A 112,500-nucleotide genomic window follows, 5' to 3' on the forward strand; every position below is an offset into this window, starting at 1 on the left:
ATGTCGGTAGGCGGTTCGTTGGATCAGCAATGGGCGCGGGTGAGCGGCCGGCTCAAGGACGAGGTCGGTGAGACGGCGTATCGGAGCTGGCTGAAGCCGCTCACCGTCAGCGAGCTGAAGGGCGGCGAGGTGCGCATCACCGTGCCGACCCGGTTCATGCGCGACTGGGTGCTGACCCATTATGCCGACCGGATCCGCGCCCTCTGGTCCGGGGAGAATCCGCGCGTCCAGTCCGTGGACATCGTGGTGGCGCCCAGCCGGCTGGATGTCGGCGCCTCCGCCAACGACGACATGGGCCTGCCCGGCGACATGGCGGGCGACCTGTCCGCCCCGATTCCCTCCGACGAGGTGGAGGAGGAGCGTCCGACCTCCGGCGCCCAGCTCGGGCTGGACGGCCGGGACGAGCATTTCGCCCACCTGGACCCGCGCTTCACCTTCGAGAACTTCGTCGTCGGCAAGCCGAACGAGCTGGCCCACGCCGCCGCCCGGCGGGTCACCGACGCCGCGACCGTCACCTTCAACCCGCTGTTCCTCTATGGCGGCGTGGGTCTGGGCAAGACCCACCTGATGCACGCCATCGCCTGGCAGATCCGCAAGAAGGACCCCAACCGCCGGGTGCTGTACCTGTCGGCCGAGAAGTTCATGTACCAGTTCATCCGGGCGCTCCGGTTCAAGGACACCATGGCCTTCAAGGAGCAGTTCCGGTCGGTCGACGTGCTGATGATCGACGACGTACAGTTCATCAGCGGCAAGGACAGCACCCAGGAGGAGTTCTTCCACACCTTCAACGCCCTGGTCGACCAGAACCGCCAGGTCGTGATCTCGGCCGACAAGTCGCCGTCCGACCTGGAGGGGATGGAGGAGCGGCTGCGCTCCCGCCTGGGCTGGGGGCTGGTCGCGGACATACACCCGACCACCTACGAGCTCCGGCTCGGCATCCTCCAGGCCAAGGCCGAGTCGATGAACGTCCAGATCAACTCCAAGGTCCTGGAGTTCCTGGCCCACAAGATCACCTCCAACGTCCGCGAGCTGGAAGGCGCCCTGAACCGCATCGTCGCCCATGCCGAGCTGGTCGGCCGGGCGATCACGCTGGAATCGACCCAGGAGGTGTTGCACGACCTGCTCCGGGCCAACGACCGCCGCGTGACCATCGACGAGATCCAGAAGAAGGTGGCGGAGCACTACAACATCCGCCTCGCCGACATGCATTCCGCCCGGCGCGCCCGCGCCGTCGCCCGGCCCCGGCAGGTCGCCATGTACCTGGCCAAGCAGCTCACCGCCCGCTCCCTGCCGGAGATCGGCCGCAAGTTCGGCGGCCGCGACCACACCACCGTGATGCACGCCGTCCGCAAGGTGGAGGAGCTGAGGACGTCCGACCAGAGCTTCGCCGAGGACGTCGAGCTGCTGCGCCGCATGCTGGAGGGCTGAGCGGCCCCGCCGCCGCTCCGGCCGCCGCCCGGGAACGCCGCTTCCGGCCGGCGGATCGCGTTCGGAATCCGTTAGCTTTTCGCCCGCGTGTGCTATAGTCGCCGCCCGCTTCGCGGCATCCGACGGGGTGCGCGCGGCAGCGGACACACCTGTCGGAACCGGCTAAAGCCCCTCGAGACCAGCGGATCAGCATGAAAATCACGATCGAACGCGCCGCCCTCCTCCGCTCCCTCGGGCATGTTCAAAGCGTGGTGGAACGCCGGAACACGATCCCCATCCTGTCCAACGTCATGCTGAAGGCCGAGAACGGCGAGCTTGCGCTGACCGCGACCGACATGGACCTGGAGATCGTCGAGTCCGTTCCCGCCGACATCGCCCAGCCGGGAGCGACCACGGCGCCGGCCCACACCCTGTACGACATCGTCCGCAAGCTGCCCGACGGCAGCCAGGTGGAACTGGACAGCTCCGGCGACAACGGGCTGCTGACGCTTCGGTCGGGCCGCTCCAACTTCAAGCTGGGCTGCCTGCCGGTCGAGGACTTCCCCCAGATGTCCGGCGGCGACATGGCGCACCGCTTCAGCCTCGCCGCGTCGGACCTGCGGAACCTGGTGGACCGCACCCGCTTCGCGATCTCCACGGAGGAGACCCGCTACTATCTCAACGGCATCTACCTGCACGCCACCAAGTCGCGCGCCGGCGAGGCGGAGATGCCGGTGCTGCGCGCGGTCGCGACCGACGGCCACCGGCTGGCCCGGGTCGAGATCCCGCTGCCCGACGGGGCGGCCGGCATTCCCGGCGTGATCGTGCCGCGCAAGACCGTGCTGGAGATCCGCAAGCTGATCGACGAGGCGGCCGACCGGATCGAGGTCAGCCTGTCCGAGACCAAGGTCCGCTTCGGCTTCGACGCCGTGACCGTCACGTCCAAGCTGATCGACGGCACTTTCCCCGACTACGAGCGGGTGATCCCGACCGGCAACGACAAGGTGCTGGAGGTGGACAGCCGGGTCTTCGCCAGCGCGGTGGACCGGGTCGCGACCATCTCGACCGAGAAGAGCCGGGCGGTCAAGCTGAGCATCGACCGGGGCAACCTGACCCTGTCGGCGACCAGCCCCGAGGCCGGCAGCGCCACCGAGGAGCTGGAGGTCAGTTATGACAGCTCCCCCCTCGAAATCGGTTTCAACTCTCGCTATCTATTGGACATCACTCAGCAGATCGAGGGTGACGGCGCCCGGTTCACCATGGCCGACGCCGCGTCGCCCACGATCGTCCGGGATGTGGCCGACAGTTCGGCCCTGTATGTTCTGATGCCGATGCGCGTTTGACGCGCGGCCGTGCGGGAAGCGCGGCCCTCGCGGCGTGGCCGGGCAGGGGTCCGGGCGCCGCCGCGGGTATGGCCGGAGTTCCGATGCCGCCAGTTGCGATGCCGCCAGCCCCGATAGCCCTGCGCGATGCGCCAGCCCCCCGGCTGGCGGTCACCCGCCTGACCCTGACGCAGTTCCGCTGCTACGACGGCGCGCGTCTCGACGCGGACGCGCGTCCCGTCGTGCTGACGGGGCCGAACGGCGCCGGCAAGACCAACCTTTTGGAAGCCGTCAGCTTCCTGTCGCCCGGCCGCGGCCTGCGCCGCGCCCGCCTGGCCGACGTGGAGCGGATCGGCGCGCCGGAAGGCAGCGGCTGGGCGGTCGCGGCGCGGGTCGCGACCCCGTTCGGCCCGGTCGACATCGGCACCGGCCGCGACGGCACCGCCGACGGGCAGCCGGAGCGCCGCCTCGTCCGGATCGACGGCCACCCCGTGCGCGGCCAGGTGGCCCTGGCCGAGCATGTGGCGCTGACCTGGCTGACGCCCCAGATGGACCGGCTGTTCGTCGAGGGATCGAGCGGCCGGCGCCGCTTCCTGGACCGGCTGGTGTTCGGCTTCGACCCGGCCCATGCCGGACGGCTCAGCCGCTACGAGCACGCGCTGCGCGAACGGGGCCGGCTGCTGCGCGACGGGCGCGGCGACGAGTCCTGGCTGTCCGCGCTGGAGGACGAGATGGCGACCTCCGGCGTCGCGGTCGCCGCCGCCCGGCGCGACATGGTGGCGCGGCTCCAGCAGGCGTGCGAGCAGGCGACCGGCCCGTTCCCGCGGGCCGACCTCGCGGTTTCCGGCACGGTGGAGGACTGGTTGGCCGACCAGCCGGCCCTGGCGGCCGAGGATGCGCTGCGCCGCCGGCTTTCCGAGTCCCGCCGCCACGACGGCTCCGGCGAGGGTACCGCGGGTCCCCACCGCAGCGACCTCGCGGTCCGCCACCGCGGCAAGGACATGCCGGCCGAGTTCTGCTCGACCGGCGAGCAGAAGGCCCTGCTGATCGCCATCGTCCTGGCCAACGCCCGGCTGATGGCGGCCGAGCGCGGCCAGCCGCCCCTGATGCTGCTGGACGAGGTGGCGGCCCACCTGGACGCCGACCGGCGCAGCGCCCTGTTCGGCGAGATCCTGGATCTCGGCGCCCAGGCCTGGCTGACCGGCACCGACGCCGGCATCTTCGCCGAGCTGGGCGACCGGGCCAGCTTCTTCCGCGTGGAGGACGCCCATGTCCATCCGGCCTAGCGGGAAACCGCCGCAATTCTCCGCCTTGGGGATTAATCCCCCGGCATGTACCCCGAAACTCTGATAGTATCGACCGATGGCACAGGAAGCTTTCAAGACACCCGACTCCGCACCGCAGGAATACGGCGCCCACTCCATCAAGGTGTTGAAGGGGTTGGACGCGGTGCGGAAGCGCCCTGGCATGTATATCGGCGACACCGATGACGGCTCGGGCCTCCACCACATGGTCTACGAGGTGGTGGACAACGCCATCGACGAGTCGCTGGCGGGATATTGCGACAAGGTCGAGGTGGTGCTCAACGCCGACGGATCGGTCACGGTCCGCGACAACGGCCGCGGCATCCCCGTGGACATGCACGAGGAGGAGGGCGTCTCGGCGGCGGAGGTCATCATGACCCAGCTCCATGCCGGCGGAAAGTTCGACCAGAACTCCTACAAGGTCTCCGGCGGCCTGCACGGAGTCGGCGTGTCGGTGGTCAACGCCCTGTCCGAGCTGCTGACGCTGCGCATCTGGCGCGCCGGCCGGATCTGGGAGATGGACTTCCGCCACGGCGACCGGGTCGAGCCGCTGAAGGACGCGGGCGAGGCGCCGCTCGTCGGCGGCAAGCCGCTGACCGGCACCGAGGTGACCTTCCTGCCCTCCAAGGCCACCTTCACCAAGACCGACTTCGACTTCGGCACGCTGGAGCACCGGCTGCGCGAGCTGGCCTTCCTCAATTCCGGCGTCTATCTCCAGCTCACCGACGCCCGCGGGGTCGAGCCCAAGGTGGTCGACCTGCATTACGAGGGCGGGCTGGAAGCCTTCGTCCAGTACCTGGACCGGTCCAAGGCGGCGCTGCACAAGCCGGCGATCGCCCTGTCCGCCGTCCGCCCCAGCGAGCTGGGCGGCGAGATCACGGTCGAGGCGGCGCTCCAGTGGAACGACAGCTATCACGAGACGATGCTGTGCTTCACCAACAACATCCCGCAGCGTGACGGCGGCACCCACCTGGCCGGCTTCCGGGCGGCGCTGACCCGCACGCTGAACAACTACGCCACGGAGTCCGGCATCGCCAAGAAGGAGAAGGTCAACCTGACCGGCGACGACATGCGCGAGGGCCTGACCTGCGTGCTGTCGGTCAAGGTGCCCGATCCGAAGTTCTCCAGCCAGACCAAGGACAAGCTGGTCTCTTCCGAGGTCCGGCCCGTGGTCGAGTCGGCCATATCGGAGGCGCTCGCCACCTGGTTCGAGGAGCACCCGAACGAGGCCAAGCGCATCACCGCCAAGGTGGTGGAGGCCGCCGCCGCCCGCGAGGCCGCCCGCAAGGCGCGCGAGCTGACCCGGCGCAAGGGCGCCCTGGACATCACCTCGCTGCCGGGCAAGCTGGCCGACTGCCAGGAGCGCGACCCGGCGCTGTCCGAGCTGTTCATCGTCGAGGGCGACTCGGCGGGCGGCTCGGCCAAGCAGGGCCGCTCGCGCCAGTACCAGGCGATCCTGCCGCTCCGCGGCAAGATCCTGAACGTGGAGCGGGCGCGCTTCGACAAGATGCTCGGCTCGGCGGAGATCGGCACGCTGATCGCGGCGCTGGGCACCGGCATCGGCCGGGAGGAGTTCGACGTCGCCAAGACGCGCTACCACAAGATCATCATCATGACCGACGCCGATGTGGACGGCTCCCACATCCGCACGCTGCTGCTGACCTTCTTCTACCGCCAGATGCCGCAGGTGATCGAGCAGGGCTACCTGTACATCGCCCAGCCGCCGCTCTACCGGATCAAGCGCGGCAACTCGCGCGAGCGGTACCTGAAGGACGACAAGGCGCTGGAGGATTACCTGACCGACGAGGGCATCGACGACGTGATCTTCAGCCCGTCGTCCGACGGCGTGATGGTCGTCGGCGAGCGCCTGAAGGCCCTGGTGGAGCAGGCCCGCGCCGCGCGCGGCCCGATGGAGACCCTGACCCGCAAGGCCGGCAGCCTGCGCGTGGTCGAGCAGGCCGCCATCGCCGGCGCCTACGACCTGGCGATCCTCAACGACCCCGAGCGCGCCGCGGCCTTGGCGGCGGAGATCGCGACGCGCCTCAACACCTTGTCCGACAGCGACGGCATGACCGGCGGCGGCTGGCAGGGCAGCGCCAGCCAGGACGCCCTGGTGATCTCCCGCACCCGGCGCGGCGTGACCCACCGCCACGTCCTGGACCGCGACCTGCTGAAGAGCGTCGAGGCCCGCACCCTCAACACCATGGCCGCCTCGCTCAAGGCCAACTACGCCGGCATCGGCCGCCTGACCCACAAGGACAAGGAACTCCGCCCGATCACCGGCCCCCTGGCCCTGCTCGACGCGATCATGGAACTCGGCCGCCACGGCGTGACCATCCAGCGCTACAAGGGCCTGGGCGAGATGAACCCCGAGCAGCTCTGGGAAACCACCCTGGACCCGACCAAGCGCTCCCTGCTCCAGGTGAAGGTCAACCACGCCGACGAGGCCGAGGAGGTCTTCAGCACCCTGATGGGCGACATCGTGGAGCCCAGGCGCGAGTTCATCCAGGACAACGCGCTGAAGGTGGCGAACCTGGACGTTTGAGGGGCGACAAAAAAAGCGCATCCAACCAGCGGGAACCAATCCCCGGGAGTCCGGTTCCAAGGTTTCGATCATGGAGTCCATGTCCAACCACAGAGGGGGACCGTGACGATGACCAAGGACACCGGAAGCGCCGGCCAGGCACCGGGGACCGCCGGACGGGAGCAGCCGGCGGCGGGGGCCGGGGAGAAGAAGGAGCCCTGGTGGCGGAAGGATCCCGAAGGAAAGGAATCCTCCCTCGACCACTCCAACATGAATCCCGACAACCTGAAGAGCAACGACCTCTAGCCGGGTTTTCCGAGCCGGATCTTGATGCGGATCAAGGTCCGCGGCGGAACATCGCGTAAACTCGGGACGAGGCTGCCGGAAGCCCGTATTTCCGGCGATGCCACTTTCCGGAGACACTGGCGAGACCTTCGAGGATGCGAAGCGGTATCGGCAAGATCACGAGGACCCTGGTGGCGTGCCTGCTTCTGTTGGCGCTGCCCGGGGCCGCGTTCGTGTCGGACGCCGCGTTCGCCCATCACCTCCGGCACGGCTGCGACCATGCCGCCGGCCACGCCGCCGGCCCGGAGGGCCATCGCGCTGGAACCGCGGCGACCCTCCCGTCCGATGCGGACGGGGGTGACTGCGCCGGCAGGGGCGATGCCGGCCTCAAATGCCGCATCGGCCTCCAGTGCATGACGGTGACCGGCGGTCTTCCCGCCTCCTTCGTCCTGCCCCTGGTCCGCCTGCCCGCCGGTTCGGAGCTGCCGCCGGCCGCCGCATTGCTGGACGGCATAGATCCGGCTCCCGTCCTTCATCCTCCCAGACCGCTCGCCTGATCGGCCCGGAACGCCGGCTTGTCCGGCGGCGGGATTCGAACCCGGCTTGCACGTCGCTCCGCCGTCTCTTCGCGCCCCGTCGCGGAGACGGCATGGATTTCCAGGAGGAAATGATGAAGACCTTCACCCGCATGACGCTCCCCGCCTTCGTTCTGCTGGCCTCGGCGGCCCTCGCCCAGGCCCAGCCGCAACCCCGGCCCCCGGAGGATGACCACCAGGCCCACCATCCCGCCGGCCAGACCGCGCAGGCGCAGCCCGCCCCCGATCCGGCGCCGCAGCCGGGCGCCGGCATGGGAATGCCCGGCATGGGCGGCCAGCAGATGCCGATGCAGGGCATGTCCATGGGCGGCCACCAGGGCGGCATGATGGGCCAAGGCGGCATGATGACGGGCTGCCCGATGATGCGCTCCGGCCAGGGCGGCAGTTCCGCAGGCATGCCCATGATGCAGGGGATGGGCCAGGGCGGCATGGGCCAAGGCAATATGGGTCAAGGCGGCATGGGCGGCATGGGCCAAGGCAATATGGGCCAAGGCGGCATGGGCATGCCCTTCGAGCATGTCGAGGGCCGCGTCGCCTTCCTGAAGGCCGAGATCGGCATCACCGACGCGCAGCAGAAATTCTGGAACGACTTCGCCGACGCGATGCGCCGGAATGCGGAAACCCACCGGACCATGCATCGGCAGATGATGAGCCTGGAAGCCGCCGCCTCGGACTGGCAGGACCGTCTCGAGCGGCGCGCCCGGATCATGACGGCCCGCGCCGAGGCGATGAGCGCGCTGAACGCCGCCGCCGGACCCCTGTTCGCCGCCCTGTCGGAGGATCAGCGGGACAAGGCCGAGAGGTTGCTTTCCGGCCCCATGGGCATGATGTGAGTGGGGCGGTTCCCGCCGCCTGGAACCGATCCGCCAAAAACCCTCGGGGGCGCCCGCATGCGGTGCGGGCGCCCCGCTCCGGGAGATATCATGAAGACCAGCAAGACCCTGCTCGCCGCCCTGACCGGCGCCTTCGCGATCGGTGCCGCCGCCTTCGCCCCGGCCATGCCCGCCCACGCCGACCCGGCCGCCGCCGGCCAGGAGGTGGAGGTCTGGAAATCCCCCAGTTGCGGCTGCTGCGGCGGCTGGGTGAAGCACATGCAGGCCGCCGGCTTCACCGTGAAGGTCCACGACATCGAGGACGTCCAGCCGGTCAAGACGGCCAGCGGCGTCCCCGACGCGCTCGGCTCCTGCCACACCGCCAAGGTCGGCGGCTACGTGGTCGAGGGACACGTCCCGGCGACGGACGTCCTGCGCCTGCTCGCGGAGAAGCCCAAGGCGACGGGGCTGGCCGCACCCGGAATGCCGGCGGACGCGCCCGGCATGGATCTGGGCACCGGCCAGCCCTACGACGTGATCCTGTTCGACGCCGGCGGCGGCGCCCAGGTCTACGCGCGGCACTGATCCCGGCCCGGCGGGCCGGTGATAACGCACGAGGAAACGGAGGACCGGCATGGCCGATCCGCATCCCGCAGGCAATCATCACGGCCACCACCACGGCCATTCCCATCCGGACCACGGCAAGCCGACGGCGAAGGACCCCGTCTGCGGCATGGCCGTGGACCCGGCCACGTCCCGGCACCGCGCCGAGCACGGCGGGCGGACCCTGCATTTCTGCTCCTCCGCCTGCCATGACAGGTTCGTCGCCGATCCCGACCGGTACCTGAACCCCGCCGGCGCGCCGCCGGAGCCGGCCGGACAGGGCGTCATCTACACCTGCCCGATGCATCCGGAGATCCGCCAGGAAGGCCCCGGCACCTGTCCCATCTGCGGCATGGCGCTGGAGCCGGTCGCGGGCGGCGCGGAGGACGGGCCGAACCCCGAACTCGCCGACATGAGCCGGCGTTTCCGGATCGGCGCCATCCTGACCGTCCCGCTGCTGATCCTGGAGATGGCGGCGCACCTTCCCGGCATGGGGCTCCATGGCGTCATTGCGCCCCGCGTCTCCCTGTGGATCCAGTTCCTGCTGGCCACGCCGGTCGTCCTGTGGGCCGGGTGGCCGCTGCTGGAGCGCGGCTGGCGGTCCTTCGTGACCCGCCGCCTCAACATGTTCTCGCTGATCGCGCTCGGCGTGGGCGCCGCCTACCTTTTCAGCCTCGTCGCCACGTTCCTGCCGGGCCTCTTCCCGGCCGGGTTCCGGAACGCGGAGGGACTGGTCGCGGTCTATTACGAGGCCGCCGCCGTCATCACCGTCCTGGTGCTGCTGGGGCAGATGCTGGAACTCCGCGCGCGGGAGCGGACCGGCGGCGCCATCAAGGCGCTGCTGAACCTGGCCCCCAAGACGGCGCGGCGCATCCGCGACGGCGGCGAGGACGAGGAGGTCCCGCTCGACCGGGTGCGGGTCGGCGACCGCCTGCGGGTCAGGCCCGGCGAGAGCGTCCCGGTGGACGGCACCGTCCTCGACGGGCGCGGCGCGGTGGACGAATCCATGGTGACCGGCGAGTCGATGCCGGTGGGGAAGGAGCCGGGGGCGAAGGTCATCGGCGGCACCCTCAACCAGACCGGCGCGCTGGTCGTGCGGGCGGACGGGGTCGGTTCCGACACGATGCTGTCGCGCATCGTCGCCATGGTCGCGGAGGCCCAGCGCAGCCGGGCTCCCATCCAGCGGCTCGCCGACATCGTGTCCGCCTGGTTCGTGCCCTCCGTGATCGTCGTGGCCGTGCTGGCCTTCGCCGCCTGGATGGCCTGGGGGCCGTCCCCCGCCTTCGCCCACGCCCTCATCGCCGCCGTCTCGGTCCTGATCATCGCCTGTCCCTGCGCCCTGGGGCTGGCGACGCCGATGTCCATCATGGTCGGGGTCGGCAAGGGAGCGGGCGCGGGCGTGCTGATCAAGAACGCGGAGGCGCTGGAGCGGTTCGAGAAGGTGGACACGCTGGTCGTGGACAAGACCGGCACGCTGACCGAGGGCCGGCCCCGCGTCGTCGCCGTCGTCCCGGCGCCGGGCTTCGACGAAGCGACGGTCCTGTCGCTGGCCGCCGGGCTGGAACGGTCGAGCGAGCACCCGCTGGCGGCGGCAATCGTCTCCGCCGCCCGGGACCGCGGGCTGGACCTCCTCGACGTGACCGGCTTCGGGTCGGTGACCGGCAAGGGCGTGGCCGGGCATGTCGGCGGGCGCGCGGTCTCCCTGGGCAACGCCGCCATGATGCGGGACCAGGGCGTCGATCCGGGCGACCTGGAGAGCCGCGCCGACGCGCTTCGGCGCGACGGCGCCACGGCGCTGTTCGCGTCGATCGACGGCAGGCCCGGCGGCGTGATCGCCGTCGCCGACCCGGTCAAGGCCAGCACGCCGGAGGCGCTCGCCAGGCTTCGCGATGACGGCATCCGCATCGTGATGCTGACCGGCGACAACCGGACCACCGCCGAAGCCGTGGCCCGGACCCTCGGCATCCCCGACATCGAGGCGGAGGTCCTGCCCGAGGACAAGAACCAGGTCGTGAAACGCCTCAAGGCACAGGGCCGCATCGTCGCCATGGCGGGCGACGGGGTCAACGACGCGCCGGCCCTGGCGGAGGCCGACGTCGGGGTCGCCATGGGCACCGGGACCGACGTCGCCATCCAGAGCGCCGGCGTGACCCTGGTGAAGGGCGATCTGGCGGGCATCGCGCGGGCGCGCACGCTCAGCCGGGCCACCATGTCCAACATCCGCCAGAACCTCGTCCTGGCCTTCGTCTACAACGCGCTGGGCGTCCCCGTCGCCGCCGGCCTGTTCTATCCGCTGTTCGGCTGGACCCTCAGCCCGATCATCGCCGCCGCGGCGATGGCGCTCAGCTCCGTCAGCGTGATCGGCAACGCCCTGCGCCTCAGGACGCTCCGCCTGTGAGAGAGGTCCCGCAGGATCGATGGGCCGCCCCCACGCGGTTTACGCTCTGGGTGCCCGCTGCATGGCAAAGGCGCGCCCCAGGTGGTGCTTGCAAACCCGGGCTCGACTACCCTACTGTGAAACCTGCTAAAATGCGTGATATGCGATGCGAGACCACCGGAACCGCTTTGCTTTGCCCCTTGCAGACCTCGAAAATGTGCTTCGATCGTACGGCGGTGCGGTTGCGCCTCCCGTTCTGGTCCGCAGGCGCCATCGTGATGTGGTTGGACAGGTGGTCGAGCGTATCGTTGACGACGCCGGCGTCGTCAGGGCGCGGCGCATCCTTGATGCCGCCGCCAAGGCGGAGGGCGGCGACGCCAAGGTCACTTTGCTGACAGGCATGTCGAAGGAAGAGCGGCGCGAACGCCTTTTCGGCAAGATGCCGCGTTCCTGAGTTCAGTTGAAATTTCGCGGCCCACCCGCCTCTCCCTGCGGTACATCGAAGCGAAGCCGAAGATCGTCGGCATCGTCGGTGACCATCTCGATATCACGGTGTCCCTTTCCTCGCGCCAGCAGGCCGATCTGGAACTGCTGATCGACCTGATCGAGTCGGGTGTTGCCGTCCCGGATCGCTTTTACCGCCCCAGCATGGATCGCCGAGGTGACGACATGCTCGTCAAGGGTAAGGTGATGCACCTGCATCTGGATGGACCCTCGAACGCACTGGTGTATTTGATCCAGTACGACGATGCCGTGCTCATCATCGAAGTGAACTCTCACATTCACTTGAACGACAAGCCGGAGGGGAAGAAGTTCCGCGCCGACCTGATCGGCAAGGCCGAGCGTAACCTCCATAAGGATCTTCAGGCCGGACCCGCTCCACTCCTTGCCGGTCGTCGAATCAGGAAACCTCGGACGTGAAGGTTCTCCCGGTTCCCCGACCCGCCCCTCTTTTCACGATGCCGGCCGATCCCATCCCGCTCTCGAAAGCCCCGGGGCAGGCCGTTTGAACGCCCGGCCATCCCGCCGGTGACCCCGCGCCCATCCGCCGCACCCTGCATGATCACGGCACGGAATCCCGCGTCGGCCTGTTCCTCTCCGGTGAACCCGCAGAGCATAGAACCGGGCATCGAACGCGAGGGCTGCCATGAGCTGGTCAATCCCCATCGGGACCGTCAAGGGCACGGTCATCCGGATCCACGTCACCTTTCTTCTCTTCCTCGTCTGGATCGGCGCGATGCATTACGCCCAGGGCGGCGGGCCGGCGGCGCTGGAAGGCGTCGTCTTCATCGTGCTGCTGTTCGCCTGCGTGCTGCTGCACGAGTTCGGGCACGTCTTCGCGGCGCGGCGCTACGGGGTGCAGACGCCTGACATCACCCTGCTGCCGATCGGCGGCGTGGCGCGGCTCGAGCGCATCCCCGAGAAGCCGTCGCAGGAGCTGGTGATCGCGCTGGCCGGTCCTGCCGTCAACGTCGTGATCGCCGCCGCCCTCTACGTGGCGCTCCTGGCCGGCGGGTTCCCGCTGTCGGTCGGCCTGCCCGCCGACGGGTCGGAGGTCCAGAACCCCGGCGTCAGCATGCTGGCCCGGCTCGCCTGGGTGAACGTGTTCCTGGTGCTGTTCAACCTGATCCCCGCCTTTCCCATGGACGGCGGCCGGGTCCTGCGGGCCTTCCTGGCCCAGCGCATGGGCTATGGGCGCGGCACGGCGGTGGCCGCCACGATCGGGCAGGGCGTCGCCTTCGTGTTCGGCCTGCTGGGCCTGTTCGGCAATCCCCTGCTGCTGTTCATCGCGCTGTTCGTCTATCTCGCCGCCTCGTCGGAAGCCCACGCGGTGCAGATCCGCGAGGTCTCCCGCGGGGTCATGGCCGGCGACGCCATGATCACCCAGTTCGAAAGCCTGTCCCCCGCCAGCGTCGTCGAGGACGCCGTGCAGTGCCTGATCCACACCACGCAGCACGAATTCCCCATCGTGGACGGCTCCGGCCGGCTGCGCGGGGTGCTGACCCGCGACGACATGATCCGGGCGCTGCGGGACCGCGGTCCCGACACGCCCGTGCTGGAGGTGATGCGCACCGACATCCCGGTGATCGGCCAGCGCCAGAACCTGGAGGAGGCCCTGCGCCTGATGCAGGAGAACCGCCTTCCCGCCGTCGGCATCAACGACGCCACCGGACGCCTGGTCGGGCTGATCACCCCGGAGAATGTCGGCGAGATGATGATGGTCGAGGCCGCCCGCCCCAAGGGCGGCCCCCGCGCTCCCCGGACTTCGGCGCCGCTTCCCGGCCGGTAACCGGCCTGCGCAGCGGCGGCGTCCCGCCGCCCAAGGTGCGCGTGACGCGCACCCTCCCAGGGATCACGCCTGCCGATCTTAAGATTGAATTCCTGAAAAAGAAAGGATAAAACACCTACAACCAGTCCCCCGTCCGGAGAGCCCCGCCATGCCCGAGAACGTCTCCCAGCTCCCCCGCCGCCGCGAAGCCTTCGCCCGCCACGTCGCGGCCGGCCGCAGCCTGGCGGAGGCGGCGCGGCTCTCCGGCTATGCCCATGACAGCGCGCGCCAGACCGGTTCGCGCCTGATGAAGGAAGGGGAGGTCGCCGCCCGGGTGGCCCAGCTCGCCGCCGAGGAGGACCGCCGCCAGCGGGAGGAAACCGACGAGCTGGTCGGCATCCTCAAGCGCGTGATGCTCGACGCGGTGGAACGCCACCGCCACTCCGCGGCCCTGCGCGCCGTGGATCAGATCGCCCGGTTCCGCGGCCTCGCCGTCGCCAAGCCGGCGGCGCGCGGGTCCGCCGCCCGTGCCGGGGATGGCGACGGCCACGCTCCCGCCCCCACAAACACGGAGGAATCCGACGGACCTCCCGGCGACGTCGATAATTTCAGCAACATCCTGTTCGACCCGCCGATGCCGCCGGAATCCATCCCTCCGGTCGAGGCCGCCCCCGTCCCCCCGGACCCGAAGAAGGAGGAGAGCAAGGCCCGCGAGGCGAAGGCGGAGCGGCGGTCCCTGTGCCGGGACCTGATCGTGAGGCACCACCCCCAATTGATCCCGCGCATCCGGGACGGTGAGGAGCCCGAAGCGTTCTTCGACGCGGACTATCGGCTGCTGCCCGCCGACCGGTGGCCCGAGGATCGCCTTCGGCTGCGCGAACCGGCCCCGGCCTCCGCGGTTTCGGCCCCTGCTCCGGCCCAGGCTCCGGCTTCCCGGGCTCCGACCTCCCCTGTCCGGGGTCGATGATGACGAATCATGACATTCCCTGCCCCGGAACGCCGCCGCTCTCGAACAACCCTGACCGCGCTCCTGTTGAGCGGCATCCCGTCAACGGGTACCTTGTCACACCGTCCGGATCGGCGGCATTCGCCGACATGAGCCGCCGATCCCGATGGCAAGGATGACAAGCTCCCGGCCGTGGCGGCACGGCACGGGGCATGCCATGGACAGGCCGCCAGGAAGGGACATGCCTTGACCACCGACATCAACGATCGGGTACTGCTCGACATCGCGGGGGGCGTCGCGACGCTGACGCTCAACCGGCCGGGCGCGCTCAACGCCCTCGACACCAAGCTTGCCGAGGGGCTGTCGGCCGGCCTGTCCCGCTGCGAGGAGGACGACGCGGTCCGCGCGGTGGTGATCCGCGGCGCCGGCGACAATTTCATGGCCGGCGGCGATATCAAGATGTTCTCCGCCCTGCTGGCGGAATCCAGCGGCGCCCGGCGCAGCTATTTCGAGCGACTGATCCACCAGGTCCACGAATCCATCGTCATCCTGCGGCGCATGCCCAAGCCGGTCGTCGCCAGCGTGCGCGGCGCCACCGCCGGTTTCGGCGTCAGCCTCGTGCTGGCCTGCGACCTCGCCATCGCGGCCGACGACGCCGTCTTCACGCTGGCCTATTGCCATATCGGCGTCAGCCCGGACGGCGGCTCGACCTTCCACCTGGCCCGCGCCGTCGGCATGAAGAAGGCGATGGAGATCGCGCTGCTGGGCGATCGCTTCAGCGCCACCGACGCCGAAAGCCTCGGCCTGATCAACCGCGCCGTCACCTCCGCCAACCTGGAGGACGAGACCGCCAAGCTCGCCAACCGGCTCGCGGCCGGCCCGACCGCGGCCTATGGGCGGACCAAGCAGCTGCTCAACGCGTCGCTCAACACGACCCTGGAAACCCAGCTCCAGGCGGAAGCCGAGCGGTTCGCCGCCAGCGCCGTGACCTCCGACTTCGCGGAGGGCGTCACCGCCTTCCTGGAGAAGCGCAAGCCCTCCTTCACCGGCAAATAATCACAAGAACCAGTCGCACCGCGATTTCGGAGGAAACGACCATGGCACCCGCCGGCACCGGCACCCTTTCGGGCAAGACCCTGTTCATCACCGGCGCCAGCCGCGGCATCGGCAAGGCCATAGCCCTGCGCGCGGCGCGCGACGGCGCCAACATCGTCATCGCCGCCAAGACGACCGAGGCCCACCCCAAGCTTCCCGGCACCATCCACAGCGCGGCGGAGGAGATCGAGGCCGCCGGCGGCAAGGCGCTGGCCGTCCAGGTCGATATCCGCGACGAGGCCCAGATCGCCGCCGGCGTCGCCCAAGCGGTGGAGACGTTCGGCGGGATCGACATCCTGGTCAACAACGCCAGCGCCATCAGCCTGACCGGCACGCTGGAAACGCCGATGAAGCGCTTCGACCTCATGATGGGCGTCAACGCGCGCGGCACCTTTGCCACCTCCCAGGCCTGCATCCCGCATCTCAGCAAGGCCGCCAATCCCCATGTCCTGATGCTGTCGCCGCCGCTCGCGATGAATCCCAAGTGGTTCAAGGACCACACGGCCTACACCATGGCGAAATACGGCATGAGCATGTGCGTTCTGGGCATGAGCGCCGAGTTCCGGGACGCCGGCATTGCCGTCAACGCCTTGTGGCCGCGCACCCTGATCGCGACCGCCGCCCTCGCCATGATCCCCGGCGTCGATCCCGGGACCGGCCGCAAGCCGGAGATCGTCGCCGACGCGGCCCACGCCATCCTGTGCCGCGACAGCCGGAGCTGCACCGGCAATTTCTTCATCGACGACGAGGTGTTGAGGGAGGAAGGAATCACCGACTTCGCCCCCTATGCCGTCGATCCGTCGAAACCCCTGATGTCCGACCTTTTCCTGGACTGATCCGGGAACACATAGGACGACAGGGAGGAAGAAACGAATGAAACTGTCCAGAACCATCCGGGCCGCCTGCATCGCGGCCGCCGCAGGCGCCGTCGTCGCGGTCGCCGCCGTCCCCGCCCGTGCCGTCGAGGTGACCATCGGTTATCTCGGCCAACAGGAACCCCCGCGCGAGCCGCTGTCCTTCGTCGAGCCGATCCTGGAGGACGAGGGTATCCAGGGCGCCCAGCTCGGGCTGAAGGACAACGCGACCACCGGCCGGCTGCTCGGCCAGGACTTCAAGCTGGACGAGGCGATCGTGCCGGAGGACGGCGACCCCGCTGCCGCCGCGCGCGAGATGCTGGGGCGCGGCGTCAGGCTGATCGTCTCCGACCTGCCGGCCCAGGCCCTGCTCGCCATCGCCGACCTGCCGGAAGCCGGCGACGCCCTGATCCTGAATGCCCGCGCGCGCGACGACAGCCTGCGCCGCGACCAGTGCCGCGCCAATGTCCTGCACACCATCCCCAGCCGGGCCATGCTGGCCGACGCCCTCGGCCAATACCTCGTGTTCAAGCGCTGGACCCGCTGGTTCCTGGTCGAGGGGCCGGGCGAGGGCGACAAGAAGCTGGCCGAGGCGATCCGCAGGACCGCCAAGCGCTACAACACCCGAATCGTGGTGGACAAACCCTGGACCTTCGAGACCGGCAACCGCCGCACCGACAGCGGCGCCGTCAACGAGCGCGACGCCATCCAGGGTTTCACCCAGGTGGACGACTACGACATCCTGATCGTCGCCGACGAGGGGGACCAGTTCGGCGAATATCTGGTTCACCGCACCGCCCGCCCGCGCCCGGTCGCCGGAACACAGGGGCTGGTGCCCACCGCCTGGTCGCGGGTGACGGAGAACTGGGGCGCCACCCAGCTCCAGCGCCGGTTCGAGCGTCAGGCCGGCCGCAGCATGACCGAACGCGACCACACCGCCTGGCTGGCGGTCCGCACCATCGGCGAGGCCGCGACCCGGACCAACTCGGCCGATCCCAAGACGATCGAGGGCTTCATCCGCAGCCCCGACTTCGCGCTGGGCGGCTTCAAGGGCCAGCCGCTCAGCTTCCGCCCGTGGGACGGCCAGATGCGCCAGCCGATCCTGCTGGTCAACCCGCGCATGCTGGTCTCCGTTTCCCCCCAGGAAGGCTTCCTGCACCAGGTGACGGAACTGGACAGCCTGGGCGACGACCGGCCGGAGACCCGGTGCCGGTTCTGATTGAACTTGGCACCGACGAGGGGAACCGGGGTCAGGGCGCCCGCTCCCCCGTCCCGGCGATCACGCGGCGGTCGTCCTGGCGCCGCGTGAAGCCGGCGGCGTCCAGGTGTTCCAGCAGCGGGATGCTGAACTTCCGCGAGATGCCGAGCAACCGGCCCAGGTCGGCGACCAGGAAGCCGCCGGCCCGGTCGGCAAGATGGATCGCCATGATCCGCTTCGCCTTGGCGACCGCGTCGCGGTGGAACAGGATGTCGCGCTTCTGCACCCGGTCGGTGGTCCGGACCAGCGTCCCGGTGCGGACCAGATAGCGCACCGCCTGGAACCGGGCCTTGTCCGACCCGACCACGGCGGCGAGGTCCGGCGGCGTCAGCCCGCCCTCCCGGAAGGGCGTCTCGACCGCCGCGATGACGCTCCGGTCCCGTTCCGACATCAGGGCCGCCGGGTTGAAATCCCGGTGGCGCAGCCGCCCCCCGTCATTGACCAGGATGCCCCGGCGGACAAGGCCGGCGGCCAGGGCGGCGGCAGTGCGCTCCAGCCTCTCCCGGGGCAGGCCCGGCTCGGTCGGGTGGCGGCGGTGATGCTCCTCGACCAGCGCCAGAAGGCGGCATTCCTGGTCGCGCAGCACCTCCGCCAGGAGCACGGTGTCCTCGCCCAGAAACTCGGCCCCCGCATCCGGCAGGATGCCGCACAGCATTTCACGTGAAACCGCCAGCAGCCGGCACAGCTCCGCGACCGCGCTCCCCTCGGCGCCGGCGGCTCGAAGCCGGGCCGCGACCACGGCGGCCGGCGCCCCGGTCGCCAGCACGCTGAGGAACTCCAGCGCGGCGGCGTCATGGCGCCGACGCCTTCGGGACGCCGGGTCGAGGATCCGCCCGCCGCCGACCGTGGACGGCGGCGATGGCGTGCGGAGGATGAAGGGTTCGCCGGCCGGCACCGCGACCGGCTCGCCGGCCTGGAGCTGGACCGGGGCGCGGTCCCCCGGCTCCAGCCGGTCCCGGTCCAGCAGCCGCACCCGTGCCGACGTCTCCGTGGTGCCGACCAGCAGGCGGACCACCGACCCGCTCCCAAGATCCCGGCCGGCGGAGGGCAGCAGCCGCAAATCCGCGTCGAGCCAGACGGAGGGGACCAGCAGGCCGGGCGTCGCCAACGCGTCGCCCCGCGTCAGGTCGGACAGCTCGACCCCGCGCAGGTTGACGGCGGTGCGCCGCCCGGCCCCGGCGGTCTCGACCGCTCGGCCATGGATCTGGAGGCTGCGGACCCGCGCGCTCCGCCCGCCCGGCTGGATCTCCACCGCGTCGCCGACCCGCAGCGCGCCGCGCCGGAGCGTGCCCGTCGCGACCGTCCCGAAACCGGCCACCGCGAACACCCGGTCGGCCGGCAGGAAGAAGACCCCGGCATCCGCCCCGGTCCCGGCCTCGCGGGGCAGGGTTGCCAGCACCTCGCGCAGCCGGTCCAGGCCGGCCCCCGTCACGGCGGAGGTCGGGACCGCCGTGACCTCCGCGATGCCCGCGGCCCGCGCCAGCTCGCAGGCGGCCCGTCCGGCGGCCTCGGCCCGTCCGGCATCCACCAGGTCGCACTTGGCGACCGCGACGATGCCCCGCTTCACGCCGATCAGCCCGGCGATCTCCACATGCTCCACGGTCTGCGGCTTGATCCCCTCGTTCGCCGCGACCACCAGCAGGACCGCGTCGATGCCGGTGGCGCCGGAGATCATGGTGCGGACGAAGCGTTCGTGGCCGGGCATGTCGATCAGGTCGATCTCGCCGTCCGGCACCGCCAGATGGGCGAAGCCCAGCGCGATGGAGATGCCGCGCCGCTTCTCCTCCTCCAGCCGGTCCGTGTCGATCCCGGTCAGCGCCCTGACCAGGGCCGTCTTGCCGTGGTCCACATGGCCGATCACCCCGACCAGTGCGCTCCTCATGGGGCCGGGACTCCCTGGACCGCTGCCCGGACCGCCCCCCGGATTGCTGTCGCGATCACCGGCAGGTCCGCGTCGGCCAGCGTCCTCATGTCCAGGACGAACCGGTCCGCGGCGATCCTGCCGACCACCGCCGGCCGGTGCAGCCTCAGCCGCCGCGCCAGCTCCGCCGTGCCCAGTCCCGCCGCCCGAAGCGTCACCAGCCGGGTCGGCAGCGCCGTCTCCGGCAGGGAGCCGCCGCCGGAATAGCTCTTGCCCTCGGCGCCCGCGACCTCCAGCCCGTCGATGCCGGCCAGCAGTTCCGCCAGCCGGCCGGCCCGCTCCTCCAGCCGGTGCAGGGGAGTTGCCAGCATGGCGAGCACCGGCACGGCAGCCACCACCCTCGCCGGGTCCAGGTACAGCTTCAGCGTGGCTTCCAGCGCCGCCAGCGACAGCTTGTCGATCCGGACCGCCCGCAGCAGTGGATGCTTCTTTAACTGGACAACCAGGTCGCGACGGCCTACTATGATGCCAGCCTGCGGACCCCCCAGCAACTTGTCCGCGCTGAACATCACCAGATCGATACCCGATGCGACGCTTTCCCTCACGGTCGGTTCGTGGGGCAGGCCGATGTCGCGCAGGTCGAACAGGGTGCCGCTTCCCAGATCCTCCATCACCACCAGCCCGCGCCGCCGGCCCAGGTCCGCCAGCTCGGCAAGGTCGGGTGCGCTGGTGAAGCCGACGATGCGGTAATTGCTCTGGTGGACCTTCAGGACCACCCGGGTCTCCGGCGTGATCGCCGCCTCGTAGTCGGACGCCCGGGTCTTGTTGGTGGTCCCGACCTCGACCAGCCGGGCGCCGCCCTGGCGGATCACGTCGGGCACCCGGAAGGAACCGCCGATCTCCACCAGCTCGGAGCGGGAGACCAGGGCCTCGCCGCCCCCGGCCACGGCGCTCAGCGCCAGCAGCACGGCGGCGGCATTGTTGTTGACCACCAGGGCCGCCTCCGCCCCGGTAAGCCGGCACAGCAGGCCGGTGACGGCGGCGTAGCGCGATCCGCGGGTGCCGCTCTCCAGGTCGAATTCCAGGTTCGTGTAGCCGGCGGCGACGTCGGCGACCGCCGTAACCGCCGGTTCCGCCAGGGGGGCGCGGCCCAGGTTGGTGTGGATCACGATACCGGTGCCGTTGATCACCCGGCGCATCCGGTCATGGCGCAGCGGTTCCAGCGCCGACCGGACCGAGTCGAAGAAGCTGTCCGCGGGAAAACTCTCGAAGCACGCGGCCCCGTCCAGCACGGCGCGGCGCAGCGCATCGAGCGCGCCGCGGACCGCCTCGGTCACCAGCACGCGCGGGAACTCCGCCAGGAGGGCGGCGGCCTCGGTGCTCTCCAGCAGCTTCTGGACCTGGGGAAGGGCGCGGAGAGCCGCCGGGGCGGCAGGGGAAGAGGACGGAACGACATGCATGACTTCGGATGTGGAGTCCGCCGCCCCGCGACCCACCCCATCCAATCGTCCTACCCCGACCGGACCCCCGCCGGAGTACGGACCGTTGTGTCCTTGGCGGAGAGAACGATGTCAGGATTCCGCATGATCGCCGCGAGGGCGATCGCGGTCTTGTCACTCCCCATCTCCGCTGCTCCATCCCATGCCGAAGGAGGTATCCACTTAATCTTCGTAACGGAATACATAAAATTACATAAAATATGCCGATACTTCAGTCGAGGGCTTTGGGATGGGCTTGGTTACGAAGACGCTGGACAGGACTGCACCCGCGCAGGCGTCCGCCGACGCTGCCCGCCCCCTGTCCGCACGGCTGAGCCTCGCCCTCTGGATCCTCCTGATGTCCGCCCTGTGGGTGCTGGTCGTGGCCGGCGCCTGCGCCCTGCTCGGCATCGAATTCTAGCCTCTCGCCCCGCAATTCCTGGACCGCCGCCTGTTCTCGACGGATGTGACAGACCCTCCACATCCGAGTTCCGGGGCCCTGGATTGCAGCAAGACCAGATCAAGCGGGATACCATCCTTCTGCCCGACGGCCGGCGCCTGGGCTACGCCGAGTACGGCGACCCCGACGGACCGCCCGTCATGTACTGCCACGGTTTTCCCAGCTGCCGGCTGGAACCGGGCATGGTCGAGATTTCGGGCGTCCGGCTGGTCGCGCTGGACCGTCCGGGCTACGGCCGGTCCGATCCCAGGCCGGGGCGCCGGCTGGCGGATTGGCCGGCCGACGTGGCGGCAGCCGCCGACGCGCTGGGGATCGACCGTTTCGCGGTGGCCGGCGTCTCGGGCGGGGCGCCCTATGCCGCTGCCTGCGCGGCGCTGCTCCCGGGCCGCGTCACCGGGCTGGCGCTGATCTGCGGCATAGCGCCGCCGAACATGGGGTGGGAAGCCGGCGGTGCCGCGGCGCAGCTGATGATGCTGGACCGGCTCCCCGGCTCCGCGACGCTGGCCGTGGGCGTGGGGCGACGCCTCGTCCTCGGCCTGCGGTCGGCCTCGCTGCTGCGGGCGCTGCTGCGGTTCGGCCGCCTGCCGGAGGCGGACCGCCGCGTCCTGGCCGGGCGGGCCGGCATCCATGTGCTGGACAGCTTCCGGGAGGCGCTGCGGAACGGTCCGCAGGGTGCCCTCGACGATGTGCGCAACTTCGCCCAGCCCTGGAATTTCCACGTCGGAGACATCGCGGTGCCGACGGTGATCTGGCATGGCGACATGGACAATCAGGTACCCGTGGCAGCGGCCGAAGTGTACGCAAGGCTGATTTCCCACGCCCAACTGTGTATCAAAGATGGTGAGGGTCATTTTTCACTGGTCGTTCAATATAACCGCACCATCATCTCTTCTTTTTTTGCCATTGCGGAAAGGTACGCGCTGACCGATGTTACATCTGCGGCTCGCACATTTCCGCCTGCGGGAGGATGAGCCGGAAAAACCCGTCTGGTTTCTCAACGACAGAACAAGAACATGCACATAGATACCGTACGCGCTGCCTACCGCCGTTATGCCGGCGTCTACGATCTCGTCTTTGGCAAGAGCTTCGAGGCGGGGCGCCAGCAGACGCTCGACCGGATCAATGCGCGCAAGAAGCTCCGCATCCTGGAAGTCGGGGTCGGCACCGGCCTGTCCCTGCCGGACTACAATCCCGACCACACGATCGTCGGCATCGACGCGTCGGAGGAGATGCTGAACATCGCGCGCGAGCGGGTCGCCAAGAAAGGGATCCGGAACGTCGAGAGCCTGGTCGAGATGGACGCCCAGAAGATGACGTTCGAGGACCACAGCTTCGACGTGGTCGTCGCGATGTATGTGATGACCGTGGTGGAAGACCCCCAGGCCGTCATGGACGAGCTGAAGCGGGTCTGCAAGCCGGGCGGCGACATCTACATCGTCAACCACTTCTCGGCGGAGAAGGCCGGCCTGCGGCTGAAGTTCGAGCGGATGATCGCCAACTTCGCCGAGTTGCTGGGCTGGCACGCCGACATGCCCATGTCGCCGCTGCTGTCGAACGCCGGGATCGAGATCGTGACGATCGCCAAGCTGCCGCCGTTCGGCATGTTCACGATGGTCCACTGCCGGAATTCCGACAGTTCGGGCGGCCGGATGCTCCAGGCGGTCGGGACCTGAAAGGTCGCGCCGCGGCGGTTCAGGCCCTCCCGCCCCTCCGGCCGCCGGGGCCGGGCCGGCAGGTGGACCCGAACCGCCGCGCGATGCCGCCGGCGGACGGGAAGGAAACGTACCGTTACTGCGCCGCGATCAGCAGGATCACCATGTTCGCCGCGGCGGCGGCCACCATGGTCGGCACCAGCCAGGTCGGGTGGGTGACGAACAGGGCGACGATGACCAGCAGGCCGACCAGGGCGAGAACGCCGGCGGCAAGGGGCTTCAGATAGACGTCCATTCCAGGATCTCCATGACTTGACAGGGCGCGCATGTGGGCTTGTGCGAAAGCTACACGATGCGGTCCCGCGGGGCTGTCCAAACCATGCGCCGGGCCGTGCGGCCTGTTGTCACAAGATCGACGGAAATCCGCCCCGGCACCGCGCGCCGGAACCGTCTTCGCCGGGGGCGGTTGATCCAGGATCGACCAACTGCCCTGACTGGAAGGAGCCGAGACCATGGAAGAGGCGCACCTGGTCGCTCTCTACACCCGATTCGATACCGCCCTGCGCGTGATGGACGAACTGGGCGCCGAAGGCTTCGGCGACGGCGCGGTCAACGTCCTGTCGCCCCACGCGGCCGGGCGGCACGGGACGGCGACCGCCGGGGATCTCCCGACGGACCGTCCGGGAAAGCACGACGTCAATGTCTCGGGTCTCGGCCCCATCGTAGTGATCGGTCCGCTCGCCGAGCGGATCCGCGACCGGGAACTGATCCAGGTCCTGCATGACCGCGGGATAACCCTGGAGGTCGCCCAGCGCGCGGTGGAGGGACTCCGCCGGGGCGGCTCCATCGTCGTGGTCGAGACCGCCGCCTCGGGCCATGACCGCGCGCTCGCGGTGATCGACCGGCACCGGCCCGGTGGGCTGGAGAGCCTGGGAACCGCCTATCTCGAGCCCGGTTGGAGCCGCGCCGACGAGGTCGCGGGGGCCGAAGGCGTGCTGGAGATCGCGGACGACCGGCTGAACGTCAAGAAGCCGGGCGAGGATGCCTCAAGCTTCCGGTCCCTGGCGCCCGGGCCGGAGGAACTGCGGGTGGAGAAATCGGGCGGCCGCAGTTCCGAAGCCGGGAGCGGCGAACTGCACGGCAGCCAGCCGGCAGGCCCGGATCGCTGAACGGGGGCGGTAAATCCGGCCTGGAAAAGCAGGAACCCCCGCATGCTCTCGGGCAGCGGGGGTTCGGAAGCGGTTAAGACATTACCGCAAACCGGTGCAATACCGGATCAAATCTGGTAGCATGTGAGGTGCCGATTCAACGGCAAACTCATGTAATCGCCGGCGGACTCATGGATTTTACTCACCCTCCAATCAATCGGCCATTGGCCTATCTTCTGGATTCTGGCCGGAGAACCGGCCGCGGAGAAGTTTATCCTGATCTGACGACCTCCTCGTTCTTGCTACATCTTTATGATGTGCCTTTGTCATCGACCTGTCAAGCGGTCGTCCCTGATGAAAAATGCACGCTCGGCGAAAAAAATGGAAATCGGCTCTGGACAACGCCTCCGCAGGGTCGTAGATACGCGTCCCCACGACGCGGGTGTAGCTCAGTTGGTTAGAGCGCCGGCCTGTCACGCCGGAGGCCGCGGGTTCAAGTCCCGTCACTCGCGCCATTTTCCTCCCAGTGAGGTTTTCCGATCAGGAACACCACTGGTCGAGGCATATTTCAGGATTACTGAAATCTAAAGTGGTATACCGGTGGTCCATGGACTGCTGCGCGGACCACAACCGCCTTCTCCTCTGCTAGCCTCGGGAGACGTGCTCTCCACGGTGGAGAGCCGCGACGGGAACAGTTTCCGTCCAAGGCCCTTTCGAAGGGGCAGCGCAAGATGGCTTCGTGTTCCGGCTCAATGAACGATACTAGTATTCTCGATGTCGACCGGCCTTTCTGGCCAGGCGGGGGCAGGGACGAGACCCTGGAGCAGATCCGCGCCGCCCTGATGCGCCCCCATCCTCTGGTGCTGTTCACCGGTGCTCCGGAGGTCGGCAAGTCCCGGCTGGTCCGCGAACTGGCGGAACGCCAGAAGGCCCAGGGTACCGTGTGCGCCTTCATGCCCCCTGCCATGCCCCCCGCCGACATCCGGCCGGCAACCGACTCCGAACGGCTGCTCGCCGCCCTGGGAACGGTGGCCATTGCAGGCGCGGCCGCGGAGGAACTGACCCGGCTGGCGAACGAATTCGCCCGCAGGACATCGCCGCCGAAGGGCATCCGCGCTCCGGTGCCCCAGGCGCTGCTGATCGTCGACGGTGCCGATACCCTCGACGGGGCGACGCTCGACCGGCTCGCCGTGCTGACCCGCGAGGGCCCGGTCGCCCTGCTTCTGGCCGGGCGCACCGCTCTGGTGGAGGCCCTGGTCCGTTCCGCTGCCAAGCCGGTGCGCGGCGCGGTCACGGCCCGCATCCACCTGGACCCGCTCTCCGACGGCGCGGCCGGGGATTTCATCGCCGCCCTGGTCGCGGCCCGCGGCGAGGCCGCCGACATCGCGCCCGGCACGGTACGGCGGATCGTCGCCCGGAGCGGCGGCATACCGGGAGAGATCGAGCGCCTGACCGCCGACGCGATCATGCTGGCCCGCGCCAGCCGGGCCGTGCGCGTGGCCGCGATGGCCGAGCCGGCTTCGGACTTCCCCATGTTCCAACCGCTCGACCTGGCGCCGGTCGCGCCGCGGCCGGACCCGGCGCATTGCATCCCGGCCTCCCGGCGCTCGATGCAGGAAGTCTTCGAGGACCTGCGGACGCAGGCGACGACCGAGCGCCGCGCCAAGCTTCCGGTGGACTACGACGCTCCTCCGGACCCGACGGCATGGACGCTGCCGTGCGGCGGGAACCGCGTCCAGCCGGAACCGCCCCGAGGCCGGACGCTGCCATGGGCCACCGGCATCGCCCTGGCGGTCATCGCGACCGCCTTCATTGCGCCCGAGCCACAATATGACGTGCCGACCGTGCATGTCTCCGAAAACCCCCACGCCGTCATCGTCAGCTCGGTCGTGCCGGAAGGGAGTTCCGGCATGGGAGTGTCGAAGCCGGCGGCCATGCTGGCCGAACTGGAGGACGAGCAGCCGGCGCAGGAGCCGCAGCCCCAGGCGGATCACTCCGCATCCGACACGGTCCCGGAACCGGTGCCCCCCGAGGAGATGCCCCCCGAGGAGATACCGGCCGATCGGCCCACGCTTGAGGAGCCGGCGCTCGCCGAGCCGGCATTGGAAGACCCCTTGATCGAGCTGCCGTCGTTCGACGACCCGGTGATCGAGCCACCGTCGTTCGAGGACCTGGTGGAGCCCTTCGACTCGCAGCCGGCGCTCACGGAGCCGCCGCCGGTGCCGGTCCCGGAGGAGCCTGCGCCCGCTCCGGTCATCGTCGTGGAACCGCCTCCGGCCCCGCCGCCGGAAACGCCGTCCCAACCGCGGATTCCGGCGATCGCCGAGAAGTCGCTGCTGGAGCGGGGCCATCGGCTGATGGCGCTGGGCGACATCGCCTCGGCCCGGCTGCTCTTCGAGATGGCGGCATCCCAGGGCAGCGCGCGGGGAGCGCTGGAGGTCGGCCGGACCCTGGACCCGGCCCATCTCCACTCCCTCGGCGCCCGCGGCGTTGCCGGCGATCCGGTGGCCGCCGCCGCCTGGTACCGCCGCGCGGCCGACCTGGGCGAGCCGGCGGCCACCGCCCTGCTGGACTCGCTGGGCCGGCGCTGACCGGCGTCACTCGATCAGCCGGGTCGCCAGGAACAGGGTGGAGCCGACCAGGGCCGCGACGATGGTCCCGGAGATGCGGACATATTGCAGGTCGCTGCCCACCGCCGTCTCGATCCGGTCGGACACCGTCCGGGCATCCCAGCCGTGGACGACCTCGGCGATGAAGCGGCCGATGCCGCGCCGCCACGGGGCGATCAGGTCCAGCGCCAGCCGCTCGACCGAGGCGTTGAGGCGGGCCCGCATCGCCGGGTCCGCCTCCAGCGCCGACCCGAGCGACCCCAGGCCGGTGACCAGCGCCTCGCGCGTCCGGCCGTCGGGCCGTTCCAGGTCGTGCAGGGTGATCCGGCGCACCTCGTCCCACAAGCCGCCCAGCCAGGCCTGGATCTCCGGCTGGTCGAGCAGTCGGGCCTTGGCCGCCTCGACCTGGGCGCGGGTGTCGGGGTCGTCCTGGAGGTCGCGGGCCAGGTCCTCGATCGCCAGCTCCATGCGGATGCGCATCGGCGAGGCCGGGTCGAGCAGCTCCTTCAGGTAGTCGTGCGCCCCGCTGCTCAGGGAACGGGCGACCCGGCGGTCGATCGCCTTGGGAATCCACCAGCCGCTGCGCTGACCGACCATCGCCTCCAGCCGGCCCTGGTTGCGGTCCACCAGGTCGAGCGCCCAGGCCACCGCGCGTTCCAGCAGGGGCTGGTGCTGGCCGCTGGCGACCAGCACGCCCAGGACCTTGCCGATGACCGGCGCCACCTCGGTCCCGCGCAGCTGCTCGCCCAGCGCCCGGCCGAAGAAGTCGCGCAGCTCGCGGTCCTCGATCGACCGGATCACGCCGGGCAGCGTCGCGACCAGCCGGGCGGCCAGGGCCTCCGCCGTGCCCGGCGCGTTCAGCCAGCGCACCAGCCGCGCCGCCGGATCGACCGAGCGGAGCTTCGCCACCACCAGCGACGGCTCCAGGAAATTGCGTTCGACGAAGCTGCCGAGCCCGTCGCCGATGCGGTCCTTGCTGGACGGGATGATCGCGGTGTGCGGGATCGGCAAGCCCAGGGGCCGGCGGAACAGCGCGGTCACCGCGAACCAGTCCGCCAGCGCCCCGACGATCGCCGCCTCCGACGCGGCGCGCAGCAGCAGGGTCCAGAATCCCGGCTCCGGCACGAAGCGCAGGGCCACGAACAGGCTGGCCGCGAACAGCAGGAGCCCGGTGGCCAGCCTCCTGTTGCGCCGGAGCAGGCGACGCTGCGCCGCCTCGTGGTCCGTATCCGTTTGGTCGGTCAAGTTACCTCCGCGTCGGCTCTCCAACGCGGGGGGCGGAGGGAGGTTCCCCGGGAGAGCGAGCGGTCAGGCGTTGCCCGAAGGCTCGGTCAGGGAAATGCGGACCTCCACCACTCCCGGCTCGTCGCGGTTCTCCCGCCGGGTGAAGCCCAGCTCGTGGCACATCGCCAGCATGGTGGTGTTCTCGCGCAGGACCTCGCCGAACACCTCGCCGATGCCGCGGGAACGGGCATACTCGATGATCTGGGTCATCAAGACATAGCCCAGGCCCTTGCCCTTCATGTCGCTGCGGACCATCACGGCGTATTCGGCCTTCTGGTTGTCGGGATCGGCGGCGATGCGGACGATGCCGTAGAGCTCGTCCTGGCCGTCGGCCGTCTGGGCCACGGCGACCAGGGCCATCTCCCGGTCGTAGTCGATCTGGGTCAGCTTGGCGGCCATCTGGTGCGACAGGCGCTTCATCGGCGCGAAGAACCGCAGGCGGATGTCCTCCGGGGTCATGCGTTCGAACATCCGGTGGATGATCGGCTCGTCCTCGGGCCGGATCGGGCGCAGCAGGAACTCCCGCCCGTCGTTGAGCTTGACGCGCTTCTCCAGCTTCTTCGGGTAGGGCCGGATCGCGAGCCGCCGCGATCCCGGGATGAGGGCCGGCACCGCCACCTTGATGCGGGCGTCGAGCGCCAGCACGCCGGTGTCGTCGGCCAGCAGCGGGTTGATGTCCAGCTCGACGATCTCGGCGATGTCGGTGATCAGTTGGCTGATCTTGATCAGGGTCAGCGCCACCTGGTCGTTCGCGGCGGGCGGCCGGTCGCGGTAGCCCTGGAGCAGCTTCCAGACCCGGGTGCGCGACATCATCTCGCGCGCCAGATTGGTGTTGAGCGGCGGCAGTCCCAGCGCCTTGTCCTGGACCACCTCGACCGAGGTGCCGCCCTGGCCGAACAGCAGCACCGGCCCGAACAGCGGGTCGTCGGCGACGCCCACGATCAGCTCGTGGGCGCCGGGCTTGCTCGCCATGGCCTGGACGGTGAAGCCCTCGATGTCGGCGTCGGGCCGCAGCGCCCGGACCCGCTCCAGCATGGCGACGGCCTTGGCGCGGACCTCCTCCGGCGTCTTGATGTGGAGCTGGACGCCGCCGATGTCGGACTTGTGGATGATATCGACCGACAGGATCTTGAGCGCCACCGGCTTGGCGATCCGGCGCGCGGCCTCCGCCGCCTCGTCGGGGGTGCGGGCCTTCAGCGTCTCGACCACCGGGATGCCGTAGGCCTCCAGCACGTGCTTGGCCTCGAACTCGCTGAGCCAGCCCCTGCCGTCGGCGATCGCCGCGTCGATCACGGCGCGGGCCGCCTTCTCGTCGACCTGGAACTGCTCGGGCGTGCTGGCCGGCGTCTCCATCAGCAGTTCCTGGTTCTTGCGGTAGCGAACCAGGTGCATGAAGGCGCGGACCGCCTTGCTCGGCGTCTCGTAGGTCGGGATCCGGCTGGCAGCGAACAGGTGCCTGGCCTCCTGCGCGGAGGAGTCGCCGAGCCAGCTCGTCAGGACCGGATGCTTGCGGCCTTTCAGGGCCTCCACCACGGCGCGCGCCGACTCGGCCCCGTCGGCGACCGCGACCGGGCAGTTGATCACCAGGACCGCGTCGTGGTTGCGGTCGCCGACCAGGGCCGAGAGCGTGTTGGCATAGCGCTTGCCGGAGGCGTCGCCGATGATGTCGATGGGGTTGCCGCGACTCCAGGTCGGCGGCAGGACGGCGTCCAGCTTCGCCATCACCGCCTCGTCGATCCCGGCGAGGCAGCCGCCCTCCTCGATCAGGGTGTCGGTCGCCATCACGCCGATGCCGCCGCCGTTGGTCACGATCGCCAGCCTGTCGCCGGTGATCTGCACGCCCATGGCCAGCGTCTCGACGGCGTCGAACAGCTCGTCCAGCTCCACCACCCGCAGCATGCCGGCGCGCCGGAAGGCCGCGTCGTAGACGTCGTCATGGCCGGCCAGCGCGCCGGTGTGGGAGCTGGCGGCCTTCGCCGCCTCGTCGGTGCGGCCCGAGCGGATCACGATGACCGGCTTCTGGCGCGCCGCGGCGCGGGCCGCCGACATGAACTTGCGGGCGTGGGTGATCGCCTCGACATAGAGGCAGATGGCGCGGGTGTTGTGGTCGGCCGCCATGTAGTCGAGCAGGTCGCCGAAATCCACGTCGGCCATCCCGCCCAGCGAGATCAGGTGGCTGAAACCGACGCTGCGGCTGGTCGCCCAGTCCGCGATCGAGGTCACGACGGCGCCGGACTGGGCGATCAGCGCGATGTCGCCCTTGATGGGATTGACGTGGGCGAAGCTGGCGTTGATGCCGCGTCCGGGCACCATGACGCCCAGGCAGTTCGGTCCGGCGATCCGCATCAGGTGGGGACGCGCCGCGTCCAGGACGCGCTGCTGGAGGGCCTTGCCCTCCGGCCCCAGCTCGCCGAAGCCGGCGGTGATGATGATCGCCGCCTTGGTGCCGCGCTCGCCCAGCCGGCGGACCAGGTCGGGGACCGTGTCGGGGGGCGTGCAGATCACCGCGAGGTCCGGGGTGATCGGCAGCGACTCGACCGTGGGATAGCACAGCACGCCCTCGATCGACCGCTCGTGCGGGTTCACCGGCATCACCGGCCCGTCGAAACCGGCGTTGAACAGGTTCCGGGCCACGACGGCGCCGATGGATTTCGGCTGGCGGCTGGCACCGATCAGGGCGATCGACGTGGGCTTCAGCAGGGAATCGAGATTGCGAACGGTCATGGCCGGTCCCGGATCGTGATCAAGCCATCCGGCCCCCGTGCCGACTACCGGCCGGCGGGACGGAGGTCTCTTTGATGGGCGGCACCATACCCGCGCGGGATCATCCCGACAATTCAAGCTTCCCGCATGCGGGTGCGGTATTACGCCCCAAGCAGCCCCCGGTAGAGGACGGCGGTGGCTTCATCGAAGCAGACGAACCGGACTTCGGCGATGCCGGGCAGGCCGGCCAGCGTTTCCAGCACCGTATCGACCGCGATGCGCGCCGCGCGGTCGGGGGGAAACCCGTAGATGCCGGTGCTGATGGCCGGAAAGGCGATGGTCGCGAGGCCGTGGCGGTCCGCCAGCAGCAGGGCCGAGCGGTAGCAGCCGGCCAGCGCCTCGTCCTCTCCTGCGGAGCCGCCGCGCCAGACCGGCCCGACGCAGTGGATCAGCCTGGACGCGGGAAGGCCGTAGGCGCCGCTGATCCGGCACTCGCCGGTGGGGCAGCCGCCGATGCCGTCCAACTCGCGCTGGAGGTCGGGACCGGCCGCGCGGTGGATCGCGCCGTCGACGCCGCCGCCGCGCTTGAGCGCGCCGTTGGCGGCATTGACGATCGCGTCCACCCGGCAGAGGGTGATGTCGCCCCGCAGGACGGTCACCCGGTCGATCGCCCGGGATCCGGTCACCCTTCGGCGTTGTACTTGTCGATCGAGTGCTGGATGATCTTGGCGGCCTCCTCGGCGTCGCCCCAGCGCTTGATCTTGACCCACTTGCCCTTCTCCAGGTCCTTGTAGTGCTGGAAGAAGTGCGCGATCTGGTCGAGCAGGATCTCGGGGAGATCCTTGTAGGACTTCACGTCGCTGTAGAACGGGTGCAGCTTGTTGACCGGAACCGCGAGGACCTTCTCGTCCTGGCCGGCCTCGTCCTCCATGATCAGCACGCCGATCGGCCGCGACCGCAGGACGGCGCCCGGCTGGATCGGCCGGCGGCCGACCACCAGCATGTCGCACGGATCGCCGTCGTCGGACAGGGTGTGCGGGATGAAACCGTAGTTGCACGGATAATACATCGCGGTGTGCAGGAAACGGTCGACGAACAGCGCGCCGCTTTCCTTGTCGACCTCATACTTGATCGGCTCGCCGCCCATCGGGATTTCGATGATGACGTTGACGTCCCACGGTGCGTCGTTGCCCACTGGGATCTTCGAGATATCCATGAACTTTTCCCTCGGTTCCGATCGGTTGCGCCGGTCTGGCGCGGCCCCGACCGCGCCGGCTCTTCCGCCAGGTTTCTGGCACCGGGCTTCTGGCGCGTGCCGGAGTTTAGCGTAGAGACCATAAACCGGCCATACTTGCAAATAGGCGCATCGTCACGGCTCCTATTGGTCGCACCCCTTGAGTGCTGCTTCGTTGGAGGCCGCCCTTCGGGGGAGTCCGGCCGTTCGATCCGGCTTGCGCGCAGGCGGCCGGATGCCGACACTCGCCATCCATGTATGGAATTCCGATCCGCCGCCCGCTGGCGGCCCTCCTCGTCCTGGCTGTCGCCCTGGCCGTCCTACCCGCCGGGCCCGCCGCCGCGGACGAGCCGCGCCCGGCCCATGCCGTCGCCATGCACGGCGAGCCGCGCTACCCCGCCGGTTTCGACCATTTCGACTATGCCGATCCCGCGGCGCCCCGGGGAGGCGTCTTCCGCAACGCCGCCGGGGGCACCTTCGACACGCTCAACCCCTTCATCGTGCGCGGCCGTGCGGCGCTGGGGCTTGGCTACGTCACGGAGAGCCTGATGCAGCGGAGCTGGGACGAGCCGTTCTCGCTCTATGGGCTGATCGCCGAGTCCATCACGGTGCCGGACGACCGTTCGTGGGTCGAATTCACCCTGAACCCGTCGGCGCGCTGGCACGACGGCGTGCCGATCACGCCGGCCGACGTGCTGTTCTCGTGGCGCACGCTGCGCGACCACGGCCGTCCGAACCACCGCAGCTACTACGGGCGGGTGTCCCACGCCGCCCGGACCGGCGAGCGGAGCGTGAGGTTCACCTTCGCCCGCAATCCCGGGGATGCCGGCGGCATGGACCGGGAGATGGCGCTGATCATGGGCCTGATGCCGATCCTGCCGGAGCATTATTGGAAGGACCGCGAGTTCGACCGGACCACGCTGGAGCCGCCGCTGGGCAGCGGACCGTACCGGGTCGCCCGGTTCGAGCCGGGCCGCACGATCGCTTACGAGCGGGTGCCGGATTACTGGGGCCGCGACCTCGGCGTGAACCGGGGGCAGTATAATTTCGACGAGATCCGCTACGACTATTACCGCGACGACGGCGTGGCGCTGGAGGCTTTCAAGGCCGGAGCCTACGATTTCCGGCGCGAGACCGATCCGGCCAAATGGGCCACCGGCTATGATTTTCCGGCCGCGCGCGACGGCCGGGTCACGCTGGAGCGGTTGCCCCACGGCAGGCCGGAGCCGATGCGCGGCCTGATCTTCAATACCCGACGCCCCTGGTTCGCGGTCCCGAAGGTGCGGGAGGCACTGGGCTTCGCGCTGGACTTCGAGTGGATCAACCGGACGCTGTTCCACGGCGCCTACCGGCGCACGGCCAGCTACTATCCGAATTCCGAACTGGCGGCGGCCGGTCCGCCCGGCCCGGCGGAGCTGGCGGTGATGGAACCGTTGCGCGGCCATCTGCCTGCCGAGGCGTTCGGGCCGGCCCATGTCCCGCCCGCGACCGACGGAAGCGGGCCGACGGGATTGCGCGCCAATTTGCGCCGGGGCCAGGAACTGCTGGCGGAGGCCGGCTGGACCGTCCGGGACGGCCGCCTGGTCGACGCCGGAGGCGTCGCGATGGAGTTCGAGATCCTGCTGGTGTCGCCCGGGGACGAAAAGGTGGCGCTGGAATTCGCCAGGGCGCTGCGGCGGATCGGGGTCTCGGCGCGCGTCCGCACGGTCGACAGCGCCCAGTACCAGGCGCGGCTGGAGTCCTTCGATTTCGACATGACGCTGAACCGCTGGACCTCCACCCTGTCGCCGGGCAACGAGCAGCTCTACTATTGGGGCAGCGACGCGGCCGACCAGGAGGGCAGCCGGAACTATGCCGGGATCCGCAGCCCGGCGATCGACGCGCTGGCGCGCGGGCTGGGCATGGCCCGGGACCGGGCGGACCTGGTCGCCCGGGTCCGCGCGCTGGACCGGGCATTGACTTGGGGACATTATGCCGTTCCGCTCTACCACCTGCCGGACGACCGGGTCGCCTACTGGTCCCGGCTCCGCCGGCCGGCGGTCACTCCGGTCTACGGCATGGTGATCGATGCCTGGTGGATGGGGGAGTAGGGCCATCCCGGGCGTGTCGTGGCCCCGGGTTCCGAGGTCTGACGAACTACCGACTGTCGCCGTTAACCCAAACCGGATAAGAGTTGCCTTTTGGCCCCGCAGACGTCGTCCGCAGCCGCTCCCGCCCCGGCGGACCCGGGCAGATTCGAGTTCAAGCCCGCCATGAAGCAGCGTCTCCAAGTCGTCGTCCTCACCACGGCCGTCCTGCTGCCGATCCTGGCGTTTTCCAGCGCCATGGTCGTGCTGTTCGACCGTCAGCAGAAGGAGACGGTCGAGAACATGCTCAACCATGCCGCCGCGGCACTCGAGGATGCGCTGGAACGGGAACTCGTGTCCAACATCGCGGGGCTGGAGTCGCTGGCGACCTCGATCCATCTCGACGACAACGACATCGTCAATTTCGCGGTGGTGGCACGACGGTTGCTGGAAAGCCGGGCGAACTGGCTGTCCCTGCGGCTGCTGCGCGCCGGTGACGGGACTCCGCTGCTCACCCTGCCCGCCGACGGCGGGAACGCGGATGCGACCACCGCTCCCCCGCCGGCCGACATGGTTCTCGATGTCGTGACGGCAAGATTGCCGATGGTGAGCGAGGTCAGGCACGACTCGCGGGGCGAGCCCTTCGTTTCGATCGTGGTCCCGGTGCTGCGGGACGGCACGGCCGTCTATGCCCTGTCGGCCGCGTTGCGCAGCCGGGCGCTCAGCGCGGCGCTGGGCGGTCCGAAAATGCCGGCGGACTGGTTCGGTGCTGCCCTCGACACCGACCGGGTGATCCTCGCCCGGACACGCCGGCAGGAGGAGTTCGTCGGGAAGCCGGTGACCGAGTCGCTGCGCCAGCGGATCGACCAGGGCGACAAAAGCTTCTTCTTCGCCCGCAACCAGGAGGGCCAGGAGGTCTATACCGCTTTCGTCACGTCGCCGCTGACCGGCTGGACCGTGGTGGTGGGGGCTCCCGGAGAGACGGTGGCCGGTCCCATGCGCCGGTCCCTGATGGCCGTGACCGGCGGCGGTCTGCTCGCGCTGGCCGCCACCGTCTGGTTGGGCGCCCTGCTGGTCGGCAACGCCAACCGCCGGCATGCCATGGAGCGCAGGCTGCTGGCGCTGGAAGGCGAGCGGATGGCCGAGCGGCGGCTCGCCGACGTGGCCGCCAACCTGCCCGGCGTGATTTTCCGGCGTGTCAGGGATCCCGACGGCACGGTACGTTATCCCTATCTGAGCGCCGGGCTGAACAACCTCGCCGGCGGAATGCCGGAAGCGCCGCCGGGTGCCGACGAGCTGGAGCTGCTGATCCATCCCGAGGACCGCGACGGCTGGCGGGAGATCTTCCGGCCGGCCGGCGGCGGCCAAGCCCCGGCTCCCGAGAAGACGCCGCTGGAGCCCCGGCACCTGGAGGCCAGGATCGGGCCGACCGCCGGCCCGGTCCGGTGGGTCCGCGTCATGGCGCGCCCCGCGCTGACCGGCGAGAACGAGACGGCGTGGGACGGCGTCGCCCTGGACGTGACCGACCTGAAGGAAACCCAGCACCGGCTGGCCACCTCGCTGGCCGAGAGCCAGGAACTGCTCCAGGAGGTGCATCATCGAGTCAAGAACAACCTCCAGGTAGTTTGGAGCCTGATCCAGCTCGAAGCGATGCAGATCGAGGATCAGGAGGCCCGCGACCGGATGGAGATCATCGGGCAGCGGATCGGCGTCATGGGCAGAATCCATGAGCAGGTCTATGCCTCGAAGGAGTTCTCGCGGATCGACTTCGGACGCCAGCTGCGCGGGCTGTGCGACGCGCTGGCCCGCACCTTCGGCAATCCTCCCGGGGTCAACCTGGAAGTCGCAGGGGACGCCTTGTTCTGCCACCTCGACACCGCCATTCCCCTGGGGCTGATCGCCAACGAACTGGTGGCGAACGCGTTCAAGCACGCTTTCCCGGAGGGGGCCGGGACGATCCGGGTCAGCCTGCGCGCCCGGGGCGACGAGGCGGTGCTCGAGGTTTCGGACGACGGCGTCGGCATGTCCGGCGCCAACACCGATCGCGGCCTCGGTCTTCGGCTCATCAAGGGGCTGCTCAGGCAGATCGGGGCGACCATGCAAACCGGACCCGCGAAGGGCGGAACGGGAGCCGGGACCGCCGATGCCGGTGGCGGAAACGGGGGAACCCATGTCACAATCTCGATCCCGGGACCCTGGTATGCCCGATGACGGAAAAAATTTTGTCGAACGGACAGGCGAACCCACTTTAGAAACAGTTTAGTCTAGAGCGCTAGTCCGCAGAAAATCGAGGAACCCATGCCCACGCGCCTGGAAGAACTGTGCGTCCAGAAAGGTCTGAAGATGACGGAGCAGCGCCGGGTGATCTCCCGCGTGCTTTCCGAATCGACCGACCATCCCGATGTCGAGCAGGTTTACCGCCGTGCCGTCGAGATCGATCCCAAGATCAGCATCGCCACCGTTTACCGGACCGTGCGCCTGTTCGAAGAGGCGAACGTCATCGAGCGGCTGGATTTCGGCGACGGCCGGTCGCGGTTCGAGGAGAATCGGGAGGAACACCACCACCACCTGATCGATCTCCAGTCCGGCGAGGTGATCGAGTTCGTCAACGAGGAGATCGAGCGGCTGAAGGAGCGGATCGCCCGCGATCTCGGCTACGAGCTGATCGGCCACCGGCTGGAGCTCTACGGTGTCCCGGCGAACCGGACATCCAAGCCAGGCGGCGACAAGTAACGCCGGCTTCAGCGATTTTCAGGCAGTGATTCCCAGGCGCACATGACAAGTATTCCGCCCGCAGGATCCAGCGGAGAGGCGGCCTGCATGCCGGCGGTCGTCCGGGCCTATCGGGAGCTTCGTGGGAAAGGGCAGCCCGACCGCTTCGCGTTCGAAGCCGCCCTGACCATCTACCTCTGGCATTGTCCGCTGGTTCCGCCTCTGGAAGCGAGCCAGATCGTCGCCGGCTGGGTTCGGGAAAGCGTCACGCACTAGGGGCGCCGGGCTTCAGGCGCACCCCGTCCCGGACATGGCGGGAGCCGCGCCGCCCCGGTCAGTCCTCTTCCTCGGCATCCTGCTCGATCTGGCTGGCCAGGTCGCGCAGCATGTCGACCACATCGGCGTGGCTGGTCTCCTCCACGGCCTGGTTGACCGCGGCCTCGATCATGGCGACGGCGACATAGGAGGACAGCGGCCCGCCTTCCTTCATCGCCGCCTCCAGGTGCTTCTCGGCGATGTCGAGCGCCTTGTCGAACATGGCTTCGGCAGGGCTGTTGTTCTGGTCGGTCATTTCGGGTCCCCTTGGGGCATGATGGTCGCGTCTGGTGATGGGTCGATATGCGAGCTATAGCATTCCGGATCGAAAGGTGCGTGGCAAATATGCCCCGCGCCGCAGCACCGGCCTTCCCCTTGCGATAACGAACGAGAACCCGCTTTGCTGCATCCGGGAGCATGGCCGGAGCGGAAGCGGTCCCGGCATGTGAAGGCCCGGACTTTGGGCAGACCCGGACTTTGGACAGACCCGGACTTTGGACAGACAGGGATGAACGACATGGCAGATACGGAAACTCCGGAAGCGACCAGCCCGGATTTCTACCGGTACTGGATCGACGAGACAGTCCGCTTCGCGGACCTGGATCCCGTCGGGCACGTCAACAACGCCGCCATCAGTACCTATTTCGAGAGCGCCCGGGTGGCGTTGTTCCATGACTCCGGCAATTCGCCTGTCTCGGGCCCGCGCTCGGTCGTGATCGCGCGTCTCACCATCGATTTCCGGGCCGAGCTGCACTATCCCGGCCGGATCCGGATCGGCCTGCGGGTGACCCGGTTCGGCCGTTCGTCGCTGACCCTGGCAGGCGCCGTGTTCCGTGACGACACCTGCGTCGCGACCAGCGAGGCGATCTGCGTCATCATCGACGTGGCGCAGCGCCGCTCGGTCGAGATCTCGGCCGACGTCCGGGCGCGCCTGGCCGAGCTGGCCGGCTGAGCCATGGCACGCCGACCCCAGCAGGGGCACCGCCGCGGGAGGGCCGCATCCGCCTCCGGCGCTCCCGTCACGCTCGAGATCCAGGAAATCGGCGCGCGGGGCGACGGCCTCGCCGAGCATGACGGACGCCGGGTCTATGTGCCGCTGACGGTGGCCGGCGACCGCGTCCGCGCCGCGCTCGGCGAGCCGCGCGGGGACGGCGTCGCCGCCACCCTGCTGGAGGTGACGGAACCCGGCCCGGACCGCGCGGCGCCGCCCTGCCGGCATTTCGGCACCTGCGGCGGCTGCGCGCTCCAACATGTCGGCGATGCGGCCTACGGCGCCTGGAAGCGCGCCCAGGTATCGGCCGCGCTGGCCCGCGCCGGGCTGGCCGGTGCCGAGGTCGCGCCGACCGTCCGGACCCCCGCGGCGAGCCGCCGGCGCGCCACGTTCGCGGCGGCCAGGCGGGGGAGCCGATGCGTCCTGGGCTTCAACGAGCGGTCGAGCCACCGGATCTCGGCGGTGACCGGCTGCCTGGTGGTCGAGCCGGCGATACTGGAGCTGCTGGCTCCGCTGGAGGCCCTTGCCGGCGCCATCCTGCCGGACGGCGAAACGGCCGATATTTCCGTGGCGGTGCTGGACGGCGGCATCGACCTGGTTCTGACCGGCGGTCCGGAGCCCGGGCTGGACGCGCGGGAACGCATGGCCGCCTTCGCGGAGGCCCATGACATCGGCCGGCTGTCGTGGCGCCGTTCCGCCGCGGCCCCGGCGGAACCGGTCGCCGCTCGCCGCGCGCTCCATGCCCGGTTCGGCGGGGTCGCCGTCCCGGTGGAGCCCGGAGCCTTCCTGCAGGCGAGTGCCGCCGGCGAAGCCGCGCTGGTCGAGGCGGTCCTGGCAGGGGTCGGGGCCGCCGCCCGGGTCGCCGACCTGTTCGCGGGGCTTGGCACCTTCAGCTTCCCCCTTGCCTCGCGACCGGTCCCGGGGACCGCCGTCCACGCGGTCGAGGGCGATGCCTCGGCGCACGCGGCGCTGGCCGCCGCCGGCCGGGGGCGGGCGGGCGTGACGGCGGAGCGCCGCGACCTCTTCGCCGACCCGCTGAGCGCCGACGAACTTTCCCGCTTCGATGCGGTGGTCTTCGACCCGCCCCGCGCCGGCGCCCGCGCCCAATCGGTCCAACTCGCCGCGTCGGCCGTCCCCACGGTGGTCGGCGTGTCCTGCAACCCCGCGACATTCGCGCGCGACGCCCGCACGCTCGTCGATGGCGGCTATCGCCTGGAGCGGGTCACGCCGATCGACCAGTTCATTTGGTCGTCCCATGTCGAGCTGGTCGGGGTGTTCCGGCGGTAGGACAACCGCTTCACGGCGGATCAGTCGCGCCGGATGAAGATCCAGCAGCCGCCGTCCGAGGCGGGCTGGATGCGCACCTGGAGCTCCCGCGAGCGGTCGGCGAAATCGCCGATCCAGCCGAATTCCAGGTCGAACTTCCCGGCTGCCCTGGCACTCTCGATCCGGCCGCGGAAAGCCTCGTTGTCCATGCAGGGCGCCATGTCGGAGAAGAACGGCCGGCCGAGCGCCGGACGGGCCCCGTAGCCGGAAAGCCGGGCCTCCGCGGCACTGTAGAAGGCAACCTCGCCGTTGGCGTCGAGGCGGATCGCCCCGAACGGCAGCGCATCGACCTCGGACGGCGGCAACCGTTCGACGACGCCGGCGAGATCGGGCATGTCGAAGTCGACTCCGGATGCGTCGTTCATGGCCTTCTCCGCTGTTGGAGGTCGGAACTCGCGAGATCGGTGAAACAGGCGACGCCCAGGATGTGGGTCACCGCGGAACCCTCCTCCGAAAGCGGCAGCAACAGCCGCTCGAACAGCAGCGGCGCGTCGTCGGCGATCGCGTAGCGGGCGTATTCGTAGGAGGGCGACTCCGACTCGACGCAGCGCCGGTACGAGGCTCCGGCGGAACCCAGCTCGTCGCCGCCGTCGTCGACCAGTTCCCCCACCAGCGGCCGGCCCAGCCGTCGGGCAAGGGTGTCGCCGATCCTCAGGTAACGGAACTCCCTGGTACGGCCGCTGCCGATCGCCTCGACCAGGAAACCGTCGTCGGCCACGAGCGGGTCGCCGGACGGGAAGAGGTCGGGACTCGGCAGGTGGCCGTCCGCGCCGCGCGCCGTCTTCCAGCGTTCGTAGGCATCGCGCAGGCGGGAGTTCCTCAATCGGTTGCGAAGCTTGTCCGGCGCCGCCACGGACCCGGCCGGCAATGCCGACGGCAGGAGGTCCAGCCGTTCCCGGACGGCCTCGGCCAGTTCCGTCTTGCTGAACGGCTTGCGGAGCAGCCGTTCGCCGTCCGGCACGGTGTCGTGGCGGTCGCCGCTGATGAAGAGGACCGGAAGGTTCGGCCGGTCGAGCCGCAGCCGGTTTCCCAGCACCGGGCCGGAGTCGCCCGGCATCATGATGTCGGTCACGACGATGTCCAGCGTGTCCGTGAGATGCGCCAGGGCGATCGCGGTCTCGGCGCTCTGTGCCTCGATCACCGCGTAGCCGAGATCGCGCAGCAGGTGCGCGGTCAGCGCGCGGAGGCTGTCGTCGTCGTCGACCAGCAGGATCGTGGCACCGCCCTCCGGCGGGGCCGATCCGGCATCCGGCAGCGTTTCGTCCCCGTGCGCCAAGATCTGGGCGCGGGGCAGGTACAGCTCGATCGTGGTGCCGGCCCCGACGGCGCTGAGGATGCGCAGCTTGCCGCCGGACTGCACGGTCAGGGCATGGGCGGAGGCGAGGCCGAGGCCGGTGCCCCGGCCGCGCGGCTTGGTGGTGAAGAAGGGTTCCGACGCCCGGGCGACCACGTCGGGCGTCATGCCCACGCCGCTGTCCTTCACGGAGATGAGGATCCCTTCGCGCGAGCCCGTGCGCTCGTCGGCGGGTTGGTTGCGGACGGTTATCTCCAGCTCGCCGCCGTCCGGCATGGCGTCGCGGGCGTTGGCGGCGAGGTTCAGCAGGACCGCGTTCAGACGGGAGGGATCGACGATCACCGGCCAGAGATCGCCCTGGAGATCGAAGGCGCAGCGCACCCCGCTGCCCGCGGTGTGGCAGATCATGTCTTCGCTTTCGCGCAGGATGGCGGTCAGGTCCACCAGGGTCGGCTGCGTTTCCTCGCGCCGGGCGAAGGCCAGCAGGTGATGGATCAGGCCGGTCGCCCGGACCACCGCCTGCTCTCCCAGGTCGAGGATCCTGACCTGCTCCGGAACGTCGATCCGCCGCCTGAGCAGACTGTAGCTGCTCTGGATGACGGCCAGGATGTTGTTGAAGTCGTGCGAGACGCCGCTGACCAGCTGGCCCAGCGCTTCCAGCTTCTGGGACTGCAGCAGCGCCGCCTGGGTTTCCTCCCGTCGGCGGATCTCCGCCGTCAGTTCCCGGGCGGCGTCGGTCAGGGCGCGGGTGCGTTCGGCGACCCGCGCCTCCAGGGCCGCGTTGCTGTCGCGCAGGATGGCCTCGGCGGTCTTGCGCTCGGTGATGTCCCAGTTGACGCCGATGATGCGCTCGGGCCTGCCGGCCGCATTCCGCTGCACGCCGCACCGGATCGCCAGCCAGCGGATCTCCTCGGCGCCCCGGGTCGGGTCCGCCGGGCGCCGGATGCGGAAATCCAGTTCGAACCCTTCCCCCGTCCGGATCGCCTGATCGATTCGGTCCAGCAGGGCGGCGCGGTCCTCCGGCTCCATCAGGGCTCCGAACGCGTTCAGGCTTGGTGTCGGCGTGGCCGGATCGATCCCGAAGAGGCGGTACTGGATATCGCTCCAGGCCATCCGGCCGTCGGCCACGTCCATCTGCCAGGTGCCGATCACGGCGGCGTCGAGCGAGAAGCGCAGGCGTTCCTCGCTCTCGCGCAACGCGGCCTCGGCCTGCTTGCGGGCGGTGACGTCGGCGGTGATCCCGGTCAGGCGGACCTTGCGGCCGTCCCGATCGAAGACGGCCGCCGCGGACTCCTCGAGCCAGGCCACCGCGCCGTCCGGGCGCCGGTAGCGGTAGGAGACGGTGTAGTTCGGGGAAGCCGGCTCCAGCCGCGCCACGGTGGCGGCGAACCCGTCGCGGTCCTCCGCGTGGACGGACGCGAAGAAATTCTGTCCGGTGTCCGCCGTCGCATCTCCGCCCAGGCCGAGGATCTCCGCGCAGCTCTCGCTCCGGCGCACGCTGTCGGTCCCGATGTCCCAGTCGAAGGCGAACATGCGGCCGGCGGTCATCGCGCGGGCCAGCTGCTCCTCGGCGTCGATCAGCCGGCGTTGCAGCAGCTTGATCGCGGTTATGTCCGTGGTGGTGCCGACGAAGCCGGTGATCTCCCCCGCATCGTCCCGTTCGACCAGGGCTTCGCCCAGAACCCAGGTGGTTTCGCCCGACGGCGTGCGGAAACGGTATTCGAGACGGAAGGGCCGGTTCTCGAAGGCGCTGCGCCGCCATTCCGAGAAGACCCGGTCATGGTCCCCGGGATGCAGGAAGTCGGTCCAGCCGTTGCCGAGCGCCTGCTCCGGCCGGGCGCCGGATATCTCGCACCAGCGCTCGTTGACGCCGGTGCAGCGCCCCTCGGGATCGGTGCGGAAGATCCCCACCGGGGAGCTGAGTTTCAGGAGCCTGGAGTGGTTCTCGGCGGCGCGCAGCGCCGTCGACCCCTCGTCCAGCTTCTGGAAGGCCGTGGTGAGGGCCAGGCCGATCTCGTTGGCTTCCCGCCAGCCGGTGCGGATCCGGGGGACGGCTTCGCCGCCGCGCAAGGCGCTGCCGGCCAGGGTCAGCAGTTTGGCGGCCCGCGACATGCGCAGGCCCAGGCCATAGGCCAGGAGGGCGGAGAGGGCGAGAAGCGCGCCGCCCAGCAGGACGGGAGATCGGAGCCCGGCCATGGCCTCGGCATCGACGGCATGGCCGGGCAGGGTGACGGTCGCGGTCCATCCCGTCAGGTCGGACCGGCTGTAGCCCGAAACGAGACCGGCCTCTCCGGGGCCGTCCTCTCCGGGGCCGGCGGAGGCCATGCCCCGGCCCGGGTGCTCCGGGGCCGGCACGCGGGTCAGGAGCTTGCCTCTGCGGTCGGCGACCGTGGCGGTCCGGCCGTCGCCGATGCGCGCCTGGATCAGGATTTCCTCGATGCGCTTCGGCGGCAGGCTCGCGATCAGGAAATAGGCGACCTTGTCGGCGTGCAGGACCGGCACGACGATGCCGACGGCCTCGGTTCCGGAGAGCGGTCCGATCAGCAGGTCGGATACGTGGGGCATCCTGGTTTCGAAAACGGACCGCGCGACATCGTCGTCCAGGAAGGACGGAAGCGGCGTGTTCCAGGGGACCCGCGTGTTGAGTCGCTGCTTTCCGGACCGGTCGGTCAGGATGATGACCATTCCGTAGCGCTCGGTGATCCGGCTCGCCTGCTGGTGGACGGTCGCGAAATCATCCTGCTGGAGGGCCGGCATCAGGGCCAGCGTCTCCAGCATCGCCATGACGCCCCGCATGTCCCGATCGACCATGGCCGTGATCGATCGGGCCTCCTGGTGCAGATCCTGCTCGATGTGCGACCGCTGAAGATCGACCTGCTGAATCAGCAGATAGGATGCGAAAACGGATGCCGGTATAAGCAGGCCAAGGGAGAGTAAAATCAAATGTGCCCGGGTGGATATGACATGGCATCTGAGACATGGCAGAATTTTAGACATGACCAGAAAATCCCCGGGTTTTCCCTGATTGCTTATTGAAGTTGGCAGGCCATGTGATTTAGGTGTCTTCTTGTTCGAAATAAAACTATTTATCAAGTCTGGCGGGCGTCCGAACATGGCGTCTGTTCGCCATGGGAAACCTGTACCTTGTATCATGCATTTCCCTTGGGGAGCCAGTGACATGAACCGGCATTCCCTATCCTGGTCTTCCGGTCCGGGTTCGTGATGGCCGGGCTGTCCTGCCCCTGTCTTGGCCGCCCCTTGCCGCCCTCTTCCGGATCACTCGGCGGCCGCCATCGCCGCGGCCGCCGCCTCGCGGTCTTCCCGGGCGAGCGCGGTCAGGCCGAAATCGTGCAGGATCGCGTAGAGCGACGGGACCACCAGCAGCACCAGGACGGTGGACGCCAGCAGGCCGAACACCAGGCTGACCACCAGCGGCTGGAGCACCTGGGCCTGGAGGCTTCGCTCGGCCAGCAGCGGCAGCAGCCCGGCGATGGTGGTCAGCGAGGTCAGCAGCACCGCGCGGAAGCGCTGGCGGCTGGCGATCCGGGCGGCCGACACGACGTCGCGTCCCTCGCGCGCGCGGAGCTTGACGAACTCGACCAGCAGGATCGAGTCGTTGACCACGATGCCGGCCAGCGAGACGAAGCCGATCATGCTCGGCATGGACACGTCGAAGCCGGCCAGCCAGTGCCCCCAGACCACGCCGATCAGCGCCATCGGGATCGCGACCATGACGATGACCGGCTCGACATAGCTGCGGAACTGCAGGCTCAGCAGCACGAAGATGCCGAACAGGCCGATCATGAATCCGTGCTTGAGGCTTTCGCCGGTCTTGCCCTGCTCGCGTTCCTGGCCCTCCAGCGTGATGTCGATCTCCGGGTAGCGGGCGCTCAGCTCGGGCAGGAAGCGCGCCCGCGTGTCGGCGATCACCTCGTTGGCGTTGGCGATGCGGGTATCGATCTCGCCCCGGACGATCACGGTGCGCCGGCCGTCGATCCGGCCGATCCGGGCATACCCGCGGTCCGGCTCCAGCACCGCGATCGAGCGCAGCGGCGCCTGGCTTCCGTCGGGCAGGGTGACCGGGAAATCCTCCAGGTCGGCCAGCGTGGTCCGGTCGGCGGCTGCCAGCCGGACGTCGACCTCGATCGATTCGCTGCCGACCTGAAGCTCCGCCGCGGTCTGGCCGAAATATGCTGCCCGGAGCTGGGTCGCGAGTGCCGCCGAGTCGAGCCCCTGGCCGAAGATGCCTTCGCGCAGGCGGAGCCCCATCTCGGGCTTGCCGGGGCGCAGGTCGTCGGACAGGTCCTCGACGCCCCGGTAGCGGCCCAGCCAATCCTGGAGTTCCAGGGAGGCCGCCTTCAGCCGGTCCAGGTCGCCGCCGGCCAGCCTGATGTCGATCGGCAGGCCGCCGGGGCCGACCTGCGCCTCCTTGAAGGTCAGGGCCAGCACGTCGGGCAGGGGGCCGATCTCGGCCCGCCACAGGGCGGTGATCTCGTCGATCGTGCCGTCCCGCCGCTCGGCGGTGAGCAGGTCGGCGGAGACCGAGGCGAGGTGCGGCCCGGTCTCGTAGGCGTCCTGGTTCTCGTTGAAGCGCACGGTCACCGCCCGCACCAGGGCGGCGCCGTCGGGCTGGCGCGGGGCGAGATGCGCCGCGACGCGGTCGAGCGCCCCGGTCACCCGGTCCACCACCTCCTCGGTCCGGGCCAGCGGCGTGCCCTGGGGAAGCAGGATGCGCGCCTCCAGCACGTTGCCGTCGATCTGAGGGAAGGCCCGGAACTTGACGGTGCCGCCGGCCAGCATGGCGGCGGACACCAGCACCGCGCAGATCACCAGCCCCAGGGTCAGGTAGCGCCACTCCACCGCCCGGTCCACCAAGCCGCCGAGCAGCCGGTCGCGCACGAAGTCGAACCCGCGGTCGAGCCGGACCCGCACCGCGTTCCGCCGCTCGCCGCCGGGCGGGATGCTCTTCGCCAGATGGTGCGGCAGGATCAGGAAGGCCTCGACGATGCTGACCGTCAGCGCGATGATCAGCACCACCGGCAGGACCGCCATCACCTTGCCGATGTCGCCCTGCATCAGGATCAGCGGCCCGAACACGCAGACCGTGGTCACGTAGGAAGCGAAAACCCCCGACGCGACCTCGCGCGTGCCGTCGATCACCGCCTCCATCGGCGGCAGCCCCGCGGCCAGCTTGGTCGCCACGTTCTCGGCGATCACGATGGCGTCGTCCATCAGCAGGCCCAGCGCGATCAGCAGGCCCACCATGGTGATCATGTTGATCGACAGGCCCATGAACTGCATGGCGAAGACGGTGCCGGCCAGCGCCACCGGCAGGCCCATGGCGACCCAGAAGGAATAGCGCAGGCTGAAGAACAGCCACATGGACAGGAAGACCAGCGCGATCCCCTGGAACGCGTTGCCGGTCAGCATGTCCAGCCGGTCCTGCACGATGGAGGAGACGTCCTGGGTCAGCGCGTAGCCGACGCCGGGAGGGGCGGTGCGCAGCTCCTGCTCGACGAAGCCGCGGACCGCGGCCATGACCCGGAGCGTGTCCTGCTGCTTGGTCTTGGTCACGCGGAGCATGGCGGCGCGCTCGCCGTCGAACAGTGTCTTGGCCTCGTCCAGCTCGAACCGTTCGGTGATCGCCGCGATGGCGCCCAGCCGCACCTCGCCGCCGCCGGTCCCGCCGATCACGACGAGGTCGGTCAACTGGCGCACGGTCCGCCGCTCGTCGGCGAAACGGACGGTCAGGCTGCGCTCCTCCGTCTCCAGGGTGCCGGCCGGCTGGTCCAGGCTCTGGCGGCCGATGATGCCGGCGACGTCGGCGACGCTCAGCCCGTGGGCGCGCAGCGCGCCCTGGTCCAGCTCGACCCGGATCTGGCGCTGGGAGAAGCCGGTCAGCGTCGCTTCCGACACCTCCGGCAGGCGCAGCAGGCGCTCGCGCACGCCCTCGGCGTAGATCTTCAGGTCGGGCACCGACATCGGGCCGGTGATGGCGATCGACACCACCCGGTCGGTCAGGTTGAGCCGCTTGATCACCGGCCGCTCGACCAGGTCGGGGAAGGTGGTGATCGCCTCGACCTCGGCCTTGACGTCCTCCAGGAAGCGGTCGGGGTTGCCGCCCTCGACCATGTCGATGATCGCGGCGGCCAGCCCCTCGCGCGACTCGCAGCGGACCTCGTCCACGCCGCTGACGCCGGCGACCGCGTCCTCGATGCGCTGGCAGACCGCCTCCTCGACCTCCTCCGCGCTGGCGCCGGGGTAGGGGACCTGGATCTGCACCTGGCTGAGGGTGAAGTCGGGGAAGGTCTCCCGCCGCAGCGACGGCGCCGTGACCAGCCCGATCACCAGCAGGAACAGCATCAGCAGGTTGGCGGCGGTCGGGTGGCGGGCGAACCAGGCGATCATGGCGGGTGCCCTGTCAATGCATCGGGGGTGCGGCGGCGGCATCCCGCGCGAGGCCGGACTCGGCGGCCTCGTCGCGGAGCGGCGCCAGCAGCATGCCCTCCACCGCCGGGATCAGGTCGGAGATCACGACGCGCTCGCCGGGCCTCAGTCCTTCCGCCACCGTCACGAAGCCGGCATGGGCGTCGGCGATCCTGACGCGGCGGATCTCCAGCCGGTCGTCGCGGGTAGCGACATGGACATGGTCTCCGGGCTGAAGGGCCGCCCGGGGGATCACCGGCACCGGCGGGCCGGGGGGAGCCTTCAATTCGACCTCGACGAACATGCCCTTGGTCAGCGGCGGCCGGATCCCCGGGATAGCCCGGGCATAGGGCTGGTCCACCACGACCATCACGTCGATCGTGCGCGTCTTGGGATCGACGCCGTCGCCCATGCGGGCGAACCGGGCCGGCCACTCGGCCGACAGGGTGCCGGTTCGCAGCCGGACCACCGCCTCCAGCCCCAGCCTGTCCAGCGGCGGCAGGCCGCGGTCGGGCTCGACCGAGCCGCCGCCGAGCAGGCCGGCGACCAGGGGGCGCAGCCGGTCGAGCGGCACCTGGGCCGCCACCTCGGCCAGCTCGATCCCGTCGGCGCCGGCGAGCTGCGTGCCGGGGGCGGCGTACTGGCCGCGCTCCACCGAGACCTCGTTGATCCGGCCGGCGAAGGGCATGCGGATCTCCGTCCGCTCCAGGGCCAGCCGGGCCTCGGCCAGCTGGGAGTCCTGGAGCGCCGCCGTGGCCCGCAGCTGGTCGCGCTGGCTGGGAATCAGTTCCAGCGAGGTCTGCTGGCCCTGGAGCCGCTGGCGCTGGGCCAGCATCGAGTTGAGCGCCTGGTCGAGCGCCGACTGGCTGCCGGCGCCGGAGGCCTGCAGGTTGCGCTTGCGTTCCACGTCCTGGGTGGTGACCGCCAGCGCCTCCCGCTCGATCGCGACCGCTTGGCGGAGGTTTTCCTCCCGGACGTCCAGTTCCCGGATCTGCGCCTCGACGGAACGCTGCTGCGCCTCCATCCGGGCGATCGCCAGCTCGTAGTCGGCGGGATCGATCCGCACCAGCAAGGCGCCGGCCGGCAGCAGGGCGCCGCGCTTCAGGTCGGGATGGGTCTCGACGACGGTGCCGCCGACCTGGGCGATCGCGGTCCAGACCCGGTCGGGGCGCACCGTGCCGAAGCCGGTGGCGCGCGGGGCCACCGGCAGGGCCGCGACCTCGATCACCCGCGCCGGCCGGGCGGTCTCGGCCCGCTCGACCTGGACGGGTGCCGCCTTGTCGCGGGCGAAGCTGACGAGGACGAAGGCGCCCAGCAGGACGGGCGGGACGATCAGGAGGCGGCGCCACCATGACCTGCCCGTCGCCCCGGTTGCGGGGACCCGGCTTTCCCCGGGCCGGCTGGCGGACATGGCGGATTTCCTCGGAACAATTGTTTCAGGTTGCGCTAATATACCCGAACGGGATCATCGGCGCTCACCTGAAAATGTCGCAGGGCCGCCCCTTTGCCAAGGGCGGCCCCGGACATGCGTCACAGAGACGTCAGCGGGTGGTGGCGGGCACCTCCTCCGCCTTGGGATCGCTTCCGCCGCCGTTGCCGCCGCGGGTCATGACCAGGGACACGATCACGCCGGCGGCGAGCAGGCCGAAGGTGACAGACAGCGAGATGACCGGGTCGAGCTTGCCGTAGAACTGGTTGTAGAAGATCTTGCCGCCGATGAAGATCAGCACCATCGACAGCGCGTATTTGAGGTAATGGAACCGGTGGACCATCGCCGCCAGCGCGAAGTAGAGCGCCCGCAGGCCCAGGATCGCGAAGATGTTGCTGGTATAGACGATGAACGGGTCGGTCGTGATCGCGAAGATGGCGGGCACGCTGTCCACCGCGAAGACCAGGTCGGCGAACTCGATCAGCACCAGCGCCAGGAACAGCGGGGTCACGAACCGCACCATCCTGCCCGATCCTTTCGGGTCCGGAAGCTTCACGAAGAACTTCTCGCCGTGGAGGCGGTCGGTCACGTTGAGCCGCTTGCGCAGGAACTTCAGGATCGGGTTCTTCTCGATGTCCGGCATGTTGTCGGACACCAGCAGCATCTTGATGCCGGTGACCAGCAGGAAGGCGCCGAAGATGAAAAGGATCCAGTCGAACTCGGTGACCAGGGCGGCACCCAGGCCGATCATGATGCCGCGCAGGACGATCACGCCCAGGATGCCCCAGACCAGCACCCGGTGCTGGTAGAGCCGGGGAACGGCGAAATAGCTGAAGATCAGCGATATGACGAACACGTTGTCCATCGCCAGGCTCTTCTCGACGAAGAAGCCGGTGAAGTACTGCATGCCCGGTTCGGGACCGAAATACCACCAGACCCAGGTGCCGAACAGGCAGCCCATGGCGATGTAGCCGGCGCTGAGCCAGAGGCTCTCGCCGATGCCGATTTCATGCGTCTTGCGGTGGAGAACGCCGAGGTCGAAGGCCAGGAGGGCGATGACGATGGCGATGAAGGTGAACCAGATCCAGGCGGGCTTGCCGAGGAAGTCCGCCGAAAGGACGGCGAGAAGGGCGTCCATGTGCCGAATGACCCGTTACGCTGCTGCGTCGGCTGTTGCTGACGAAGGTCCGACATCACGGCCGACGCCTCGGCCGCCAGCGGGGCCCGGACCCATACGCTTTGGCTTAGCCGAGATGGCCCCGGGAGCCCATCGGCACAAGCCCCCGGGAATCGAAAAACGGCAAAATGAAGGACAATAGCGACGGGAATCAGGCGGGCGGCGGACCCGGGTCGGGCGGCGGCGCGGGCCGCAATGCCACGGTGAAGACGGCGCCCCCCTGTTCGTGGTTGGCGGCTGTGATCCGGCCGCCGAAGTCCTGGACGATGCCGTAGCTGATCGACAGGCCGAGCCCCAGCCCCACCCCGACCTCCTTCGTGGTGAAGAACGGGTCGAACAGCCGGGGCAGGTCGTCCTCCGGGATGCCGGGGCCGGTGTCGCGCACCTTCAGCAGCACGTGGCCGTCCTCCCGCTCCAGGCTGACGGCGACGAGCCGGCGGTTGCGGGCGGACACCGCGTCCAGCGCGTTGCGCAGCAGGTTGACGACCACCTGCTCCAGCCGGGCCTCGTCGGCCAGCACCATCGGGAGCGGCCCCCGCGAGGCCTCGTCCGGCAGTTCGAGCACCATGTCGGCGCCCAGCGCGGCGGCCTGGGCGCCCAGCAGCGCCATGGACCGCTCGACCGCGAGGCGTGGCGGGACGGGACCGAGCATGCCGGACGACTTGCGGGCGAAGGTCTTGAGCTGCCGGGTGATGGTGGCCACCCGCTCGGTCAGGCCGGTGATCTCCAGCAGGTTGCCGCGCACCAGGTCCAGGCGCCCGCGGTCGAGCAGCAGCGCGGCATTCTCGGCGTAGGACCGGATCGCGGAGATCGGCTGGTTCACCTCGTGGACGATCCCCGCGGCCATCTGGCCGAGCGCCGCCAGCTTCGCCGCCTGGATCAGGTCCTCCTGGGCTCGGCGCGCCGCCTGCTCCGCCCGTTCGCGCTCCGCGATCTCCGCCGTCAGGCGCAGGTTGGTGGAACTCAGCTCGGCGGTCCGCTCGGTGACCCGGTGCTCCAGCATCAGCTGGGCGCGCCGCTGATATTCCAGCCGCTCCGCCAGGGCCAGGCGGCGCTGGAGAACCACCAGCCCGGCCGCCAGCAGCAGGAGCGTCGCGATGCCGGCGCTGAGACCGGCCGACCAGGCGCGGGCGTCGGCCGGCCTGCTGTCGAGCGCCACATGGACCTTCCAGTCCGTGTCCGGGACCGGTCCATGGTGGACCAGCGCGCTGTCCAGCGGGGGCAGGGGCTCCAGGCCGGTGCCCTCGTACTGCTGGCTGGCCTCGAACTCCCGCCTTGCGTCCGGGGTCAGCGGCGCCAGGGTGCGGAAGCGCCAGTCCGGGACGTTGGTGATGAAGACGACGCCGTGCCGGTCGGTGACGAAGACCCGTTCGCCGGCCATGTCGTGCCAGGTCGCCTCCAGCGGTTCCATGGCGACCTTGGCGACCACCACGCCGACCGTGTGGTGCTCCGCCCAGACGGGGGCCCAGACCGGGTAGGCGATATAGTAGCCGGGCTTCTGCGAGGTCGTTCCCATCGCGAAATAACGCCCGACGCGCCCCGCCAGCGCCTCCCGGAAATAGGGCCGGAAGGCGAAGTTGCGGCCGATGAAGCTGGTCTCCTCGGTCCAGTTGCTCGACGCCAGGGTGGTGCCGTCGCGCGCCATGACGTAGAGCGCCGACAGCGACGCCCCGGCGTTCAGCGCCGCCAGCTTGCGGTCGACCCGGTCGACCAGGGCGACGTCGCGCGGCGAGGCGAGCAGGGCCGCGACGTCGGGGTCCCAGGCCAGCGTCAGCGGCAGGACCCGGTACTTCTCGATCTCGGCGGTCAGGGTGGCGGTGTAGAGCGACAGCCGCGCCTGCGCGGTCTCGGCCAGTTCCTCCAGCGCCTCCCCCCGCGCCCACTCCGCCGCGAACCAGGAAGCGGGCGGCACCAGCGCGCAGGCCGCCAGGGCCAAGGCCGCCGCGAGCCCCCGGAAGCCGCGCGGGAGGGCTCCCGGCCATGCCGGGCGCCACGCGGCCCATTGCTTGATCGACCTGGTCAAGGCGTTCAGCCTTTCTTGTTCCGCGGGCGGAAGGACCGCCGGCGCCGGCCCGGTCCCGGCATCAGTCCAGTTGCAGCACCTGCGCCTTCAGGTAGGCGGTCTCCGGCAGGTGCGGATGCACCGGGTGGTCGGGCGCGGCGCCGCCGGTCCGCAGGATCCGTCCCGAGCGCCGGGCGTCGCCCAGGCCCCGGGAGACCTGCTCGGCGAACAGCGGCACGTCCACATTGTGGCTGCACGAGGCGACCAGCAGGAAGCCGCCCGGCGCGGTGATCGAGGCGGCCAGCCGGGTCATCTTGCGATAGGCCCGGGTCCCGGCCTGCAGGTCCTTCTTCGATTTCACGAAGGCCGGCGGGTCGGCGATCACCACGCCGAACCGCTCGCCGGCGGCCGCCAGCCGCTCCAGCTCCTCGAAGGCGTCGGCCCGGCGGAACTCGCACAGGCCGGCGACCCCGTTGGCCTCCGCGGCGCGGGCGCCGTTGGCGAGCGCTGCTTCCGACCGGTCCACCGCGACGACCGAGGCGGCCCCGGCCTTGGCGCACTGGACCGCGAAGCCGCCGTTGTAGCTGTAGAAGTCGATCACCCGTGCGCCGCGCGCCAGCGCCGCGATCGCCGCCCGGTTGTCGCGCTGGTCGTAGAACCAGCCGGTCTTCTGCCCGGCGCTCGGATCGGCGAAGAAGGTGCTGCCGTTCTCCTCCAGCCGGATCGGGCCGTCCAGCGCCCCCTTGGCGACCCTGACCTCGCCGCCCAGGCCTTCCAGCCCGCGCGCCGGGCTGTCGTTGCGCAGGACCACCGCGGCGGGGGACAGCACCTCGTCCAGCGCCTCCAGCAGGGCGGGCGTCAACCGGTCCATCCCGGCGGAATTCGCCTGGACGACCACGGTGTCGCCGAAGCGGTCGACCACCAGGGCCGGCAGCCCGTCGGCCTCGGCATGGACCAGCCGGTAGAACGGCCGGCCGTAGAGCCGTTCGCGCAGGTCGAGCGCCCGGCGCAGCCGCTCCGCAAGGAAACCGCGGTCGACCTGCGCCTCCGGGTCGCGCGACAGCATCCGCGTGCAGATCAGCGTGTGCGGGTTGAAGGTGGCGGCGCCCAGCGGCGCGCCGTCGTGGGTGACCACCCGGACGACGCTGCCCGGCGGGATCGCCTTGGCCGTGTTGTCCATGTGGATCTCGTTGGAATAGACCCAGGGATGGCCGTGCTGGACCCGCTTGTGCCGGCTCGGCTGCAGGCGGATGGTCGGTCGGGGGGCAATGTCGCTCATGGCCCGCAGTCTAGCGGCTGCCGGCGCCCTGGCAACAGCGAGAGGCACCCCTACTGGTCGTTGGCCACGTCCAGCGCCACGGGCGCCATGTCGATCATCAGCTTGCACAGCCTCAGGGTCTCGACGGCGTGGCCGGCTTCCCGGAAGCTGTTCAGCAGCCAGTTGCAGTATTCCGGCAGGCTCGAATAGTCGTCCGGCAGGTTGGTGTGGATCGCGGTGCAGCCGAGGTCGTCGGCGACCCTGTCCATCGCGCCGAGCAGCGCGTCGGCGGCGCCCGCCAGGTCGAACAGGTCGAGCACGATGAAGTTCTCGACCGCCAGCACCCGGCCGTGCCGCAGGTGGTTCTCCACCGCGTAGCTGAACAGGCCGTGGATGTAGCCGCGGGCGTTCTGCACGGTCATGATTCCCCGGGAGCGTGTCCGGTTCTTCCCCGAGGGGGGATGGCCGCCGGTTTCAAGCTCCGGAACCGCCAGGACGGCTGCGGCAAAATCGCGCCATCGCTCGACGTCGAGATCGGGTGCGATCGTCTGCACCACCGGGAAAGCCTGGTCGATCTGACGGCGGGCTAAGGGTTTCGCAACATAAGTGTCGTGCATGGGCGTCTCGACCACGGGTGCTGGCGTGACGATGGCAGCCCCCGAGCCCGCGGGTCCTTGACGTAGATCAATGTTGCCGGCCAGCGGCATCCCCATAGTCCCCACCCGTCAAAGGGATTTGCGTACGTGCCGCGTGCCGTCGCGGCGGTGCGGACCCGGCACGATGGAATCAAGAGCAACCTTACGGTGGCGAGGAACGACCGGCCCCGGCCGGCCCGGCTTCGCCAGACGGGAGATATAGGTAATGACAGCAGCGACCCTGTCCCACGGTTCGTCCGTGGGAGGCGAGCGGGCAGGTGAGGAGACCGTCTCGTACAACGAGGCTGTCATCCGCCTGTTCGTCATCGCCACTGTTTTCTGGGGCGTGATCGGCTTTATCGCCGGCATCTTCATCGCCCTGCAACTGGCGTTCCCGGCCTTCAACCTGGGCCTGGAATGGACCAGCTTCGGCCGCCTGCGGCCGCTGCACACCTCGGCGGTGATCTTCGCCTTCGGCGGCAACGCCCTGTTCGCCACCTCGCTGTACGTCGTCCAGCGCACCTGCCGGGCTCCGCTCTGGGGCGGGCCGGCGATCGCCAATTTCCTGTTCGTGGGCTACCAGCTCTTCATCGTGCTGGCGGCGTCGGGCTACGTGCTGGGCATCACCCAGGGCAAGGAATACGCCGAGCCGGAATGGTACGTGGACCTGTGGCTGACGGTCGTCTGGGTGGTCTACCTGCTGACCTTCGTCGGCACGATCATGCAGCGGCGCGAACCCCACATCTACGTGGCCAACTGGTTCTACCTGGCGTTCATCGTGACCATCGCGATGCTCCACTTGGTCAACAACCTGAACGTCCCGGTCTCGTTCTTCGGCACCGCCAGCTACCCGCTGTTCGCGGGCGTGCAGGGCGCGCTGGTCCAGTGGTGGTACGGCCACAACGCGGTGGGCTTCTTCCTGACCGCCGGCTTCCTGGGCATGATGTACTACTTCATCCCCAAGCAGGCCGGCCGGCCGGTCTATTCCTACCGGCTGTCGATCATCCATTTCTGGTCGCTGATCTTCCTCTACATCTGGGCCGGCCCGCACCACCTGCACTACACGGCCCTGCCGGAATGGGCGCAGACGCTGGGCATGACCTTCTCCGTCATGCTGTGGATGCCGTCCTGGGGCGGCATGATCAACGGCATCATGACCCTGTCCGGCGCCTGGGACAAGCTGCGCACCGACCCGGTGCTGCGCTTCCTGGTCACCTCCGTCGCGTTCTACGGCATGAGCACCTTCGAAGGCCCGGTCATGTCGATCAAGGCGGTCAACGCCCTGTCGCACTACACCGACTGGACCGTCGGCCACGTCCACTCCGGTGCGCTCGGCTGGGTCGCCTTCGTCAGCTTCGGCGCGGTGTACTACCTGGTTCCCCAGCTCTGGAAGGCCCAGCGGCTCTACTCGCTGCGGCTGGTCAGCTATCACTTCTGGACCGCCACCATCGGCATCGTCCTCTACATCACCGCGATGTGGATCTCGGGCATCATGCAGGGCCTGATGTGGCGCGCCTACGACAACCTCGGCTTCCTGCAGTACTCGTTCGTCGAGACCGTGGCGGCCATGCATCCCTTCTACGTGATCCGCGCCATGGGCGGCGTGCTGTTCCTGATCGGCGCCCTGATCATGGTCTACAACCTGTGGCGGACGACCAAGGGCGACATCCGGGTCGAGAAGCCCTACGTCACCGCTCCGACGCGCAAGTTCGCGCCGGCCGCCGAGTAAGGACCCAGCACGATGGCTAGCACCGACAAGAAGTCCGGCTTTTTCAATCACGGGCTGATCGAAAAGAACGTCACCCTGATGATGGTCCTGATCCTGCTCACCGTCTCCATCGGCGGCCTGGTCGAGATCGTCCCCCTGTTCACCATCGAGACCACGATCGAGAAGGTGGAGGGGGTCCGCCCCTACACCCCGCTCGAGCAGATGGGCCGCAACATCTATATCCGCGAAGGCTGCTACAACTGCCATAGCCAGCAGGTCCGTCCGTTCCGCGACGAGGCCGAGCGCTATGGCCACTACAGCCTGGCGGCCGAGAGCATGTACGACCATCCGTTCCAGTGGAGCTCGAAGCGCACCGGCCCGGACCTCGCCCGGGTCGGCGGCAAATACTCCAACCAGTGGCAGGTCGCCCATCTGGTAGATCCGCGCGCCGTCGTGCCGGAATCGATCATGCCGGGCTACGCCTTCCTCCTGGACCGCCCGCTGAAGTACGGCGACGTCAAGGAGCACCTGAAGACCCTGAGCATCGTCGGGGTGCCCTACACCGCCGAGCAGATCGACGTCGCCGCCAAGGACCTGGAGGTCCAGCAGCGTCCCGACGGCGAGACCGACGGCCTCCTGGCCCGCTATCCCAAGGCTGTCGTCGCCGATTTCGACGGCAACCCGAAGGTCGTGACCGAGATGGATGCGCTGGTCGCCTACCTCCAGATGCTCGGTACGCTGGTCGACTTCACGAAGTATCAGCCGGCCGATCTCAAGCAATAGTTGGTGGAACCAGTGGATCTGAACGCAATCGCGTCATTTTTGCGCTCCTTCTGGACGGTTTGGTTGATGCTGCTGTTCGTCGGCGTCCTGTTCTGGGCCTTGCGGCCCAAGAACAAGTCGAAGTTCGACGAGGCCAGCCGCATCCCGTTCAAGGATGAAGGCCAGGAGAAATAGGTCATGCCGACCAAGGTTGAAAAGGACTCCCTGTCGGGGGTCGACACCACCGGCCACGAGTGGGACGGTATCCAGGAACTGAACAACCCGCTGCCGAAGTGGTGGCTCTACGTCTTCTATGTCTGCGTCGCCTTCTCGGTGGTGTACTGGATCCTGTACCCGGCGATCCCGCTGGGCAAGACCTACACCGCCGGAATCCTGGGCTACAGCCAGCGCGAGACGGTCGTCGCCGACCTGGCGAGGGCCCGCGAAGCCCAGGGCGCCTTCCGCTCGAAGATCGAGACGTCCTCGTTCGACGAGATCCTGGGCAACCAGGACCTGCTGGCCTTCGCCACGGCCGGCGGGCGCACGGCCTTCGCCGACAACTGCGCGGCCTGCCACGCGGCCGGCGGCGCCGGTGCCAAGGGCTACCCGACGCTGGCCGACGACGACTGGCTGTGGGGCGGCAAGGCGGACGACATCCACACCACCCTGCTGCACGGCATCCGGTCGACCAACGACGAGGACACCCGCATCTCGGAGATGCCGAAGTTCGGCGTCGACCAGCTGCTGACCCGCCCGCAGATCGACGACACGGCCGAGTACGTCCTGTCGCTGACCGGACGGGAGACGGACAAGGCCGCAGCCGGCCGCGGCGCCGCGGTGTACGCGGAGAACTGCGCCTCCTGCCACGGCGAGAAGGGCGAGGGGATGCGGGAAGTCGGGGCTCCCCGGCTGAACGACAACATCTGGCTCTATGGCGGCGACAAGAAGACCGTCGTCGAGACGATCACCTATGCCCGCGCCGGCGTCATGCCGGCCTGGAGCAGCCGTCTGGACCCGGTCACGATCAAGCAACTCGCGGTCTACGTCCACAGCCTGGGCGGCGGCGAGAAGTAAGAGGCTCCTCCCGCAAGGGTCGGCACCTGGGCAACGCCGGGGAAGTCCGCTTCCCCGGCGTTCGCTTTTCCGCAGCCGCGATCGCGGCTGCCCACCGCGAACCATTTCTTCATTCCATCCGTGTTAATCCGTGGATATCCGTGTCCATCCCTGATCCTGCCGCATCCGTCCGGCAGGAGCCGCACCGGGTATCCCGACGATGCGCCGCCTGTATTTCCTGATACCCGCATTCCTGTTTGCGCTGTTGCCTGGGCCGTCCCGGGCTGAGCAGCAGAGCCTCGACCGCACCGCGCCGCCGCACTTCGAGGCGTTCCCGGTCTCCCCCTGGCCGCCGGACTGGCTGTACCCGTTTCGCGCCACCCCGATCCGGCCGGAGCGGATCGTCTACCGCCTCAAGGGCAGCGTCCGCCAGGTGGCCAAGGTCGATCCCGTCCTGTCCAAGGCCTGCCGCCGGGGCGCCTTCGTCCAGCGGCTCAACTGGATCTTCCGGGTGCAGTCGGCCGACGACCGGCCCTACGGCATCGGCTGGGGATCCGGCGTCAACCTGCACGATCCGGAAAAGCGCAGCACGCTCGACAAGGTCTACCTGTTCGACCGCCAGGATACCGGGCTGTGCGCCGTCTGGGTCGCGCCGCTGGAGACCCTGCGCCGCTATCTCGATCCCAGCCCCGCCCGCTGAGCCGCCGCGCCGAGCGCGATGCTCACACGCGCAAAGCTCGATGCCCAGACTCGCAAAGCTCGATGCCCCGACGCGTGCGCCTGGGGCAATCCTGCAATCACCGGGCAACGTCGCGCTTCCCGCAGGGGGCTTGAGCCTCTATATAGGGGCGGGCCGTCACTCCGGGATCTTCAGCGGTCGGATCGGCGTGCCAGTCATTCGAACCTTCTCCCTGTTCTTCCGGGGAGGGGATTTTTGTTGCGCCTGAAGTTACCAGAGCCCGAGCGCCATGCCAAAACGTACCGATATCAAGTCCATCGCCATCATCGGCGCCGGCCCCATCGTCATCGGCCAGGCTTGCGAGTTCGACTATTCCGGCGTCCAGGCCTGCAAGGCCCTGCGCGCCGAAGGGTACCGGGTCATCCTGGTGAACTCCAACCCGGCCACCATCATGACCGACCCCAACCTGGCCGACGCGACCTATATCGAGCCGATCACGCCGGCCACGGTCGCCAAGATCCTGGAAAAGGAACGGCCGGACGCGCTGCTGCCGACCATGGGCGGCCAGACCGCGCTGAACACCGCGATAGCCTTGGACGACGACGGCACGCTGGCGCGCCTGGGCATCGAGATGATCGGCGCAAACAAGCAGGTGATCGCCAAGGCCGAGGACCGGTTGCTGTTCCGTGACGCCATGGACAAGATCGGCCTGGAGAGCCCGCGCAGCCGCATGGTCCGCTCCTTCGACGAGGCGCTGGAAGCGCTGGCCGAGACCGGCCTGCCCGCGATCATCCGCCCCAGCTTCACGCTGGCCGGCACCGGCGGCGGCATCGCCTACAACAGGGCAGAGTTCGAGGAGATCGTGCGCGGCGGCCTGCGCGCGTCGCCCACTCGCGAGGTGCTGATCGAGGAGTCGGTGCTGGGCTGGAAGGAATACGAGATGGAGGTCGTGCGCGACGGCGCCGACAACTGCATCATCGTCTGCGCCATCGAGAACATCGATCCGATGGGCGTCCATACCGGCGACAGCATCACCGTGGCCCCGGCGCTGACGCTGACCGACAAGGAATACCAGATCATGCGCAACGCCTCGATCGCGGTGCTGCGCGAGATCGGGGTCGATACCGGCGGGTCGAACGTGCAGTTCGCCGTCAACCCGGCCAACGGCCGCATGGTCGTGATCGAGATGAACCCGCGCGTCAGCCGCTCCTCCGCGCTGGCGTCCAAGGCGACCGGCTTTCCGATCGCCAAGGTCGCCGCCAAGCTGGCGGTGGGATACCGGCTGGACGAGCTGGACAACGACATCACCGGCGTCACGCCCGCCTCGTTCGAGCCGACGATCGACTATGTCGTCACCAAGATGCCGCGCTTCACCTTCGAGAAGTTCCCCGGCACCGAGCCTCTGCTGACCACCTCCATGAAGTCGGTCGGCGAGGCCATGTCGATCGGCCGCACCTTCGCCGAGTCGGTGCAGAAGGCGCTGCGGTCGATGGAGACCGGCCTGACCGGCTTCAACGAGGTGCTGATCGGCGACGGCAACCCCGATCCGCTGACCGTCCGGGCGGCGCTGAGCCGCCCGACGCCGGACCGGCTGCTGGTTATCGCCCAGGCGTTCCGGCATGGCCTGAGCGTGGACGAGGTCCAGGCCGCCTGCAAGTACGACCCCTGGTTCCTGGAGCAGATCCAGGCGATCGTCGCGGCCGAGACCGCCGTCCGCACCGGCGGCCTGCCCGCCGACCGGCAGGGCTGGCTGCGCCTCAAGCAGGCCGGCTTCAGCGATGCCCGGCTGGCCGAGCTGGCCGGCACCGCCGAGGCGGAGGTCGCCGCGGCGCGGCGCGCGCAGGGCGTCACGCCGGTCTACAAGCGGATCGACACCTGTGCCGCGGAGTTCGCCTCCCAGACGCCCTACATGTACTCGACATACGAGGCCGACGGCTTCGGCGGCGCCGAGTGCGAGGCCGAGCCGTCCGACCGCAAGAAGGTGGTCATCCTGGGCGGCGGTCCCAACCGCATCGGCCAAGGCATCGAGTTCGACTATTGCTGCGTCCACGCCGCCTATGCGCTGGACGAGGCCGGGTACGAGACCATCATGGTCAACTGCAACCCGGAGACCGTCTCGACCGACTACGATACCTCCGACCGGCTCTATTTCGAGCCGCTGACCGCCGAGGACGTGGTCGAGCTGGTCCGGGTCGAGCAGAGCCGGGGCGAGGTGCTGGGCGTGATCGTCCAGTTCGGCGGCCAGACGCCGCTGAAGCTGGCGCGCGACCTGGAGGCCGCCGGCATCCCGATCCTGGGCACCTCGCCCGACGCGATCGACCTGGCGGAGGACCGCGAGCGGTTCCAGCAGCTGCTGCACAGGTTGGGCCTGCACCAGCCGGCCAACGGCCTCGCCCGCTCCCTGGAGGAGGCCGAGGAGGTGGCGTCGCGGATCGGCTTCCCCGTGGTGATCCGGCCCAGCTACGTGCTGGGCGGCCGCGCCATGGAGATCGTCCACGACATGGCGGGCCTGAAGCGCTACATGGGCTCCGCCGTCAAGGTGTCGGGCAAGAACCCGGTGCTGATCGACAGCTACCTGCAGGACGCCATCGAGGTGGACGTGGACGCCGTCCGCGACGGCACCCGGGTCTATGTCGCCGGCATCATGGAGCATATCGAGGAGGCCGGCATCCATTCCGGCGACAGCGCCTGCGCGCTGCCGCCCTATTCGCTGCCGTCCGACGTGGTCGCCGACATCTCCCGGCAGGCCGGCATGCTGGCAGAGGCGCTGGACGTGATCGGGCTGATGAACGTGCAGTTCGCGGTCAAGGGCACCCAGGTATATATCCTGGAGGTCAATCCGCGGGCGAGCCGCACGGTGCCCTTCGTCGCCAAGGCGACCGGCACGCCGATCGCCAAGATCGCGGCGCGGGTCATGGCCGGCGAGAAGCTGGACGCGTTCGACCTGAAGGGCCCGACACCGCCGCACACCGCGGTGAAGGAGGCGGTCTTCCCGTTCGCCCGCTTCCCCAACGTGGACATCATCCTGGGGCCGGAGATGAAGTCGACCGGCGAGGTCATGGGGCTGGACAAGGATTTCAGCCGCGCCTTCGCGAAGGCCCAGTCTGGCGCCGGAGTCGTCCTGCCCCTGTCGGGCGGGGTCTTCATCTCGGTCAAGGACCACGACAAGGCGGCCATGGTGCCGATCGCGGCCAAGCTCCGCGATATGGGCTTCTCGCTGCTCGCCACGGCGGGCACCGCGAAGGCGTTCGGCGAGGCCGGGATCCCGGTCACCCGGGTCAACAAGGTGCTCGAAGGGCAACCGCACATCGTCGATGCGATGATCAACGGCGATGTACAGTTGGTTTTCAACACGACCGACGGCGCCCAGGCCATGTCCGACAGCTTCAGCTTGCGCCGGACCGCACTCGTCAATAACATTCCCTATTACACGACCGTCGCGGGGGCGCGGGCTGCCGTCGAGGCTATCTCGGCGCTTCGGAGTGGTAGCCTTGACGTGGCACCGCTCCAGTCCTACCTGAGCGGGTCGTACTAAGGGGATCGAGGCTCCCGGCGCGGCTGATCTGGCCGCGCCGCAGTCTTCTTCAGCGTCGAGTGGACCGGGAAATGGAAAAAGTTCCAATGACGGCGGCGGGCTACAACCGCCTCCAAGAGGAGTTAAGGCACCTGAAAACGATCGAGCGGCCGGCGGTCATCAAGGCCATCGCGGAAGCGCGGGAACACGGCGATCTTTCCGAGAACGCCGAGTACCATGCGGCGCGCGAGCGGCAGAGCTTCATCGAAGGACGGGTGCTCGAACTGGAGGACAAGATCAGCCGAGCGGAGGTGATCGACGTCTCGAAGCTTTCGGGTGACGCGGTCAAGTTCGGCGCGACGATCACGGTCGCCGACGAGGATACCGACGAGGAGACCACGTACCAGATCGTGGGTCAGGACGAGAGCGACATCAAGCAGGGCCTGCTGTCGGTCAGCTCCCCGCTGGCGCGGGCGCTGATCAACAAGACCGTGGGCGACATGGTCGAGGTCCCGACCCCCGGCGGTTCGAAAAGCTACGAGGTCGTGAAGGTCGAGTTCCGCTGAGGCGCCTCGACGCTTGACGCTCGACTGCCACTATAAGGACTGCCATGAAAAATGCGGGCGAAAGCCCGCATTTTCTTTTCCGGCATCTTCTTTTCCGGGGTCCCGGAAGGCGGGGCTTCAGCCCTATTCCTCCTCTTCCAGCTCCTCCTCGTCCGGCAGGTCGCCGATCTCGGTGTCGATGGGAACGCCGGGCAGGGCCTTGGAGGTGCGGATCGCCAGCGCCGACTTGACGTGGCTGACGTTGGGAGCGCTGGTCAGCTTGGTGGTGAGGAAGCGCTGGTACGAGTCCCAGTCCTCCGCCACGATCTTCAGCAGGAAATCCGTCTCGCCCGCGAGCATGTTGCACTCGCGCACCAGCGGCCAGCTATTGACCAGCTCCTCGAATTTCTTTAGGTCCGCTTCGGCTTGGCTGGTCAGCCCCACATGGGCGAAGACGGTCACGCCGTAACCGAGGGCTTCGGGGTTGATGTCGGCATGGTAGCCACGAATGAATCCGGCCTCTTCCAGGGCGCGGACGCGCCGAAGGCAGGGCGGCGCCGAGATGCCCGCGCGCCGCGCGAGCTCGACGTTGGTCATGCGACCGTCGGCTTGAAGGTCGCGCAGGATGCGCCGGTCAATCCGGTCGAGTTTGACTCGCCGCATGGTCTTCTCTTGTAGCCCCTCGGGATGAATTGGAAAGGATATTACACAGAGCACTGGTTTACGCCAAGACAGAGCCGTCTTACAAGTGCGAAACTTTATAATAGGCGGATTGTGCTATCGACGCCCCCGGTCAGCAACCACGAAGGCCCGTGATCGTGCAAAATCTCACCTGCTGGGTCGTCACCGACGGCAAGGCCGGCATGGAAAACCAGTGCATCGGACTGGCCGAGGCGGTGGGACTCCCGCCCATCGTCAAGCGCGTGACCCTGCGCAGCCCCTGGCGCCAGCTCAGCCCGTTCTTCCGGCTGGGGCCGAGGCATTCGACCGCGCCCGGCAGCGACGCGCTGGAGCCGCCGTGGCCCGACCTGCTGATCACGTCGGGCCGCGCCAGCGTCACGCCGGCCCTGGGCGTGCGCCGGGCCAGCCGGGGCAAGACCTTCGCGGTCCATATCCAGGATCCCCAGATCCCGCCCCGCCTGCTCGACCTGGTGGTGGTGCCGCAGCACGACAAGCTGCGCGGCCCCAACGTGATCACCACGCGCGGCGCGCTCCACATGATCACGCCGGCGAAGCTGGCCGACGCGGCGGCCCGGATGGGGCCGGCCTACGGGCACCTGCCCCATCCGCGCATCGCGGTGCTGATCGGCGGGACCAACAAGCTGTTCCGCATGACCCCGGTGATCATGGGCGACGTGGCGGAGAAGCTGGCCAACCTGGCCAAGCGCCACGGCGCCGGGCTGCTGGTGACGCCGTCGCGCCGGACCGGCGCCGACAACGAGGCGATCCTGCGCGCCCGCATGGCCGACGTGCCGTCGGTCGTCTGGGACGGGCAGGGCGAGAACCCCTATTTCGCGTTCCTGGCGCTGGCCGACGTGATCGTCGTGACCAGCGACAGCGTGTCCATGGTGTCGGAGGCCTGCTCGACCGGCAAGCCGGTCTACATCATCGAGCTGGACGGCGGCTCGCCCAAGTTCCAGACCTTCCACCAGGCCCTGAAGGATGCCGGCATCATCCGGACCTTCACCGGCGAGCTGGACCACTGGACCTACAGGCCGCTCGACGACACCGCTGCGGTGGGCGCCGAGATCCGCCGCCGGATCGAGGCGCGGACCGGCCAGCGGATCGAACCGCCGCAGCCCGCCGGTTGACGCTGAAGCGGCGCCGGCCCATGTTCACACCGATCATGTTCAGCCGGATACAGCGAACCCATTCCAGCCGAGGCCAGCAGCCTATGCCCGCTCACCATCATTCCAAGGTCCTGATCATCGGCGCCGGCCCGGCCGGCTACACCGCCGCGATCTATGCCGCCCGCGCCAACCTGAAGCCGATCCTGGTGCAGGGGCTCCAGCCGGGCGGCCAGCTGACGATCACGACCGACGTGGAGAACTATCCCGGGTTCGCCGACGTCATCCAGGGACCCTGGCTGATGGAACAGATGCAGCGCCAAGCCGAGCATGTCGGGACCGAGATGTTCTTCGACGTGATCACCGAGGTCGACTTCACCCAGCGCCCGTTCCGGGCCAAGGCCGACAGCGGCGACCTTTTCACCGGCGACACCGTGATCATCGCGACCGGCGCCCAGGCGCGCTGGCTGGGGCTGGAAAGCGAGCGCACCTTCGCCGGCGCCGGCGTGTCCGCCTGCGCCACCTGCGACGGCTTCTTCTTCCGCGGCAAGGAGATAGCGCTGGTCGGCGGCGGCAACACCGCGGTCGAGGAGGCGCTGTACCTGACCAACCACGCGTCCAAGGTCACCGTGATCCACCGCCGCGACGCGTTCCGCGCGGAGAAGATCATGCAGGAGCGGCTGTTCCGCAATCCCAAGATCCAGGTGGTCTGGGACACCGTGGTGGACGAGATCCTGGGCGAGGGCGGCGACGACGCGCCCAAGGCGGTGACCGGGCTGAGACTGCGCAACGTCAAGACCGGCGACGTCTCGACCCTGCCGGTCGAGGGCGTGTTCATCGCGATCGGCCATGATCCCGCGACCAAGGTCTTCCAGGGCAAGGTCAATACCGATCCGGAAGGCTATATCCTGACCGCCCCCGACTCGACCGCCACCAACGTGCCCGGCGTGTTCGCCGCCGGCGACGTGAAGGACAAGGTCTACCGCCAGGCGGTCACCGCGGCCGGCATGGGCTGCATGGCGGCGCTGGAGGCGGAGAAGTTCCTGGCCCAGTTCGAGGGATCGCCCGAGGAGGCGCTCCGCGAGGCGACGACCACGCAGATGATCGGCGCCTGGGACTGAGTCCCCCTCCAAGGTAGCCGCCGCCTGGAAACGCCCTCCGAATCCGGCATTTTTGCGGTGGCTGCCCGTTATTCGTGCTCTTTCGATCCTAACGACCGTGGCCTTGATGTACGTCGCGGTATATCATCGTACGGTCTGCGCATTCCGCGGACCAAGATGATGCGACGGACGGACATCATTCCGCCCGCCGATGAACGGGACGTTTCATGGACTGGGATAAGCTTCGGGTCTTCCACGCCGTGGCCGAAGCCGGCAGCTTCACTCATGCCGGCGAAAGCCTGAATTTAAGTCAATCCGCAGTCAGCCGCCAGATCAGCGCGCTTGAGGAAAGCCTGAACGTGCCGCTGTTCCACCGGCATGCCCGCGGCCTGATCCTGACCGAGCAGGGCGACCTGCTCTACCAGACCGCGCGCGACGTCTTCGCCAAGCTGTCGATGACCGAGGCGATGCTGACGGAGAGCCGCGAGCACCCCAAGGGACCGCTGAAGATCACCACCACGGTGGCCTTCGGGACGACCTGGCTGACTCCGCGCGCCCGCGAGTTCCTGCAGATCTACCCGGAGATCCAGCTTTCCCTGCTGCTGGACGACACCGAGCTGGACCTGGGCATGCGCGAGGCGGACATCGCGATCCGCATGACCTCGCCGCGCCAGCCCGACCTGATCCAGCGTCACCTGATGACGATACGGTTCCATGTCTACGGCCATGTCAGCTATCTCAAGCGGAAGGGCGTGCCCAAGACGGTCCAGGAGTTGGACAACCATGACCTGATCGCCTACCCCTCGGACATGCGGGCGCCCATCACCAACATCAACTGGCTGCTGGACGCGGGCGATCCGCCCCAGGGGACCCGCAATCCCATCATGCGCGTCAACAATGTATACGCGATCTTCAAGGCGGTGGAGAGCGGTCTGGGCATGGCCGCCCTGCCGGATTACATGGTCGAGGGCAGCCGCGACATCGTGCGGGTGCTGCCCGAACTGAACGGCCCCACGGTCGAGACCTATTTCGTCTATGCCGAGGAACTGCGCCATTCCAAGCGCATCGCCGTGTTCCGTGACTTCCTGGTGCGCAAAGTGGCGGAGACGACGTTCTGAACAGATCGTTGCATATCAAAGCCATGCGGAGGTTGCATGGGCGCTTCCTCAAATCGTGCATGGAATTCGGGCAGCGGATGACCAAATAATCATCTGGCGGTGTTGCGATGCAATATCCGCTGTTTCGCTCCGGATCTCGGTCCGGGGTTGGGTCTTCGGACCCGCGTCTCCCAGACGTGAAGCCTCCCTGTTCAACTCGCCCGCAAGTCGTTCGATTTGCGGGCGTTCTTTTTGCGGGGAGGGGCGGCGTCCCGCCGCCCGTGTTGCGCGAGACGCGCACCCTTCATCGCCTTATTCGTAGATGCCTATATAGGCCACCAAATCCTTGCCCGGGACCCGCTTCACGAAGGATGTCTTGGGCTCGATGCGGTTGGATACCGGGTTGAGCCAGCGGTAGCTGACCCAGCCTTGGCCGCTTTCCTGCGCGACCTTCAGGATGTCCTTGACCATGAAGCGGCCGTCGGCGTCCTTCAAGTTGACCACGTTCTGGCCGACTCCGGCCGGGCGGGGCGGGTAGGCCAGCCATGTCCCGGTGAAATCGATCACGTTGACATAGATCTCCCCATAGCGGAATTCGCCGGCCCGGTTGAAGGACTCGCGGGCGGCCTCGATCCCCTGGGACTCGATCAGCGCGGAGGCCTTCAGCGTCAGCGCTTCCACCTCGTCGCGAGTCGGCTTGGCGGGGTCAGCGCCGGCAACGCCCGTCAGCATCAGGAGGATGGCCCCGACCAGGGCGATCCTGCCGCTCCATCCCGCGATGAACAAGCGCATGATTATTCCCCCGGTCGGGTTTGCTTCTGTCGCGAGCACAGCTATCGGTATTAACGACGGGACTGTCAACGGGGATAAGTGCCGCAGCCCGCCGGCAAGAATAGACAGAACATTTGGTATAGTTTGCAAAAGACATTGCCGGCGTGCGGGACTGTCGCATCACTTCGGCGGTGCAGCATGTTCTTTTTCGTGGACAGTCACCGGCGGCGGGAGGACGATCGATCGTACCGATACGCTAGCGGGTCGACGACGTCCACGGCCGTCGTTCCAAGACAGGCCGAGCCTGCGGACGCCCCCGATCCGTCAAAACGGTACTGGGAGGTTCCGAATGCCAAGCACCAGAATTGCGGGGCCACGTTGCGCCGCCCTCGTCGGCCCCTATCTCAGCGGCAAGACCACCTTGATGGAAAGCCTGCTGTTCGCGGCGGGCGCCGTCACCCGGAAAGGCACCGTCAAGGACGGCAACACCGTGGGCGACAGCGCGCCGGAAGCGCGCGCCCGCAAGATGAGCGTCGAGGTCGGGCTGGCCAGCGCCGACTATCTCGGCGAGCGATGGACGTTCCTCGACTGCCCCGGCTCGGTCGAGCTGTCCGCGGAGGGCCAGGCGGCCCTGATGGTCGCGGACGTCGCGGTCGTCGTGTGCGAGCCGACGGCGGACAAGGCGCCGATGCTGGCCCCCCTGTTCAAGTTCCTCGACGACAACGGCATTCCGCACATGCTGTTCGTCAACAAGGTGGATTCCATGGGCACCCAGGACGTCCGGGTGCGCGACCTGATGCAGGCGCTCCAGGCCGCCTCGGCCCGCCCGCTGGTGCTCCGCCAGGTGCCGATCCGCGAGGGCGACACGGTCACCGGCTGCGTCGACCTGGTCAGCGAACGGGCCTACCACTACAACCCCCACGCCCCTTCCAACCTGGTCCAGGTGCCCGACACGGTGCGCGAGCGCGAGCAGGCGGCCCGGCAGGAACTGCTGGAAGCGCTGGCCGATTTCGACGACAGCCTGCTGGAGCAGCTCCTGGAGGACGTGGCGCCGGACAAGGAGGAGGTTTATCGTCAACTCGCCAAGGACCTGGCGTCCGACCTGATCGTCCCGGTCTTCATCGGCTCGGCGGAGAACGACAACGGCGTCCGGCGTCTGCTGAAGGCGCTGCGCCACGAGACGCCCGAGGCCGCCGCGACGGCGGCCCGGCTGGAGATCCCCCTGTCCGCGGGCGCGGTGGCGCAGGTCTTCAAGACCTACCATGCGCCGCATGCCGGCAAGCTCAGCTTCTCCAGGGTCTGGAAGGGCGAGGTCACCGACGGCATGACCCTTGGCGGCGACCGGGTCAGCGGCATCTACCGCATGCACGGGCACGAGCAGCACAAGCAGCCGGCGGCGGGGACCGGCGAGGTCGTGGCGTTCGGCCGGATGGACCATGTGGCGACCGGCGACGTGCTCGACGACCAGGGCGGCCGGACCAGGGCGCCGCTGTGGCCGGCACCGCCGTCGCCGGTCTATTCCGCCGCGATCTCGGCCGAGCAGCGCAACGACGAGGTCAAGCTGAGCGCGGCGCTGGCCAAGCTGACCGAGGAGGACCCGTCCCTGTCGGTCAACCAGAACGCTGATACCGGCGAGATCGTGCTGTGGGGCCAGGGCGACATCCATCTCCAGCTCGCCATGGACCGCCTGCGCACCAAGTACAACCTGCCGGTCCGCTCGCGGGCGCCCCAGGTGGCCTACCGGGAGACGATCCGCAAGGGAACGGCGCAGCACGCCCGCTTCAAGCGTCAGACCGGCGGCCACGGCCAGTTCGCCGACGTGCATGTGGAGGTCAGGCCGCTGCCGCGCGGCGGCGGGTTCGTGTATGACGACAAGGTGGTCGGCGGCGTGGTGCCGCGCCAGTTCATACCGGCGGTGGAGGCCGGCGTGAGGGAATACCTGGCGCAGGGGCCGCTGGGCTTCCCGGTGGTCGATGTCGCGGTGACCCTGACCGGCGGGCAGTTCCACGCCGTGGACAGCAGCGAGCAGGCCTTCAAGACGGTCGGCCGCATGGCCATGGCCGAAGCGATGCCGAAATGCGATCCCGTGCTGCTGGAACCGATCCTGCAGGTGACCATCGCCGCTCCGACGGAGTTCACGCCCAAGGTGCAGCGGCTGATCACCGGCCGCCGGGGCCAGATCCTGGGCTTCGATGGGCGCGCCGGCTGGGACGGCTGGGACGAGGTCAAGGCCCTGATGCCGGAGGCGGAACTGCGCGACCTGATCGTCGAGCTCCGCTCGCTGACCCTGGGGCTGGGCATCTTCACCACCAGCTTCGACCATCTGGCGGAACTGACCGGGCGGCTGGCCGACCGGGCGGTCGAGATGCGCCAGTCGCTGGTGGCGGCGCAGTGACTCGGACCGGAATCCATACCCGATAGGGCGGGGAGAAGGCCCCCGCTCTTTCCGCTTGTATACAACGTTTGCCTTGCCACACTCTCCGCCCCGGCCGGCCATGTCCCGGACCGGCCTCATCGACGGAGAATTTCCCATGAACCTGAGCGCACGCAATCAACTGAAGGGTACCATCGTCGGCATCGACAAGGGGCCGGTCTCGGCCAAGGTCAAGATCGACATCGGCGGCGGCGTCACCGTCACATCGAGCATCACCACCGAGTCCGTCGATGAACTGGGCCTCGCGGCGGGTGACAGCGTCGTGGCGATCATCAAGTCCTCGGACGTCATGATCGGCAAGTGACCGGGACGGCGGGTCTGGCCCCTCCACGGGGGAGCGGGACCCGCCACGGTTCCGGAGCGCGGTTTCCGCGCCTGCGTCAAATATGCCGGGCCACGGCACTTTTTCCCCGATTTCTCGTTGAAGCAGGGAATTCCGCCCACCCACGGGCCCGCCGCGGCGAATGTGCCGCGACAGGGTTGACTTGGCCGAGGAGCGGTCAAGTTTGGATTGTCAGGGTGGATAAGCGAATCCACGATGTTTCAAGGAGAAGACCATGGCGTTCGAAAGTACGACCGCGCAGTCCCATGAGCCGATGGCCGTCCATACCGGCATTCCCGAAGACAAGCGGAAAGCACTGTCCGACGGCCTGGCGAAAGTATTGGCCGATACCTATACGCTTCTGGGCAAGACCCATGGCTTTCATTGGAACGTCACCGGCGCACAGTTCCATAGCCTCCACGAGATGTTCGAGGAGCAGTATACGGACCTGACCACCGCGGTCGACGAGATCGCCGAGCGCATCCGCGCCCTGGGCTATTTCGCGCCGGGCAGCCTCAGCCAGTTCCTGAAGCTGAGCACGATCGAGGACGAGCACGGCGTGCCGGACTCGCGCGGCATGCTGGAGCAGCTGGTGCGCGACAACGAGACCGTCACCCAGGCCTGCCGCGCCGTCGTCCAGATCTGCGACGAGGCCAACGACACCGTCACCGAGGACCTGATGAACCATCGCATGGACGCCCATGAAAAGGCGGCCTGGATGCTCCGCTCGTCCATGAGCTGATCGGGCGAGCCGTTCCGGCGGCCCGACCCCCCTGCCGCCGGCGGCATCCGACCGCCGGCGGCCGAAGGAACAGACGATTCCGATGCCGTTCTTCGTTCTGGAACCCGTGCTCCCCCTGGCCCGCAAATGGGAGCATTACCGCAAGACCCGCCGGCTGATCGTCCGCGCGCCGGACGAGGCGGGTGCGCGCAAGATCGCCGCCGACCAGGCCGAACTGGCGGGGCGCGAAGGAATGCACCTTCTGCTGCCCGAAGCCGACGAGGGCGAGACGCTGGCGAACCCCTGGCTCGACCCCGAGACGGCGGCCTGTGCGGCGCTCGACCCGGACGGCCCGCCCGAGGTGCTGAGCACCCAGGCCGACTGAGGATCCTGCGCCCTGCCGCAGCGCCGCGGTTCGGGTCGGACGGCACCGGCCCGGATCGTTCCGCCTTGCGTTCAGCGCATGCCACAAAGTTTGGAACGATTCTAAAAGACTGTTTGCCGGCTCGTGCCCGGACCCCCACATCTGTGATACGGATCAGGTTCCGATCCGGTTTTCCAGGGGGACGAATAATGCAGATCGATATTGGCATCGCCGAGAACGACCGTCGCGAGATCGCCGAAGGCTTGTCCCGGCTGCTGGCCGACACCTACACGCTCTATCTGAAGACCCACAGCTTCCACTGGAACGTGACCGGGCCTATGTTCAACACGCTGCATCTCATGTTCGAGACGCAGTACAACGAGCTGGCGCTGGCCGTGGACCTGATCGCCGAGCGCATCCGCGCCCTGGGCTTCCCGGCTCCCGGCAGCTACGCCCAGTACTCGGCCCTGACCTCGATCCAGGAAGCGACCGACGTGCCCAAGGCGGAGGAGATGATCCGCCAGCTGGTCGCCGGCCAGGAAGCGGTGGTGCGCACCGCGCGGTCGGTCTTCCCGGCCGCCGAGAAGGTCGGCGACGAGCCGACGGCCGACCTGCTGACCCAGCGCATGCAGCTCCACGAAAAGACCGCCTGGATGCTGCGCAGCATGCTGGAAGGCTGAAGCCCGCCGGGGTCCCGGTGATCGCGCGTCACGGCGCGATCACCCGAACTTGATTTGCAAGCGCACCGCTCCAAGGTCAAATCTGCACGCGACGGGTCCGCGGACCCGAACGGAGATTGCCGAGGAAGGAATGCCATGCTGATCCGATCCAGACGGGGGTGGGAGCTGCCGGACTCGGCGGCGACGCCCGAAGACGTCTTCCTCAGCCGGCGCAGCCTGCTGAAGGCCGCCGTGGCCGCCCCGGCCATCGCGGCGGCCGGTTCGATGCTGGGCGGTCCCGCGTTCGCGCAGACGGAGGTCGCGGCGGACGACCCTACCGCGGGTCTTTACCCGGTTCCGCGCAACGAACGCTTCACTCTGGACCGCGCGGTCACCGACCCGGCGGAATCCACCACCTACACCAATTTCTACGAGTTCGGCTCCCAGAAGAACATCTGGCGGGCGGCGCAGAAGCTGAAGCTGCGGCCCTGGACCGTGACGTTCGACGGCATGGTCGAGCAGGAGCAGACCGTCGATATCGACGCCCTGCTGAAGCGGATGCCGCTGGAGGAACGCCTCTACCGCCACCGCTGCGTCGAGGCCTGGTCGATGGCGGTGCCCTGGAGCGGCTTCCCCATGAAGGCCCTGGTCGATTTCGCCCGGCCGCTCGGCTCGGCGAAATACGTGGTGATGCGGACCTTCCAGGATCCCGGCATGGCGAGCGGGCAGCGCCAGTTCTGGTATCCCTGGCCCTATGTCGAGGGCCTGACCCTGGCCGAGGCGACCAACGAGCTGGCTTTCATGGTGACCGGCATGTACGGCAAGCCGGTGCCCAAGCAGAACGGCGCGCCGCTGCGGCTCGCGGTGCCGTGGAAATACGGGTTCAAGTCGATCAAGTCGATCGTCAGCTTCACCTTCACCGACCAGCGCCCGGTCAGCTTCTGGGAGCAGATCCAGGCCGCCGAGTACGGCTTCTGGGCCAACGTCAACCCCGAGGTGCCCCATCCCCGCTGGAGCCAGGCCAGGGAGCGGGTGCTGGGCACGGGCGAGATGGTGCCGACCCAGCTCTACAACGGGTACGGCGAGTACGTCGCGGATCTCTACAAGGACCTGGAGGGCGAGCGGCTGTACGTCTGAGCAGGGGGCGCCGTCACTCGGACCCGGATTCGACGCGGACCGCATCCAGGCAGGCCAGGATGGCGTCGCTGTCCTCGGCCATCGCCTCGGCGGCGCGGGCGGCCGGCCCGTCCGGCTCCAGCCCGTTGTCGGGAGCGCCCTCGACCAGCAGCTGGGCGCCGCCCTTGATCGCGTTCAGGCAATTGCGGATGGCGTGCCGGTGCGGCCGGCTCAGCAGGTCGGCCGGGGTGCCGGTGCCGGTCAACTCCTGGAGAGACTCGATCGAGACCGTGATGTAGCCCAGCATCTTGACGTCGTCCTCGTCGGTGATCGACGGTCCGGCCTCCGACACCCGGGCGCCGTGGGCGGCGATGCTCCCGGTCAGCCGCCGCAGTTCGCCGTGGGCCGCCTCGACGGTGAGCGGAACGCCGCTCATGACCCGTTCACCGCGGGAAAGCGGGCCAGCAGCGACTCGATCTTCGCCAGCAGGCGGTCGATGTCGACCGGCTTGGTCTCGAACTCGTCGCAGCCGGCCGCCATGGCGCGCTCCCGGTCCTCCGTCATGGCGTGCGCGGTCAGGGCCATCACCGGGATCGCGGAGGTCGCCGGGTCCGCCTTGATGGTCCGGGTCGCCTGCCAGCCGTCCATCACCGGCAGGCTCATGTCCATCAGGACGAGGTCGGGATGCTCGCGGATCGTCGTCTCCACTCCGGCGGCGCCGTCCACCGCCACGATCACCCGGAACCCGCGCCTTGCCAGGCGTCGCGACAGCATGTCGCGGTTCAGGTCATTGTCCTCGACGATCAGGATACAAGTCAATCGACGCCTCCCGTCACGGTCCCGCAAGATCGGCAAGTTCGCGGTCGGCCTGCTCCCCGACGATCAGCCGGCGGACCGTCCTGACCAGATCGTCCCGTTCATATGCACCTTTACGTAACACACGATCAACCTGCCCGTCCATTCGGACGGCCTGCTCCTCGTCCAGGTCCAGGGCGGTCACGACGACGATCGGGATGCCGTTCAGCCGGCCGTCGCCGCGCATCACCTCCAGCACCTGGAAGCCGTCCGGGGCCGGCATCCCGAGGTCCAGGACCACGACCAGCGGCCGGCCGGTCTGCATCCGGTCGAGCGCCGCCAGCCCGTCCTCGGCCTCGGCGACGGTGAAGCCGGCGCGCTCCAGGGTCCGGCGCAGAACGTCGCGGGCGGCGGCATCGTCGTCGACCACCAGCACGTCGCAGGCGTCGGAGCCGGCGACCTCCGCCGCGGGCATCGGGGTGCCGGTGAAGGCGACGCGGCGGATCGCCTCGGCGACGGCGTCGGCGGAAGCGGGTTTGGCCAGGCACTCGGCGGCGTCGGCCAGCAGGTTGAACGGGATCGGTTCCGAGCCCGACGGAACCAGCAGGATCTGCGGCGGACAGGCCATGCCGAATTCCCCGAGCAGGTTTTCCGGCAGCGACCGGCCGTCGCGGCAGCGCAGCTCCGCGTCCAGGACCAGGATGTCCGGCCGCAAGGCGCGGGCCATCCGCAGCCCCTCGGTCCCGCCGAAAGCGTGGAGCACCATCAGCGCGCCGGCCGAGGGATCGGCGGTCCGCAGGCGTTCCACCGCGCCGTCCACCCCGTCGTGCAGGGCGGGGTCGTCGCCGATCATCAGCACGCGGATGGACCGGCCGGGTGCCGCCGGGGCCGGTTCCGCGAGGGCGGCATCCGGCCGGGGCTCCTCGGCCGCCGGTGCCGGCGCGAGGGTTTCCGCCGGCAGGGTGATGGTGAAGGTGCTGCCCTTGCCCGGCTCGCTCGACACGTTGATCCGGGCGCCCAGCATGTCGGCGAAATGCCGGCTGATCGCCAGCCCCAGCCCGGTCCCGCCGTAGCGCCGCGTGGTCGAGGCGTCGGCCTGGGTGAAGCGGCGGAACAGCCGGCTGAGCTGCTCCGGCGTCATGCCGATGCCGGTGTCGCTCACCGTGAACTCCACGGCGGGGGCCGGCGTGCGGATAATGCGGGCCGCGACGCGGATGACCCCGCCGGAGGTGAACTTGCAGGCGTTGCCCACCAGGTTCAGCAGCATCTGCCGAAGCTTGGTCTGGTCGGACAGGATGATTCCCAGGAGGGGGCCGTCATCCACCTCGATCCGGTTGCCGTTGGCGTCCGCCAGGGGAGTCGAGATCGCCCGCACTTCCTCGACAAGCCGGTCGGCGTCGAACGGGGCGATGTCGACCGACATGCGGCCGGCCTCGATCTTGGACAGGTCGAGGATGTCGTTGATCAGGGACAGCAGGTGCTTGCCGCTGGAGCGGATCTTCTCGAGGTCGGGAACGTAGGCCTCGTCGCCCCGGTCCCCGGCGTCCTCGGCCAGCATCTCGGCATAGCCGATGATCGCGTTCAGCGGGGTGCGCAGCTCGTGGCTCATGTTGGCCAGGAATTCCGACTTGCTGCGGTCGGCCGCCTCGGCCTGCTCCTTGGCGCGGCGCAGGGTGTCGGCGGCGCGCTGGGCCTCGGTCACGTCGAAGAAGGTGCCGACCATGCCGGCCTCCGAGCCGTCCGCCCCGCGGAAGGCGGCCTCGCCGACCATCACCGTGCGTTCCTCGCCCTCCGCCGCATCGTGAAGGACCGCCTCGTACTGGCGGATCCGGCCGCCGTCCGGGTCCTCCTCCGGTCCGCCGCCCCGGCCGGCGGCCCAGGCGTCGCGGGCGAACTGCACCGCCGCCTCCCCGAACAGGTCGGCCGGGGTCCGTCCCGCCACCCGGTCGCGCGGCACCCCGGCGAACGCGGCGAAATGGCCGTTGCAACCGATATAGCGGCCGGACGGGTCGAGCATGAACAGGGGCACCGGCACGGTATCGAGCATGGTCGCCAGCAGGCGGTTGCGCGCCTCCAGCGTGCCGGTGGTCGCGGCGATGGCCCGCCGGTGGTCGGCCAGCCGGTGCCCCATCGCGACGATGCGGTCGACGGTCCGCTCCAGCTCCAGGATGCCGGAGCGGGGCGCCTGCTCCAGGTCCTGGCCGGCGCCGATCCGATCGGTGATCGCGTCGACTTCGGCCAGCGGGCGGGAGATCGCCCGGCTCATGCCCTGGGCGCGCCGGTACAGCATGGCGAAGAAGCCGGCATAGAACAGGGTCACCGCCGCGATCAGCATCAGGCCGATGCGGTCGAACCGGTCCTTCAGCGCCGTCGCGTCGGCGAAGATGCTGCTCTCCGGCGCCAGCACCAGCAGCCTCCAGCCGGTCTCGCCGATGGTCGCCCAGGAAGCCAGGCGCGAACCGCCGCCGTCCCCGCCCAGGGCGAGGGTGCCGGCCCCGGAGCCCGAGGCTCCGACCAGGGCCGCGAGCGGGGCCAGGTCGGGCCGCCGGAAGATGTTGAAGTCGTCCGGCTTGAAGGTGTCGGCCATGATGGCCTTGTCGTAGTGGTGCTCGGTCAGTTCGGTCAGCCCGAAATCGCGCTCGGCGGCGGGCGGCACGGCCAGGAGCACCCCGTCGCGGTTGAGCAGGACCGCGTAGCCGTCCCAGGGCAGCTGCAGCCCGGCGATCCGTTCGACGAACCGGCCCACAGTGACGTCCACGCCGACCACGCCTTCCAGCACGCCGTCCGCATAGGCCGGCGCTATGGCCGACGCCATCCAGCCGCTGCCCGCCGGATCGACATAGACATCCGTCCAGACCGTCCGGCGGTCCGGATTATGGGCGGCATCCGCCTCGTAGTAGAAGTTGAAGGACGGAATGTCCATCAGCTCGGCATACTGGCCGGACACGTCGAAATACGGGTAGATCCGGTTGAGGCTGTCCCGGGTGTTGAGATAGGCCTGGGCGATCAGCGGATTGGTCTGCTGCAGGTTCTTCAGGAACGGGTCGAGCTGCGACAGCCGGAGCGCCTTCGCCCGCTCCGCCTCGCCTACCGGCACGATGCCGCTGTAGAAGGCCGCACCCTGGCCGATGTCGCGCGTGGTGTACCAGGAGCCCTGCGGCCCGTAGGCGTAGCGCTCGACCTCCTCGGGCGGCGCCTGCCAGGGCGTGCGGTAGGCCAGCTCCGCCTGACGCGCGAGCAGGGAGGTCGCGGAGCTGATCCCGGCCAGGGTCGCGTTCAGCGTCTCCGCCTCCTGCCGGGCGGTGCGGGTCAGCTGGTCGCGGGCGACGGCGCGCATCGCCTCCAGGTTCTCGTCCCGGATCAGGGCGTTGGAGAACAGGTAGATCCCGATCAGCGCCAGCTCGACGAACAGCAGCGGTATCAGCGCGGTGCGCAGGTAGGAGCGCCAGATCCAGCCCAGCAGCGACTGCGGTGCGGCTTTCGCCTCCCCGGGGGAGGGCGCCGGGGTCCGGCTGGCATGGGGCATGTCGGTGATCCTGACCGCGGAACGCGACTGAAAAGGCTAACACGAAAGATCCGGAGCGCCAATTTCACCAAATTGCCGGGACTTCGCAAGGCGTGATTGATAGACAGCGTAGCAAGGGCACGCGAACCGGCCCCCGGGGCCGGCAGAAAAGAGGAAACGTGATGACTTCCCAGGACCTGTGCGATCTCGACGCCGTCACCCTCCGCCGGATGATCGGACGCAAGGAGATATCCCCGCGCGAGCTGGTGGACGCCTGCATCCGCCGAATCGAGGCCGTGGACCCCACGGTGAACGCCCTGGTCAGCCGCTGCTTCGACCGGGCGCGGATGGAAGCCGCCGAGGCCGAGGCGGCCGTCATGGGCGGCGGTCCGCTGGGTCCGCTGCACGGGCTGCCGATCGGCATCAAGGACCTCAGCGACACCGGCGGCGTGCGGACCACCTACGGCTCCCGGCTCTATGCCGACCATGTCCCGGCGGAGGACGAGCGGGTCGTCGCCGCGGTGCGCCGGGCCGGCGCCATCGTGCTGGGCAAGACCAACACGCCGGAGTTCGGCACCGGCGCCAATACCCGGAACGCCGTGTTCGGCGCGACCCGCAACCCGTTCGACCCCGCCCGCACCTGCGGCGGTTCGTCCGGCGGCTCCGCGGTGGCGCTGGCCTGCGGCATGGTCCCGCTCGCCACCGGCTCCGACCATGGCGGCAGCCTGCGCACGCCGGCCGCCTTCTGCGGCATCACCGGCTACCGCCCGTCGCCCGGCATGGTCCCCAGCGAGCGCCGGGGCATCGCCTGGTCGCCGTCGTCGGTGGACGGCCCGATGGGCAGGACCGTCGCCGACACCGCCCTGCTGATGTCGGCCATGGCCGGCACCGACCCGCGCGACCCGTTGCCCGGCTGCGCCGATCCGTCGGCCTTCCTGACCCTGCCGGAGGTGGACACGGCGTCGTTGCGCGTCGCGGTGTCGGAGGACCTGGGCTTCGCGCCGGTGGACGACGGCATCCGCGCCACCTTCCGGGCCGCGGTCGCGCGGATGTCCGGCGCGTTCGGCAGCGTTACGGAAGAGGGGCCGGACCTCGCCGGGATCGACACGGTGTTCGAGATCCTGCGCTCGGTCATCTTCGTCGGGTCCCACCGGGAAAAGTTCGAGAAGCACCGCGACGCCCTGGCGCCCAACGTGGTCGCCAACATGGAATCGGCCCTCAAGCTCGACATCCGCGACGTCGCCTGGGCCATGTCAGAGCAGACCCGGTACTTCAGCCGGTTCGTGGCCTTCATGGAGGGGGTCGACGTGCTGATCTGCCCCGCGGTGGCGGTCCCGCCCTTCCCGGTCGAGCAGTGGTACCCGGAGACGATCAACGGGGCGCCGACCCGGAACTACATGCACTGGCTCGCCATCACCTACGGCTTGACGGTACTGAGCCACCCGATCGTCGTGGTGCCTTGCGGGCTGGACGCGACCGGGACGCCGTTCGGCATCCAGATCTGCGGCCGGTACGGCGCCGACCGCGCCGTGCTCGGCGTCGCCCGGGCGATCGAGCGTCTGCTGGCCGGAATTCCCGGGCTGGAGCGGCCGGTGCCGGGCTTGGCAAAGACCCCATAGCTCCGTATGGTTCCTGCGGCCCCCAAGCCTCACGCTGCCGGCCCGAAGCCGCAAGGAGACCTCCATGACGGAAGAGACGCGCGTCGCCCTGGTGACAGGAGCCAGCCGGGGGATCGGCAAGGCCATCGCCACCGCGCTGGCCGAAGCCGGCTTCGACCTGCTGATCACCTCCAGGACGGCGACCGCGCTGGAAACCCTGGCGAGCCACCTTGCCCGCGAGACCGGCCAGCGGATCGAGATCCTGCACGGCGACCTGCGCGAGCCGGAACTTCCCGAGACGCTGGTCGAGACCGCGGTGGACCTGTTCGGCCGGCTCGACCTGCTGGTCAACAATGCCGGGGCGACCAAGCGCGGACCGTTCCTGGACCTGTCGGAAGATGACTGGCAGGACGGGTTCGCGCTGAAATTCTTCGGCGCGGTCCGGCTGGCCCGGGAGTCCTGGCCCCATCTGAAGCGGACCGGGGGGCAGGTGATCAACATCATCGGCTCGGGCGGCCGGACCCCGACGGCGGAATTCACCATCGGCGGCTCGGTCAATGCCGGGCTGATGAACTTCACCAAGGCGCTTGCCGACCTGGGGCTGGCCGACGGCGTCCGGGTCAACGGCATCAATCCCGGACCGATCCGGACCGAGCGGCTGGAAACCCGCATCCGCCAGTTCGCCCAGTCCCACGGCATCGACACGGAGGAGGCGGCCAGCCGGATGGTGCAGGCCCAGAAGGTAATGCGGTTCGGCGAGCCGGACGAGATCGCCTCGGTCGTGACGTTCCTGGCGGGGGAGGGCGGCGAGTTCATCCACGGCGCCCTGATCGACGTGGACGGCGGCTCGACCAAGGGCCTCTGAGCCGGCCGGGGGAGGGCGTCATGAGGGACCGGCGGGGCGAGCCCCTTTCGACGGACGATCCCGCGTCGGGGGAGCGGCTCGACGCGGCGGTCGCGCTGATGAACGGCTACTTCACCGACCCGCTGGCGGTGATCGATCGGGCGCTGGAGGAGCGCCCCGATTTCGTCATGGGCCACTGCTTCCGTGCCGGGCTGCTGCTGATCGCTGCGCAGAAGTCGGTCGAGCCGGAGCTTCGCCGCAGCGTCGAGGCGGCGGAGGCGCTGGCGGGAACGGCCAACGACAGGGAGCGCGGCCACATCGCCGCCGCGCGGGCCTGGCTGGACGGCGATTTCCACCGCACGCCGGAACTCTACGGGCGGGTGCTGGAGGATCATCCCGGCGATCTGGCGGCCCTCCAGTTCGCCCACCAGTGCGATTTCTTCGTCGGCGACGCGGCGGCGCTCCGCGACCGGCCCGCCGGGGTGCTGGCGCGGTGCGATCCGGACCTGCCCGGCCATGGCTTCGTGCTGGGCATGCACGCCTTCGGGCTGGAGGAGAACAGGGACTTCGCCGCGGCGGAGGAGCAGGGGCGCCGGGCGGTCGAGCTGATCCCGCGCAATCCCTGGGCGATCCACGCCGTCGCCCACGTGATGGAGATGCAGGGCCGCTCCGGCGAGGGCATCGCCTGGATGAGGGATCGCGAAGCGGATTGGGCGCCGGACAACCTGCTGGCGGTCCATAACTGGTGGCACCTAGCGCTCCACCATCTCGACCGCTGCGAGACCGGGGCCGTGCTGGAGATCTACGACCGCCATGTCCGGCCCCGGCCGGAGGCGATCGGTCTTGAACTGTCCGACGCCACGGCGCTGCTGTGGCGGCTGCACCTGGCCGGGATCGACGCCGGCGACCGCTGGCGCGAGGTCGCCGACGGGTGGGAGCCGATGGCCGGCGACGGCTACTACGCCTTCAACGACATGCACGCGATGATGGCCTTCGTCGCGGCGGGGCGCGAGCAGTCCGCCGCCCGGCTGGCCGCCGCCCTGGCCGATCGGGGGGCAGGGACCGGCACCAACGCCGCGATGACGCGGGATGTCGGGCTGCCGGCTTGCCTGGGACTGCTGGCGTTCGGGCGGGGCGATTATGCCGCCGCGACGGACCTGCTGCTGCCCCTGCCGGCGATCTCCCGCCGCTTCGGCGGCAGCGACGCCCAGCGCGACGTCATCGCCTTGACCCTGCTGGAGGCGGCGCAGCGGGCCGGCCGGACGGAGACCGCGCGGGACTTGGCGGCACGGCGGATCGAGCTGAAGCCCCGCAGCGCGTTCACCCGGCTGGTCACGGAAAAACGCCTGAACCTTGGGTGAGCAAGCCCGTTCCCCGGAGGATCGCACACACAGGACCTCTCCCATGCTCGCGGCCTTCCTGCTTCTCTACAGCCTGTTCGGCGCCTCCGTCGCCCACGCCCAGGAGGCCGGGGGCTTCCTGTCGGAGTCCCGCAGCACGGTCGTCCATCTGGCGGAACTGGTCACGAGCGGGATCGAGGCGGTCGGCATCGGCGTGATCGTCCTGGGGGCGACCATCGCCACGGCTCTTTTCCTGCGGGACGGCTTCGGTGCCGCCGGCTGGGACGATGCCTACGAGCGGTACCGGGCCAATCTCGGTCGCGGCATCCTGATCGGGCTGGAGCTTTTGGTGGCCGCCGACATCATCGCGACGGTCGCGGCTCCCCTGGACTTCAGCACCGTCGGCGCCCTCGGCGTGATCGTCCTGATCCGTACCTTCCTCAGCTTCTCCCTGGAAGTCGAGATCAAGGGCCACTGGCCGTGGCAGGAAAGCCGGATCAGGAAGCGGGGAACCGATCCGGGCGGCTAAGCGGGAATGACGCAAATGTGATTCAGGTTATTGCCACAGATTACGGTGATGGACAAAGATACGGCCTGGACGATCTGAGTATATCGATGTAATCTGTGGCCAAATCTCTTCCTCCCATCCCAGCATCGTCCAGGGCAGGAATCATTATTTAGCCACAGATACACGCAGATGGACGCAGATACTTATCAATATATTAACTGTGTCTATCTGCGTTCATCTGTGGACAATCTCTCTTCCTCCCGCCCCAGCGTCGTCTATGGCAGGCCGAACCGGGCGATGATCCGGAACGGGGCGTCGCGGGTGTCCTGCTTGAAGACGGCGAGGGCGTCGATCTCCAGCGGCTTCCGGGCGAAGGGCGCCACCGCCGGTTCCAGCAGGGTCCTGGCGGCGGCCCTGGCATCGTCGTCCAGGCTGCCGGTCAGGGTCATGTGGAAGCGGAATTCCTCGAAGACATAAGGATAGCCCCAGTGCCGGAGATGCTCGTCCTGGCGCGGCGTCAGCCCGTGGGCGCGGCGCTTCTCCAGGTCGGATGCCGACTGGGGTGCTCGGAAAGGGTCGAAGTACCGCACGCAATCGGCGGCGAACCTGTCCAGCGCCTCCGACGGGGCCGAGGGGACCAGGGCAAGGAAGCGGCCCAACTCCGCCAGGCGGAGGGAAGGCACGGTGAAACGCGGGTGATCCGCTGCGAAGGTCTCGGCCGCCGCCAGCAGTTCCGCCTCGTCCCGGCCCGGGGCCAACGCCATGGGCGGCTTGAGGGTCGCGTGGAACCCGTAACGGCTCGGATCGACGGTCCAGTCCGGATGCACGCCGTCCGGCGGATCGAGGGTTTCGCCCGTGGCCGCGTCGCGGCCGAGCCAGCGGCTGGCGAATTTCCACAGGGCGGAGTCCGGGGGCGGGGCGAAGTAGAGGGCGTAGCGAGCGGTCATGGGATCGCTTGTTCGGGAACGCGGGTAGCATATGCTATCGCCTTCAGCAGTCCCGGCACCAGCTTGACGGTACCGGCCGCGATCCCCTGGAGCGCCGGGCGGCGGATCGCCTGCGCCAGCAGCGTGGCGGTGCGGATCTGCCCGGCGAAAGCCGATCCGTCGAGCGGCGCCTGCCCGGCGAGCACCCGGTCGGCCGCCAGGAAGGCCGAGTGGAGGGCGATCGCCATGCCGTCGCCGCAGAAGGACGGGATCACCGCGAGCTGGTCGCCCAGCCGGTGCAGCCGCCGGGACCCGGCGTCGCCCCGATGCACGAAGCCATAGGGAATGCCGTAGATCGACAGCGGGCGCTCCCAGCAGGCCGTGGCGCCGGCCAGCCGGGCCGCGAAGGCGGGGGACTCCTCGCAAAGATGATCCAGCAGGCTGTCCCACCGGCGCCCGACCCGCTCATGGACCGGCTTGGCGACAACGAGGCACAGGTTGACCCTTCCGTCCGCCGCCGGCTGCAACCCGGCATAGCCGCCGGGGAACAGCAGCACCTCCACATGGCCGGCGAGGCGCGCCGCCTGCTCCGGCGCCAGCGTCAGATACTGCTTGAACCCGATCAGGTCGTTGATGGCGCCGGGCGGCCGGCGGTGGCCGCGCAGGTCATGCTTGCCGGTCGCCAGCAGCGCCGCCCGGGCGGCGACCGGCCCGTCCGCCTGGAGGGCGACGCAGTCCTCGCCTTCGGTCAGGGAGCGGACCGTCACGCCGCGCCGGATCTCGGCGCCCCTGTCCGCCGCTGCCCGCAGCAAGGCTTCGTCCATAACCTCGCGCGACAGGCTGAAGGCGGGGAAGGGCAGGCGGGTGGTGGTTTCCGACCGCCCCCGGACCAGTCGGACGGAATGGATCGGCAGCGCGCCGAGGCGGGGCAGGTCCAGGCCCAGCCGCTCCAGGTAGCCGGCGGCCTCGACGCTGACGAACTCGCCGCAGACCTTGTGGTGCGGGCCGGCCTCGCGCTCGAACAGCAGGACGGAGCGCCCGGCCTCCGCCAGACGGCAGGCCGCCGCGGCGCCGGCCGGCCCGCCGCCGACGATCACGGCGTCATGGATCGCGGGCTTCACTTGATCCGCCCGACGCCGTAGCGGAACGGCGTGAACCACTCGACCGAGACCTCTCCCGGCGCGAAGCCCGCCTCGGCGATCACCCGGTCCCAGTCGGCGCGGGTGAAGGCGCGCGCCACCGAGAGGGGGGCGTCGTGGACCACCAGCCGGTTGACCGGCAGCGTCGCCACCATCGCGCGGGCGAAGGCGTGGGAGATCGCATGGCGGTGCAGGTCGTTGCTGAACCAGCCGAGACCGGCGCGGCTCTCCATCCAGCGCAGGAAGCGGACCAGGGACTCGTCCTCCAGGTGGTGGGTGAACAGCGCGCTGATCACCACGTCGGCGCGATGGTCCCCGGGCAGGTCGAACAGATCGCCCACCCGATAGTCGATCCCGGCGTCCGGCGGCGTGGCCAGCCCAGCTGCCCGGGCCGACCAGGGATTCAGGTCCACCCCGGAAAGCTCGACCTCGACTCCGCGCCGGCCGGCCCAGCGGTGGATTTCCCGCAGCATGTCGCCGTAGCCGAAACCCACGTCCAGGATGCGCAGCCTGCGCCGCCCCGTCCGCTTCACCACCCGGTCCAGCCAGGTCAGGGTCGGGCGGTACGCCAGGGTGCACAGGTTGATCCGGCGCAGGTCCCGCAGGCAGTGCTGGAACTCCTCGAAACTGACTTCCTCCGTGTCCATCAGCTCCGGCCGGGTGCTCCGCCGGGACAGGTCGGTCATTGATTTCATATCGCCGCGCTCATGCCGCGGCGAGGCGGAACAGCATGCTTTCCGCCGTCAGCCCCGGCCCGAAGGCCATGGCGCAGCCCAGCCCGTTGCCGCCCATGCGGGTGTCGCGGAAGCGGTCGAGCATGCGCTTCAGCACGAACATGACCGTCGCAGACGACATGTTGCCGTAGTCGCGCAGCACCGCCCGCGAGTCGGCGAGCTGGTCGCCCTTTCCCTCTATGGCCCCGGCCACCGCGTCCAGGATCGAGCGCCCGCCGGGATGGACCGCCCACAGTTCCACGTCGGATGGGCTGCGGCCCTGGAGGATCGACGGCAATGCTTCGGGAAGCCCCTGGCCGATGGTGCCGGGGACGGTCCCGGCCAGCCGCATGTCGAAGCCCTGGCGGCCGATATGCCAGGTGATCTGGTCGGCGCTGCCGGGGATCACCGTGGCCCGGAAACCCTGAAGCTCGATCCCGTCCGGCTCGGCGCTGACCAGACAGGCGGAGCAGCCGTCGGCGAAGATCAGGAAGCTCAGGATTTCCTCGATGTCCGAGGTTTCCTGAAGATGCAGGGTGCAGAGCTCCAGGTTGACGATCGCGACCTTGGAGGCGGGCTCGGACCGCACGATGTGCCGGGCCGCCTTCAGCGCGTTCATGGCGGCATAGCAGCCCATGAAGCCGATGATCGTCCGCTCCACCGACGGGTCCAGGCCGAAGTGCCGCGCCAGCTCCAGGTCCAGGCCGGGGGCGTAGAAGCCGGTGCAGGAGGTCACGATCAGGTGGGTTATCCCGTCGCGGTGCCGCTCGATCCCGGCGGCCTCCAGGCTGGCGGCGGCAAGGCCGAGCGCGTGTTGCTCGTAGAATTTCATCCGGGTGGCGGTATCGGGGAAGGCGCCGCGCGTGAAGAAGCCACCGGTATCCAGGACCTCCGGGTGGGGGTCCGGCTCGAAGAAGGAATAGCGGTGCTCGATCTGGCACCGCTCCGCCATGCGGCGGAACAGCTTGCGCAGGCGCTCATCGGTCAGCAGGGCCGGGGCGTAGCTGACGAACTTGTCGTGGACGTCATGGGTTGGAACCGCGGTTCCGATCGCGTTGATGTAGGCGGCGGTAGGCATCCGGGGCTCCGGTCATACGGTCTTTGCAGGTGCAACAGTCGGGCGGCCCGAACATCATGACTCGCCCGTGGGATAAGCCCGCCCGCGCCAAGTGGAGGGCCGGCCGCGCAGCGAAGTCCACAGGGCCGACCACTGGATCGCCAGCATGAAAGCGACGCCTACGGGATGCAGTAAGGCGCTGCCGATGCTCTGCTCGAAGCGGAACGCCAGGGCGAGGCGGGTGCCGAGCGCCACGGCGATTCCGACGCAGGCCGGGAACAGCGCCTCGGGCGGGCCGTCGAACAGCAGCAGGCCGAGAAGCAGCAGGAACGGCAGGATATGCCCGCCCGCCAGCAGGACGGTCCAGACGGGCAGCCCGACCGGCGTCGCCATCCCCTCGGTCGCGTTCTTGGTGAAGCCTTGCCAGACCTCGGTCCCGTTGCGGTACATGCGGCAGGTGGCGACGTCGTCGGCGTCGAACAGCTCGGTATGGATGCCGGCGCGGCGGAAAGCGCGCGGCAGCTTGATCCCGTCGTGCAGCGACTGCTTGATCTCGGCATGGCCGCCGGCGCGGGCATAGGCGTCGGCACGGGCGATGAAGAGCTGGCCGCATCCCGCCCCCAGCCCCGGCGCCCCGGACAGCCGCATCCCGACGAAGGGCAGGTAGCCGAGCAGCAGGAAATGGATCATCGGGATGACCAGCCGCTCCGGCCATGTCCCGGTCTCCTGCCGCGGGAAGCCGCTGGCGAGGCCGGCGGCGGGGTGCTTCGCCATGAAGGCGGCCATGCGGGCGAGGCCGTCGGGCGCCAGCCTCACGTCGGCATCGACGAAGACCAGCAGCGGATACCGGGCCAGCTTCGCCAGATGCCAGCAGGCATGCTGCTTGCCCGACCACCCCGGGGGAAGGGCGGGCGCCTGCTCGACCCGCACGCGCGGATCGCCGATGGCGCGCACCACGTCGGCCGTGCCGTCGGTCGAGTGGTCGTCCAGCACGACCACTTCCAGGTTCACCCCGGCGTTCGCCAGCGCCGACCGGACGGAAGCCTCGATCTTGTCCGCCTCGTTGCGGGCCGGGATCAGCACGGAAACGCCGGCCAGCCCTCCGGCCGACACCTGGCCGGACTTCGGCGGCGGGCGGTAGAGCAGCAGGTTCCACACGGTCATCACGGCCGGAATCATGGCGAGCCAGGCGCAGACCCAGGCGAAATTCTCCATTACGGGTGATCCCTGCCGTGTTCGGGGTGGAAGCGTTCGCCGCGGGCCAGCGCCTTGGCGCGGCGCCACAGGTCGTAGACGCCGCCGACGCCGGCGGCGCCGCGCATCAGCGGCTCGAATCGGGCGGGGTCGCGGGCCATGGAGTCGGCGGCGAGGGCGTCCATGGTTTCGGCCAGCGCCGTCTCCAGCCGGGTCTGCCATTCCTCGACCGTGCCGCCGCCGCTCCGCATCACCGGCCCGAAGCGGCACAGCGCCTCGGGCGTGCGCTCGTCCCAGAAGGGATATTCCAGCGCCAGCGGCACGACCGAGGCGCCCTCGACCCGGCGCGCCAGATGGGCGATGCCGGGGCGCAGGGAGACCGGCCGGACGCGGGCATCGGTGAAGCTCCCCTCCGCCGTGATCCACAGCATGGTGCGGGGATCTTCCAGCAGCCCGGTGCAGACCTTCAGGAAGGTCGCCGCACCGCGCGGCGTGCCGGGCTCGATCCCGAACAGACCGATCCGGCGCATGAAGCCGTACTGTTCCAGCGCCTTCGCCTCCATCGGGCCGTAGCCGAAGCGTTCGGGGAAGCGCAGCGTCGCCAGCACCATGAACATCGCCGGGTCCCACCATGAGGGATGGTTGGAACAGACGATCACGGGCCGGTCGGGAGACAGGTCGGGAAGCGTGCCGCGCGCAAGCCGCACGCCGTGGAAGCGGCGCGCGACGTAGCGGCACATATAGGGGCCGAAAAGCCGGACGATGCGGGGCGACCGTGATGACCGCACCGCCTCGGCCGGCGTCATGCCACGCTGGCCGTCGGCCGGGGAGCCGTCTCGAACGCCGCCGGCTGCACGGCGCCGCCCATGTCCTGGTCCAGCGTGTCGGCCGCGATCCAGCCCGACATCATGACCATCGGCATGCCCGGCCCCGGATGGGCGGCGCCGCCCGCCAGGTAGAGGCCTGCCAGCTCGCGGCTTCTGTTGCCCGGCTTGAAGGCGCCGAAGAACCTGCCGTGGCTCGCCAAGCCGTAGATGGCGCCGTTCAGCACGCGATAGCGGTCGTGGATGTCCTGGGGCGTCAGCCAGCGCTCGACCTTGATGCGGCTTTCCAGGTCCTTCATCCCGCCGGTCCGCGCCAGCTTGTCCAGGATCACCCTGCGGTAGGCCGGAAGCATCTTCGACCAGTCGTGGTGCGGGCGGAGATAGGGGGTGTGGACCAGGACGTAGAGAGCCTCGCCGCCCGGGGGGGCGACGCCCGGCTCGGTCCGGGCCGGGGCCGCGATGTAGCAGGTCGGGTCCGGCGCCGGCTCGCCCTTGTGGTAGATCCAGTCGAACTCCTCCTCCGCGTCGCGGGAGAAGACGAAGTCGTGGTGGGCCAGATGCTCGTAGGCGCGGTCGAGCCCCAGATACAGCACGACGCCGGAGCAGGCCGGCTCCGGCTTCCGTTTCCGTTCGAAGTTGACGCCGACCTCGCCGCCGACCAGCTCGCGGTACGTCCGGACCGAGTCCATGTTCGACACCACCGCGTCCAGCCCGACTGTCTCGCCGGTCGTGGTCTCGACCCCGGTGGCGCGGCCCTGGGACGTGATGATCTTCCGGACCCCGGTGTTCAGCCGGAACTCGACGCCCAGCTCCCGGGCCAGCTTCTCCAGCGCCAGGGGCACGGCGCGGGTGCCGCCCATGGGGTACCAGACCCCCCCATCCGTCTGCATGTGCGCGATGGAGCACAGCACCGCCGGAGCGCCATAGGGGGACGAGCCGACATACTGGACGAAATGGTCCAGCATCTGCGCGATCCGGGCGTCGGGCACATGCTTGCGCACCGTGCCGGCGACGGTGGAGCCCATGCGCAGGCTCAGCACGTCGGACAGGGTCGAGGCGTTGAGGTTCGCCTTGAAGTTCAGGGTGTCCTTGATGTCCTCGACCGACTTCCAGAAGAAGAACCGGTCCGACACCTCGTGCAGCCGCTTGGAGCGGGCGATGAAGTCGCGGTAACCCGAGCCGGAATTGCTGCCCGGCGCGTAGCGGTCCAGTTCGGTCGCCATGGTCTCGACGTCCTCGACCAGGTCCAGGACGGAGCCGTCCTCGAAGAAGCAGCGCCATTGCGGGTCGAGCCGGACCAGGTCCAGTTCCTGGTCCAGGTCGCGCCCGGCCTCGGCGAAGATCCGCCGGAGCACGCGCGGCACCGTCAGGATCGTCGGCCCCATGTCGAAGCGGAAGCCGCCCTCCTCCAGAACCGCGGCCTTGCCGCCGGCCCAGGCGTTCGCCTCGAACAGCACGACCTTGTGGCCGCGCGCCGCCAGCGTGCAGGCGGCGGCGAGCCCGCCCAGCCCGCCGCCGATCACGCCGATCTTTCCTCCGGTCCCGCCGCTCATGATGCGCGCTCCTGGATCAGGGCCGACTGGCCGGCCGCCATGCGGGTCCCGGCCTCCCAGTCGTGTGACAGGCCGAGCTGGTCGGCCATCAGGCGGCTGGTGATGCGGGCGCTCTCGAAGATCACCGGCAGGCCGCTGCCGGGATGGGTCCCGCCGCCGACGAGATAGACGCCTTCCAGGTCCTCGAACCGGTTCCGCGGCCGAAGATGGAGCATCTGGTCCAGCGAATGGGCCAGGTTGAAGGTGGCGCCGCGATAGATCTGCATGTCGTTCTCCCATCCCTCGGGCGTCAGGACTTTCTCGTAGCGGATGCGCTTCTCAATGTCCGTCAGGCCGATCCGTTCCAGGCGCTTCAGCACCAGCGACCGGTAGCGCGCCTTCTCCCGCTGCCAGTCGATCCCGCCGGTGCGGTGGGCGACGGGGACCAGCACATAGAGCGTGCTGTGGCCCTTGGGCGCCAGTTCCGGGTCGGTGACGCAGGCGTTCTGGACATAGAAGCTGGGTTCGGCCGGAAGTTCCAGCCCGTCCTCGATCTCCTTGATGTTCCGGGCATAGTCCTTGGTCAGGTAGATCGTGTGGTGGGCCAGGTCGGGCAACTCGCCCTCGATCCCCAGATAGAGCATGAAGGTCGAGCAGGAGAATTTCTTGCGCTCGATCTTCTCGTCGGTCCAGCGCCGGCGCAGATGGTTGGGCACCAGCCGGCTCATGGTCTGGGCGAAGTCGGAATTCAGCACCAGCGCGTCGGCCTTGTACTCGCCGGCGGGGGTGCGGACGCCGACCGCCTTCCGGCCCTCGAACAGGATCTCCTCGACCGGCTCGGACAGGCGGATGCGGACACCCATGTCGGTCGCGGCCCGGGCCATCGCCGCCATGACGGCCCCGGTACCGCCGCGCGGATGGAACACGCCGAACTCGTATTCCATGAAGGACAGGATGGTGAACAGGCTGGGGCAGCGGAACGGCGACATGCCCAGGTACTTGCTCTGGAACGAGAAGGCCAGCCGCACCCGCGGGTCCGAGAAATAGCGGCCCAGGTCGGCATCGACCGACTGGTGGGGCCGCATCAGCGGCAGCGACTTCAGCAGAGCCGGGTCGAGCAGGTCGAGCGCGCTGGAAAAGGCCTTCTCCAGCACCGGCCGGAAAGCAGCCAGCTTGCGCCGGTTGTCGGCCATGAAGCGCGGCAGGTTGGCGGCATCGGCCGGGCACAGCTGCGCCACCTGCTCCGCCATGGTGGCCGGATTGCCGGACGCCTTCAGCTCGCCGCCGGATTCGAAGACCAGGTGATATTGCGGGTCGAGCCGGATCAGGTCCACCTCGCGGTCCAGGTCCTTGCCGCAGGCGGCGAAGATGTCCTTCAGGACGCGGGGATACAGGAAGAAGGTCGGGCCCATGTCGAAACGGTAGCCGCCCTCCGCCTCGATGGTGGACGAACGGCCGCCGATCCGGTCGAGCCGCTCAACGACGGTGACGTCGGCTCCCGTCTTGGCCAGCAGCATGGCTGACGCGAGACCGCCCGGTCCCGCACCGACGATCACGATCCGGCGGCTCATGGCGCGTCACCATGGCTTCGCGACACTGGATACGGGGACCCGTTCGGCATTCTGGAATCCGCTCCCTGTTTGTTGAATGAGGCGAGGTTCGACGTATCTGCCCATTTCCAGCCCGGTTAAGACCATTTCGCGAGCGAATGGGGGAACTCTTTCGATTGGTTTTAATCGATGGGGAGTTTGGCGAGAGTCCGCCGGAAGGAATGGGGCATAATGGATCGTCATGGCACGACAGAAACTGGATTGATGATTCCCGAAGTCCAGCACCCTCTCGGCATCGCCGAGATTATTCCGGAGGTGCGGTCCGCTCAGGCCGCCTGGGAACGGACCGCCGTGGCCGGCCGGCTGGATGTGGTCGCCCGGCTGCGCCGCCTGATCGCGCGCGACGCCCGCCCCCTGGCCGAAGCGGTCGGCGAGCGTCCCGGCCGGGCACCGGGCGAGACGGCGGCGCTGGAGATCCTGCCTCTGCTCGACGCCTGCCGGTTCCTGGAGCGGGAGGCGGCCGGGCTGCTGGCGCCCCGCAGGCTGGGATCGCGCGGCCGGCCGGCCTGGCTGTTCGGCGTGGCGGCGGAGATCCGGCGCGATCCGCTGGGCGTCGTGCTGGTGATCGCGCCGTCCAACTATCCCCTGTTCCTGCCCGGCGTCCAGATCGTCCAGGCGCTCGCCGCCGGCAACGCGGTCCTGGTCAAGCCGGCGCCCGGCTGCGTCGCTCCGATGGAGGCGCTGCTCGGTCTGCTCGGCGAGGCGGGATTGCCGGACGGTCTCTGCCACTTGCTGGACGCTTCGGTCGAGGCGGGGCGGGAGGCCATCGCCGTCGGAGTGGACAAGGTGGTGCTGACCGGCTCGGTCGCGACCGGCCGGCGCGTGCTGGCCGACCTGGCGGAGCACCTGACGCCGGCGGTGATGGAACTGTCGGGCAACGACGCCGTCTTCGTGCTGCCCGGCGCCGATCCGGACATGGCGGCCCGGGCGCTGGCCTACGGGGTGCGGCTCAACGGCGGGGCCACCTGCATAGCGCCCCGCCGGGTCTTCGCCGACCGGTCGCTGGCGCTCGACCTGGAACGCCGGCTGGCTCCCCTGGTCCTGGACGCGGCGCCCGTCGCCGTGCCGGAACGCATCCGGGAGCAGGTCGCCCGGCTGGTGGAGGAGGCGGAGGCTGCCGGCTGCCGGCTGATCGGCCGCCCGTTCCGCGCGGAAGAGCCGGAGATGGCGCCCCTGCTGGTCGCCGACGCCGTCCCCGAGCTTGGATTGCTGCGGGAGGACATCTTCGCGCCCGTCCTCTCCCTGGTGCCGGTCGCCGGCGAGGAGGATGCGCTGGCGGCATCATCCCACTGCGACTACGCCCTGGGAGCGGCCGTCTTCGGCCCGGAAAAGCAGGCGCTGGCCCTGGCCGGCCGGATCCGGGCCGGGGCGGTGACGGTCAACGACCTGATCGTGCCGACCGCCGATCCCAGGCTGCCCTTCGGCGGGCGGGGCGCCAGCGGCTTCGGCACCACGCGCGGGGCGGAAGGGCTGCTGGAGATGACCGCATTGAAGGCGGTCGCGGTGCGTGGCGGGCGGTTCCGGCCGCACTACGACCCGCTGGGGCCGGCCGACTCGGCCATGATGTTCGATTATATAGAAGCGGCCCACAGCTCCGGCGGGCGCCTTCCGGCGGTGAGGCGGCTGGTGCGGGGTCTGATGGGGCGGGGTAGATCCGCCTCAGGAACCTGAATCCCCTAGCGGCTCGGCACAGCGTTGTTGTTTGATTTTCCGTAGGTCGACCTCGGCCGGAGGTCGACACCCCGCGTCAACGCTCCGCTGCTGGGGTGAATGCCCGACCGATCCCGACACGCCCATGGAAATCACTGCGCGGGACCACTGAAGCGGGGATCGTTCAGGAAAGGATTGTCGCGGTCGTTGCCACCGCCCTGACGCTGTTGGGCGGCCGCCCCCGGGTTGCGCGGATCGTCGTTGCGCTGGAAGCGGGGGTCGTTCAGGAAGGGGTTGTCGCGGTCGTTGCGGTCCATGGTCCGGTTACGCTCGGCGTCCCGGCGCCGTTCGGCGGCCAGCCCCGGGTTGGGCGGACTGTTGTCGCGCCGGACCGGAGGGGCCGGCATGAAGCGGTCGTCGCGGGTGTGGCGATTCCAGTCACGGTCGCGCCGATTCCAGCGGTCGTGTCGATCCCAAGGGTCGCGCCGATCCCAAAAGTCGCGCCGGGCATCCTGTTGCCGTTCGATGGCCGCCCCCAGTGCCACGCAGGCACGCCGGTTCCCGGCCTGGCAGGCCCAATGGAGATCCTGGACCTGGCTTCGGCCGGAATATCCGCCCCGATCCGAAGAGTAGCGTTCGCCGGTGGTCGGCACGCAGGACATGACCAGAAGCGACAAGATGACGAGTGCGCTGCGCGCGTTCATGACATTGCCTGAAAATCAGATACACAATTACATGAACAACTGAAAAAAATTATAATTCCGGGACCGGGCCGTAGTGGCTCAGCCGTCCACCACCACCTGCACCCGGTTCGCGGCGAAGCGCGCGACGCCGAATTCCAGCGGGCGGCCGGCGGGGTCGATGTTGACCGCCTCGGTCACCAGCACCGGGGTCGTCCGCGCGATCTTCAGGTGGCGCATCTCGTAGCTGTCGGGTAGCCGCGCCGTCACCCGCGTGGTCTTGCGGGTATAGTCCGGGACGCCCAGCCGGCGCAGCGTCTCGGTGATCCGGCCGGCCTCGTGGTACGTGGCGATCAGGTCGGGAAAGCGCGCCTTTGCGAAGTGATGCGCCGCGATGCCTATCGGCTGGCCGTCCGCCAGCGACAGCAGCTCGACCAGCGACACCGGGTCGCCGACGGCCAGGCCCAACGCCCTGGCCGTCGCGGCGTCGGCGGGAAGCACCGTCGCCCGGAGCACCTCGCCCGACGGCGTACGCGCCTGCCTGCGGACGTTCTCGCTGAACCGGGTCCGCTCCGTCAGCGGATAGTCGATCACGCCTTCCTGCACGAAGGTGCCGCGGCCCTGCTCGATCCGCACCAACCCCTGGTCCTGGAGCAGGGCGCAGGCCCGCCGGACGGTATGGCGGTTGACGCCGAACCGGGTGGCCAGCTCCTCCTCGGTGGCGAGTCGGCTTCCGGGAGGAAAGGTGCCTCGCTCGATATCCCCGTGCAGTTCTTCGGCGATCTGGCGCCACAGGGCGATGCCGGCGCCGCGGTCGAGGTTCATGAAGGCTGCGTCCCCGGGTAGGTTGCCGATATGGATTGTTTACATCGCCGCCGCCGCTTCACATACTCGGGCAATGGCAGTCATCTAGATGATTCCCTTCATAGACGGTTCGCGAGGGCATGGAAACCAACATCACCAATGCCCGCATCGTCGGGCGCGACGGCATCGCGACCGGCAGCCTCTCGATCCGCGACGGCGTGATCGCGGCGATCGACGACTCCGCCGGAGACCTTCCAGGCGCGCTGGACTTCGAGGGCGATTTCCTGTTGCCCGGCCTTATCGAGATGCACACCGACAATCTCGAGAAGCATTTCTCGCCCCGCCCCGGCGTGATGTGGCCGTCGCCCAAGGCCGCGGTGATCGCCCATGACCTCCAGGTCGCGGGCGCCGGCATCACGACCGTGTTCGACGCGATCTCGGTCGGCGACTATGACAGCGGCGGGGAGCGGCGGCGCATGCTGGCCGACGCGGTCTGGGCGATCGGCGCCTGCGTCGGGCAGGGCCTGTTGCGCGCCGACCATCTGATCCATCTGCGCTGCGAGGTCTCGGACGCCGGGGTGGTGGAGATCTTCCAGCAGTTCGCCGACCATCCCCTGCTGCGGCTGGTGTCGCTGATGGACCACACGCCGGGGCAGCGGCAGTGGGCGGAGATGTCCAAGTACCGCCTGTTCTACCGTTCCAAGAACTGGACCGAGGCGGAGTTCCAGGCCCACCTGGACAGCAGGATCGAGAGCCAGCACCGCTACGCCCGCCTGCACCGCGACCAGATCCTGGAGCTGGCGCGCCCGCGGGCACTGCGGCTGGCGAGCCACGACGACACCACCGAGGACCACGTCGCCGAGGCGGTGGCCGCCGGAATCACGATCTCGGAATTTCCGACGACCCTCCAGGCGGCCCGCGCGGCGCGGCAGTCGGGCATGCGGGTGATCATGGGAGCTCCCAACCTGGTGCGCGGCGGTTCCCATTCCGGCAACGCCTCGGCGGCGGAACTGGCCGGGCAGGGGCTGCTGGACGGGCTGTCGTCGGACTATGTCCCGTCCAGCCTGCTCCATGCCGCGTTCCTGCTCCATGGCGTGGTCGGCATTCCGCTGCACCGGGCGATCGCCACGGTGACCGCCAACATGGCCGACATGCTGGGCCTGCCCGACCGCGGCGTGATCGAGCCGGGCCGCCGCGCCGACCTGGTCCGGGTCAGGCTCGACGGCGACCTGCCAGTGGTGCTGACGGTCTGGCGCGAGGGCCGGCGCGTCGTCTGACCCGCTACTTCTTCCTGTCCTTGCCCTTGAGGTGGGTCTCGCGGACCCGGCGATTGATGGCGTCCTTCTCCTCGTCGGAGAAGGACTTCCACGCCTTCACTTCGGCCCGGGTGCGGCCGCAGCCCTTGCAGACCTTGTCGCTGTCGTACTTGCAGACGTCGGTGCAGGGGTTCCTGGTCTTCAGCTTTGCCATGACTCCCTGATGCCGGACTGCCGGCCGTCCTTCAAGTCGCCTTTACCTGAACCACGGGGAGACCAGTTGGTCAGGCTCTGCTCGATGATGGCGCTGGGCCGGGTCGGCGGCACCCGCATGATATTGGCGGCTTCCACGTCGGGAGTGGGCTCCGCCTCGGCCGCCGCCAGCCGGCGCAGTTCGACCGGCGGATCGGTCTCCTCCGGCGTCAGGAACAGGCCGGCGCGGCGCGCCGCCTGGCCGGCGTCGGTCCGGCTGGTCCAGACGGTCAGCCAGACCGACAGGACGAGGCCGGTGATCACCGGCACCAGCCACCAGAAGAAGTCCGGCGCCACGTTCAGCACCAGGGCGCCCCAGGCGAGGCCCAGCGCCACGTGCAGCCCGTTCCGTCCCAGCGCCTCGCGGAAGCTCAGGCCCCGCTCGCCGCGGGCCTGGGCGTTCCAGGTGACGCTGCGGCCCATCAGGGTCGCCACGACGAAATGGGTGTGGAACAGCATCATGGCCGGTGCCAGCAGCATCGAGAACAGCAGTTCCAGGAAGGCGCTGCCCCACAGCTTGCCCGCCCCGCCGAAACCGCGCCGGAGCGCCGGGTTCGCCACCGTCAGGATCAGGCTGTAGAGCTTGGGCAGCAGCAGGATCGCGATGGTCACGCCGAACAGCGAGATCGTCTCCGCCATCTTCGAGACCGGCCAGTTGGGGAACAGGTTGTAGCCGGGCAGGAAGTAGCTGTGACCGGTCACCGTCTGGTGCAGGATGTCGATCGTGCTGAGCGTCAGCAGCAGCAGCCACAGCGGCGACGAGACATAGCCCAGCACGCCCATGATCAGGTGGAGCCGGCTCAGGGGATGAAGGCCGCGGGTCGGCAGCAGGCGCAGGTGCTGCAGGTTGCCCTGGCACCAGCGTCGGTCGCGCACGGCATAGTCGATCGTGTTCGGCGGCAGCTCCTCGAAGCTCCCGCCCAACTCCGGCACGATCCAGACCTGCCACCCGGCGCGCCGCATCAGCGCCGCCTCGACGAAGTCGTGGCTCAGGATCTCGCCGCCCAGCGGGGCCTTGCCCGACAGCACGGGCAGCCCGCAATGCTCGATGAAGGCGCCGGTGCGGATGATCGCGTTGTGGCCCCAGTAATTGCCCTCGCCCAGCTGCCACCAGGACAGGCCGCTCGCCAGGGCCGGGCCGTACAGCCGGCTGCCGAACTGGAGGATGCGGCCGAACAGGGTCTCCTGGTTCACCGGCGCCGGCAGGGTCTGGATGATGCCGGTGTCGGGGTTGTCCTGCATCAGCTTGGACAGCGCCACCATGGTGTCGCCCGACATCACGCTGTCGGCGTCGAGCACCAGCATGTGGTCGTAGGCGGCCCCCCACTGGCGCAGGAAGTCGGCGATGTTGCCGGCCTTGCGGCCGGTATTGTCCTCGCGCCGGCGGTAGAAGATGCGGCCCTCGCCGCCGACCCGGCGGCACAGCGCCGCCCAGCCGGCCTCCTCGGCCGCCGCGATCTCCGGCTTGCGGGTGTCGCTGAGGACGAACAGGTCGAAATGCCGGTCCTCCCCGGTGCCCTGGAGCGAGCGCCAGGTCGCTTCCAGCCCGGCGAAGACCCGGCTGGGGTCCTCGTTGTAGATCGGCATGATGATCGCCGTCCGGGCGGTCAGGTCCACCGGCCTGGTCGGGTCCAGGCCGGCGGGGTCGCGCCCGATCAGCCGTACCAGGAAGCCCACCGTCGCGGTCCAGAACGAGGTGGAGATCCAGGCGAAGCTGATCGTGAACAGGGCGAAGATCGCCATCTCGATCGGGGTGAAGCCGTTGGCCCTGAGCACGTCGGCCATCAGGTAGGAGGCCGCCAGCGTCGACAGGATGACCAGCGCGAAATAGAGCGTCCGGCGCCAGAGCGCCGTGCGCCGGAGTGTCTTGGCGTCGGACATGGATGTTCTTTCCATCAGAAGGGCAGCTCTATCGGGGATCAGGCGGGCGACCAGAGATAGACCCAGGTCTCGCTGATCGTCTGGCCGCGCAGGCGCAGCACGCAGCGCATGTCGGCCGGCTTGCCGTCGGGCAGCAGGTCGAAGAAGACCCGCCAGCCGCCGGTCTCCCCGTTGCGGTGGGCGATCACCGGCCGAAGCTCGCCGGCCGTGGTCGTGACGACGGCCTCCACCGGCTGCTCGGGCCGCAGGGCTTCCAGCTCGCCGCCCTGGAACTCCAGCACGAAGTGGCGTCCTTCCTTCGGCAGGTCGGGGCGCCCCGGCACCCGCGCCGAACCGATCCGGGTGGAGACCACGCGGGCCAGCGGCGGCAGCCCGGGCGTCTCCAGCACCGAGCGCAGGCGATAGGCGAAGTCCAGCCCCTCGCCGGCCCGGACCGGGCGCTCGGGTACCCAGTAGGCCGCGATGTTGTCGTTGATCTCCTCCTCGGTCGGGATCTCGACCAGCTCGACCCGTCCCTTGCCCCATTCGCCGACCGGCTCGACCCAGTAGCTGGGCCGCCGATGGTAGAGCGATTCGAGGTCCTGGTAGTGGCCGTAGTCGCGGTCCCGCTGGACCACGCCGAAACGCTGCGGATTCTCGTCGCTGAACGAGCTGACCCGCAGGTCCCGGGGGTTGACCAGGGGACGCCAGATCCACTCGCCGCGCCCGGTCTCGATCTGCAGGCCGTCGCCGTCATGCACCTCCGGGCGGAAATCGTCGAAGGTGCGGGTCCGGTTCTCGCCGAAGAAGAACATGCTGGTCAGCGGTGCGATGCCCAGCTTGGCGATGTCGCGGCGCGGGAACACGGACGCCGTCACGTCGGCCTGGGTGTCCGTGCCGGGTTGCAGCACGAAGCGGTAGGCGCCGGTGGCGCTCCGGCTGTCGAGCAGGGCGTAGAGCGTCAGTTGGGTCGCGTCGGCGCCCGGCTCCTCGATCCAGAACTCGCGGAAGACGGGGAAGTCCTCGCCGCTCGGTGCCGCCGTGTCGACCGCCAGCCCGCGGGCCGAGTTGCCGTAGATCTGGTTGCGGCCGAGGATCCGGAAATAGCTGGCGCCGAGGAAGACGGCCAACTCGTCGGCATAGTCCGGCCGGTTCAGCGGATAATGGATCCGGAAGCCGGCGAAACCCAGGTCGGCCGGCAGGTCGCCGCCGAACTTGTTGGCGCCGTAGTCGAACATGTCGGCCCGGTACTCGACCGGGCTGGCTTGGCCCTCCCGCAGCAGGTTGATCCGCACCGGACGCTGGTAGAGGAAGCCCAGGTGGAAGAACTGGAGCTGGAACAGCTTGTCGCCGCGCCAGACCGCCTGGTCAGGCTTGAACCGGATGTCGCGGTACTGGTCATAGGACAGGTCGCGCAGGGGCTGCGGCACCCGTCCCTGGTCGTCCGAATAGTCCCGCTTCGCCAGCTCGCGCGCGAGATCCCTCACCTTTTCGAAGGTGAACGCGGGAGCGGGCGCGGCCGGCGCCCCCGGCGCGGTTTCCTGCTGCGGGCCGGCGTCCTGGGCCAGGGCGGGCCCGAACGGCAGCAGCCCGGCGGCACCGGCGCCGGCCGTGGCGAGCAGGAACTTGCGGCGGTCGAAGCCCGGCGTGGGGCGCGGGCGGAGCGGTTCGTCGTTCATATATCCTGACTTGATCCGGTGATGGGAGAGGCGGGCGATCACGGCCCGCGTGCCCGGGAAGAAAAACACTCAACGCGGATAATTAGTCCCGGGATGCGTGACAAAAAAGGGCTGCCTCTGATTATGGCGGCGTTGCGGCCAAAGCATGGCGAGTAGCTGCGACAGAGTTGTCGGATCTGGTTGCAGGCCTCTGGACGACTATATGGTACCGCCATGGTCAGGTTCTTGCTTTTTCTTGTCGGCATCATGACGGGTGCTGCAGCTGCATTGATCTATGCTGGGCTGGTGACGGTGCCGCCTTCGTGGACGCTTTGGGGACCGCTCGACCTGAGGGAAGAACCCGGGGCTTTCACGAGGATCCAGCTTGCCGGATTGAGGGAGGAGCCCGGCGCCTGCTTCGCAGCACTGGAGCAGGCCGGCGTCGGCGCGGTGCCCCAGCCGCTGCGGCCGGTCGAGAACGGCTGCGGGCTGGTTGATACCGCCCGCGTCGGCCAGGTCGCCGCCGCCTACAGCAGCGCGTTCGTCGCGACCTGCCCGCTGATCGCGGCGCTCTACCTGTTCGAGCGCCACGTGCTGGACCCGGCGGCGCGCCGTCACCTGGGGACGGGCGTGGCGCGGGTCAACCATGTCGGTACCTACAACTGCCGGAACGTCTATGGTCGGACGGCGGGGCGTCGCAGCGAGCATGCGACCGCCAACGCGATCGACATCCGGGGCTTCGTGCTGGATGACGGCAGGATCGTTTCGCTGGCCCGTCACTGGGGCGATGCCCGAAGCGCGGAAGGAGCTTTCCTGCGCGACGTGAACGACGGCGCCTGCCGGTTCTTCAACGCCGTGCTGGGACCCGACTACAACGCCGCCCACCGCGACCATTTCCACCTGGACATGGGGCGCTGGCGCGCCTGCCGGTGACGATGCTGCATAGCAAAAAACCGGGCGAAGCCGGGCGCTGCGGGGAAGCGGGACAGGAGTTCGGCAATAAAAAAGCCCCGGCGCTGCCGAGGCCTAATCTTGGACTTTCTGGAACGACCTTCTTCTGGGCCGTCTGATCTAGTCTCAAGCTCTTTTTAAGAGCATTTCTTCCCTGTTCGATGGCCGCTTTTGTTCAAGCGGTCCGTTTGGTGTGGGCGATTCTTAACAGAGTTCCGCGGCATTTTTAAACCGGCAATAAGTCATATGACATTCGGCACGGACTCCGGGTCCGGCCGATCCGGCCGTGTCGGCATCCGGTCTGAAGGAGATCGCCTGAGTCTTGCATATTAGGAGAATTTTTGTGATTTATGAGCCTTATTGATTGCTGGCGGATGGCAGGTTTCCACCGTCAGGATTCATGTCGTTATTTTCTGGTCGAAACAGGACCGCACGGTTTAGATTTGTTGAGGTATAGCATGGCTCGTCAAGGCCGGGCGGCCGCCGCCGCCCCGTTGCTTTTCCTGCTGTTCGCCGGGCTTGCCGGTCCGGCGGCGGTCCCGGCCGTGGCGCAGCCCCTGCCGCCGTCATCCGGTTCCAACGCTCCCGGCAACGGCGCCCCGGGCATTCCCCCCGACGTGCTGACGATTCCCCAGCTGCCGGTCCCGCCGAGCAGCAGCTTCGCGATCGACGACACCGTCCTGGTCGGCAACGACGACGACTGGACCGGCCAGGTCATCCTGAACGCCCCCTATTCCGTCATCCAGGTGACCCAGTTCTACCGGACCGAGATGCCCAAGATGGGCTGGGCGGAAACCGCCATCGTCCGCGCCCGCCGCACCTCGATCTCCTTCGTGCGCGACCAGCGGGTGGCGACCATCCGGATCAGCATCCAGAAGGACGACACCAAGCGGACCGACATCGACGTGGTGGTCTCGCCGATCCAGACCAAGCTGGCGCCCGGGGGCGGCGGCGCCTCGGTCCCGGTGCCGCGCCTCAAGTAGCGGCGGGTTCTCCTCATCGATCGCTTGCGCGAAGGCGGCCAGTCGGGTCACATCGGGGCCTGACCGGCGGGACAGCCGGAGCGAACAACCGAGGGGGAATCCCATGACCAGCCGATATCCGGACGGTGACCCGATCGTCATCGCCGCCGCCGTGCGCACGCCCATGGGCGGTTTCCAGGGCGAACTCGCCACCGCCACCGCGCCGGAACTGGGCGCCACCGCGATCCGCGCCGCCGTCGAGCGTGCCGGGCTGGCATCGGACCAGGTCGACGAAGTCGTCATGGGCTGCGTCCTGCCGGCCGGGCTGGGCCAGGCGCCGGCCCGCCAGGCGTCGCTCGGGGCCGGCATTCCCGAGTCGGTCGGCTGCACCACCATCAACAAGATGTGCGGGTCGGGCATGAAGGCGGCCATGATGGCCCACGACCTGATCGCCGCCGGCACCAACGCGGTGATGGTGGCGGGCGGCATGGAGAGCATGACCAACGCCCCCTACCTGCTCGACCGGGCCCGGGGCGGCTACCGCATGGGCCACGGCCGGGTGCTCGACCACATGTTCCTGGACGGGCTGGAGGACGCCTACGACAAGGGCCGCCTGATGGGCACCTTCGCGGAGGATTGCGCCCAGCATTACCAGTTCACCCGCGAGGCCCAGGACGCCTACGCGGTCGCCTCGCTGACCCGCGCCCGCACGGCGGTCGAGGACGGCACCTTCGACGCCGAGATAGCGCCCCATGCCGTCCGCACCCGCAAGGGCGAGGCGGTGGTGAGCCGCGACGAGCAGCCGGGCAAGGCGGTGCCGGACAAGATCGGCACGCTGAAGCCGGCTTTCCGCCCGGACGGCACGGTGACCGCAGCCAATTCCAGCTCGATCTCCGACGGTGCCGCGGCCCTGGTGCTGATGCGCCGGTCGGAAGCCGAGCGCCGCGGCATCACGCCGCTGGCCGCGATCGCCGGCCACGCGACCCACGCCCAGGCGCCGGGCTGGTTCACCACGGCCCCGGTCGGCGCGATGCGCAAGCTGTTCGACCGGGTCGGCTGGCAGGCCCGCGACGTCGACCTGTTCGAGGTCAACGAGGCCTTCGCCGTGGTCGCCATGGCGGCGATGCGCGAGCTGGACCTGCCGCACGACAAGGTCAACATCCATGGCGGCGCCTGCGCGCTGGGCCACCCGATCGGGGCGTCGGGCGCCCGCATCCTGGTGACGCTGCTGGCGGCGCTGGAGAAGCACGGTCTCAAGCGCGGCGTCGCGTCGCTGTGCATCGGCGGCGGCGAGGCCACGGCCATGGCGGTCGAGCGGCTGAACTGACGGAAGGCGGTGAAGCGATGACAGCGCGCAGGCTGATTTCCGGCGGCTCGGAGTTCGAGCGGATCGCCGGCTACTCGCGGGCGGTGGTGGACGGCGACTGGATCTTCGTCGCCGGGACCACCGGGTTCGACTATGCCGCCGGGACGATCCCCGATGGCGTGGCGGAGCAGGCGCGCCAGACCTTCCGCACCATCGCGGTGGCGCTGGCCCAGGCCGGCGCCGGCCTGGAGGACGTGGTGCGGGTCCGCTACTACATCACCGACGCGTCCTATTGGGACGCCCTCCATCCCGTGCTGGGCGAGGTGTTCGGGGAGATCCGGCCGGCGGCGACCTGCGTGGTCTGCGGCTTGATCGACCCCCGCATGAAGATCGAGATAGAAGTGACCGCGCGCCGCGTCACCGACGAAAGGAAGGATATGGGGGGAAAGGAAATGGGGCGGGAAGCATGCTGATCACCGAGGAACAGGCCATGGTGCGCGACATGGCGCGCCAGTTCGCGGCCGAGCGTCTGGCCCCCTTCGCGGCGGAATGGGACCGTACCTCCCGCTTCCCGGCGGAAGCGCTCGCCGAGATGGGCGGGCTGGGCCTGCTCGGCATGGTCGTGCCGGAGGAGTGGGACGGCGCCGGCTCCGACTATGTGTCCTACGCGCTGGCGCTGGAGGAGATCGCGGGCGGCGACGGCGCCGTGTCCACCATCATGAGCGTCCACAACTCGGTCGGCTGCATGCCGATCCTGAAGTTCGGCACGCCCGACCAGAAGGAGCGGTTCCTGCGTCCGATGGCGCGCGGCGAGATGCTGGGCGCCTTCTGCCTGACCGAGCCGGAGGCCGGGTCCGACGCCGCGGCGATCCGCACCCGGGCGCGGCGGGACGGCAACCACTGGGTCCTGGACGGCACCAAGCAGTTCATCACCAATGGGCGGAACGGCGGAGTGGCGATCGTCTTCGCCGTGACCGACCCCGCCGCGGGCAAGCGGGGCATCAGCGCCTTCATCGTGCCGACCGACACGCCCGGCTACACCGTCGCGCGGATCGAGCACAAGCTCGGCCAGCGCTGCTCCGACACGGCACAGATCGTGCTGGAGGGTTGCCGCCTGACGCCGGACCTGATGCTGGGCGAGGAGGGCCGCGGCTACGGCATCGCGCTCGCCAACCTGGAGGGCGGGCGCATCGGCATCGCCGCCCAGTCCGTCGGCATGGCCCGCGCCGCCTACCGCCACGCCCTGGCCTATGCCAAGGAGCGGCGCAGCATGGGGGTCCCGATCATCGAACACCAGGCCGTGTCGTTCCGCCTGGCCGACATGGCCACCCGGATCGAGGCGGCGCACCAGCTCGTGCTGCACGCGGCAGCCCTGCGCGACGCCGGCGTCCCCTGCCTGAAGGAGGCCGCCATGGCGAAGCTCTACGCCTCCGAAATGGCCGAGCGGGTCTGTTCCGACGCGATCCAGATCCATGGCGGCTACGGCTACCTGGAGGATTTCCCGGTCGAGCGGATCTATCGCGACGTCCGGGTGTGCCAGATCTACGAAGGGACCAGCGATATCCAGCGGCTGATCATCGGCCGGCAGATCGCCGCCGAGGACTGACCGCCCGATACGGCGGCCCGGCCCGGAACGGTCCGATCCAAAAGGACGCACGCCCCGGGGCTCGACCGCTGTTGCGTGTCGATCTCATGTTGGCCTATCTCTTTCGGGGAATAGGTCCGGGGCTTTTCCCGCGGCCTGGCGACATCGTCAATCCGGGCCGGGTATCGTGACACATATTCTTGCCGTCGATGACGACGAACAGGTCCAGGACATGCTCTCCGAGTACCTGACTCGGGAGGGCTTCCGGGTATCGCTGGCGGCGACCGGGGCCGCCATGGAGAAGGTGCTGGCGGCGGAACCGGTCGACCTGATCCTGCTCGACCTCAGGCTTCCCGACGGCGACGGGCTGGCGCTGGTCCGGCAGCTGCGGGCCGACAGCCAGCTTCCGGTCATCATCCTATCCGGCAAGGTGGAGGCGGTCGACCGGATCGTCGGGCTTGAGCTGGGCGCCGACGACTATCTCACGAAGCCGTTCGACCCACGCGAACTGCTGGCCCGCATCAAGGCCGTGCTGCGCCGGGTGGGGGAGGGGGCCGCGCGCAACGCGGACGGGCTGCGGGCCTCCGTCAGCTTCGCGGGCTGGCGATTCGACCTGACATCGCAGCGCCTGACGTCCCCCGACAACCGCGACGTGGATCTGACCAAGGCGGAGTTCGCCCTGCTGGCCGCCTTCGTGAAGCAACCCCAGCGGGTGCTGTCGCGCGACCAGCTGCTGGACCTGACCCGGATCGACGGGGCGGAAGTGTTCGACCGCAGCATCGACGTTCTGATCCTGCGCCTGCGCCGCAAGATCGAGGCGAACCCGAAGGAACCCCAGATCATCCGGACCGAACGCGGCCTCGGCTACTCGTTCGACGCCAAGGTCAAGCCGGTCTAGGGCGCTTGTCCCTGGTGCTTGTCCCGGTCCGCCGAGCCCGATAGGGTGTTCGGAAAACCAGGGGGAAAACGCGCCGATGACCGCACCGATCGACTTCTATTTCGACTTCGCCTCGCCCTACGGCTATCTCGCGGCCACCCAGATCGACGGGATCGCGGAACGCCATGGCCGCAAGGTGCGCTGGTGCCCGATCCTGCTGGGGGCGGTGTTCAAGGTCAGCGGCATGAAGCCGGTGATGGAGCAGCCGCTGCGCGGCGACTACCTGTCCCATGACGCGCCGCGATTCGCGCGGCTGCTGGGTGTGCCGATGACCATGCCGGCCAAGGTGCCGCTCAACGGGCTGGCGGCGTCGCGGGCCTACTGGTGGCTCGAGGGGCGGGATCCCGGAAAAGCCCGCGATCTCGCCAAGGCGGTCTATCACGCCCACTGGGGCGAGGGACGGGACATGACCACGGCCGATCAGGTGGCGGAAGCCGCGGGACCGCTGGGCATCGACGCCGCCGATCTGGCGGCCGGGGTCCAGGACCCGGTGGTGAAGGACCGGCTGCGGGCGGAGACCGACGAGGCGATTCGGCGCGGCGTGTTCGGCGCCCCTTTCTTCATCGTGGACGGGGAGGCGTTCTGGGGCGCCGACCGGCTCCACCAGGTGGAGCAGTGGCTGGCGCGCGGCGGCTGGTAGTCGCCGCGCGCCAGCGGCATCGCGGGAATCAGAGCAGGTCGAGCTTGTACAGGCCCTTCATCAGGTAGTCGTGCAGGTCGGCCTTCTCGGCCATGGTGTCGATCGCCGTCTCGCTGGCGCTGCCGTCCGCCCGGGCCATCGCCTTGTCCCATTCGCCGGCCGCGAAATCGCCGCGGCCGACCCACATCACCGCCCGGAGCTCGATCTGGGCATCCTGCGGCAGGTCGGCGATCATGCCGCGCAGCCGCTGGTACTTGCCGCTGTCGTCCGCCGCCTCGACCACTTCCAGGCTGTCGAATGAGCTTGGGTTGCGCTCGCCCTTGGCTCGGGGCACCTCGTCGACGTCGGTCTGGTACGTCTTGTTCAGGATAAGGTCGCGGATCGCCCGGCACTCGTTGGAAAGCTCCGCGATCTGCTTGATCTGATCGATGCTCAAGTGGTTCAGCATGGTGTCCTCTGTCACTGGGGCGGGGCGATTCCGCATTGCCCTACCCGGTAGAAGCACCCAACAGGAGTGGGGCGAGGCGGTTCCGGACACGGTGCCGCACTGGACCCTGCAACTTGATACGTATAGGAATTGTCGCGACGGGAAACATCCCTGGTCCGGCGGCGTGCCCCGGCAGAAGGGATTTCGAGCAGGCGGACCTCCCATGCCAGATCATCCGGAAGCACCGCCCTCGAAACGATCCTTGAGGCGCAGCCGGTTCCATGGCGGCCTCAGCGCCGTCGTGTTCACCGGCGTGCTGCTGGCCCTGATCTCCCTGTCGATCAAGACGGTGGCCGGAGACCTTGCCTTCGTGCTGCTCGCGTCGGTCGCGGTGGTGGTCTACATTTTCCACCGGCTGTTCCCCGGCGGCGAATTCTTCACCATCGCCCTGGCCAATTTCATCGGCATCTACGCCTCGATCTTCGTCCTGTTCGTCGAAGGAAACTTCAAGGCGGTGACGCCGATGGTGCAGGCCTGGGGATTCGTGATGCCGTTGGCCGCCTTCGTCGGCGGCGCCTGGTGGAAGCGCCATACGATCCGGGCCATCGTGCTGACCGACGTGCTCCGTCCGGGCCGCCGGTTCGACCGCGTCTTCCTGTGGCTGCTGCCGGTCTTCGCCATCGGGGCGCTGACCTTCCTCACCCCTTCCCAGGACATCACCCAGCTGGCGGTCACCGAGCTGTTCTTCCTGGCCATGGCGGCGATCTCGCTGATCGTCCTGTTCGTCAGCCGCGACATCGCGATCTTCCTGCTGGATACCGGGCTGCTGTTCGAGGGATTCTTCCAGGCCGCCGCGAAGCTGGTGGTTCCCGCCTTCGCCTTCCTGACCTTCTACTCGCTGCTGGTGATCGTCTTCGCGTCGCTCTACACGATCCTCGACCGCTTCACCGATCCGCCCAACTTCCTGATCGACGGGAGGCCCCGGGACATCACCTTTCCGGAGAGCCTCTACTTTTCCCTGGTCACGCTCAGCACCGTGGGTTACGGCGATATCCAGCCGCATACCGGCTTCTCCCGCCTGATCACCGCGGCGGAGATCCTGCTGGGCATCCTGCTGCTGCTGTTCGGCTTCAGCGCGATCATCAGCCACCGGAACGACCGGCGCGGTGATTGACGTCCGGAAATGCGCATGCGGCAGGCATACAAGGCGGCGGCGATCTGTTTCACTGCCGGAACCACCCATCGCGGATCGGGGCGCCGGCTCCGCATCGCGTTCGCCATGACGGAGGTCTGAATTGGCAAATCCAACGACCGGCTCCTTCACCGGGCTGAAGAGCCAGATCAAGATCGTCGAGGTCGGCCCGCGCGACGGTCTGCAGAACGAGAAGCGGATCGTTCCGGCGGCGGTAAAGATCGAGCTGATCGACCGCCTGAGCGAGGCCGGGCTGCCGGTCGTGGAGTCCGGGGCCTTCGTGTCTCCCAAATGGGTTCCGCAGATGGCCGACACCGCCGAGGTACTGGCCGGCATCCATCGCCGGGCCGGCGTCTCCTATCCGGTGCTGGTGCCCAATGCCAAGGGCCTGGAGGCGGCGATCGCCGCCGGCGTGGACGAGATCGCGATCTTCGGCGCCGCGTCCGAGTCGTTCAGCCGCCAGAACATCAACTGTTCGATCGACGAGAGCTTCGAGCGTTTCCGGCCGGTCGTCGAGACCGCGCTGCGCCACGGCATCCGGGTCCGGGGATATGTCAGCTGCGTCCTGGGCTGCCCCTACGAGGGGCCGATCGAGCCCGCTGTCGTGGCCGACGTGTCCGAGCGCATGATGAAGCTCGGCTGCTACGAGGTCTCGCTGGGCGACACGGTCGGCGTCGGCACGCCGGGGCAGGCGCGCGACCTGATCGACACCGTCGTGCAGGCGGTGCCGATCGACCGGCTGGCGGTCCATTTCCACGATACCTACGGCCAGGCGCTCGCCAACATCCTGGCGACCCTGGAGGCCGGGATCGGCGTGATCGACAGCTCGGTGGCCGGCCTGGGCGGCTGCCCCTACGCCAAGGGTGCCGCCGGCAACGTCGCGACCGAGGACGTGCTCTATATGCTGAACGGCCTCGGCATCGAAACGGACGTGGACCTGGACCGGGTCGCCGCCACCGGCGTCTGGATCTCCGAACAGCTCGGGCGGCCCAACGCCTCCAAGGTCGGCCGCGCCATGGCGGGGGCGACATCCTGAGCGTCCTCGCCTCCGACCGGGTGCGCCGGCCGCTGCCCGTCGCCCCCGTCCTGGCCGCTTCCGCCGCGATCCTCGCCGCGCTGCTCGCCTTGATGCCGGCCCTGTTCGGACTGGAGCCGCCGACGGGGCGGGCGGCCGGGCTGGTGGTTCTCACCGTCGGGCTGTGGGCCACCGGCGTGGTTCCCGAATTCGTGACCGCCCTGGTGTTCTTCACGCTGGCCATGCTGGCGCGGATCGCGCCGCCGGACGTGATCTTCGCCGGATTCCAGTCGACCGCCTGGTGGCTGGTGTTCGGCGGCCTCGTGGTCGGAGTCGCGGTGACCCGGACCGGCCTGGGCGAGCGGCTGGCCAGGACGCTGGTCGATGCGCTGGCCTCGTCCTATCCCCGGCTGATCGCCGGGGTGGTCGCGATCTCCGGCGGCATCGCCTTCCTGATGCCGTCCACCATGGGCCGGGTCGTGCTGCTGCTGCCGATCGTCCTGGCCCTGGCCGACCGCGTCGGGTTCGGTCCGGGGCGACGCGGCCGGACCGCCATGGTGCTGGCCGCGGCGTTCGGCACCTACATGATCCCGGCGGCGATCCTGCCGGCGAACGTCCCCAACATGGTCATGGCCGGCACGGTCGAGACGGTCTTCGGGGTGACCCTGACCTATGGCGGCTATCTGTGGCTCCACATGCCGGTGACCGGCCTGCTGAAGGGCGTCGTGCTGGTGGCGCTGCTGTGCCGGCTGTTCCCCGACCGGCCTGATCCGGCTGCCGGGGAGCGGGAACGGCGGCCGCTGTCCGCGGCGGAGCGCCGCCTGGCGGTCATCCTGGTGGTGACGCTGGGATTCTGGACGACCGACTTCCTGCACGGGATCTCTCCCGCCTGGGTCGGGCTGACGGCGGCCCTGGTCTGCCTGATGCCGGTCAGCGGCCTGGTGCCGGCGGCTGACTTCAGCCGCTCGGTCAATTTCGCCTCGCTGATCTATGTGGCCGGCGTGCTGGGAATGGCCGCCCTGGTCACCCACAGCGGGCTGGGCGCGGTGCTCAGCGCCGGGCTGCTCGGGGTCATTCCCCTCGAACCCGGGGCGGATGCGCTCAACTTCGCGTCCTTGACGGGAGCCGCGGCGGCTCTGGGCGTCGTCGCGACCATGCCCGGTCTGCCCGCGATCCTGTCGCCCCTCGCCGGCGAACTGGCGGGCGCCACCGGCTGGCCGCTGGTGACGGTCATCATGACGCAGGTGGTGGGCTTCTCGGTCGTCTTCTTTCCCTACCAGGTGCCGCCGCTGGTGGTGGCCCTCCAGCTCGGGAATGTCCGGGTCGCCGAGGCGCTCCGTCTGTCGATCCCGCTGGCACTGGTCACCCTGGCCGTCCTGACGCCGTTGAACTTCCTGTGGTGGCGCCTTACCGGCTGGATTCCCTGACCTAACGCCTAGCGTCTTTACTGCTTTTGTCCAAAGGGCCTGACAACTTTTTTTAACGGAATTGCGCTAACCTGTTATGAATTCGATCCGAACGAGGCCCCGCTGTCCCGGCGTGGGTTGATGGAACCCATGTCGAGATCCACAGAAGACGTCAAGAACTGGATGAACATGTTCCGCTGGATCGTGAAGCTGATCCGGGACGAGTTCGGTATCGACGAGAAGATCCTGGTCAGGACCGCCACCCTCGAGACCGACATGGGGCTCACCATCGAGCAGGTCGAGCAGGTGCTGGAGTTCATCGCCGAAAGCTTCCAGATCAGTTTTCCCGAAGGCACGCTCGACGAGATCGTGAAGCTGGAGGAGCTGTGCATGCTGGCGAGCTGGATCAAAGGCTACTACAAGCGGCCGGAGTTCATCTCCGACGCGTTCGAGGCCCGGTGCCGCGGCATCAACCAGATCGCCGCCTGACCCTGCGGACGGCGGGCGGTCGCACTATCCCGAATGGCCGGCTCCAAGGTGTTGGGTCATCACCCTTCGCCTTAGTCGCGTCCTTGCACGCGACGGGCTGTTTAATCCAGGCGAGCCCGGCCGATATCCCTATACACGGCCGCCGATGCCCGATGTTCCGCGTAGGATCGCGCGTCTGACATAACCGCGGGACCGCAATGCGGACTGATCCCCTGACGCCGGCAATCATGACCCGTGAGAGCGTCATGACGCGGTCGCCGTTCGCCGAGCTGGGGCTGGCCCTTGGGGTGCAGCTCGTCATGATCGTGCTCATCACCCGCCTGGTCGGAGTCCATGCCTGGGACGACGGAGCGATCACGCTCGCCTTCTCGCGCACCTTCGCGGAGAGCGGACTGATCGCGCTCACGTCCGTTTCTGAGGTGGTCGAGGGATATTCCTCCACCGCATGGTTCCTGATCAACGCCGCCATGGCGCTTTTCCGGCCCGGGTTCGAAGGCGCGATCCTCGCCTCGCAGGTGGCGACCGGAATATTCCTCGGCGTCGCCACCGTCTTCGTCTGGCTGATCGCCCGGCACCTCGGCCTCCGCTCCCGGACCCGGCTGGCGATCCTCCTCGTCTTCTCCCTGTCCGGGCCCGCGGTGTCGGAAGTGTCGAACGGCATGGAGATGACGCTGCTGACGGCCGCGGGGCTCGCGCTGTTCCATGCGCTGTATGTCCGGGAGAACCGTCTGCTTCTGGCCGTGGCCATCGTCGTCTTCCTGACGACCCGCTTCGAAGCGATGATCTATTACGCGGCGCTGCTGGCCCCGCTCCTCCTGCATGGACGATACCGGAACTTCATCCTGCTGGCGGTCGCCGGCATGGCGGTCGTGGCCTTGCACGGAGCCGTCAGGTACATGGTTTTCGGGGACGTCTTCCCGAATCCCGTCCATGCCAAGATGCACGTCCCGTACAGCCTGTCGGGCCTCCAGGGCGTCAAGCTTCGCCTGATCGCCGCGGTCGAGATCACCGCGACGCTCCTGCCGCTGGTGCTGGCGGTGTCGGCACTCCTCCTGATCCCGTGGAACGGGCTGTCCGGCCGGCTTTCAGCCCTCAAGCCTGTCCGGAACGATCTGCTCGCCCTCGCGGCCCCCGTCGTCGCCGTGGTGCTGTTCGCCATCCTGATCGGGAAGAACTGGGGCTATGTGGGCCGGATGCAGTTCCTCGCCCTGCCTTTCGTCCTGCTGATCTTCGGCCTGGTCTACGACAGGCTGGCGGACCCGGCCCGGGCGGTTTCCGCGCGCCCGGCCCTGGTCGCGGCGTGCGCCCTCACGATCCTGTTCAGCTGGATCGTCAGCGCCCGGCCGCCGATCGCCCAGATGGCACGGACACTGTCCAGCGGCGGCGGCCAGGTCGCGGAGGTCTACGGGACGACTCCCGAGACCTATCGCAGGACCGGGCTCGCGGTCGATCGTCTGAGGCAGCTGGTCGGCAAGGACACGATCACCTTCGCCACCCCCGACGTCGGCGGCCTCGCCCTGTGCTGCGATCGGATCCGCGTCGTGGATCTGGGCCTCCTGGCGAGCCGGAAGCTGGCCAGGGAGGGTTACGCGGCCCTGCCGGCCATCCTGGCCGAGGAGAGGCCGGATGCCATCGAGGTCCATCAGCACTGGGGAGTGAACTCGAAGATCTACACGATCCCGGAGTTCCGCGACAATTACCAGCCGGTGATCATCGACCGCACGCGCTTCTACCTTCGAAACGAGCATGCGGAAAAACTGATCGGGGAGCGCCGGGCGGAATGGTGTGCCGCGGAGGAGGCGGATTGCGCGGCGTCGGCTCTGCGGACCCACCGCTACGTCAACTCCGTGACGAAGCTCGATGACGCCGCCTTCCTCGAAAGGAAAAGGGTTCTGATGGTCGGTGAAGTCCCCTGACCGGATGGCGCACGATCGGTCGTGAACGGCCCGGGACTTCCGTCAGGCGTCGAAACGGGCCAGTGGATTCATGCAGGGATTGACCAGAGGGTCGGCGTAGGCGACGTAGCTCACGACCGGCCCGGCTTCGGGCCCGCGCAGGAAGAAGTCGGTCGACAGCAGGAACATGTTCATGACGCTGTTCTCGAACGCCGCGAGCTTGTCCCGCACGCCGCCCGGAAGACGATCCCTCAGCTGGTGGCTGAGGCCAACCCCGGGCATCGATCCTGCCAGGCGCAACAGCCAGACTTCCTCCGGGGCTACCTTGTGGGTGAGGTAATCCGACGCGAAGCGGCTGAGATCGTCCTCGGTCACCTGGATGTCCGGGAAACGGTCCCGGAGCACGGCGCGGATCAGGGCTTCCGCAGGGTCGATGTTCTTCGCCACGACTCCGCCGACCAAGCCGGTGACGGCGACGACGGCTCCGCCTCCGACGAGCAGCGTCCTTCGGGATAGCCGCATCATGAGGAGCGCCCTCCGGGGCGATGCAGGTGTTCGGCGGCGCGCAGCGCCAGCGCGCTGATGGTGAGGGATGGATTGGCCGGGGCGCCGGTCGGGAACGCCCCGCTCCCCACCACCATCAGGTTGCGGACCCGGTGATGCACCAGGTTGCTGTCGATGACGCTGTCGGACGGGTCGTCGCCCATGACCGTGGTGCCCAGGACATGCGCCTCCGTGACATTGACGGGCCGTTTGATCTCCACGCGCTCGACCGGCAGCTTTTCCAGGATCCTGGGCAGCGCCTCGTCCAGCGCGGCGATGCCCCGCATCGCGTAATCGCTCCGGGATTCGAAGTGAAGGACGGGTTTGTCCGGGTGCTCGTGCGAGAGGGCGACGCGGTTCCGTTCCAGGGGCAGGTCCTCGACGATGCATTTCAGCAGCTGGATCTGCCGCCATCGGCCGGGCTCGTTGCGGAATTCGGGACGGTTCCAGCTCTCGATCAGGCAGGCTCCGTAGCGGGACCGGTGCGGCCCGTCATAGAGCATGTAGCCGTGTCCGGTGATCGACGTGCTGCCCTGGAAATTGTCCACGCCGTCGAGATACACCAGCGCATCGACGGACGTCTGCTCGTGCAGGCGCCGGCCGAGGAGCGGGTGGTCGAGGCCGGATTTCATCAGGATGAACGGATTGAAAATGGCGTTGGCGCCCAGCACGACCAGATCGCCCCGCGCGGCGTGCTCGGCTCCGTCCCGGCGATAGACCACTCCGGTCGCCATCCCGCCCGCCGTCTCGACGGCGAGCGCTTCCGCCCGGAGCAGCAGGGTGACGCGATCGTCCCGGTACAGGTCGGCCAGGTCGTTGGCTACCGTGAACTTGGCGCTGATCGGGCAGAGATTGCAGACGGCGTTGGCGCAGCAGGCCGCCCGTGACGCCGTGGCGACCCTGGCCCGCGCCGTCGGTTGCGGAAACCAGCCGTCGGGGTACGCGGCCTTCAGCAGCCGGTCCGGGTCGGTGAAGCGGTGCGGCGGCTGGGGATAGGCCTTGGAGCGGGGAAAGGGCGTGCCGGTGTCGGAACCGGAAATCGCCATGATCTCCTCGGCTTCCT

Annotated in this window: 98 protein-coding genes and 1 tRNA gene (1 of these 99 only partly in view); 61 read left to right on the plus strand and 38 right to left on the minus strand. The window is 69.0% G+C overall.

Annotated elements, in window-relative coordinates; all coding sequences use genetic code 11:
- The 10 genes from dnaA to JL101_RS00050 all read left to right on the plus strand — a co-directional run bounded on the left by dnaA (position 1) and on the right by JL101_RS00050 (position 11,684).
- A complete protein-coding gene (dnaA, locus tag JL101_RS00005) occupies positions 1–1,428 on the plus strand; it encodes a chromosomal replication initiator protein DnaA (protein ID WP_201076286.1) in 1,428 nt (475 codons plus the stop codon).
- Between the two features lie 191 nt (positions 1,429–1,619).
- Complete coding sequence (dnaN, locus tag JL101_RS00010) at positions 1,620–2,750, plus strand: DNA polymerase III subunit beta (protein WP_203098642.1); 1,131 nt, start codon at positions 1,620–1,622, stop codon at positions 2,748–2,750.
- An 83-nt stretch (positions 2,751–2,833) separates the two neighbouring features.
- The gene (recF, locus tag JL101_RS00015) at positions 2,834–4,015 is read left to right on the plus strand and encodes a DNA replication/repair protein RecF (RefSeq protein WP_228435210.1); all 1,182 of its coding nucleotides are present in this window, start codon (positions 2,834–2,836) and stop codon (positions 4,013–4,015) included.
- A gap of 76 nt (positions 4,016–4,091) precedes the next feature.
- Entirely contained in the window at positions 4,092–6,578 is a 2,487-nt protein-coding gene (gene gyrB, locus JL101_RS00020) for a DNA topoisomerase (ATP-hydrolyzing) subunit B (RefSeq protein WP_203098643.1), read from the plus strand.
- Between the two features lie 108 nt (positions 6,579–6,686).
- Complete coding sequence (locus tag JL101_RS00025; RefSeq protein WP_203098644.1) at positions 6,687–6,863, plus strand: hypothetical protein; 177 nt, start codon at positions 6,687–6,689, stop codon at positions 6,861–6,863.
- A gap of 134 nt (positions 6,864–6,997) precedes the next feature.
- Complete coding sequence (locus JL101_RS00030) at positions 6,998–7,399, plus strand: hypothetical protein (protein WP_203098645.1); 402 nt, start codon at positions 6,998–7,000, stop codon at positions 7,397–7,399.
- A 92-nt stretch (positions 7,400–7,491) separates the two neighbouring features.
- Positions 7,492–8,271 carry a Spy/CpxP family protein refolding chaperone gene (locus tag JL101_RS00035; RefSeq protein WP_203098646.1) on the plus strand — a complete coding sequence of 260 codons (780 nt, stop codon included), beginning with the start codon at positions 7,492–7,494 and terminating at the stop codon, positions 8,269–8,271.
- A 90-nt stretch (positions 8,272–8,361) separates the two neighbouring features.
- On the plus strand, positions 8,362–8,835 hold the full coding sequence (locus JL101_RS00040) for a DUF411 domain-containing protein (RefSeq protein WP_203098647.1): 474 nt from the start codon (positions 8,362–8,364) through the stop codon (positions 8,833–8,835).
- 49 nt (positions 8,836–8,884) lie between these two features.
- Positions 8,885–11,251 carry a heavy metal translocating P-type ATPase gene (locus tag JL101_RS00045; protein ID WP_203098648.1) on the plus strand — a complete coding sequence of 789 codons (2,367 nt, stop codon included), beginning with the start codon at positions 8,885–8,887 and terminating at the stop codon, positions 11,249–11,251.
- Positions 11,252–11,522: 271 nt separating this feature from the next.
- Complete coding sequence (locus JL101_RS00050) at positions 11,523–11,684, plus strand: hypothetical protein (RefSeq protein WP_203098649.1); 162 nt, start codon at positions 11,523–11,525, stop codon at positions 11,682–11,684.
- Positions 11,685–11,686: 2 nt separating this feature from the next.
- Here JL101_RS00050 and JL101_RS00055 read toward each other — a convergent pair whose 3' ends face one another.
- Positions 11,687–12,085 carry a hypothetical protein gene (locus JL101_RS00055; RefSeq protein ID WP_203098650.1) on the minus strand — a complete coding sequence of 133 codons (399 nt, stop codon included), beginning with the start codon at positions 12,083–12,085 and terminating at the stop codon, positions 11,687–11,689.
- A 292-nt stretch (positions 12,086–12,377) separates the two neighbouring features.
- Here JL101_RS00055 and JL101_RS00060 point away from each other — a divergent pair, with 292 nt between their 5' ends.
- From JL101_RS00060 to JL101_RS00080, 5 genes are all read left to right on the plus strand, one after another.
- Positions 12,378–13,520 carry a site-2 protease family protein gene (locus tag JL101_RS00060; RefSeq protein ID WP_203098651.1) on the plus strand — a complete coding sequence of 381 codons (1,143 nt, stop codon included), beginning with the start codon at positions 12,378–12,380 and terminating at the stop codon, positions 13,518–13,520.
- Between the two features lie 148 nt (positions 13,521–13,668).
- On the plus strand, positions 13,669–14,466 hold the full coding sequence (locus tag JL101_RS00065; RefSeq protein ID WP_203098652.1) for a terminase small subunit: 798 nt from the start codon (positions 13,669–13,671) through the stop codon (positions 14,464–14,466).
- A 225-nt stretch (positions 14,467–14,691) separates the two neighbouring features.
- Positions 14,692–15,501 carry an enoyl-CoA hydratase/isomerase family protein gene (locus JL101_RS00070; RefSeq protein ID WP_203098653.1) on the plus strand — a complete coding sequence of 270 codons (810 nt, stop codon included), beginning with the start codon at positions 14,692–14,694 and terminating at the stop codon, positions 15,499–15,501.
- Positions 15,502–15,542: 41 nt separating this feature from the next.
- Positions 15,543–16,376 (plus strand): SDR family oxidoreductase, encoded by an 834-nt coding sequence (locus JL101_RS00075; protein ID WP_203098654.1) that lies wholly within the window; start codon positions 15,543–15,545, stop codon positions 16,374–16,376.
- 37 nt (positions 16,377–16,413) lie between these two features.
- Positions 16,414–17,613, plus strand: a complete 1,200-nt coding sequence (locus JL101_RS00080) for an ABC transporter substrate-binding protein (RefSeq protein WP_203098655.1) — start codon at positions 16,414–16,416, stop codon at positions 17,611–17,613.
- Between the two features lie 31 nt (positions 17,614–17,644).
- Here the strand turns inward: JL101_RS00080 and selB are convergent, their stop codons facing one another.
- Positions 17,645–19,534, minus strand: a complete 1,890-nt coding sequence (gene selB, locus JL101_RS00085; protein WP_203098656.1) for a selenocysteine-specific translation elongation factor — start codon at positions 19,532–19,534, stop codon at positions 17,645–17,647.
- The gene (gene selA / locus JL101_RS00090) at positions 19,531–20,973 is read right to left on the minus strand and encodes an L-seryl-tRNA(Sec) selenium transferase (RefSeq protein ID WP_203098657.1); all 1,443 of its coding nucleotides are present in this window, start codon (positions 20,971–20,973) and stop codon (positions 19,531–19,533) included. The genes selB and selA overlap by 4 nt, the downstream gene beginning before the upstream one ends.
- A 268-nt stretch (positions 20,974–21,241) precedes the next feature.
- On the opposite strand from selA, the gene JL101_RS00095 reads away from it, so the two are divergent.
- The 3 genes from JL101_RS00095 to JL101_RS00105 all read left to right on the plus strand — a co-directional run bounded on the left by JL101_RS00095 (position 21,242) and on the right by JL101_RS00105 (position 23,124).
- On the plus strand, positions 21,242–21,412 hold the full coding sequence (locus JL101_RS00095; RefSeq protein WP_203098658.1) for a hypothetical protein: 171 nt from the start codon (positions 21,242–21,244) through the stop codon (positions 21,410–21,412).
- An 83-nt stretch (positions 21,413–21,495) separates the two neighbouring features.
- Complete coding sequence (locus tag JL101_RS00100) at positions 21,496–22,422, plus strand: alpha/beta fold hydrolase (RefSeq protein ID WP_203098659.1); 927 nt, start codon at positions 21,496–21,498, stop codon at positions 22,420–22,422.
- Between the two features lie 42 nt (positions 22,423–22,464).
- Positions 22,465–23,124, plus strand: a complete 660-nt coding sequence (locus JL101_RS00105; RefSeq protein ID WP_203098660.1) for a class I SAM-dependent methyltransferase — start codon at positions 22,465–22,467, stop codon at positions 23,122–23,124.
- A 115-nt stretch (positions 23,125–23,239) separates the two neighbouring features.
- On the opposite strand, the gene JL101_RS00110 is transcribed toward JL101_RS00105, so the two are convergent.
- Positions 23,240–23,398, minus strand: coding sequence for a hypothetical protein (locus JL101_RS00110; protein WP_203098661.1), 159 nt, complete (start codon positions 23,396–23,398; stop codon positions 23,240–23,242).
- 217 nt (positions 23,399–23,615) lie between these two features.
- On the opposite strand from JL101_RS00110, the gene JL101_RS00115 reads away from it, so the two are divergent.
- The 3 genes from JL101_RS00115 (at position 23,616) to JL101_RS00125 (ending at position 26,842) form a co-directional block, all read left to right on the plus strand.
- Complete coding sequence (locus JL101_RS00115) at positions 23,616–24,272, plus strand: hypothetical protein (RefSeq protein WP_203098662.1); 657 nt, start codon at positions 23,616–23,618, stop codon at positions 24,270–24,272.
- Between the two features lie 417 nt (positions 24,273–24,689).
- Positions 24,690–24,766: transfer RNA gene (locus JL101_RS00120), tRNA-Asp, on the plus strand.
- A 237-nt stretch (positions 24,767–25,003) separates the two neighbouring features.
- A complete protein-coding gene (locus tag JL101_RS00125; RefSeq protein WP_203098663.1) occupies positions 25,004–26,842 on the plus strand; it encodes an ATP-binding protein in 1,839 nt (612 codons plus the stop codon).
- A 6-nt stretch (positions 26,843–26,848) separates the two neighbouring features.
- Here the strand turns inward: JL101_RS00125 and JL101_RS00130 are convergent, their stop codons facing one another.
- The 4 genes from JL101_RS00130 to ppa all read right to left on the minus strand — a co-directional run bounded on the left by JL101_RS00130 (position 26,849) and on the right by ppa (position 32,063).
- A complete protein-coding gene (locus tag JL101_RS00130; protein WP_203098664.1) occupies positions 26,849–28,105 on the minus strand; it encodes a DUF445 domain-containing protein in 1,257 nt (418 codons plus the stop codon).
- Positions 28,106–28,168: 63 nt separating this feature from the next.
- Complete coding sequence (locus tag JL101_RS00135; RefSeq protein WP_203098665.1) at positions 28,169–30,868, minus strand: bifunctional acetate--CoA ligase family protein/GNAT family N-acetyltransferase; 2,700 nt, start codon at positions 30,866–30,868, stop codon at positions 28,169–28,171.
- 140 nt (positions 30,869–31,008) lie between these two features.
- Positions 31,009–31,533, minus strand: a complete 525-nt coding sequence (locus JL101_RS00140) for a macro domain-containing protein (RefSeq protein WP_228435211.1) — start codon at positions 31,531–31,533, stop codon at positions 31,009–31,011.
- On the minus strand, positions 31,530–32,063 hold the full coding sequence (gene ppa, locus JL101_RS00145) for an inorganic diphosphatase (protein ID WP_201076340.1): 534 nt from the start codon (positions 32,061–32,063) through the stop codon (positions 31,530–31,532). Before ppa ends, JL101_RS00140 begins: the two co-directional genes overlap by 4 nt.
- Before the next feature lie 272 nt (positions 32,064–32,335).
- On the opposite strand from ppa, the gene JL101_RS00150 reads away from it, so the two are divergent.
- The 4 genes from JL101_RS00150 to JL101_RS00165 all read left to right on the plus strand — a co-directional run bounded on the left by JL101_RS00150 (position 32,336) and on the right by JL101_RS00165 (position 37,135).
- Positions 32,336–34,171, plus strand: coding sequence for an extracellular solute-binding protein (locus JL101_RS00150; RefSeq protein ID WP_203098666.1), 1,836 nt, complete (start codon positions 32,336–32,338; stop codon positions 34,169–34,171).
- 162 nt (positions 34,172–34,333) lie between these two features.
- Positions 34,334–36,358, plus strand: coding sequence for a sensor histidine kinase (locus JL101_RS36730; RefSeq protein WP_323374700.1), 2,025 nt, complete (start codon positions 34,334–34,336; stop codon positions 36,356–36,358).
- An 87-nt stretch (positions 36,359–36,445) separates the two neighbouring features.
- Positions 36,446–36,880 carry a Fur family transcriptional regulator gene (locus JL101_RS00160; RefSeq protein ID WP_201076345.1) on the plus strand — a complete coding sequence of 145 codons (435 nt, stop codon included), beginning with the start codon at positions 36,446–36,448 and terminating at the stop codon, positions 36,878–36,880.
- A gap of 87 nt (positions 36,881–36,967) precedes the next feature.
- Positions 36,968–37,135 (plus strand): hypothetical protein, encoded by a 168-nt coding sequence (locus JL101_RS00165; protein ID WP_228435212.1) that lies wholly within the window; start codon positions 36,968–36,970, stop codon positions 37,133–37,135.
- A gap of 58 nt (positions 37,136–37,193) precedes the next feature.
- On the opposite strand, the gene JL101_RS00170 is transcribed toward JL101_RS00165, so the two are convergent.
- Entirely contained in the window at positions 37,194–37,430 is a 237-nt protein-coding gene (locus JL101_RS00170; protein WP_158043355.1) for a hypothetical protein, read from the minus strand.
- 261 nt (positions 37,431–37,691) lie between these two features.
- Here JL101_RS00170 and JL101_RS00175 point away from each other — a divergent pair, with 261 nt between their 5' ends.
- Both JL101_RS00175 and JL101_RS00180 read left to right on the plus strand, forming a co-directional pair.
- The gene (locus JL101_RS00175; RefSeq protein ID WP_203098668.1) at positions 37,692–38,126 is read left to right on the plus strand and encodes an acyl-CoA thioesterase; all 435 of its coding nucleotides are present in this window, start codon (positions 37,692–37,694) and stop codon (positions 38,124–38,126) included.
- Between the two features lie 3 nt (positions 38,127–38,129).
- Entirely contained in the window at positions 38,130–39,452 is a 1,323-nt protein-coding gene (locus tag JL101_RS00180; RefSeq protein ID WP_203098669.1) for a class I SAM-dependent RNA methyltransferase, read from the plus strand.
- A 20-nt stretch (positions 39,453–39,472) separates the two neighbouring features.
- Here the strand turns inward: JL101_RS00180 and JL101_RS00185 are convergent, their stop codons facing one another.
- The 8 genes from JL101_RS00185 to JL101_RS00220 all read right to left on the minus strand — a co-directional run bounded on the left by JL101_RS00185 (position 39,473) and on the right by JL101_RS00220 (position 53,694).
- A complete protein-coding gene (locus JL101_RS00185; RefSeq protein WP_203098670.1) occupies positions 39,473–39,856 on the minus strand; it encodes a PAS domain-containing protein in 384 nt (127 codons plus the stop codon).
- Positions 39,853–43,596 (minus strand): PAS domain-containing protein, encoded by a 3,744-nt coding sequence (locus JL101_RS00190; protein ID WP_203098671.1) that lies wholly within the window; start codon positions 43,594–43,596, stop codon positions 39,853–39,855. Before JL101_RS00190 ends, JL101_RS00185 begins: the two co-directional genes overlap by 4 nt.
- Before the next feature lie 465 nt (positions 43,597–44,061).
- The gene (locus JL101_RS00195) at positions 44,062–47,193 is read right to left on the minus strand and encodes an efflux RND transporter permease subunit (protein ID WP_203098672.1); all 3,132 of its coding nucleotides are present in this window, start codon (positions 47,191–47,193) and stop codon (positions 44,062–44,064) included.
- 13 nt (positions 47,194–47,206) lie between these two features.
- Positions 47,207–48,622, minus strand: coding sequence for an efflux RND transporter periplasmic adaptor subunit (locus JL101_RS00200; RefSeq protein WP_203098673.1), 1,416 nt, complete (start codon positions 48,620–48,622; stop codon positions 47,207–47,209).
- 130 nt (positions 48,623–48,752) lie between these two features.
- Positions 48,753–49,778 (minus strand): TerC family protein, encoded by a 1,026-nt coding sequence (locus JL101_RS00205; RefSeq protein WP_203098674.1) that lies wholly within the window; start codon positions 49,776–49,778, stop codon positions 48,753–48,755.
- A gap of 190 nt (positions 49,779–49,968) precedes the next feature.
- Positions 49,969–51,840, minus strand: a complete 1,872-nt coding sequence (locus JL101_RS00210) for a sensor histidine kinase (protein WP_203098675.1) — start codon at positions 51,838–51,840, stop codon at positions 49,969–49,971.
- 61 nt (positions 51,841–51,901) lie between these two features.
- Positions 51,902–53,098, minus strand: a complete 1,197-nt coding sequence (locus tag JL101_RS00215) for a class I SAM-dependent rRNA methyltransferase (protein ID WP_203098676.1) — start codon at positions 53,096–53,098, stop codon at positions 51,902–51,904.
- A gap of 50 nt (positions 53,099–53,148) precedes the next feature.
- Positions 53,149–53,694, minus strand: coding sequence for a hypothetical protein (locus JL101_RS00220; RefSeq protein WP_203098677.1), 546 nt, complete (start codon positions 53,692–53,694; stop codon positions 53,149–53,151).
- Between the two features lie 244 nt (positions 53,695–53,938).
- On the opposite strand from JL101_RS00220, the gene ccoN reads away from it, so the two are divergent.
- From ccoN to greA, 7 genes are all read left to right on the plus strand, one after another.
- Positions 53,939–55,441: a cytochrome-c oxidase, cbb3-type subunit I gene (ccoN, locus tag JL101_RS00225; protein ID WP_203098678.1), complete on the plus strand. Its 1,503-nt coding sequence runs from the start codon at positions 53,939–53,941 to the stop codon at positions 55,439–55,441.
- Positions 55,442–55,453: 12 nt separating this feature from the next.
- The gene (ccoO, locus tag JL101_RS00230; RefSeq protein WP_203098679.1) at positions 55,454–56,203 is read left to right on the plus strand and encodes a cytochrome-c oxidase, cbb3-type subunit II; all 750 of its coding nucleotides are present in this window, start codon (positions 55,454–55,456) and stop codon (positions 56,201–56,203) included.
- 66 nt (positions 56,204–56,269) lie between these two features.
- Positions 56,270–56,377: a cbb3-type cytochrome oxidase subunit 3 gene (locus JL101_RS00235; RefSeq protein WP_407696933.1), complete on the plus strand. Its 108-nt coding sequence runs from the start codon at positions 56,270–56,272 to the stop codon at positions 56,375–56,377.
- A gap of 3 nt (positions 56,378–56,380) precedes the next feature.
- Positions 56,381–57,256: a cytochrome-c oxidase, cbb3-type subunit III gene (gene ccoP / locus JL101_RS00240; protein ID WP_203098680.1), complete on the plus strand. Its 876-nt coding sequence runs from the start codon at positions 56,381–56,383 to the stop codon at positions 57,254–57,256.
- A 199-nt stretch (positions 57,257–57,455) separates the two neighbouring features.
- Positions 57,456–57,935, plus strand: coding sequence for a hypothetical protein (locus tag JL101_RS00245; protein WP_203098681.1), 480 nt, complete (start codon positions 57,456–57,458; stop codon positions 57,933–57,935).
- A 268-nt stretch (positions 57,936–58,203) separates the two neighbouring features.
- Positions 58,204–61,449 carry a carbamoyl-phosphate synthase large subunit gene (gene carB, locus JL101_RS00250; RefSeq protein WP_203098682.1) on the plus strand — a complete coding sequence of 1,082 codons (3,246 nt, stop codon included), beginning with the start codon at positions 58,204–58,206 and terminating at the stop codon, positions 61,447–61,449.
- Positions 61,450–61,520: 71 nt separating this feature from the next.
- A complete protein-coding gene (gene greA, locus JL101_RS00255) occupies positions 61,521–61,994 on the plus strand; it encodes a transcription elongation factor GreA (RefSeq protein WP_158043374.1) in 474 nt (157 codons plus the stop codon).
- 123 nt (positions 61,995–62,117) lie between these two features.
- On the opposite strand, the gene JL101_RS00260 is transcribed toward greA, so the two are convergent.
- Positions 62,118–62,636 carry an Lrp/AsnC family transcriptional regulator gene (locus JL101_RS00260; protein ID WP_201076398.1) on the minus strand — a complete coding sequence of 173 codons (519 nt, stop codon included), beginning with the start codon at positions 62,634–62,636 and terminating at the stop codon, positions 62,118–62,120.
- A 155-nt stretch (positions 62,637–62,791) separates the two neighbouring features.
- On the opposite strand from JL101_RS00260, the gene JL101_RS00265 reads away from it, so the two are divergent.
- The 3 genes from JL101_RS00265 (at position 62,792) to JL101_RS00275 (ending at position 65,978) form a co-directional block, all read left to right on the plus strand.
- The gene (locus JL101_RS00265) at positions 62,792–63,784 is read left to right on the plus strand and encodes a mitochondrial fission ELM1 family protein (RefSeq protein WP_228435213.1); all 993 of its coding nucleotides are present in this window, start codon (positions 62,792–62,794) and stop codon (positions 63,782–63,784) included.
- Between the two features lie 83 nt (positions 63,785–63,867).
- Positions 63,868–64,881, plus strand: coding sequence for a thioredoxin-disulfide reductase (gene trxB, locus JL101_RS00270; protein ID WP_203098683.1), 1,014 nt, complete (start codon positions 63,868–63,870; stop codon positions 64,879–64,881).
- A 206-nt stretch (positions 64,882–65,087) separates the two neighbouring features.
- The gene (locus tag JL101_RS00275) at positions 65,088–65,978 is read left to right on the plus strand and encodes a LysR family transcriptional regulator (RefSeq protein WP_202685032.1); all 891 of its coding nucleotides are present in this window, start codon (positions 65,088–65,090) and stop codon (positions 65,976–65,978) included.
- Between the two features lie 291 nt (positions 65,979–66,269).
- Here the strand turns inward: JL101_RS00275 and JL101_RS00280 are convergent, their stop codons facing one another.
- Entirely contained in the window at positions 66,270–66,749 is a 480-nt protein-coding gene (locus JL101_RS00280; RefSeq protein ID WP_203098684.1) for a cache domain-containing protein, read from the minus strand.
- A gap of 328 nt (positions 66,750–67,077) precedes the next feature.
- Between JL101_RS00280 and JL101_RS00285 the strand changes: the two genes are divergently transcribed.
- The 6 genes from JL101_RS00285 (at position 67,078) to msrP (ending at position 72,365) form a co-directional block, all read left to right on the plus strand.
- Positions 67,078–69,123 carry an elongation factor G gene (locus tag JL101_RS00285; RefSeq protein ID WP_203098685.1) on the plus strand — a complete coding sequence of 682 codons (2,046 nt, stop codon included), beginning with the start codon at positions 67,078–67,080 and terminating at the stop codon, positions 69,121–69,123.
- A 136-nt stretch (positions 69,124–69,259) separates the two neighbouring features.
- On the plus strand, positions 69,260–69,466 hold the full coding sequence (locus JL101_RS00290; protein ID WP_203098686.1) for a TOBE domain-containing protein: 207 nt from the start codon (positions 69,260–69,262) through the stop codon (positions 69,464–69,466).
- A 253-nt stretch (positions 69,467–69,719) separates the two neighbouring features.
- Positions 69,720–70,226: a Dps family protein gene (locus JL101_RS00295; RefSeq protein WP_228435214.1), complete on the plus strand. Its 507-nt coding sequence runs from the start codon at positions 69,720–69,722 to the stop codon at positions 70,224–70,226.
- Positions 70,227–70,308: 82 nt separating this feature from the next.
- Entirely contained in the window at positions 70,309–70,590 is a 282-nt protein-coding gene (locus JL101_RS00300) for a hypothetical protein (RefSeq protein WP_203098687.1), read from the plus strand.
- 188 nt (positions 70,591–70,778) lie between these two features.
- Positions 70,779–71,249: a Dps family protein gene (locus JL101_RS00305; RefSeq protein ID WP_158043402.1), complete on the plus strand. Its 471-nt coding sequence runs from the start codon at positions 70,779–70,781 to the stop codon at positions 71,247–71,249.
- A 135-nt stretch (positions 71,250–71,384) separates the two neighbouring features.
- A complete protein-coding gene (gene msrP, locus JL101_RS00310; RefSeq protein ID WP_203098688.1) occupies positions 71,385–72,365 on the plus strand; it encodes a protein-methionine-sulfoxide reductase catalytic subunit MsrP in 981 nt (326 codons plus the stop codon).
- Between the two features lie 13 nt (positions 72,366–72,378).
- On the opposite strand, the gene JL101_RS00315 is transcribed toward msrP, so the two are convergent.
- The 3 genes from JL101_RS00315 to JL101_RS00325 are packed head-to-tail and all read right to left on the minus strand — an operon-like array spanning position 72,379 to position 76,665.
- Complete coding sequence (locus tag JL101_RS00315; RefSeq protein WP_203098689.1) at positions 72,379–72,780, minus strand: hypothetical protein; 402 nt, start codon at positions 72,778–72,780, stop codon at positions 72,379–72,381.
- Positions 72,777–73,163: a response regulator gene (locus JL101_RS00320; RefSeq protein WP_203098690.1), complete on the minus strand. Its 387-nt coding sequence runs from the start codon at positions 73,161–73,163 to the stop codon at positions 72,777–72,779. The genes JL101_RS00315 and JL101_RS00320 overlap by 4 nt, the downstream gene beginning before the upstream one ends.
- Positions 73,164–73,176: 13 nt before the next feature.
- Positions 73,177–76,665 (minus strand): ATP-binding protein, encoded by a 3,489-nt coding sequence (locus JL101_RS00325; RefSeq protein WP_203098691.1) that lies wholly within the window; start codon positions 76,663–76,665, stop codon positions 73,177–73,179.
- A gap of 161 nt (positions 76,666–76,826) precedes the next feature.
- Between JL101_RS00325 and JL101_RS00330 the strand changes: the two genes are divergently transcribed.
- From JL101_RS00330 to JL101_RS00345, 4 genes are all read left to right on the plus strand, one after another.
- Positions 76,827–78,263 (plus strand): amidase, encoded by a 1,437-nt coding sequence (locus JL101_RS00330; protein ID WP_203098692.1) that lies wholly within the window; start codon positions 76,827–76,829, stop codon positions 78,261–78,263.
- A gap of 64 nt (positions 78,264–78,327) precedes the next feature.
- Entirely contained in the window at positions 78,328–79,107 is a 780-nt protein-coding gene (locus JL101_RS00335; RefSeq protein ID WP_203098693.1) for an SDR family oxidoreductase, read from the plus strand.
- Between the two features lie 20 nt (positions 79,108–79,127).
- On the plus strand, positions 79,128–80,447 hold the full coding sequence (locus JL101_RS00340; RefSeq protein ID WP_203098694.1) for a tetratricopeptide repeat protein: 1,320 nt from the start codon (positions 79,128–79,130) through the stop codon (positions 80,445–80,447).
- Positions 80,448–80,490: 43 nt separating this feature from the next.
- Positions 80,491–80,955, plus strand: a complete 465-nt coding sequence (locus JL101_RS00345) for a DUF1622 domain-containing protein (RefSeq protein ID WP_203098695.1) — start codon at positions 80,491–80,493, stop codon at positions 80,953–80,955.
- A gap of 254 nt (positions 80,956–81,209) precedes the next feature.
- Here the strand turns inward: JL101_RS00345 and JL101_RS00350 are convergent, their stop codons facing one another.
- Genes JL101_RS00350 through crtI form a run of 8 tightly spaced genes read right to left on the minus strand, consistent with a single transcriptional unit; the run spans position 81,210 to position 89,890 of the window.
- Positions 81,210–81,881, minus strand: coding sequence for a DUF1045 domain-containing protein (locus JL101_RS00350; protein WP_203098696.1), 672 nt, complete (start codon positions 81,879–81,881; stop codon positions 81,210–81,212).
- Positions 81,878–82,981: an NAD(P)/FAD-dependent oxidoreductase gene (locus tag JL101_RS00355; protein WP_203098697.1), complete on the minus strand. Its 1,104-nt coding sequence runs from the start codon at positions 82,979–82,981 to the stop codon at positions 81,878–81,880. Before JL101_RS00355 ends, JL101_RS00350 begins: the two co-directional genes overlap by 4 nt.
- On the minus strand, positions 82,978–83,685 hold the full coding sequence (locus JL101_RS00360) for a methyltransferase domain-containing protein (protein WP_203098698.1): 708 nt from the start codon (positions 83,683–83,685) through the stop codon (positions 82,978–82,980). The genes JL101_RS00355 and JL101_RS00360 overlap by 4 nt, the downstream gene beginning before the upstream one ends.
- A gap of 19 nt (positions 83,686–83,704) precedes the next feature.
- Positions 83,705–84,790, minus strand: a complete 1,086-nt coding sequence (locus JL101_RS00365) for a type III polyketide synthase (protein WP_203098699.1) — start codon at positions 84,788–84,790, stop codon at positions 83,705–83,707.
- A gap of 54 nt (positions 84,791–84,844) precedes the next feature.
- A complete protein-coding gene (locus JL101_RS00370) occupies positions 84,845–85,984 on the minus strand; it encodes a glycosyltransferase (RefSeq protein ID WP_203098700.1) in 1,140 nt (379 codons plus the stop codon).
- A complete protein-coding gene (locus JL101_RS00375; RefSeq protein ID WP_203098701.1) occupies positions 85,984–86,769 on the minus strand; it encodes a lysophospholipid acyltransferase family protein in 786 nt (261 codons plus the stop codon). The genes JL101_RS00370 and JL101_RS00375 overlap by 1 nt, the downstream gene beginning before the upstream one ends.
- Positions 86,766–88,340 (minus strand): phytoene desaturase family protein, encoded by a 1,575-nt coding sequence (locus JL101_RS00380; RefSeq protein WP_203098702.1) that lies wholly within the window; start codon positions 88,338–88,340, stop codon positions 86,766–86,768. The genes JL101_RS00375 and JL101_RS00380 overlap by 4 nt, the downstream gene beginning before the upstream one ends.
- On the minus strand, positions 88,337–89,890 hold the full coding sequence (crtI, locus tag JL101_RS00385; RefSeq protein WP_203098703.1) for a phytoene desaturase family protein: 1,554 nt from the start codon (positions 89,888–89,890) through the stop codon (positions 88,337–88,339). The genes JL101_RS00380 and crtI overlap by 4 nt, the downstream gene beginning before the upstream one ends.
- A gap of 243 nt (positions 89,891–90,133) precedes the next feature.
- Between crtI and JL101_RS00390 the strand changes: the two genes are divergently transcribed.
- Positions 90,134–91,600 (plus strand): aldehyde dehydrogenase family protein, encoded by a 1,467-nt coding sequence (locus JL101_RS00390; RefSeq protein ID WP_203098704.1) that lies wholly within the window; start codon positions 90,134–90,136, stop codon positions 91,598–91,600.
- A gap of 131 nt (positions 91,601–91,731) precedes the next feature.
- On the opposite strand, the gene JL101_RS00395 is transcribed toward JL101_RS00390, so the two are convergent.
- Positions 91,732–92,283 carry a hypothetical protein gene (locus tag JL101_RS00395; RefSeq protein ID WP_203098705.1) on the minus strand — a complete coding sequence of 184 codons (552 nt, stop codon included), beginning with the start codon at positions 92,281–92,283 and terminating at the stop codon, positions 91,732–91,734.
- Between the two features lie 78 nt (positions 92,284–92,361).
- On the minus strand, positions 92,362–93,084 hold the full coding sequence (gene phnF / locus JL101_RS00400) for a phosphonate metabolism transcriptional regulator PhnF (protein WP_203098706.1): 723 nt from the start codon (positions 93,082–93,084) through the stop codon (positions 92,362–92,364).
- 119 nt (positions 93,085–93,203) lie between these two features.
- Here phnF and JL101_RS00405 point away from each other — a divergent pair, with 119 nt between their 5' ends.
- Positions 93,204–94,340: an alpha-D-ribose 1-methylphosphonate 5-triphosphate diphosphatase gene (locus JL101_RS00405; protein ID WP_203098707.1), complete on the plus strand. Its 1,137-nt coding sequence runs from the start codon at positions 93,204–93,206 to the stop codon at positions 94,338–94,340.
- 4 nt (positions 94,341–94,344) lie between these two features.
- Here the strand turns inward: JL101_RS00405 and JL101_RS00410 are convergent, their stop codons facing one another.
- Genes JL101_RS00410 through JL101_RS00420 form a run of 3 tightly spaced genes read right to left on the minus strand, consistent with a single transcriptional unit; the run spans position 94,345 to position 98,110 of the window.
- Positions 94,345–94,533 carry a DUF1289 domain-containing protein gene (locus JL101_RS00410; protein WP_203098708.1) on the minus strand — a complete coding sequence of 63 codons (189 nt, stop codon included), beginning with the start codon at positions 94,531–94,533 and terminating at the stop codon, positions 94,345–94,347.
- On the minus strand, positions 94,521–96,452 hold the full coding sequence (gene mdoH, locus JL101_RS00415) for a glucans biosynthesis glucosyltransferase MdoH (RefSeq protein WP_203098709.1): 1,932 nt from the start codon (positions 96,450–96,452) through the stop codon (positions 94,521–94,523). Before mdoH ends, JL101_RS00410 begins: the two co-directional genes overlap by 13 nt.
- Before the next feature lie 38 nt (positions 96,453–96,490).
- Positions 96,491–98,110 carry a glucan biosynthesis protein gene (locus tag JL101_RS00420; RefSeq protein ID WP_203098710.1) on the minus strand — a complete coding sequence of 540 codons (1,620 nt, stop codon included), beginning with the start codon at positions 98,108–98,110 and terminating at the stop codon, positions 96,491–96,493.
- A 213-nt stretch (positions 98,111–98,323) separates the two neighbouring features.
- Here JL101_RS00420 and JL101_RS00425 point away from each other — a divergent pair, with 213 nt between their 5' ends.
- The 7 genes from JL101_RS00425 (at position 98,324) to JL101_RS00455 (ending at position 104,470) form a co-directional block, all read left to right on the plus strand.
- Positions 98,324–99,022, plus strand: coding sequence for an extensin-like domain-containing protein (locus tag JL101_RS00425; protein ID WP_203098711.1), 699 nt, complete (start codon positions 98,324–98,326; stop codon positions 99,020–99,022).
- Positions 99,023–99,498: 476 nt separating this feature from the next.
- Positions 99,499–100,023 carry a hypothetical protein gene (locus JL101_RS00430; protein WP_203098712.1) on the plus strand — a complete coding sequence of 175 codons (525 nt, stop codon included), beginning with the start codon at positions 99,499–99,501 and terminating at the stop codon, positions 100,021–100,023.
- Between the two features lie 103 nt (positions 100,024–100,126).
- Positions 100,127–101,329 carry an acetyl-CoA C-acetyltransferase gene (locus JL101_RS00435; RefSeq protein WP_203098713.1) on the plus strand — a complete coding sequence of 401 codons (1,203 nt, stop codon included), beginning with the start codon at positions 100,127–100,129 and terminating at the stop codon, positions 101,327–101,329.
- Positions 101,330–101,346: 17 nt separating this feature from the next.
- Positions 101,347–101,781 carry a RidA family protein gene (locus tag JL101_RS00440; RefSeq protein ID WP_203098714.1) on the plus strand — a complete coding sequence of 145 codons (435 nt, stop codon included), beginning with the start codon at positions 101,347–101,349 and terminating at the stop codon, positions 101,779–101,781.
- Positions 101,775–102,914 carry an acyl-CoA dehydrogenase family protein gene (locus JL101_RS00445; RefSeq protein WP_203098715.1) on the plus strand — a complete coding sequence of 380 codons (1,140 nt, stop codon included), beginning with the start codon at positions 101,775–101,777 and terminating at the stop codon, positions 102,912–102,914. The genes JL101_RS00440 and JL101_RS00445 overlap by 7 nt, the downstream gene beginning before the upstream one ends.
- A 166-nt stretch (positions 102,915–103,080) precedes the next feature.
- Positions 103,081–103,791 carry a response regulator gene (locus tag JL101_RS00450; protein ID WP_228435216.1) on the plus strand — a complete coding sequence of 237 codons (711 nt, stop codon included), beginning with the start codon at positions 103,081–103,083 and terminating at the stop codon, positions 103,789–103,791.
- A 76-nt stretch (positions 103,792–103,867) separates the two neighbouring features.
- On the plus strand, positions 103,868–104,470 hold the full coding sequence (locus JL101_RS00455; protein ID WP_203098716.1) for a 2-hydroxychromene-2-carboxylate isomerase: 603 nt from the start codon (positions 103,868–103,870) through the stop codon (positions 104,468–104,470).
- Between the two features lie 28 nt (positions 104,471–104,498).
- On the opposite strand, the gene JL101_RS00460 is transcribed toward JL101_RS00455, so the two are convergent.
- A complete protein-coding gene (locus JL101_RS00460) occupies positions 104,499–104,918 on the minus strand; it encodes a DUF3775 domain-containing protein (RefSeq protein ID WP_203098717.1) in 420 nt (139 codons plus the stop codon).
- 202 nt (positions 104,919–105,120) lie between these two features.
- On the opposite strand from JL101_RS00460, the gene JL101_RS00465 reads away from it, so the two are divergent.
- The 5 genes from JL101_RS00465 to JL101_RS00485 all read left to right on the plus strand — a co-directional run bounded on the left by JL101_RS00465 (position 105,121) and on the right by JL101_RS00485 (position 110,915).
- Complete coding sequence (locus tag JL101_RS00465) at positions 105,121–106,071, plus strand: ion channel (protein WP_203098718.1); 951 nt, start codon at positions 105,121–105,123, stop codon at positions 106,069–106,071.
- 121 nt (positions 106,072–106,192) lie between these two features.
- On the plus strand, positions 106,193–107,125 hold the full coding sequence (locus JL101_RS00470) for a hydroxymethylglutaryl-CoA lyase (protein ID WP_323374701.1): 933 nt from the start codon (positions 106,193–106,195) through the stop codon (positions 107,123–107,125).
- A gap of 20 nt (positions 107,126–107,145) precedes the next feature.
- Complete coding sequence (locus tag JL101_RS00475; RefSeq protein WP_228435217.1) at positions 107,146–108,531, plus strand: SLC13 family permease; 1,386 nt, start codon at positions 107,146–107,148, stop codon at positions 108,529–108,531.
- Between the two features lie 129 nt (positions 108,532–108,660).
- A complete protein-coding gene (locus tag JL101_RS00480; RefSeq protein ID WP_203098719.1) occupies positions 108,661–108,999 on the plus strand; it encodes an acyl carrier protein in 339 nt (112 codons plus the stop codon).
- A gap of 245 nt (positions 109,000–109,244) precedes the next feature.
- Positions 109,245–110,915 (plus strand): hypothetical protein, encoded by a 1,671-nt coding sequence (locus tag JL101_RS00485; RefSeq protein WP_203098720.1) that lies wholly within the window; start codon positions 109,245–109,247, stop codon positions 110,913–110,915.
- 42 nt (positions 110,916–110,957) lie between these two features.
- Here the strand turns inward: JL101_RS00485 and JL101_RS00490 are convergent, their stop codons facing one another.
- The gene (locus JL101_RS00490; protein WP_203098721.1) at positions 110,958–111,419 is read right to left on the minus strand and encodes a hypothetical protein; all 462 of its coding nucleotides are present in this window, start codon (positions 111,417–111,419) and stop codon (positions 110,958–110,960) included.
- Positions 111,416–112,500 carry the 3' portion of a GMC oxidoreductase gene (locus JL101_RS00495; RefSeq protein WP_203098722.1) on the minus strand. The gene runs 358 nt beyond the window's last position, so 1,085 of the gene's 1,443 nt are visible here — the last part of the coding sequence; its start codon lies beyond the right edge, outside the window; the stop codon is at positions 111,416–111,418. The genes JL101_RS00490 and JL101_RS00495 overlap by 4 nt, the downstream gene beginning before the upstream one ends.

The organism is Skermanella rosea, from assembly GCF_016806835.2.
Lineage (GTDB): Bacteria > Pseudomonadota > Alphaproteobacteria > Azospirillales > Azospirillaceae > Skermanella > Skermanella rosea.

Bases quoted from the DNA above. Each gene is read 5' to 3' on its own strand.
- dnaA (WP_201076286.1), top strand. From the start codon at position 1: ATGTCGGTAGGCGGTTCGTTGGATCAGCAATGGGCGCGGGTGAGCGGC.
- dnaN (WP_203098642.1), top strand. From the start codon at position 1,620: ATGAAAATCACGATCGAACGCGCCGCCCTCCTCCGCTCCCTCGGGCAT.
- recF (WP_228435210.1), top strand. From the start codon at position 2,834: ATGCCGCCAGTTGCGATGCCGCCAGCCCCGATAGCCCTGCGCGATGCG.
- gyrB (WP_203098643.1), top strand. From the start codon at position 4,092: ATGGCACAGGAAGCTTTCAAGACACCCGACTCCGCACCGCAGGAATAC.
- JL101_RS00025 (WP_203098644.1), top strand. From the start codon at position 6,687: ATGACCAAGGACACCGGAAGCGCCGGCCAGGCACCGGGGACCGCCGGA.
- JL101_RS00030 (WP_203098645.1), top strand. From the start codon at position 6,998: ATGCGAAGCGGTATCGGCAAGATCACGAGGACCCTGGTGGCGTGCCTG.
- JL101_RS00035 (WP_203098646.1), top strand. From the start codon at position 7,492: ATGGATTTCCAGGAGGAAATGATGAAGACCTTCACCCGCATGACGCTC.
- JL101_RS00040 (WP_203098647.1), top strand. From the start codon at position 8,362: ATGAAGACCAGCAAGACCCTGCTCGCCGCCCTGACCGGCGCCTTCGCG.
- JL101_RS00045 (WP_203098648.1), top strand. From the start codon at position 8,885: ATGGCCGATCCGCATCCCGCAGGCAATCATCACGGCCACCACCACGGC.
- JL101_RS00055 (WP_203098650.1), bottom strand. From the start codon at position 12,085: ATGGAGGTTACGCTCGGCCTTGCCGATCAGGTCGGCGCGGAACTTCTT.
- JL101_RS00060 (WP_203098651.1), top strand. From the start codon at position 12,378: ATGAGCTGGTCAATCCCCATCGGGACCGTCAAGGGCACGGTCATCCGG.
- JL101_RS00065 (WP_203098652.1), top strand. From the start codon at position 13,669: ATGCCCGAGAACGTCTCCCAGCTCCCCCGCCGCCGCGAAGCCTTCGCC.
- JL101_RS00075 (WP_203098654.1), top strand. From the start codon at position 15,543: ATGGCACCCGCCGGCACCGGCACCCTTTCGGGCAAGACCCTGTTCATC.
- JL101_RS00080 (WP_203098655.1), top strand. From the start codon at position 16,414: ATGAAACTGTCCAGAACCATCCGGGCCGCCTGCATCGCGGCCGCCGCA.
- selB (WP_203098656.1), bottom strand. From the start codon at position 19,534: ATGAGGAGCGCACTGGTCGGGGTGATCGGCCATGTGGACCACGGCAAG.
- selA (WP_203098657.1), bottom strand. From the start codon at position 20,973: ATGCATGTCGTTCCGTCCTCTTCCCCTGCCGCCCCGGCGGCTCTCCGC.
- JL101_RS00095 (WP_203098658.1), top strand. From the start codon at position 21,242: ATGGGCTTGGTTACGAAGACGCTGGACAGGACTGCACCCGCGCAGGCG.
- JL101_RS00105 (WP_203098660.1), top strand. From the start codon at position 22,465: ATGCACATAGATACCGTACGCGCTGCCTACCGCCGTTATGCCGGCGTC.
- JL101_RS00110 (WP_203098661.1), bottom strand. From the start codon at position 23,398: ATGGACGTCTATCTGAAGCCCCTTGCCGCCGGCGTTCTCGCCCTGGTC.
- JL101_RS00115 (WP_203098662.1), top strand. From the start codon at position 23,616: ATGGAAGAGGCGCACCTGGTCGCTCTCTACACCCGATTCGATACCGCC.
- JL101_RS00125 (WP_203098663.1), top strand. From the start codon at position 25,004: ATGAACGATACTAGTATTCTCGATGTCGACCGGCCTTTCTGGCCAGGC.
- JL101_RS00135 (WP_203098665.1), bottom strand. From the start codon at position 30,868: ATGACCGTTCGCAATCTCGATTCCCTGCTGAAGCCCACGTCGATCGCC.
- ppa (WP_201076340.1), bottom strand. From the start codon at position 32,063: ATGGATATCTCGAAGATCCCAGTGGGCAACGACGCACCGTGGGACGTC.
- JL101_RS00150 (WP_203098666.1), top strand. From the start codon at position 32,336: ATGTATGGAATTCCGATCCGCCGCCCGCTGGCGGCCCTCCTCGTCCTG.
- JL101_RS36730 (WP_323374700.1), top strand. From the start codon at position 34,334: ATGAAGCAGCGTCTCCAAGTCGTCGTCCTCACCACGGCCGTCCTGCTG.
- JL101_RS00160 (WP_201076345.1), top strand. From the start codon at position 36,446: ATGCCCACGCGCCTGGAAGAACTGTGCGTCCAGAAAGGTCTGAAGATG.
- JL101_RS00165 (WP_228435212.1), top strand. From the start codon at position 36,968: ATGCCGGCGGTCGTCCGGGCCTATCGGGAGCTTCGTGGGAAAGGGCAG.
- JL101_RS00170 (WP_158043355.1), bottom strand. From the start codon at position 37,430: ATGACCGACCAGAACAACAGCCCTGCCGAAGCCATGTTCGACAAGGCG.
- JL101_RS00175 (WP_203098668.1), top strand. From the start codon at position 37,692: ATGGCAGATACGGAAACTCCGGAAGCGACCAGCCCGGATTTCTACCGG.
- JL101_RS00180 (WP_203098669.1), top strand. From the start codon at position 38,130: ATGGCACGCCGACCCCAGCAGGGGCACCGCCGCGGGAGGGCCGCATCC.
- JL101_RS00185 (WP_203098670.1), bottom strand. From the start codon at position 39,856: ATGAACGACGCATCCGGAGTCGACTTCGACATGCCCGATCTCGCCGGC.
- JL101_RS00190 (WP_203098671.1), bottom strand. From the start codon at position 43,596: ATGGTCGATCGGGACATGCGGGGCGTCATGGCGATGCTGGAGACGCTG.
- JL101_RS00195 (WP_203098672.1), bottom strand. From the start codon at position 47,193: ATGATCGCCTGGTTCGCCCGCCACCCGACCGCCGCCAACCTGCTGATG.
- JL101_RS00200 (WP_203098673.1), bottom strand. From the start codon at position 48,622: ATGTCCGCCAGCCGGCCCGGGGAAAGCCGGGTCCCCGCAACCGGGGCG.
- JL101_RS00205 (WP_203098674.1), bottom strand. From the start codon at position 49,778: ATGGACGCCCTTCTCGCCGTCCTTTCGGCGGACTTCCTCGGCAAGCCC.
- JL101_RS00215 (WP_203098676.1), bottom strand. From the start codon at position 53,098: ATGAGCGACATTGCCCCCCGACCGACCATCCGCCTGCAGCCGAGCCGG.
- JL101_RS00220 (WP_203098677.1), bottom strand. From the start codon at position 53,694: ATGCACGACACTTATGTTGCGAAACCCTTAGCCCGCCGTCAGATCGAC.
- ccoN (WP_203098678.1), top strand. From the start codon at position 53,939: ATGACAGCAGCGACCCTGTCCCACGGTTCGTCCGTGGGAGGCGAGCGG.
- ccoO (WP_203098679.1), top strand. From the start codon at position 55,454: ATGGCTAGCACCGACAAGAAGTCCGGCTTTTTCAATCACGGGCTGATC.
- JL101_RS00235 (WP_407696933.1), top strand. From the start codon at position 56,270: ATGCTGCTGTTCGTCGGCGTCCTGTTCTGGGCCTTGCGGCCCAAGAAC.
- ccoP (WP_203098680.1), top strand. From the start codon at position 56,381: ATGCCGACCAAGGTTGAAAAGGACTCCCTGTCGGGGGTCGACACCACC.
- JL101_RS00245 (WP_203098681.1), top strand. From the start codon at position 57,456: ATGCGCCGCCTGTATTTCCTGATACCCGCATTCCTGTTTGCGCTGTTG.
- carB (WP_203098682.1), top strand. From the start codon at position 58,204: ATGCCAAAACGTACCGATATCAAGTCCATCGCCATCATCGGCGCCGGC.
- greA (WP_158043374.1), top strand. From the start codon at position 61,521: ATGGAAAAAGTTCCAATGACGGCGGCGGGCTACAACCGCCTCCAAGAG.
- JL101_RS00260 (WP_201076398.1), bottom strand. From the start codon at position 62,636: ATGCGGCGAGTCAAACTCGACCGGATTGACCGGCGCATCCTGCGCGAC.
- trxB (WP_203098683.1), top strand. From the start codon at position 63,868: ATGCCCGCTCACCATCATTCCAAGGTCCTGATCATCGGCGCCGGCCCG.
- JL101_RS00275 (WP_202685032.1), top strand. From the start codon at position 65,088: ATGGACTGGGATAAGCTTCGGGTCTTCCACGCCGTGGCCGAAGCCGGC.
- JL101_RS00280 (WP_203098684.1), bottom strand. From the start codon at position 66,749: ATGCGCTTGTTCATCGCGGGATGGAGCGGCAGGATCGCCCTGGTCGGG.
- JL101_RS00285 (WP_203098685.1), top strand. From the start codon at position 67,078: ATGCCAAGCACCAGAATTGCGGGGCCACGTTGCGCCGCCCTCGTCGGC.
- JL101_RS00290 (WP_203098686.1), top strand. From the start codon at position 69,260: ATGAACCTGAGCGCACGCAATCAACTGAAGGGTACCATCGTCGGCATC.
- JL101_RS00295 (WP_228435214.1), top strand. From the start codon at position 69,720: ATGGCGTTCGAAAGTACGACCGCGCAGTCCCATGAGCCGATGGCCGTC.
- JL101_RS00300 (WP_203098687.1), top strand. From the start codon at position 70,309: ATGCCGTTCTTCGTTCTGGAACCCGTGCTCCCCCTGGCCCGCAAATGG.
- JL101_RS00305 (WP_158043402.1), top strand. From the start codon at position 70,779: ATGCAGATCGATATTGGCATCGCCGAGAACGACCGTCGCGAGATCGCC.
- msrP (WP_203098688.1), top strand. From the start codon at position 71,385: ATGCTGATCCGATCCAGACGGGGGTGGGAGCTGCCGGACTCGGCGGCG.
- JL101_RS00315 (WP_203098689.1), bottom strand. From the start codon at position 72,780: ATGAGCGGCGTTCCGCTCACCGTCGAGGCGGCCCACGGCGAACTGCGG.
- JL101_RS00325 (WP_203098691.1), bottom strand. From the start codon at position 76,665: ATGCCCCATGCCAGCCGGACCCCGGCGCCCTCCCCCGGGGAGGCGAAA.
- JL101_RS00330 (WP_203098692.1), top strand. From the start codon at position 76,827: ATGACTTCCCAGGACCTGTGCGATCTCGACGCCGTCACCCTCCGCCGG.
- JL101_RS00335 (WP_203098693.1), top strand. From the start codon at position 78,328: ATGACGGAAGAGACGCGCGTCGCCCTGGTGACAGGAGCCAGCCGGGGG.
- JL101_RS00340 (WP_203098694.1), top strand. From the start codon at position 79,128: ATGAGGGACCGGCGGGGCGAGCCCCTTTCGACGGACGATCCCGCGTCG.
- JL101_RS00345 (WP_203098695.1), top strand. From the start codon at position 80,491: ATGCTCGCGGCCTTCCTGCTTCTCTACAGCCTGTTCGGCGCCTCCGTC.
- JL101_RS00350 (WP_203098696.1), bottom strand. From the start codon at position 81,881: ATGACCGCTCGCTACGCCCTCTACTTCGCCCCGCCCCCGGACTCCGCC.
- JL101_RS00360 (WP_203098698.1), bottom strand. From the start codon at position 83,685: ATGACCGACCTGTCCCGGCGGAGCACCCGGCCGGAGCTGATGGACACG.
- JL101_RS00365 (WP_203098699.1), bottom strand. From the start codon at position 84,790: ATGCCTACCGCCGCCTACATCAACGCGATCGGAACCGCGGTTCCAACC.
- JL101_RS00370 (WP_203098700.1), bottom strand. From the start codon at position 85,984: ATGGAGAATTTCGCCTGGGTCTGCGCCTGGCTCGCCATGATTCCGGCC.
- JL101_RS00375 (WP_203098701.1), bottom strand. From the start codon at position 86,769: ATGACGCCGGCCGAGGCGGTGCGGTCATCACGGTCGCCCCGCATCGTC.
- JL101_RS00380 (WP_203098702.1), bottom strand. From the start codon at position 88,340: ATGAGCGGCGGGACCGGAGGAAAGATCGGCGTGATCGGCGGCGGGCTG.
- crtI (WP_203098703.1), bottom strand. From the start codon at position 89,890: ATGAGCCGCCGGATCGTGATCGTCGGTGCGGGACCGGGCGGTCTCGCG.
- JL101_RS00390 (WP_203098704.1), top strand. From the start codon at position 90,134: ATGATTCCCGAAGTCCAGCACCCTCTCGGCATCGCCGAGATTATTCCG.
- JL101_RS00395 (WP_203098705.1), bottom strand. From the start codon at position 92,283: ATGAACGCGCGCAGCGCACTCGTCATCTTGTCGCTTCTGGTCATGTCC.
- phnF (WP_203098706.1), bottom strand. From the start codon at position 93,084: ATGAACCTCGACCGCGGCGCCGGCATCGCCCTGTGGCGCCAGATCGCC.
- JL101_RS00405 (WP_203098707.1), top strand. From the start codon at position 93,204: ATGGAAACCAACATCACCAATGCCCGCATCGTCGGGCGCGACGGCATC.
- JL101_RS00410 (WP_203098708.1), bottom strand. From the start codon at position 94,533: ATGGCAAAGCTGAAGACCAGGAACCCCTGCACCGACGTCTGCAAGTAC.
- mdoH (WP_203098709.1), bottom strand. From the start codon at position 96,452: ATGTCCGACGCCAAGACACTCCGGCGCACGGCGCTCTGGCGCCGGACG.
- JL101_RS00420 (WP_203098710.1), bottom strand. From the start codon at position 98,110: ATGAACGACGAACCGCTCCGCCCGCGCCCCACGCCGGGCTTCGACCGC.
- JL101_RS00425 (WP_203098711.1), top strand. From the start codon at position 98,324: ATGGTCAGGTTCTTGCTTTTTCTTGTCGGCATCATGACGGGTGCTGCA.
- JL101_RS00430 (WP_203098712.1), top strand. From the start codon at position 99,499: ATGGCTCGTCAAGGCCGGGCGGCCGCCGCCGCCCCGTTGCTTTTCCTG.
- JL101_RS00435 (WP_203098713.1), top strand. From the start codon at position 100,127: ATGACCAGCCGATATCCGGACGGTGACCCGATCGTCATCGCCGCCGCC.
- JL101_RS00440 (WP_203098714.1), top strand. From the start codon at position 101,347: ATGACAGCGCGCAGGCTGATTTCCGGCGGCTCGGAGTTCGAGCGGATC.
- JL101_RS00445 (WP_203098715.1), top strand. From the start codon at position 101,775: ATGCTGATCACCGAGGAACAGGCCATGGTGCGCGACATGGCGCGCCAG.
- JL101_RS00455 (WP_203098716.1), top strand. From the start codon at position 103,868: ATGACCGCACCGATCGACTTCTATTTCGACTTCGCCTCGCCCTACGGC.
- JL101_RS00460 (WP_203098717.1), bottom strand. From the start codon at position 104,918: ATGCTGAACCACTTGAGCATCGATCAGATCAAGCAGATCGCGGAGCTT.
- JL101_RS00465 (WP_203098718.1), top strand. From the start codon at position 105,121: ATGCCAGATCATCCGGAAGCACCGCCCTCGAAACGATCCTTGAGGCGC.
- JL101_RS00480 (WP_203098719.1), top strand. From the start codon at position 108,661: ATGTCGAGATCCACAGAAGACGTCAAGAACTGGATGAACATGTTCCGC.
- JL101_RS00485 (WP_203098720.1), top strand. From the start codon at position 109,245: ATGACGCGGTCGCCGTTCGCCGAGCTGGGGCTGGCCCTTGGGGTGCAG.
- JL101_RS00490 (WP_203098721.1), bottom strand. From the start codon at position 111,419: ATGATGCGGCTATCCCGAAGGACGCTGCTCGTCGGAGGCGGAGCCGTC.